General features: G+C 71.5%; 88 protein-coding genes, 1 pseudogene and 1 riboswitch. Of the genes and pseudogenes, 44 read left to right on the top strand and 45 right to left on the bottom strand.

The genetic code is table 11. The features are described from left to right. Window positions 1-245: 245 nt before the first annotated feature. Genes ACETWP_RS15125 through glyA form a run of 3 tightly spaced genes read right to left on the bottom strand, consistent with a single transcriptional unit; the run spans window position 246 to window position 2,628 of the window. Complete coding sequence (locus ACETWP_RS15125) at window positions 246-1,148, bottom strand: bifunctional methylenetetrahydrofolate dehydrogenase/methenyltetrahydrofolate cyclohydrolase (RefSeq protein ID WP_373973098.1); 903 nt, start codon at window positions 1,146-1,148, stop codon at window positions 246-248. Window positions 1,149-1,151: 3 nt separating this feature from the next. Further along, complete coding sequence (locus ACETWP_RS15120) at window positions 1,152-1,298, bottom strand: hypothetical protein (RefSeq protein WP_373973097.1); 147 nt, start codon at window positions 1,296-1,298, stop codon at window positions 1,152-1,154. A 40-nt stretch (window positions 1,299-1,338) separates the two neighbouring features. Continuing rightward, window positions 1,339-2,628 (bottom strand): serine hydroxymethyltransferase, encoded by a 1,290-nt coding sequence (gene glyA, locus ACETWP_RS15115; RefSeq protein WP_373973096.1) that lies wholly within the window; start codon window positions 2,626-2,628, stop codon window positions 1,339-1,341. A gap of 73 nt (window positions 2,629-2,701) precedes the next feature. Next, a riboswitch (ZMP/ZTP riboswitch) is annotated at window positions 2,702-2,787 on the bottom strand. 123 nt (window positions 2,788-2,910) lie between these two features. On the opposite strand from glyA, the gene purU reads away from it, so the two are divergent. Next, entirely contained in the window at window positions 2,911-3,762 is an 852-nt protein-coding gene (purU, locus tag ACETWP_RS15110; RefSeq protein WP_373973095.1) for a formyltetrahydrofolate deformylase, read from the top strand. Between the two features lie 13 nt (window positions 3,763-3,775). Here the strand turns inward: purU and ACETWP_RS15105 are convergent, their stop codons facing one another. Beyond that, window positions 3,776-5,026, bottom strand: coding sequence for an acyl-CoA dehydrogenase family protein (locus ACETWP_RS15105; RefSeq protein WP_373973094.1), 1,251 nt, complete (start codon window positions 5,024-5,026; stop codon window positions 3,776-3,778). A gap of 330 nt (window positions 5,027-5,356) precedes the next feature. Here ACETWP_RS15105 and ACETWP_RS15100 point away from each other — a divergent pair, with 330 nt between their 5' ends. Next, on the top strand, window positions 5,357-6,598 hold the full coding sequence (locus ACETWP_RS15100) for an acyl-CoA dehydrogenase family protein (protein ID WP_373973093.1): 1,242 nt from the start codon (window positions 5,357-5,359) through the stop codon (window positions 6,596-6,598). On the opposite strand, the gene ACETWP_RS15095 is transcribed toward ACETWP_RS15100, so the two are convergent. Continuing rightward, window positions 6,595-8,511 carry a heavy metal translocating P-type ATPase gene (locus ACETWP_RS15095; protein WP_373973092.1) on the bottom strand — a complete coding sequence of 639 codons (1,917 nt, stop codon included), beginning with the start codon at window positions 8,509-8,511 and terminating at the stop codon, window positions 6,595-6,597. The genes ACETWP_RS15100 and ACETWP_RS15095 overlap by 4 nt on opposite strands. Before the next feature lie 153 nt (window positions 8,512-8,664). On the opposite strand from ACETWP_RS15095, the gene ACETWP_RS15090 reads away from it, so the two are divergent. From ACETWP_RS15090 to ACETWP_RS15055, 8 genes are all read left to right on the top strand, one after another. Then, window positions 8,665-9,186, top strand: coding sequence for a gamma carbonic anhydrase family protein (locus ACETWP_RS15090; RefSeq protein ID WP_373973091.1), 522 nt, complete (start codon window positions 8,665-8,667; stop codon window positions 9,184-9,186). Between the two features lie 2 nt (window positions 9,187-9,188). Then, complete coding sequence (locus tag ACETWP_RS15085; protein WP_373973090.1) at window positions 9,189-9,803, top strand: DinB family protein; 615 nt, start codon at window positions 9,189-9,191, stop codon at window positions 9,801-9,803. Between the two features lie 200 nt (window positions 9,804-10,003). After that, entirely contained in the window at window positions 10,004-11,095 is a 1,092-nt protein-coding gene (locus tag ACETWP_RS15080) for a Gfo/Idh/MocA family protein (protein ID WP_373973089.1), read from the top strand. A gap of 281 nt (window positions 11,096-11,376) precedes the next feature. After that, window positions 11,377-12,846 (top strand): glutamate-cysteine ligase family protein, encoded by a 1,470-nt coding sequence (locus tag ACETWP_RS15075; RefSeq protein ID WP_373973088.1) that lies wholly within the window; start codon window positions 11,377-11,379, stop codon window positions 12,844-12,846. Between the two features lie 153 nt (window positions 12,847-12,999). Further along, window positions 13,000-14,187 carry an ROK family transcriptional regulator gene (locus tag ACETWP_RS15070; protein ID WP_373973087.1) on the top strand — a complete coding sequence of 396 codons (1,188 nt, stop codon included), beginning with the start codon at window positions 13,000-13,002 and terminating at the stop codon, window positions 14,185-14,187. Between the two features lie 121 nt (window positions 14,188-14,308). Continuing rightward, window positions 14,309-15,859: a multiple monosaccharide ABC transporter ATP-binding protein gene (gene mmsA, locus ACETWP_RS15065; protein WP_373973086.1), complete on the top strand. Its 1,551-nt coding sequence runs from the start codon at window positions 14,309-14,311 to the stop codon at window positions 15,857-15,859. A 34-nt stretch (window positions 15,860-15,893) separates the two neighbouring features. Further along, the gene (gene mmsB, locus ACETWP_RS15060; RefSeq protein ID WP_373973085.1) at window positions 15,894-17,165 is read left to right on the top strand and encodes a multiple monosaccharide ABC transporter permease; all 1,272 of its coding nucleotides are present in this window, start codon (window positions 15,894-15,896) and stop codon (window positions 17,163-17,165) included. A gap of 59 nt (window positions 17,166-17,224) precedes the next feature. Beyond that, window positions 17,225-18,331 carry a substrate-binding domain-containing protein gene (locus ACETWP_RS15055; protein ID WP_373973084.1) on the top strand — a complete coding sequence of 369 codons (1,107 nt, stop codon included), beginning with the start codon at window positions 17,225-17,227 and terminating at the stop codon, window positions 18,329-18,331. A 126-nt stretch (window positions 18,332-18,457) separates the two neighbouring features. Here the strand turns inward: ACETWP_RS15055 and ACETWP_RS15050 are convergent, their stop codons facing one another. Continuing rightward, complete coding sequence (locus tag ACETWP_RS15050; RefSeq protein ID WP_373973083.1) at window positions 18,458-19,417, bottom strand: bile acid:sodium symporter family protein; 960 nt, start codon at window positions 19,415-19,417, stop codon at window positions 18,458-18,460. A gap of 236 nt (window positions 19,418-19,653) precedes the next feature. Between ACETWP_RS15050 and ACETWP_RS15045 the strand changes: the two genes are divergently transcribed. From ACETWP_RS15045 to ACETWP_RS15030, 4 genes are read left to right on the top strand one after another with little or no spacing between them, the layout of a single operon-like run. Continuing rightward, window positions 19,654-21,312, top strand: coding sequence for an ABC transporter substrate-binding protein (locus tag ACETWP_RS15045; protein ID WP_373973082.1), 1,659 nt, complete (start codon window positions 19,654-19,656; stop codon window positions 21,310-21,312). 14 nt (window positions 21,313-21,326) lie between these two features. Beyond that, window positions 21,327-22,349 (top strand): ABC transporter permease, encoded by a 1,023-nt coding sequence (locus tag ACETWP_RS15040; protein ID WP_373973081.1) that lies wholly within the window; start codon window positions 21,327-21,329, stop codon window positions 22,347-22,349. Then, on the top strand, window positions 22,346-23,176 hold the full coding sequence (locus tag ACETWP_RS15035) for an ABC transporter permease (RefSeq protein ID WP_373973080.1): 831 nt from the start codon (window positions 22,346-22,348) through the stop codon (window positions 23,174-23,176). Before ACETWP_RS15040 ends, ACETWP_RS15035 begins: the two co-directional genes overlap by 4 nt. Then, window positions 23,173-24,894 carry a dipeptide ABC transporter ATP-binding protein gene (locus tag ACETWP_RS15030; RefSeq protein WP_373973079.1) on the top strand — a complete coding sequence of 574 codons (1,722 nt, stop codon included), beginning with the start codon at window positions 23,173-23,175 and terminating at the stop codon, window positions 24,892-24,894. Before ACETWP_RS15035 ends, ACETWP_RS15030 begins: the two co-directional genes overlap by 4 nt. Window positions 24,895-24,970: 76 nt before the next feature. Here ACETWP_RS15030 and ACETWP_RS15025 read toward each other — a convergent pair whose 3' ends face one another. Both ACETWP_RS15025 and ACETWP_RS15020 read right to left on the bottom strand, forming a co-directional pair. Beyond that, window positions 24,971-27,190: an NADP-dependent isocitrate dehydrogenase gene (locus ACETWP_RS15025; RefSeq protein ID WP_373973078.1), complete on the bottom strand. Its 2,220-nt coding sequence runs from the start codon at window positions 27,188-27,190 to the stop codon at window positions 24,971-24,973. Window positions 27,191-27,370: 180 nt separating this feature from the next. After that, a complete protein-coding gene (locus ACETWP_RS15020; RefSeq protein WP_373973077.1) occupies window positions 27,371-27,934 on the bottom strand; it encodes a DUF6318 family protein in 564 nt (187 codons plus the stop codon). Window positions 27,935-28,268: 334 nt separating this feature from the next. On the opposite strand from ACETWP_RS15020, the gene ACETWP_RS15015 reads away from it, so the two are divergent. Further along, entirely contained in the window at window positions 28,269-29,192 is a 924-nt protein-coding gene (locus ACETWP_RS15015) for an N-acetylglucosamine kinase (protein ID WP_373973076.1), read from the top strand. A 99-nt stretch (window positions 29,193-29,291) separates the two neighbouring features. Here the strand turns inward: ACETWP_RS15015 and purH are convergent, their stop codons facing one another. From purH to ACETWP_RS15000, 3 genes are all read right to left on the bottom strand, one after another. Further along, window positions 29,292-31,004 carry a bifunctional phosphoribosylaminoimidazolecarboxamide formyltransferase/IMP cyclohydrolase gene (gene purH / locus ACETWP_RS15010; RefSeq protein ID WP_373973075.1) on the bottom strand — a complete coding sequence of 571 codons (1,713 nt, stop codon included), beginning with the start codon at window positions 31,002-31,004 and terminating at the stop codon, window positions 29,292-29,294. Between the two features lie 96 nt (window positions 31,005-31,100). After that, the gene (locus ACETWP_RS15005; protein WP_373973074.1) at window positions 31,101-31,676 is read right to left on the bottom strand and encodes a DUF4303 domain-containing protein; all 576 of its coding nucleotides are present in this window, start codon (window positions 31,674-31,676) and stop codon (window positions 31,101-31,103) included. Window positions 31,677-31,801: 125 nt separating this feature from the next. Beyond that, complete coding sequence (locus ACETWP_RS15000; protein WP_373973073.1) at window positions 31,802-33,079, bottom strand: Nramp family divalent metal transporter; 1,278 nt, start codon at window positions 33,077-33,079, stop codon at window positions 31,802-31,804. 184 nt (window positions 33,080-33,263) lie between these two features. Between ACETWP_RS15000 and ACETWP_RS14995 the strand changes: the two genes are divergently transcribed. From ACETWP_RS14995 to ACETWP_RS14985, 3 genes are all read left to right on the top strand, one after another. Beyond that, window positions 33,264-34,613: an MFS transporter gene (locus ACETWP_RS14995; protein ID WP_373973102.1), complete on the top strand. Its 1,350-nt coding sequence runs from the start codon at window positions 33,264-33,266 to the stop codon at window positions 34,611-34,613. Window positions 34,614-34,727: 114 nt separating this feature from the next. Continuing rightward, window positions 34,728-36,047 carry a S8 family serine peptidase gene (locus ACETWP_RS14990; protein ID WP_373973072.1) on the top strand — a complete coding sequence of 440 codons (1,320 nt, stop codon included), beginning with the start codon at window positions 34,728-34,730 and terminating at the stop codon, window positions 36,045-36,047. Beyond that, window positions 36,047-36,277: a hypothetical protein gene (locus tag ACETWP_RS14985; RefSeq protein WP_373973071.1), complete on the top strand. Its 231-nt coding sequence runs from the start codon at window positions 36,047-36,049 to the stop codon at window positions 36,275-36,277. The genes ACETWP_RS14990 and ACETWP_RS14985 overlap by 1 nt, the downstream gene beginning before the upstream one ends. Window positions 36,278-36,332: 55 nt before the next feature. Here ACETWP_RS14985 and purN read toward each other — a convergent pair whose 3' ends face one another. Next, on the bottom strand, window positions 36,333-36,899 hold the full coding sequence (gene purN, locus ACETWP_RS14980; RefSeq protein WP_373973070.1) for a phosphoribosylglycinamide formyltransferase: 567 nt from the start codon (window positions 36,897-36,899) through the stop codon (window positions 36,333-36,335). 50 nt (window positions 36,900-36,949) lie between these two features. On the opposite strand from purN, the gene ACETWP_RS14975 reads away from it, so the two are divergent. Further along, the gene (locus ACETWP_RS14975; RefSeq protein ID WP_373973069.1) at window positions 36,950-37,357 is read left to right on the top strand and encodes a hypothetical protein; all 408 of its coding nucleotides are present in this window, start codon (window positions 36,950-36,952) and stop codon (window positions 37,355-37,357) included. A 38-nt stretch (window positions 37,358-37,395) separates the two neighbouring features. Here ACETWP_RS14975 and ACETWP_RS14970 read toward each other — a convergent pair whose 3' ends face one another. The 3 genes from ACETWP_RS14970 to ACETWP_RS14960 all read right to left on the bottom strand — a co-directional run bounded on the left by ACETWP_RS14970 (window position 37,396) and on the right by ACETWP_RS14960 (window position 41,119). After that, window positions 37,396-38,685 (bottom strand): cell division protein PerM, encoded by a 1,290-nt coding sequence (locus tag ACETWP_RS14970; protein WP_373973101.1) that lies wholly within the window; start codon window positions 38,683-38,685, stop codon window positions 37,396-37,398. Window positions 38,686-38,808: 123 nt separating this feature from the next. Then, window positions 38,809-39,558, bottom strand: coding sequence for a sulfite exporter TauE/SafE family protein (locus tag ACETWP_RS14965; protein WP_373973068.1), 750 nt, complete (start codon window positions 39,556-39,558; stop codon window positions 38,809-38,811). A gap of 217 nt (window positions 39,559-39,775) precedes the next feature. Continuing rightward, a complete protein-coding gene (locus tag ACETWP_RS14960; protein WP_373973067.1) occupies window positions 39,776-41,119 on the bottom strand; it encodes an MFS transporter in 1,344 nt (447 codons plus the stop codon). Between the two features lie 161 nt (window positions 41,120-41,280). Here ACETWP_RS14960 and ACETWP_RS14955 point away from each other — a divergent pair, with 161 nt between their 5' ends. From ACETWP_RS14955 to ACETWP_RS14945, 3 genes are read left to right on the top strand one after another with little or no spacing between them, the layout of a single operon-like run. Further along, complete coding sequence (locus ACETWP_RS14955; RefSeq protein ID WP_373973066.1) at window positions 41,281-42,153, top strand: shikimate dehydrogenase; 873 nt, start codon at window positions 41,281-41,283, stop codon at window positions 42,151-42,153. A gap of 2 nt (window positions 42,154-42,155) precedes the next feature. Continuing rightward, a complete protein-coding gene (locus tag ACETWP_RS14950; protein WP_373973065.1) occupies window positions 42,156-44,060 on the top strand; it encodes a bifunctional sugar phosphate isomerase/epimerase/4-hydroxyphenylpyruvate dioxygenase family protein in 1,905 nt (634 codons plus the stop codon). An 8-nt stretch (window positions 44,061-44,068) separates the two neighbouring features. Then, a complete protein-coding gene (locus ACETWP_RS14945) occupies window positions 44,069-44,854 on the top strand; it encodes an IclR family transcriptional regulator domain-containing protein (RefSeq protein ID WP_373973064.1) in 786 nt (261 codons plus the stop codon). A gap of 31 nt (window positions 44,855-44,885) precedes the next feature. Here the strand turns inward: ACETWP_RS14945 and ACETWP_RS14940 are convergent, their stop codons facing one another. Both ACETWP_RS14940 and hpaH read right to left on the bottom strand, forming a co-directional pair. Further along, window positions 44,886-45,704 carry an HpcH/HpaI aldolase family protein gene (locus ACETWP_RS14940; protein ID WP_373973063.1) on the bottom strand — a complete coding sequence of 273 codons (819 nt, stop codon included), beginning with the start codon at window positions 45,702-45,704 and terminating at the stop codon, window positions 44,886-44,888. Then, window positions 45,689-46,474, bottom strand: a complete 786-nt coding sequence (gene hpaH, locus ACETWP_RS14935; RefSeq protein WP_373973062.1) for a 2-oxo-hept-4-ene-1,7-dioate hydratase — start codon at window positions 46,472-46,474, stop codon at window positions 45,689-45,691. The genes ACETWP_RS14940 and hpaH overlap by 16 nt, the downstream gene beginning before the upstream one ends. A 191-nt stretch (window positions 46,475-46,665) precedes the next feature. Between hpaH and ACETWP_RS14930 the strand changes: the two genes are divergently transcribed. Continuing rightward, window positions 46,666-47,334, top strand: coding sequence for a DUF6318 family protein (locus tag ACETWP_RS14930; protein WP_373973061.1), 669 nt, complete (start codon window positions 46,666-46,668; stop codon window positions 47,332-47,334). Window positions 47,335-47,868: 534 nt separating this feature from the next. After that, window positions 47,869-48,267, top strand: a complete 399-nt coding sequence (locus ACETWP_RS14925; protein WP_373973060.1) for a hypothetical protein — start codon at window positions 47,869-47,871, stop codon at window positions 48,265-48,267. 7 nt (window positions 48,268-48,274) lie between these two features. Here ACETWP_RS14925 and ACETWP_RS14920 read toward each other — a convergent pair whose 3' ends face one another. Together ACETWP_RS14920 and ACETWP_RS14915 are read right to left on the bottom strand one after the other, a co-directional pair. Beyond that, a complete protein-coding gene (locus ACETWP_RS14920) occupies window positions 48,275-49,384 on the bottom strand; it encodes a DNA alkylation repair protein (protein ID WP_373973100.1) in 1,110 nt (369 codons plus the stop codon). Between the two features lie 57 nt (window positions 49,385-49,441). Then, window positions 49,442-49,969: a DUF6328 family protein gene (locus ACETWP_RS14915; RefSeq protein ID WP_373973059.1), complete on the bottom strand. Its 528-nt coding sequence runs from the start codon at window positions 49,967-49,969 to the stop codon at window positions 49,442-49,444. Between the two features lie 64 nt (window positions 49,970-50,033). On the opposite strand from ACETWP_RS14915, the gene ACETWP_RS14910 reads away from it, so the two are divergent. The 3 genes from ACETWP_RS14910 to ACETWP_RS14900 all read left to right on the top strand — a co-directional run bounded on the left by ACETWP_RS14910 (window position 50,034) and on the right by ACETWP_RS14900 (window position 52,213). After that, window positions 50,034-51,239, top strand: coding sequence for a MalY/PatB family protein (locus ACETWP_RS14910; protein ID WP_373973058.1), 1,206 nt, complete (start codon window positions 50,034-50,036; stop codon window positions 51,237-51,239). A 137-nt stretch (window positions 51,240-51,376) separates the two neighbouring features. Then, on the top strand, window positions 51,377-51,937 hold the full coding sequence (locus ACETWP_RS14905) for a Dps family protein (RefSeq protein ID WP_373973057.1): 561 nt from the start codon (window positions 51,377-51,379) through the stop codon (window positions 51,935-51,937). Between the two features lie 81 nt (window positions 51,938-52,018). After that, on the top strand, window positions 52,019-52,213 hold the full coding sequence (locus ACETWP_RS14900; RefSeq protein ID WP_373973056.1) for a CsbD family protein: 195 nt from the start codon (window positions 52,019-52,021) through the stop codon (window positions 52,211-52,213). A 120-nt stretch (window positions 52,214-52,333) separates the two neighbouring features. Here the strand turns inward: ACETWP_RS14900 and ACETWP_RS14895 are convergent, their stop codons facing one another. The 5 genes from ACETWP_RS14895 to ACETWP_RS14875 form a co-directional block, all read right to left on the bottom strand. Further along, window positions 52,334-52,957 (bottom strand): CE1759 family FMN reductase, encoded by a 624-nt coding sequence (locus ACETWP_RS14895; RefSeq protein ID WP_373973055.1) that lies wholly within the window; start codon window positions 52,955-52,957, stop codon window positions 52,334-52,336. Between the two features lie 89 nt (window positions 52,958-53,046). Beyond that, window positions 53,047-53,334: a hypothetical protein gene (locus ACETWP_RS14890; protein WP_373973054.1), complete on the bottom strand. Its 288-nt coding sequence runs from the start codon at window positions 53,332-53,334 to the stop codon at window positions 53,047-53,049. 191 nt (window positions 53,335-53,525) lie between these two features. Further along, window positions 53,526-54,452 carry an SDR family oxidoreductase gene (locus ACETWP_RS14885; protein WP_373973053.1) on the bottom strand — a complete coding sequence of 309 codons (927 nt, stop codon included), beginning with the start codon at window positions 54,450-54,452 and terminating at the stop codon, window positions 53,526-53,528. A 71-nt stretch (window positions 54,453-54,523) separates the two neighbouring features. Continuing rightward, window positions 54,524-57,073, bottom strand: coding sequence for an ATP-dependent DNA ligase (locus ACETWP_RS14880; RefSeq protein ID WP_373973052.1), 2,550 nt, complete (start codon window positions 57,071-57,073; stop codon window positions 54,524-54,526). 79 nt (window positions 57,074-57,152) lie between these two features. Continuing rightward, window positions 57,153-58,289: an AI-2E family transporter gene (locus ACETWP_RS14875; protein WP_373973051.1), complete on the bottom strand. Its 1,137-nt coding sequence runs from the start codon at window positions 58,287-58,289 to the stop codon at window positions 57,153-57,155. A 162-nt stretch (window positions 58,290-58,451) separates the two neighbouring features. Here ACETWP_RS14875 and ACETWP_RS14870 point away from each other — a divergent pair, with 162 nt between their 5' ends. The 3 genes from ACETWP_RS14870 to ACETWP_RS14860 are packed head-to-tail and all read left to right on the top strand — an operon-like array spanning window position 58,452 to window position 60,881. Beyond that, a complete protein-coding gene (locus tag ACETWP_RS14870) occupies window positions 58,452-58,952 on the top strand; it encodes a pyridoxamine 5'-phosphate oxidase family protein (RefSeq protein ID WP_373973050.1) in 501 nt (166 codons plus the stop codon). 4 nt (window positions 58,953-58,956) lie between these two features. Continuing rightward, window positions 58,957-59,913 (top strand): non-homologous end joining protein Ku, encoded by a 957-nt coding sequence (ku, locus tag ACETWP_RS14865; RefSeq protein ID WP_373973049.1) that lies wholly within the window; start codon window positions 58,957-58,959, stop codon window positions 59,911-59,913. Next, window positions 59,913-60,881: a DNA topoisomerase IB gene (locus ACETWP_RS14860; RefSeq protein ID WP_373973048.1), complete on the top strand. Its 969-nt coding sequence runs from the start codon at window positions 59,913-59,915 to the stop codon at window positions 60,879-60,881. Before ku ends, ACETWP_RS14860 begins: the two co-directional genes overlap by 1 nt. 20 nt (window positions 60,882-60,901) lie before the next feature. Here the strand turns inward: ACETWP_RS14860 and ACETWP_RS14855 are convergent, their stop codons facing one another. The 3 genes from ACETWP_RS14855 to ACETWP_RS14845 form a co-directional block, all read right to left on the bottom strand. Then, a complete protein-coding gene (locus ACETWP_RS14855) occupies window positions 60,902-61,135 on the bottom strand; it encodes a hypothetical protein (RefSeq protein WP_373973047.1) in 234 nt (77 codons plus the stop codon). Continuing rightward, window positions 61,122-61,415, bottom strand: a complete 294-nt coding sequence (locus tag ACETWP_RS14850) for a hypothetical protein (protein WP_373973046.1) — start codon at window positions 61,413-61,415, stop codon at window positions 61,122-61,124. Before ACETWP_RS14850 ends, ACETWP_RS14855 begins: the two co-directional genes overlap by 14 nt. Window positions 61,416-61,492: 77 nt before the next feature. Beyond that, entirely contained in the window at window positions 61,493-61,759 is a 267-nt protein-coding gene (locus tag ACETWP_RS14845) for a DUF7218 family protein (protein ID WP_373973044.1), read from the bottom strand. 139 nt (window positions 61,760-61,898) lie between these two features. Between ACETWP_RS14845 and ACETWP_RS14840 the strand changes: the two genes are divergently transcribed. From ACETWP_RS14840 to ACETWP_RS14830, 3 genes are read left to right on the top strand one after another with little or no spacing between them, the layout of a single operon-like run. Beyond that, window positions 61,899-62,957: an acyl-CoA dehydrogenase family protein gene (locus ACETWP_RS14840; RefSeq protein ID WP_373973043.1), complete on the top strand. Its 1,059-nt coding sequence runs from the start codon at window positions 61,899-61,901 to the stop codon at window positions 62,955-62,957. Further along, entirely contained in the window at window positions 62,954-64,342 is a 1,389-nt protein-coding gene (locus ACETWP_RS14835) for a PIG-L family deacetylase (RefSeq protein WP_373973042.1), read from the top strand. The genes ACETWP_RS14840 and ACETWP_RS14835 overlap by 4 nt, the downstream gene beginning before the upstream one ends. Then, window positions 64,339-65,046: a glycosyltransferase family 2 protein gene (locus tag ACETWP_RS14830; protein WP_373973041.1), complete on the top strand. Its 708-nt coding sequence runs from the start codon at window positions 64,339-64,341 to the stop codon at window positions 65,044-65,046. Before ACETWP_RS14835 ends, ACETWP_RS14830 begins: the two co-directional genes overlap by 4 nt. 14 nt (window positions 65,047-65,060) lie before the next feature. On the opposite strand, the gene ACETWP_RS14825 is transcribed toward ACETWP_RS14830, so the two are convergent. The 5 genes from ACETWP_RS14825 to ACETWP_RS14805 all read right to left on the bottom strand — a co-directional run bounded on the left by ACETWP_RS14825 (window position 65,061) and on the right by ACETWP_RS14805 (window position 70,793). Further along, on the bottom strand, window positions 65,061-66,323 hold the full coding sequence (locus tag ACETWP_RS14825) for an ABC transporter ATP-binding protein (RefSeq protein ID WP_373973040.1): 1,263 nt from the start codon (window positions 66,321-66,323) through the stop codon (window positions 65,061-65,063). A 35-nt stretch (window positions 66,324-66,358) separates the two neighbouring features. Next, window positions 66,359-67,201, bottom strand: a complete 843-nt coding sequence (locus ACETWP_RS14820; protein ID WP_373973039.1) for a carbohydrate ABC transporter permease — start codon at window positions 67,199-67,201, stop codon at window positions 66,359-66,361. Further along, on the bottom strand, window positions 67,201-68,166 hold the full coding sequence (locus tag ACETWP_RS14815; RefSeq protein ID WP_373973038.1) for a carbohydrate ABC transporter permease: 966 nt from the start codon (window positions 68,164-68,166) through the stop codon (window positions 67,201-67,203). The genes ACETWP_RS14820 and ACETWP_RS14815 overlap by 1 nt, the downstream gene beginning before the upstream one ends. Further along, the gene (locus tag ACETWP_RS14810) at window positions 68,163-69,485 is read right to left on the bottom strand and encodes an extracellular solute-binding protein (RefSeq protein ID WP_373973037.1); all 1,323 of its coding nucleotides are present in this window, start codon (window positions 69,483-69,485) and stop codon (window positions 68,163-68,165) included. Before ACETWP_RS14810 ends, ACETWP_RS14815 begins: the two co-directional genes overlap by 4 nt. Before the next feature lie 135 nt (window positions 69,486-69,620). Next, on the bottom strand, window positions 69,621-70,793 hold the full coding sequence (locus tag ACETWP_RS14805; protein ID WP_373973036.1) for a zinc-dependent alcohol dehydrogenase: 1,173 nt from the start codon (window positions 70,791-70,793) through the stop codon (window positions 69,621-69,623). A gap of 598 nt (window positions 70,794-71,391) precedes the next feature. Here ACETWP_RS14805 and ACETWP_RS14800 point away from each other — a divergent pair. Then, window positions 71,392-72,426 carry an iron-containing redox enzyme family protein gene (locus ACETWP_RS14800; protein ID WP_373973035.1) on the top strand — a complete coding sequence of 345 codons (1,035 nt, stop codon included), beginning with the start codon at window positions 71,392-71,394 and terminating at the stop codon, window positions 72,424-72,426. Next, window positions 72,423-72,674 carry a CDGSH iron-sulfur domain-containing protein gene (locus ACETWP_RS14795; RefSeq protein WP_373973034.1) on the top strand — a complete coding sequence of 84 codons (252 nt, stop codon included), beginning with the start codon at window positions 72,423-72,425 and terminating at the stop codon, window positions 72,672-72,674. Before ACETWP_RS14800 ends, ACETWP_RS14795 begins: the two co-directional genes overlap by 4 nt. A 19-nt stretch (window positions 72,675-72,693) precedes the next feature. Here ACETWP_RS14795 and ACETWP_RS14790 read toward each other — a convergent pair whose 3' ends face one another. Further along, a complete protein-coding gene (locus tag ACETWP_RS14790; protein ID WP_373973033.1) occupies window positions 72,694-74,769 on the bottom strand; it encodes a catalase in 2,076 nt (691 codons plus the stop codon). 464 nt (window positions 74,770-75,233) lie between these two features. On the opposite strand from ACETWP_RS14790, the gene ACETWP_RS14785 reads away from it, so the two are divergent. Genes ACETWP_RS14785 through ACETWP_RS14775 form a run of 3 tightly spaced genes read left to right on the top strand, consistent with a single transcriptional unit; the run spans window position 75,234 to window position 77,142 of the window. Beyond that, window positions 75,234-76,088 (top strand): F0F1 ATP synthase subunit B family protein, encoded by an 855-nt coding sequence (locus ACETWP_RS14785; protein WP_373973032.1) that lies wholly within the window; start codon window positions 75,234-75,236, stop codon window positions 76,086-76,088. Further along, entirely contained in the window at window positions 76,085-76,531 is a 447-nt protein-coding gene (locus ACETWP_RS14780) for a phage holin family protein (protein ID WP_373973031.1), read from the top strand. Before ACETWP_RS14785 ends, ACETWP_RS14780 begins: the two co-directional genes overlap by 4 nt. After that, window positions 76,528-77,142, top strand: coding sequence for a DUF3618 domain-containing protein (locus ACETWP_RS14775; protein ID WP_373973030.1), 615 nt, complete (start codon window positions 76,528-76,530; stop codon window positions 77,140-77,142). Before ACETWP_RS14780 ends, ACETWP_RS14775 begins: the two co-directional genes overlap by 4 nt. A gap of 75 nt (window positions 77,143-77,217) precedes the next feature. Here ACETWP_RS14775 and ACETWP_RS14770 read toward each other — a convergent pair whose 3' ends face one another. From ACETWP_RS14770 to ACETWP_RS14740, 7 genes are all read right to left on the bottom strand, one after another. Further along, window positions 77,218-78,876, bottom strand: a complete 1,659-nt coding sequence (locus ACETWP_RS14770; RefSeq protein ID WP_373973029.1) for a molybdopterin-dependent oxidoreductase — start codon at window positions 78,874-78,876, stop codon at window positions 77,218-77,220. A gap of 241 nt (window positions 78,877-79,117) precedes the next feature. After that, window positions 79,118-79,564, bottom strand: coding sequence for a DUF4383 domain-containing protein (locus tag ACETWP_RS14765; protein ID WP_373973028.1), 447 nt, complete (start codon window positions 79,562-79,564; stop codon window positions 79,118-79,120). Window positions 79,565-79,683: 119 nt separating this feature from the next. Continuing rightward, on the bottom strand, window positions 79,684-80,529 hold the full coding sequence (locus tag ACETWP_RS14760; protein WP_373973027.1) for an anti-sigma factor: 846 nt from the start codon (window positions 80,527-80,529) through the stop codon (window positions 79,684-79,686). Continuing rightward, entirely contained in the window at window positions 80,529-81,110 is a 582-nt protein-coding gene (sigK, locus tag ACETWP_RS14755; protein WP_373973026.1) for an ECF RNA polymerase sigma factor SigK, read from the bottom strand. Before sigK ends, ACETWP_RS14760 begins: the two co-directional genes overlap by 1 nt. A gap of 131 nt (window positions 81,111-81,241) precedes the next feature. Continuing rightward, the gene (locus ACETWP_RS14750) at window positions 81,242-81,934 is read right to left on the bottom strand and encodes a fasciclin domain-containing protein (protein ID WP_373973099.1); all 693 of its coding nucleotides are present in this window, start codon (window positions 81,932-81,934) and stop codon (window positions 81,242-81,244) included. 337 nt (window positions 81,935-82,271) lie between these two features. Then, a complete protein-coding gene (locus tag ACETWP_RS14745; RefSeq protein WP_373973025.1) occupies window positions 82,272-82,403 on the bottom strand; it encodes a hypothetical protein in 132 nt (43 codons plus the stop codon). A 112-nt stretch (window positions 82,404-82,515) separates the two neighbouring features. Next, on the bottom strand, window positions 82,516-83,820 hold the full coding sequence (locus tag ACETWP_RS14740) for a sunset domain-containing protein (protein WP_373973024.1): 1,305 nt from the start codon (window positions 83,818-83,820) through the stop codon (window positions 82,516-82,518). Between the two features lie 174 nt (window positions 83,821-83,994). Between ACETWP_RS14740 and ACETWP_RS14735 the strand changes: the two genes are divergently transcribed. Together ACETWP_RS14735 and ACETWP_RS14730 are read left to right on the top strand one after the other, a co-directional pair. Continuing rightward, window positions 83,995-84,465, top strand: coding sequence for a DUF2231 domain-containing protein (locus ACETWP_RS14735; RefSeq protein WP_373973023.1), 471 nt, complete (start codon window positions 83,995-83,997; stop codon window positions 84,463-84,465). 2,873 nt (window positions 84,466-87,338) lie between these two features. Next, a complete protein-coding gene (locus ACETWP_RS14730; RefSeq protein ID WP_373973022.1) occupies window positions 87,339-87,575 on the top strand; it encodes a hypothetical protein in 237 nt (78 codons plus the stop codon). Window positions 87,576-87,689: 114 nt separating this feature from the next. On the opposite strand, the gene ACETWP_RS14725 is transcribed toward ACETWP_RS14730, so the two are convergent. Next, a complete protein-coding gene (locus ACETWP_RS14725; protein WP_373973021.1) occupies window positions 87,690-88,208 on the bottom strand; it encodes a hypothetical protein in 519 nt (172 codons plus the stop codon). A gap of 152 nt (window positions 88,209-88,360) precedes the next feature. Between ACETWP_RS14725 and ACETWP_RS14720 the strand changes: the two genes are divergently transcribed. After that, a complete protein-coding gene (locus ACETWP_RS14720) occupies window positions 88,361-88,831 on the top strand; it encodes an HD domain-containing protein (protein ID WP_373973020.1) in 471 nt (156 codons plus the stop codon). A 27-nt stretch (window positions 88,832-88,858) separates the two neighbouring features. Here the strand turns inward: ACETWP_RS14720 and ACETWP_RS14715 are convergent, their stop codons facing one another. Then, window positions 88,859-89,926, bottom strand: coding sequence for a lactonase family protein (locus tag ACETWP_RS14715; protein ID WP_373973019.1), 1,068 nt, complete (start codon window positions 89,924-89,926; stop codon window positions 88,859-88,861). Between the two features lie 198 nt (window positions 89,927-90,124). Between ACETWP_RS14715 and ACETWP_RS14710 the strand changes: the two genes are divergently transcribed. The 3 genes from ACETWP_RS14710 to ACETWP_RS14700 are packed head-to-tail and all read left to right on the top strand — an operon-like array spanning window position 90,125 to window position 92,926. Further along, complete coding sequence (locus ACETWP_RS14710; protein ID WP_373973018.1) at window positions 90,125-90,913, top strand: cyclase family protein; 789 nt, start codon at window positions 90,125-90,127, stop codon at window positions 90,911-90,913. Window positions 90,914-90,923: 10 nt separating this feature from the next. Then, a complete protein-coding gene (locus ACETWP_RS14705; RefSeq protein WP_373973017.1) occupies window positions 90,924-91,556 on the top strand; it encodes a CG0192-related protein in 633 nt (210 codons plus the stop codon). A 2-nt stretch (window positions 91,557-91,558) separates the two neighbouring features. After that, a complete protein-coding gene (locus ACETWP_RS14700; protein ID WP_373973015.1) occupies window positions 91,559-92,926 on the top strand; it encodes a dihydrolipoyl dehydrogenase family protein in 1,368 nt (455 codons plus the stop codon). Window positions 92,927-92,997: 71 nt separating this feature from the next. On the opposite strand, the gene ACETWP_RS14695 is transcribed toward ACETWP_RS14700, so the two are convergent. The 3 genes and pseudogenes from ACETWP_RS14695 to ACETWP_RS14685 form a co-directional block, all read right to left on the bottom strand. Beyond that, a complete protein-coding gene (locus ACETWP_RS14695; protein ID WP_373973014.1) occupies window positions 92,998-93,309 on the bottom strand; it encodes a DUF4190 domain-containing protein in 312 nt (103 codons plus the stop codon). A gap of 170 nt (window positions 93,310-93,479) precedes the next feature. Continuing rightward, entirely contained in the window at window positions 93,480-93,797 is a 318-nt protein-coding gene (locus ACETWP_RS14690; protein ID WP_373973013.1) for a hypothetical protein, read from the bottom strand. Window positions 93,798-93,892: 95 nt separating this feature from the next. After that, window positions 93,893-94,238, bottom strand: a pseudogene (locus tag ACETWP_RS14685) (hypothetical protein); the annotation flags it as partial.

The raw sequence follows: 94,238 nt of genomic DNA, 5'->3' as shown, positions 1-94,238 counted from the left end.
GATCCGGATGGTCGCCGGGGTTCCGCACTGGATCCCGCCCGCGCACGTGGACCCCGCGCGCAGGCCGCTGCGCAACACCTACTTCCACCCCGGCATCGGTTAGGAAGCGGGTCCTCCGACCATGACAATCGCCAACCACGCGGACCCGGCCAGCGCCAAAGAACCCGGGCAGCGAGACCCCGGCCAACGAGAGAGGCATGGCCCCGACGCAGGCTGTCTGGCATGGACCGCCGGGCGTTCGGTGGTCAGCCGGCGCGGCGCTCGGCGGCCTCGACGACGTTGGCCAACAGCATCGCCCGCGTCATCGGCCCCACGCCACCCGGGTTCGGCGACAGCCACGAGGCCACGTCGGAGGCGGCCGGCTCGACGTCACCCGTCACGACCGGCTTTCCGTTCCCGTCGTCGACGCGGCTCACACCGACATCCAGCACGATCGCGCCGGGCTTGAGGTCAGCGGCCTTGATCATGTGCGGCGACCCCGCGGCGGCGATGACGACGTCGGCGCGGCCCAGCTCGTCCGCGAGGTCCCGGGTTCCGGTGTGGGCCAGGACAACGGTGGCGTTGACGTCGCGACGGGTCAACAGAAGCCCGATGGGGCGACCAATCGTCACGCCGCGCCCGACCACCAGCACGCGCTTGCCCTCCAAGGAGATGCCATGGCGCTCCAGCAGCACGACGCATCCCTTCGGCGTGCACGGCAAGGGCGACGTCATGGGCCGGTTGACGTTGGCGACGAGCCGCCCGAGATTCATCGGGTGGAGTCCGTCGGCGTCCTTCTCGGGATCCATGGCCTCGAGCACGACGTCCTGGTCGATGTGCCGCGGCAACGGAAGTTGCACGATGTACCCGGTGCACTCGGGGTCCGCGTTGAGTTCCTCCACGACGGCCAGGAGCTCCGCCTGGGTCGTGTCCTCGGGCAGGTCGCGGCGCAGGGAGGTGATGCCGACTTCCGCGCAGTCCTTGTGCTTTCCGCCCACGTACCACTGGGATCCCGGATCGCTCCCGACCAGGATCGTTCCCAGCCCCGGGACGACCCCGCGTTCCTTCAGCGCCGAGACGCGCTCCTTGAGCTCGGCCTTGATGGCGGCCGCGGTCGCCTTTCCGTCCAGGACCCTGGCCTGCGCGGAGGACGCTTCGTTGACGGTCATTTCTCACAACTCCTGTTCGAGGATAAAAGCCTTGCCCCGCACGCAACAGCCCGTGAAGCAGCACTCGTCGGCGGGGATGTCGAATTCGTCCGATGCCGCCGCGGCGGACTCCAGCGCCCCGGGCGGCAGTTCCAGCGGGTCGATGCTCAAGCGCGGCCCCCGCGCGGGAGGCCGGTCTGCGCCGCCGCCGTCACCACTGTTCCAATCCCGGGTAGAGCGGGAAGTCGGCGGCCAACCGTTCCACGCGGGCGCGCAGGGCCTCAAGGTCGGATGCCGCGCCGTCACGCAGTGCCGCGGCGATGATCTCGGCGACCTCCGTGAACTCCTCGTCGCCGAACCCCCGGGTGGCGAGCGCGGGAGTGCCGATGCGCAGACCGGAGGTGACCATGGGGGGCCGCGGGTCGAAGGGCACCGAGTTGCGGTTGACCGTGATCCCGATGGAGTGCAGGAGGTCCTCCGCCTGCTGGCCGTCCAGTTCGGAGTTCCGGAGATCGACGAGAACGAGGTGCACGTCGGTGCCCCCGCTCAGCACGGACACTCCGCGGTCCACCACGTCGGCTGCCGTCAGCCGTTCGGCGAGGATCCGCGCACCGCCCAAGGTGCGCCGCTGGCGATCCTTGAACTCCTCGGACCCTGCGATCCTGAAGGCCACGGCCTTGCCGGCGATGGCGTGCATCAGGGGCCCGCCCTGCTGGCCGGGGAAGACGTTGGAGTTGATCCTCTTGGCCATGTCGGCGTCGTTGGACAGGATGATGCCCGAACGCGGACCCGCGAGAGTCTTGTGCACGGTCGACGTGACCACATCGGCGAACGGCATCGGGTTCGGATGCAGGCCGGCGGCCACAAGACCCGCGAAGTGGGCCATGTCGACCCAGAGCAGGGCCCCGACCTCGTCCGCGATGGAACGGAAGGCGGCGAAGTCGAGCTGGCGCGGATAGGCGGACCACCCAGCCACGATGACCTGGGGCCGCTCGGCACGTGCCTGCTCGCGCAGCTTGTCCATGTCGATGCGGAACGTGTCCGGCTCCACCTCGTAGGCGGCGACCTCGTAGAGCTTGCCGGAGAAGTTGAGCTTCATCCCGTGGGTTAGGTGTCCGCCGTGCGCCAGCGACAGGCCCAGCATCTTGTCGCCCGGCTTGATCATGGCCGAGAGCGCCGCGGCGTTCGCGGAGGCGCCGGAATGCGGCTGGACGTTGGCGAACTTGGCGCCGAAGAGTGCCTTGACGCGTTCGATCGCGAGGTTCTCTGCCACGTCGACGTATTCGCAGCCGCCGTAGTACCGGCGTCCCGGGTATCCCTCGGCGTACTTGTTGGTCAACACGGATCCCTGCGCCTCGAGCACCGAGCGCGGGGCGAAGTTCTCCGAGGCGATCATCTCGAGGGTGTTTCTCTGGCGCCCCAGCTCGTCGGCGATGACGGCCGCGATCTCCGGATCGACGTCGGCGAGGGACTGGTTGGTCACGGTGGTGTGGCTCGTCACGGGTGTACTCCTGAAGCGGGAAAGGTGGTCAAGGGTCAAGGTCAGCCGATGGGCGGCATGCCGATCTCAGTTGACCCTGGGCCCAGGCGCGCGGTCCGTGGTCATCGCTCGTGCCGCTCCCCGGTGGTCCTCCACCCAACGCCAGTCGCGACGTCAACCATGCTAACGGACGCCCGCGGCCCCACGCCCACCATGACGGCGGACGCACGGCTCCCCGCAACATTTCCCGGAGGGCGGAGCGCAACGAGCGTCGGGGCGGCAGCGGTGGGTACAGTCGGTCGAATGAGTTCCACCGCGCACTACATCGTGTCCATCTCCTGCGCCGACCGTCCGGGCATCGTGCACGCCGTCTCGGGGGCCCTGCTGGCCGCCGGTTGCAACATCACCGAGTCCCAGCAGTTCGAGAGCCCGGAGACCGGGACCTTCTTCATGCGCGTCGCCGTCGCCACGGAGTCGGACGCGGACGCCCTGGCCGCGTCGTTGGATCCCGTGGCCCGCGCCTTCGGGATGCGGCTCGGCGTCCACCCGGAGGAGCGCCCGCTGCGCACCCTGCTGATGTGCTCCAGGGAGGGCCATGCGCTCAACGACCTGCTGTTCCAGCAGCGTGCCGGCTCCCTGCCGATCAGCGTCCCCGTCATCGTGTCGAACCACCTCGACCTCAAGCCGATGGCCGATTTCTACGGCGTGCCCTTCGAGCACGTCCCCGTCACGCCCGCGACGAAGCCCGCGGCCGAGGCACGGCTCCTGGAACTGGTGGCCGAGCACGACGTCGACCTCGTGGTCCTGGCGCGCTACATGCAGATCCTGTCGGACGACCTCTGCCGCACCCTGTCCGGCCGCGCCATCAACATCCACCACTCGTTCCTGCCCTCGTTCAAGGGCGCCAAGCCGTACCACCAGGCGCACGCGCGCGGGGTGAAACTCATCGGCGCGACGGCGCACTATGTGACCGCCGATCTCGACGAGGGCCCGATCATCGAGCAGGAGGTCATCCGGGTCAACCACGCGCGGACCCCGGAACAGTTCGTCTCCATGGGCCGCGCCGTCGAGGGGCGAACCCTCACCCAGGCGGTCCAGTGGCACGCCCAGCGTCGCGTGCTCCTCGACGGCCGGCGCACGGTGGTCTTCAACTAGCCCGCCGCAACGCCTACTTCGCCGCGCCGATGGCCCACACGCGCGGCAGCTCGGTGCCGTTGACGGAGCGGTCCCCGACGAGCCTCGCCTTATACACCCAGGGATTGTGGTTTCCCGCGGTGCGCGCGTTGCGCCAGTGCCGGTCGAGGTTCTTGGCCGTGCTGGTCGCGGACGCGGCGAGCGCGTCGAAGGCGTGGCTCAGGGCGTTGACGGCCAACGGGGTCAGGGCGACCTGGCCCTCGGCGGACGCGAGCTCGGCGAGGTCGTTGATCTCCTCCTCGCGCTCCGTGGAGATGCGGCCCGCCCGGGCGTCCAGCGCCGCCCGATACGCCGACTCCAAGGCATGCGCCGCCTTCTCGACGATGGCCTCCCCCGCGAACCCGGCCGCGCCGACCTCGCCGATGACCTGCAGTATCTGCGGGTCCTCCCGCCACACCGGTGAGGCCGCGTGGCTGAAGGTGCGGCTCCGGCGTCGCACCTCGTCGGCGAACTCGCGCTCGGCGGCGCGAACGCTCCCGGCCAGGACCGCCAGCAGAACGACTTGGTAGAACGCCGTCTGGTACTTGAAGCGGGTGTCGAAGTCGATGAGGTTCTCCTCCTCCACGACCGCGTTCCTGAAGGTGCTCGTTCCCGTCCCCGTGGTCTGCTGTCCGAAGCCGTCCCAGTCGTCGCCGTGCGTGACGCCCGGCTGGCGCGAGCTGACGGCCGCAATCACCCGCACACCGGTGTCGGTGCGCTCGGCATAGGTATCCAGCCAGTCGGCGTAGATGCTGCCCGTGGAGTAGTACTTGGTCCCGTTGATGCGGAAGCCCCCGCGTCCGAGCGAGGCGTCGGGGCTCACCTTGGTGAGGACGTCCCCCACCGCCACCGAGCCGACCTCGGTCCAGGAGTTCCCGACCAGCTCCCCCCGGACGAAGCGCCCGAGCCAGGTGTCGCGCCCCGGGCCCGGTGCCGCGACGAGCCGGTCCTCGACGAACGCGAAGTGGGCACGGAGCGCCTGGCTGATGTTGGAGTCCGCGGCAGCCAACTCGGTCAGGAGAGCGAAGAGCTGCGGAAGGCTGGCTCCCAGCCCGCCGTCGGCCACGGGTACGCGCAATGCACCGAAGCCGGCCTGCGCCAACTCGCGGATCTCCTCGTGCGGTAAGCGGTGGTCCTTCTCGCGGGCGCTGGCTCCGGCGGCGATGCGTTCGAAGATCGGCCGGAAGGGGGCTGCCAGTCGGTCGTAGTCGACCACGGCGTCTCGTGTGTTCGTCTGCTGGGACATCTTTCGCCTCCGAGGGGGGTGTCTGCTGGTGGTCGTCACGACGCTAGGGGCCAGGTGCCGGGGCCGGGGACACTGTGACGCCAACCGCTCCGCTGTTGCGCCGTGTGGCGTCGCGTGACGTCCCGCGGGCCCCGGCCACGCGTCACACGGCGGACATCGGGCGTCACACGCGCGTCGTGGGCGTCACCGTTCGCCTTCCGGGGACTTCTCCCGACCACTTGCCGGCTTCCGACGGCGGCCGCCGCCGCGCGTCCGTACGCTCGGTGTCCATCGGCGCCCCGCCGACCACCGAACGGACCAGCGCACGGACGACCGCCAAAGGACCACGCCATGACCATCAGCCTGCACGAAGCCCTCCGCTCCTCCCCCTGGTCGGGTCTTCCCGGACCGTCGACCGCCGAAGGGTGGATCGCCCGCGCCCGCCAGGTCGCCGCGATCCTGTCCGTCGACGCCGTCGAACGCGACCGGGCCGGTCGCACGCCCACCGCCGAGGTTCGGCTGCTCAAGGACTCCCGGCTCACCGTGGTCCTCGGCCCGGCCGCCCACGGCGGCGGGGGCCAATCGTGGACGACCGCCTTGCGGGTCATCCGCGCCGTGTCGGCGGGCGACGGGTCCATCGGCCAGCTGCTCGGCTACCACCTGCTGTGGGCCTGGGCGGCGCGGCTGGTGGGGACCGACGGCCAGATCGAGGCGGTCGAGGAGCTCTACACCTCGCACAACCTGTTCTTCGGCGGCGCGGTGAACCCGCGCGACGCCGACCTGACCGTCAGGGACCGCGGCGAGACGCTCGAGTTCTCCGGCCGGAAGTCCTTCTCCACGGGAGCCCGGGTCTCCGACCTGCTGGTGCTCGAGGGGGCCTTCGCCGCATCCGGCGAGCACGTCTTCGCCATCGTCCCCACCGACCAGGAGGGCATCCGGTTCCTGGGCGACTGGGACAACCTCGGCCAGCGCCTCACGGAATCCGGGGGTGTCGATATCGACGGTGTCGAGGTCCCGTGGGCATCGGCCGCCGGATTTGTGGACAAGACGTTCAGGTCCCTGGTCTACAACACGCTGAACGTGCCGCTCATCCAGCAGATCTTCACCTCCATCTACCTCGGCATCGCCGAGGGCGCCCTGGCAACGGCGCTCGCGTACACGCGGGACAAGACGCGCCCGTGGCCCTACGGCAGCGCTCCCCAGGAATCGGCGGCGGAGGAGTGGTACATCCTCGAGACCTACGGCGACCTGCAGTCCCGGCTCTGGTCGGCGCAGGCGCTGGCCGATTCCGTCGACGCCGAGCTGGCCGGGCTCCTGCACGCCCGACGCGAGACGGTCACGGAGCGCGCCCGCGGGGAGGTCGCCGTGCGGATCGCGGCGTCCAAACAGGTCGCTGCCGCGGCGGCGCTGGACACCGCCCACCGAATCTTCGAGGTGACCGGGGCGCGGGCGACGTCCAACGCCGTCGGACTGGACATCTTCTGGCGCAACATCCGCACGCACTCGCTCCACGATCCGGTGGCCTACAAGCGCCGGGAGGTCGGGGAGTTCGTCCTGTCGGACCGCATTCCGGAACCGAGCTGGTACACCTAGACCCGTCCGCCGGCCCGCGGCCCGCGGGTCGGCCCCAGGGCGCGCAACGCGTTGAGGATCGTCACCAGGTCCACGAGCTCCTGCATCAGCGCTCCGGCCACCGCGGGCAGCACGCCGGTGGCCGCCACCAGCATGAGCACGACGGACAGCGCGATGCCGATCCAGATGCTCTGCAGCGCCACGCGCACCGTGCGCTGGCCGATGCCCACGGCGGTCGCGGTCTTGAACAGGTCGTCGGTGACGATGACGACGTCGGCGCTCTCGCTCGCCGCCGTCGAGCCGCGCGCGCCCATCGCGACCCCCACCTCCGCCGCGGCCAGCACCGGGGCGTCGTTGACGCCGTCGCCCACCATCATCACGGGCCTGGCCGGCGCCTCGCGGATGGCCACGACCTTGTCCTCCGGGAGGCACTCGGCCAGCACCCGCGTGAGGCCGACCTGGGCCGCGATGTGGTCCGCCGTGCCCCGCTGGTCCCCGGTGAGCATCAGGCGCTCGACGACACCGAGACGACCCAGCTCCGCGAGCGTGCTCCTCGCGTCGTCCCGCACCCGGTCGCTCATCACGAGCACGCCGGCGAACCGACCGTCCACGGCCACATAGACGGCCATCTCGCCGGGCCCGAGGTCGTAGTGCTCGACGCCGGACGCGTGGTTCCGCACGTGCAGTTCCTTGCCGACCAGCACGCTGCGCCCGGCTACCGTCGCGACGACCCCGTTGGTGGCGGACTCGCTGGCCGCCTGGCCGGGGAGCAGCTCCAGCCCGCGCGCCTTCGCGGCGCCCATGACCGAGTGGGCCAGCACGTGCGACGAGTACTGCTCCGCCGACGCGGCCAACTGCAGGAGTTCGCGGGCCCGGGCGCCGAGCGGCTCCGGATCCGCGTCCAGCCGAAGACCGCGGGGCGTCGCGGCGCCGGGACCGCCCGCGGGAAGGACCGCCAACAATTCGGGACGCCCGTAGGTCAACGTGCCGGTCTTGTCGAACGCCGCCGTCCGGACGTTGGCCAGCATCTCGATGGTTCCGCCGCTCTTGACGATGATGCCGTTGCCCGCGGCACGGCTCATGCCGCCCATGAAGGCGACCGGAGCGGCGATCAGCAGGGGGCACGGGGTCGCGACCACCAGCACCTCCGCGAAGCGCACCGGGTCCCCGGAGAGCCACCAGGCCATCCCTCCGACGAGGAAGGCGAACAGGGTGAAGGGAACCGCGTAGCGGTCGGCGAGGCGGACCACGGGGGCGCGGGACGCGGCGGCCTCGCGGACGAGCGCGATGATGCGCGAGTACTGCGAGTCCGCGGCGCGGGCCCTGGCTTCCAGTCGAATGGCCCGCGCCCCGTTCAGGACCCCGGACATCACGTCGTCGCCGGTGTGCCGGGTCACGGGAAGCGACTCTCCCGTGAGCGACGACTCGTCGAAGTCGGCCACGGCGGAGCGGAGCACGCCGTCCACGGGCACCACCTCCGAGGGCCGCACCAGCAGCAGGTCCCCCGCCTCCACCGCCTCGATGCCGACGTCGCTGACCGTCCCGTCCTCGAGGATCCGGTGCGCGTCCCGCGGCGCGCGCTCCAGCAGCGCGGTGAGCTCGCGCTTGGCCCGTCGCCCGGCGTAGTCCTCGAGCGCCTCGCCCCCCGAGAGCATGAGGCAGATGATGAGGGCCGCCGCGTACTCCCCCACGGCGACCGTCGCGAGGATCGCGGTGAAGGCCAGGACGTCGATCCCCCAGTGGCCGCGCAACAGGTCCCGCACCATGGAGTACCCCACCAGGGCGGCCACGGTGAGCGCGAAGACGCTCGCCGTCCAGCGGGCCGCGTCCTCCCGCCCCACCAGCGCGAAGGCCGTCACGACGACACCCACCGCGACCGTGGCGGCGACGATCGGGTAGCGCCTCACCGCCGCCAGCGCTCTCTTCGTTTGCATCTGGACCGGCTTCCTCGCGTCTTGCCCCGTCCCTCAGGTGTAGCGCACCGGCCGGGATCGCGCCACCGAAGGGCCCCGCCGCGGGCCACGCCATCCCCGCGGCCCGCGTCGGCGCCACCGTCGCCACTCGCGGGTCGTGGCTAGACTCGGCCCATGGCACACATCATCAGCATCGACGGCAAGACCCCCGAGGTCGCCGAGACCGCATTCGTCGCCCCCACGGCCGCCCTCTCCGGGGACGTCGTCCTGGCTGCCGGATCCAGCGCCTTCTACGGCGTCTCGGTCCGCGGGGACTCGGACGCGATCCGCATCGGCGCGGGAACGAACCTCCAGGACAACGTGGTCGTCCATGCCGACCGCGGGGTGCCGTGCACCGTCGGCGAGCGCGTCTCGGTGGGCCATTCCGCGGTGATCCACGGCTGCACCATCGGCGACGACTGCCTCATCGGCATGAGCGCCACGGTGATGAACGGCGCGGTGATCGGCGAGGGTTCGCTGGTCGCGGCCGGGGCGCTGGTGCTCGAGGGCACGCGCGTCCCGCCGCGCTCGCTGGTCGCCGGAGTCCCGGCGAAGGTCCGGCGCGAGCTGACCGACGACGAGGTGGAGTCCCTGAAGCGCAACGCCTCGAGCTACCTGGAACTGGCCGCGGCGCACCGCGCCGCCAACGCGTCCTAATCGTGTCTCGGCCCTCGGCTCGCCTGCGCTCGACCGTGGACGGCATCCTGCGCCTCGTCGCGCCGCTTCCCGCGTCCGCGTGGGAGCGCCCGGCGAGCGGCCTCGACTGGACGTGCCGCGAAACGGCCGCCCACCTGATGGACGACTTCGGAGCCTACGCCCTCCAGCTGTCGGGGTCCACGCCTCCGCAGACGGGCTACGCGCGGTTCAGGGAGCCGCCGCCGTGGACCCCCGGAGGCACCACGTCGGTCTTCTGGCCGGACCCGGAGGCCGGGACGGAAGGCGTCGTCGAATGCCTGGATGCCGCGGCCGGGCTCCTGTGCGCGGTCGTCGATGCGGCGGGACCCGGGAAGCGCGGCTACCACCCCCACGGGATCTCGGACGCGTCGGGGTTCGCCGCGATGGGGATGGCCGAGGCCACGCTGCACGCCCACGACATCCTCGCGGCGCAGGGCATCCGCTACGCACCGGAGCCGGGGACGGCCACCGCCATCCTCGACCGGCTCTTCCCCGACGCCGCCCGGAGCGAGGACCCGTGGCGGGACCTCCTCGCCGCGACCGGGCGCACGCCCGAGACGCGCGGCGTCCGCTGGCACTGGGACTCGTCGGTCCGCTGATCCGCAGCGCACAGGCGGGGCCCCCGTCCGAGGACGGGGGCCCCGCCGCATCACGCGTTCCGGCCCGTTCAAACCGAAAGGGCGATTTCCCGCACTCAACCCACGGACACCATCATAGTCGTGGATTGACGAGATGAGTCAAGCAGTTCTCACCATCGGTTTGATTGCCCGCCAGCCGCCGGGCGTGGAAAGCTGGCACCATGACCGCCTTCTTCCCGCTCCCGCCCTGCGCGGCGCCCGGCGCCCCCTCCCCCATCGAGGCCACCGGCCGGACCCTGCGCTGGGGCGTCGTCTCCACCGGGCGCATCGCGGACGCCGTGGTCTCGGACATCAACCTGCTCGAGGACGCGCGGCTCCTGGCGGTCAGCTCGCGCGACCGCGGCCGCGCGGAGGCCTTCGCCGCGCGGCACGGAGCGGAGAAGACCTACCACGACGCCGACGGCATGGCCGCCTACCTGCGGATGTTCGCGGACCCCGAGATCGACGTGGTCTACATCGCCACCCCCCACGGGCAGCACTACGAGGTCGCCCGGGCCGCGCTGGAGGCCGGCAAGCACGTCCTGTGCGAGAAGTCGCTCACGATCAACGCGGCCGAGGCCGAGGAACTCGTCCGGCTGGCCGGTGCGAACGGGTTGTTTCTTATGGAGGCCATCTGGACCCGGTTCCTGCCCGCGGTCCACCGCGCGCTGTCAATCGTCCACTCCGGGGAGCTCGGCGACGTGGCGTGGGTCCGGGCCGACCTCGGCTTCCCCGCCGCCTACGACCCGCAGTGGCGCCTGTGGGACCCTGCGGCGGGCGGCGGCGCCCTCCTGGACCTGGCCGTCTACCCGCTCACGTGGGCCCTGGGGGCGCTCGGCTTCCCCCAGCTCGTCCAGGCGGCGGGCGTCCTGAACGACGACGGCGTCGATGCCCAGGAGGCGCTGACCCTCACATATTCCGGCGGGCGGCAGGCCCAGCTCATGTGCAGCCTGATCGGTGCGGGGCCGCGCGACGCCACGATCTCCTGCACCGCGGGGTGGCTGCGCACGGGCCAGCCGCTGAACAATCCCTCGACGATCGAGGTCTACCCGGTGGGCGCCGAGGCGCGCGTCGAGGAGTTCGAGCCCGTGGGCCGCAACTTCACGTACGAGCTCCGCGAGACGACGCGCTGCATCCAGGAGGGCCTCACGGAAAGCCCGACCATCCCCTGGGCGCACACCGTGGACACCATGCGCCTGCTCGACGGCGTGCGCAACCAGCTGGGACTGCGCTACGCCAACGACGGCCAGGCCGTGGTCCGCGGACGGCGCTAGGCCCCTCCCGCCGCGGCGTCCCTCCACGGTTCCCTGCCACGGGACCCGGCGGGAGCGCCGGCGCACCCGGCGGCGGGCACCGGCCCGGTCGGCCGCGGACGCGTCGATGTGCTCCGGGGGCACATCGATGTGGCCCCGCCGGCGCGTCGACGGGACTCCGCCGGCGCATCGTCGAGACCCCGCCGGTGCATCGTCGAGACCCCGCGGGCGCATCGACTAGACCCCGCGGGCGCATCGACTAGGCCGTATACAGCCGCACCCGGCGCCAGTACTCTCTAGCCATGGGAGCAGAAGTCAACGCCAAGACGTTCAGCCGCGAGCAGCGCACCCGCTATCGGGAACGCCTCATGGAGAACCTGGAGACCTTCGAGGCCTACCTGTCGGAGGGGCGCTTCGCCACGAGCGGGACCATTGGCCTGGAGCTCGAGCTCAACCTCTCCAACGAGGACTTCACTCCCGCGATGCGCAACGCGGCCGTCCTCGAGCAGATCGCCGATCCCGCGTTCCAGACGGAGATCGGCGCCTTCAACATCGAGCTCAACCACCCGGCCCTGTCGGTGGCCGGCCGGGGCCTGCGGGAACTCGAGGAGAGTCTGCGCACCCAGCTCAACCGGGCCGACGACCGCGCGGAGAACGTCGGGGCCGAGATCCTGATGGTGGGCATCCTGCCGACGCTGCGCCAGGAGCTGGTGCGCGACAAGGGTTGGATCAGCTCCGGAAAGCGCTACGCAGCGCTGAACAACTCGGTGCTGCAGGCCCGCGGCGAGGACGTGTTGATCGACATCGTCGGCGAGGAGCGGCTGCGCTTCTACGCGGACAACATCGCGCCCGAGGCAGCCTGCACCTCGGTGCAGCTGCACCTCCAGGTCTCCCCCGGCCAGTTCGCCCCGGTCTGGAACGCGGCGCAGGTGATCGCGGGGCCGCAGGTGGCGCTGGCCGCCAACTCGCCGGTCTTCATGGAGAAGGTGCTGTGGCACGAGTCCCGGATCGAGGTCTTCAAACAGTCCATCGATACGCGGGCCCCGGAGATGCGCAACCAGGGAGTGCGCCCCCGCGTGTGGTTCGGGGAGCGGTGGATCACCTCCATCTTCGACCTGTTCGAGGAGAACGTCCGGTACTTTCCGGCGCTGCTGCCCGAGCTCGCCCGCCGCCGGGCCGAGTCGACCGCCGCCGGCGCCCCGCAGCTCCACGAGCTGCGGCTGCACAACGGCACGGTGTACCGCTGGAACCGGCCGATCTACGACCCCGGCGACGACATGCCGAACCTGCGCCTCGAGAACCGCCTGCTGCCCGCGGGGCCGACCGTCCTGGACACCGTGGCGAACGCGGCGTTTTTCTTCGGGCTGATCCGCAAGCTGCGCACCGCCGAGCGGCCGCTGTGGTCGCGCATGGCCTTCGCCACGGCGTCGGACAACTTCCAGGCCTGCGCGCGGCAGGGACTGGATGCGAACGTCTACTGGCCGGGCATCGGCGACATCCCGGTCTCCGAGCTGATCGTGCGCCATCTGCTGCCGCTGGCCGCCGAGGGGCTGGAGGAACTTGGTGTCGACAAGGCCGTCGCCAACCGGTACCTCGACGTCCTGCGCGAGCGGGCCAGGACGGAACAGAACGGCGCTTCCTGGCAGATCGCCGCGCTGCGCCGCCTGGAGCTCCACGGACTGGACCGGCGCCGGGCGCTGCAGGAGATGACGCGGCTCTACTGGGAGCACATGCACCATTCCGGGCCGGTGCACGAGTGGCCGCTCCCCTGAGCACGGCGGACCAGGCGGCGGCGGCCGCGGGGTGCGCCCCGGGCGCGCGACCCCCTGCCCCTTGTCCTCACAACCCGAGGACAGATGGGGAATTTCCGCCAGTTTGCGTTTACTTCTTGACGGCAACAGGTGATGTGACCCAGACTACGTGTCATGCCTTCAACGACCGCAGCGCAGAGCCGCCGGCAGAACCCCGGCTCGCAGTCTGCCCTGCGGCACCGCAACCAGCAGCGCATCGTGGCCTGCCTGCTCAACGGCCCGTCGACGCAGGCCGAACTGGCCCGGCAAACCGGCCTGTCCACGGCCACCGTCTCCAACATCGTCAAGACGATGGTCGACGGCGGGCTGGCCGCCACCGAACCGACCACGAGCTCCGGGCGCCGGGCCCTCAACGTCCGCCTGACCGGCAAGGGGACGGTGGCGGTCGGCGTGGACTTCGGGCGCCGGCACCTGCGCGTCGTCGTCGCGTCCCTGGGCCACCGGGTCCTGGCGGAGGAGTCCGTGGGCCTCCCGTTGGGGCACCGCGCCCAGGAAGGCATCGAGACCGCCGTCGCGCTCGTGGACCGGCTGCTGGCCCAGAGCGGCCTCCCGCGCTCCGCCGCCGTCGGGGCGGGCGTCGGCATCCCCGGACCCATCGACCGCCGCACCGGGACCGTTGCGCAGGGCGCGATCCTCCCGGAATGGGTCGGCATCAACATCCTGCAGAGGTTGGAGGACGCGCTCAAGATGCCGGTCTTCGTGGACAACGACGCGAACCTCGGCGCCCTTGCCGAGGTCACCTGGGGTCCGCACGGCCGGACCGACAACCTGCTCTTCCTGAAGATCGGCTCCGGCGTGGGCGCCGGGCTGATCATCAACGGCTCACCCTTCTACGGCAACGTGGGCATCACCGGGGAGCTCGGCCACGCGACCATCCACGAGCACGGCCTGGTCTGCCGGTGCGGCAACCGGGGCTGCCTCGAGACCGTGGCGTCGACGACGACCATGCTCGAGCTGCTGTCCCGCGGCGAGGACCCCCCGCGCAACGCGGAGGACATCGTGCGCAACGCCCTCGCCGGCGACTCGGCGACGCTGCGCGTCGTGGACGACGCCGGGGCCGCCGTCGGGCGGGCCCTGGGCAACGTCGCCAACCTCATCAACCCGGAGGTCATCGTGGTCGGCGGCCCGCTGGCCGACCTCGGCGACCTGCTGCTGGACCCGATCCGGCGGGGGCTGATCCGCCACGCGGTCCCCGTCGTCGGCGAAAGCACCCGGCTCACCATGTCCTCCCTCGGCGACCGCGCGGAGGCTCTGGGCGCCACGGCCCTGGTCTTCCAGCACACCGGAATCAGGGCCACGTGAGCGCGCCGCCGGCCCGCGCGCCGGACCCTGGCGATCGAACGGTCCCCGCGCCCACACCACCACACCGCCCCACACCCCGTGGGGAAGACACCGTCGTCACCCTACGGAGGCACACAGGCAGATGAACACAGGAAACCGCCCCCCGGTCATCTTGGAGATGCGCTCCATCACCAAGGAGTTCCCCGGCGTCAAGGCGCTGGACAACGTCAGCCTGAGCGTCAAGGCGGCGGAGGTGCACGCCATCTGCGGCGAGAACGGCGCCGGCAAGTCGACGCTCATGAAGGTGCTCTCCGGCGTCTACCCCCACGGGACGTACACCGGCGACATCTTCTACCAGAACGAGGTCCAGCAGTTCCGGGACATCCGCGCCAGCGAGCAGGCGGGGATCGTGATCATCCACCAGGAGCTCGCGCTGATCCCGGAGCTCTCCATCATGGAGAACATCTTCCTCGGCAACGAGCCCTCCAAGTGGGGCGTGATCGACTGGGCGGAGGCCCGGCTGCGCTCCACCGAACTGCTCGCCCGGGTCGGCCTGCGCGAGGACCCGGACACGCCCATCAAGGAGATCGGCGTCGGCAAGCAGCAGCTCGTGGAGATCGCCAAGGCCCTGAACAAGTCGGTGAAGCTCCTCATCCTCGACGAGCCGACCGCCGCCCTCAACGAGTCGGACTCGCAGCACCTGCTGGACCTGATCCTCGGACTCAAGGGCCGGGGCATCACCTCCATCATCATTTCCCACAAGCTCAACGAGATCGAGCAGATCGCCGACTCCATCACGATCATCCGCGACGGCAAGTCGATCGAGACGCTGGACGTCAAGGCCGACGGCGTGGACGAAGACCGCATCATCAAGGGCATGGTGGGTCGCACGCTGGAGTCGCGGTTCCCCGACCACGAGCCGACGATCGGCGAGACGTTCTTCGAGGTCAGGAACTGGAATGTCGGCCACCCCCAGGTGGAGGACCGCCTGGTCTGCAAGAACTCCAACTTCTTCGTCCGCCGCGGGGAGATCGTCGGGTTCGCCGGCCTCATGGGGGCCGGGCGCACGGAGCTCGCCCGCTCGGTGTTCGGCCGCTCCTACGGGCGCTTCCTCTCCGGGGAGCTCCACATGGACGGGAAGAAGCTCGAACTCCGGAACGTCCCGCAGGCCATCGACGCGGGCCTCGCCTACGTCACCGAGGACCGCAAGACACTCGGCGTGAACCTGCTCGACGACATCAAGAGCACCGTGGTCTCGGCGAACCTGAAGAAGATCAGCCGCCTCAGCGTGGTCGACGACCACGCCGAGTTCGAGACCGCGGAGCGCTACCGCAAGTCGCTGCGCATCAAGGCCCCCACCGTCGAGGAGGGCGTCTCCAAGCTCTCGGGCGGCAACCAGCAGAAGGTCGTGCTGGCCAAGTGGATGTTCACCGACCCCGAGCTCCTCATCCTGGACGAACCGACGCGCGGCATCGACGTCGGCGCCAAGTACGAGATCTACGGGATCGTCCAGGAGCTGGCGCGCCAAGGCAAGGGGGTCATCGTCATCTCCTCCGAGCTGCCCGAGCTGCTGGGGCTCTCCGACCGCATCTACACGATCTTCGAGGGCGCCATCACCGGCGTCGTCACCAAGGAAGAAGCCACGCAGGAAAACCTGATGCGGCTGATGACCACCGCCCGCAAATCCGCATGACCACCCGCACACATCAGACGCTAGGACGGAAACAATGAACGCGATCAAGAAGCTCTTTGGCGGCAACACCCGCCAATTCGGCATGATCTTCGCCCTCGTGGCACTGATCCTCTTCTTCCAGTGGCAAACCGGCGGCAGGACGCTGACGCCCGGCAACGTCATCAACCTCTTCAACGGCAACGCGTACATCCTGATCCTCGCCATCGGCATGGTGCTGGTGATCATCGCCGGGCACATCGACCTCTCCGTGGGCTCGGTCGCCGCGTTCGTGGGCGTCTCCGTGGCGCTGGCCATGCGCGACTGGGGCCTGGAATGGTATGTCGCGATCCTCTTCGGGTTGGCGCTCGGCGCACTGATCGGCATCTGGCAGGGGTTCTGGACGGCCTACGTGGGCATCCCCGCGTTCATCGTCACGCTGGCGGGCATGCTGATCTTCCGCGGGCTCAACCAGCTCGTGGGCAAGTCCAACACCATCCCGGTGCCGCAGGACTTCCAGTACATCGGCTCGGGCTACCTCCCGGAGATCGGCCCGAACACCGGCTACAACAACCTGACGCTGCTCCTGGGCCTGCTCGCGGTGGCGTTCGTCGTCGTCGGCTCGCTCCGCTCCCGCTCCAAGGCCAAGAAGCTCGGGGCCGAGGTCCCGGAGCTGTGGGTGACCGCGACCAAGCTGACCCTCATCAGCGGTGCCATCCTCTACGCCACGTACCTGTTCGCGACGGGCCGCCCGGGGACCTCGTTCCCGGTCCCGGGCCTGATCCTCGCCGTGCTCGTGCTGGTCTACGGCTTCGTCGCCTCGCGCACCATCGTCGGGCGCCACGTCTACGCCGTCGGCGGCAACCGCCACGCGGCCGAACTCTCCGGCGTCCGCTCCCGCCGGGTGAACTTCCTCGTCATGATGAACATGTCGATCCTCGCCGGCCTCGCGGGCATGATCTTCGTCGGCCGCTCCACCGCCTCCGGGCCGTTCGACGGCATCGGCTGGGAGCTCGACGCCATCGCGGCCGTCTTCATCGGCGGCGCGGCCGTCACCGGCGGCGTCGGCACCGTGATCGGCTCCATCATCGGCGGCCTGGTCATGGCGGTCCTGAACAACGGCCTGCAGCTCATGGGCATCGGCGCCGACGCCACGCAGATCATCAAGGGCCTCGTGCTGCTCGTGGCAGTGGCCTTCGACATCTACAACAAGTCCCAGGGCAAGCCGTCCATCAGCGGGCTGCTGACGCGCCTCTTCGGCAGCAACGGCGGCACCAACAAGCCCGACGAGACGACGCCGACGTCGGAAGTCATCACCCGGGGCGCGTAGCGCGCCGCCCGCAGGCCACCCCCAGATCTCCAACCCTCACCACAGAAAGCGAACACGCAATGCGCATCATAGGAAAAGCACGAAAGGCGGCAGCCGTCGCCGCCATCGCGGCGTTGGCGCTCACCGCCTGCGGCCGCGAGGACACCGGCACCGGGACCGCGGACGGGACCGAGACGGCCGCGGCCGGATTCGACCAGGGCGCGACGATCGGCGTCGCGCTGCCGCAGAAGACCAGCGAGAACTGGGTCCTGGCGGAGAGCCTGTTCAACGAGGGCCTGTCGGAGGCCGGATTCGAGCCGGACGTCCAGTTCGCCAACGGTGGCGTCTCCGAGCAGCAGAACCAGATCAGCGCCATGGTCACCAACGGCGCCAAGGTCATCATCGTCGGCGCCATCGACGGCGCCCAGCTCGGCACGCAGCTCAAGATGGCCAAGGACTCCGGGGCCACGATCATCGCGTACGACCGCCTCCTGCTGAACACCGCGGACGCCGACTACTACGTCGCGTACGACAACTTCCGCGTCGGCGAGCTCCAGGGCGAGGCCCTGCTGGCCGGACTCGCGGAGCGGAAGGGCGACGGACCGTACAACATCGAGCTCATGGCCGGATCCCCCGACGACGCCAACGCCAAGGTGTTCTTCGACGGCGCCATGTCGATCCTCCAGCCCAAGATCGACGACGGCACCCTGAAGGTCCTGTCCGGGCAGGACACCTTCGAGCAGGTCGTGACGCAGGGCTGGAAGGCCGAGAACGCCCAGAAGCGCATGGACACCCTCCTGACCGGCACGTACTCCTCGGAGGAGCTTCACGGCATCCTGTCGCCGAACGACACGCTGGCCCGGGCCGCGCTGACCTCCGTGAAGGCCGCCGGCAAGGAGACCCCCGTCGTGACGGGTCAGGACTCCGAGGTCGAGTCCGTGAAGTCCATCATGGCCGGCGAGCAGTACTCGACCATCAACAAGGACACCCGCGCGCTCGTCGAGCACGCGATCACCATGGTCACGGACCTGCAGGCGGGCCAGGCGCCCGAGGTCAACGACGAGGAGTCCTACGACAACGGCGTCAAGGTCGTTCCGGCCTACCTGCTCGAGCCGGTCATCGTGACCGAGGAGAACGTCAAGACGGCCTACGAGGACGACCCGGTGCTGGGCCCCATCACCCAGTAGTCGGATCCACGCCGCAGCCGGACAATACCCGGTGGCCGGGGCGCCACGCCGACGAGGCGCCTCGGCCGGACACGACGGCGGGCGGTCACCCTGGGGTGGCCGCCCGCCGTCGTGCGTGGGAGGGTCCTACGTCGCGCCGCCCCGCCGCCAGATCGCCGCCATGACGGCGCCGGAGACGTTGTGCCAGACGGAGAAGACGGCGCCGGGGAGCGCGGCTTCGGGGCTGAAGTACTGCCCGGCCAGGCCCGCCGCGAGGCCGGAGTTCTGCATGCCGACCTCCACGGCCATCGTTCGGCGCGACGGGATCGGCAGCCCGAACAGCTTGGCGGTCCCGTAGCCGAGCAGGTAGCCGCCGGCGTTGTGGGCGATGACGGCCACCAGGATCAGCAGGCCCGCGCTGAAGATCGCGGCGGCGCTCCCGGCGACCACGGCGACGACGACGAAGGTGATCGCCAGCACCGAGACCCACGGCAGGGCCGGCAGCACCCGGTTCACCACCGACGGGATCAGGTACCGGGCGGCGAGCCCGAGGACGACCGGAACCAGGACGATCTGCACGATGCTCCGCGCCATCGAGCCGGCGTCGACGGGCATGTACTGCCCGGCCAGCCAGAGCGTCAGCAGCGGCGTGAGGACCGGCGCGATCAGTGTCGAGACGCTGGTCATGGTGACGGAGAGCGCCACATCGCCCCTGGCCAGGTACGTCACCACGTTCGAGGCCGTGCCGCCGGGCGCGCAGCCGACCAGGATGACCCCGGCGGCCAGCGCGGGCGGCAGCTGCAGCGCCATCGAGATGCCGAGCCCCAGCAGCGGCATGATCGCGTACTGGGCGACGACGCCGAGCAGGACGGGCAGCGGCCGCCGGACGACGAGGGCGAAGTCGGGCAGCGTCAGGGTGAGCCCCATGCCGAACATGATGACCATGAGGGCGGGGGTGATGAACGCCGACCAGCCGAGGAAGGGGGCGGGAAGGAACAGCGCCAGCGCGCCGCCCGCGAGGATCAGGAGCGGGAACACGGTCACGGCCACGCGGGCGCTGCGTTCCTCCGCGGAATCCCGGGTGGTGGTTGCGAGTGAGGATGACATGCCAGACACCTTGTCAAACGACGCGTCGGCGCGGTGAATTGTGACGCGGCGAAAGCGGGCCCGGCCCCCCGCGGGGGCCCCGGGCCCGCCACCCACGCCCATGACCCACGCCCATGACCCACGCAACAGCGCCCGGGACCCGGCTGGACTAGGCTGGTCGCACCCATGTCCCGGCCCGCGGTCCCGTTCCGACCCCGCCCGCCCGGGCCCGCACCAGCACGTCAGGAATCGCCACCATGTTGATCCCCGTCCGTCCCGCGCGCGCCGCCGCGTCCGCCGCCGGCGTCCTCTCGGCGGCCCTGCTGCTGTCCGGCTGCAGCGCCGGCCCGGGTCCGCAGACCGCGGCCGACGCCGAGCCCGTCGCCGGCGGGACCCTGGTCTACGCCTCGGGAGACGCCGAGCCGACCTGCCTGGATCCGCATGTGGGCGGCAACTACCCCCAGGCGCTGCTCGCCGGGCAGTTCCTCGAGACGCTGTTCGCCAAGGACGACGCCGGGCGCATCGTACCCTGGCTCGCCGAATCCGCCGAGCCCTCCGCGGACGGCCTCACGTGGACCCTGACGCTGCGCGACGGCATCGAGTTCACGGACGGCACGCCGTTCGACGCCGCCGCCGTCCAGGCCAACATCGAGCACCTGCAGGACCCGGACACGGCCTCCTCCACGGGCTACCTCGCCCTGGGGAAGGTCGCGGAGACCACGGTCGAGGACCCGCGGACCCTCACGCTGCGGCTCAGCGCCCCGGACAGCGCCCTCCTGGAGTCCCTGTCCATGCCGTGGGTCGCCATGGAGTCGGCCGAGGCCCTCGCGCGCACCCAGGAGGAGAACTGCGCGGCCCCGGTGGGGACCGGCCCGTTCAAGGTCGAGCGGTGGACCAAGCAGGAGTCGGTCGAACTCGTGCGGAACGAGGACTACACCGTGCCCGTGGAGGGAGCGTCCCACGCGGGCCCGGCCCACCTGGACGGCATCACCTGGACGTTCATCCCCGAGGCCGCCACGCGCTTCGCGGCCCTGCAGGCCGGCACCGCCGACATCATCGACAACGCGCAGCCGGACGCCATCGCCTCCGCCGCCGGGTCGGACACCATCCGCCACCTCGACGCGCCGCGCCCGGGCGCCTCCAACCGGATCGAGCTGAACTCCTCGAAGGCGCCGTTCGACGACGCGCGGGTGCGCGAGGCCTTCATCCGCTCCGTCGACGTCGATTCCGCCGTCCAGTCCCTGTACTTCGGCACCGCCGAGCGGTCCCATTCGGCCCTGTCCAGCGTCGAGCCGCTCGGATACTCCGACGCCGCGCCGTTCGGCCACGACCCGGAGTCCGCGGCGCGGCTGCTGGACGAGGCCGGCTGGGATCAGCGGGACCCCGAGGGATACCGCACCAAGGACGGCCGGCGCCTCACGCTGGCCTTCCCGGTGAGCACGAACCAGTCGGTTCCGGCGGAGCAGTCCCTGTTCCAGCAGCTGCAGGCGACGGCCAAGGCCACCGGCTTCGAGGTGAAGCTGGGGCTGCTCGACCTCTCCAGCTGGTACGGCGCCCTCGCCGAGAACGAATACGACCTGGTCAGCGCGCCGTACACCAAGGTGGGTCCGGACGTCCTGCGCATCCTGTTCCACTCGGACAGCACGCAGCCGGCGCCGTCCGGATACTTCGCCAACCACAGCCAGGTCACCGACCCGGAGCTGGACGCGCTCCTCACGGAGGCCGGCGAGACCACCGACCAGGCGCGGCGGGAGGCGCTGTACGACCAGGCGCAGCGCCTGGTGCTGGAGGGCCACTACGTCCTGCCGCTCTACGACCAGCAGAACCACTTCCTGTACGGGTCGCGGCTGAACGGCGTCGGCGCCACCACCTCGGTCGCCAGTCCCACCTTCCACGGCGCCTGGCTCTCCAACTAGCCGAACGCCCACCGATGCCAGCCGACCCGCGGAACGACGACGACGCCCGCCCCGGGCTGCCCGCGGCACCCGCCGGGCCGTCCACCGTCCGCCGGCTCGCCCTGCCGGCACCGGTGCGCTGGCTGGCGGCCAAGGCCGCGGGTGCCGTCTTCGTGCTGTGGGCCGTCGCGACGCTGATCTTCCTCGCGATCCGCCTCATCCCCGGGGACCCCGCCGAGGCCATCCTCGGCGGCCCCGGGTCGCAGGCCTCCCCCGAGGCGCTGGCGGCCGCCCGCCGCGACTACGGGCTCGACGAGCCGCTGGCCGTCCAGTACCTGACGCAGCTCGGCCGCCTCGCCCAGGGCGACCTCGGGACGAGCTATTCCCTGCGGGTTCCCGTGGCGGAGCTGCTGGCCGAGCAGCTCCCCGGCACCCTGCTGCTCGCGCTGTTGGCCTGGGCCCTCGCCTGGTGCCTTGCCCTCGGGATGGCCGTCTGGTCCACGGTGGGCGGCCGCGCCGCCGGGGCCGTCGCGTCGGGCCTGGAGATCGCGGCCGCCGCCGTGCCGCACTTCTGGCTGGCCAGCGTGCTGGTCCTGGTCTTCTCCAACGCCCTGCAGTGGCTCCCCCCGGTCAGCACCAACAGCCCGGCCGGCCTGGTCATGCCGGTCCTGACGCTGACTCTGCCCCTCGCGGGCTTCCTCGGCCAGCTCATGCGCGAGTCGATGCTGACCGCGATGGCCTCCCCGTTCGCGCTCTCGGCGCGGGCCCGCGGCGAGGGCGAGGCCGGCGTGCTCGTCCGGCACGGGCTGCGGCACGCGGCCCTCCCGGGCATCTCGCTCTCCGGCTGGGCCCTCGGGTCGCTGGTCGGCGGGGCCGTGGTGGTCGAGTCGGTCTTCGCCCGCCCCGGCCTGGGCCGCAGCCTGCTAAGCGCGGTCACGCTGCGGGACGTCCCGCTGGTCACGGGCGTCGCGCTCGTCTCCGCGCTCGCCTACGTCCTCGTGATGGCGGCCTCCGAGCTCGCCGAACGCCTGGTCGACCCCCGGCTGCGTGCCGCGTGAGGCGGCTCGGCGGCGCGGCGGCGGCGACGGCGGGATCCGCCGCCGTCCTGCTCCTGCTGCTCCTCGCGGCCCTCGTCCCGCACCTGCTGGCGCCCTTCGACCCGCTGGCGATCGACCCCTCCGCCGCGTTCCGGCCGCCGTCCGCGGACCACTGGCTGGGCACCGACGAATCCGGCCGCGACACCTACTCGCGGGTCGTCCACGGCGCGCGCGAGTCGCTGCTGATCGGGGCCGCGGCCACCGGCATCGGGCTGGGCCTCGCGCTGCTGCTGGGGGTCCCCGCCGGGCTCGGCGCCGGCGGCGGCCCGACGGGCCGCCGGCTCGACTTCGGCATCGGCCGGATCCTCGAGGTGCTCTTCTCGCTGCCGGGGCTGCTGCTGGCCCTCGTGTTCATCGCGTTCGCCGGCCCCGGGGTGGGCACGGCCGTGGTCGCGGTCGGCCTCGGCACCGCGCCGGGCTACGCGAGGATCGTCAGGGCGCAAGTCGCCGCGCTGCGGACCTCGGGCATGATCGAGGCCGCCGTCGTGCTGGGCCGCTCCCCCGCGCGGATCCTCCTGCGCCACCTGCTGCCGAACGCGCTGGGGCCGGTGCTGGTGCTGGCGACGCTCGGCCTCGGCCAGGCCGTCGTCTGGGCGTCCGCGCTGAGCTTCCTGGGCCTGGGCGCGCCGCCACCGGCGCCGGAATGGGGCGCCATGCTCTCCGCCGGACGCATCTACCTGGGCATCGCGTGGTGGCTGACCGTCTTCCCCGGACTCGCGATTGTGCTGGTCGCGGCCGCCAGCACGGTGCTGGGGCGGTCGCTGCAGCGCCGGACGGTGGGCGCGTGAGGCCCCGGGACGCCGCCACGCGCGCCCCGGCGTCGTCCGCTGCGACGGGTCCCGCGGGCGGCGCGGCGGATCCGGAGGCGCTGCTGAGCGTCCGGAACCTGAGCGTCGCGTTCGGCGGCACGCGGGTCGTGGACGGCGTGTCCTTCGCGCTCGCCCCCGGCGAGTGCCTGGCGCTGGTCGGCGAATCCGGCTCGGGCAAGTCCGTCACCGCGCGGACGCTGATCGGACTGACCGGGCGCCACCGGGCGGCCGAACGCACCACCGTGACGGCGGACGCCCTCCGGCTCGCGGACCGGGACCTGCTGTTGCCGGCCGGCGACCGGCGCTGGCGCGGGATCCGCGGGTCGCAGGTCGGGCTGGTCCTGCAGGACGCGCTCGTCTCCCTCGACCCGCTGCGCACCGTCGGCCGCGAGATCGAGGACTCCCTGCGCCTGCACACGCGGTTGCGCGGCCGGGAACGGGCGGCGCGCGTGCGCGGGCTGCTGGCCTCGGTCGGCCTGGACGCGTCGGTGGCCGGCCGGCGCCCGGACCAGCTCTCGGGCGGCATGCGGCAGCGTGCGCTGATCGCCTCGGCGATCGCCCTCGATCCTCCGCTGCTCATCGCCGACGAACCGACGACGGCGCTGGACGCCACCATCCAGGCCCAGGTCCTGGGGCTCCTGGCCGACCTCCGGCGGCGGGGCTCGGCCATGCTCCTCATCAGCCACGATCTGTCGGTCGTTGGCTCCGTGGCCGACCGGATCGCGGTCATGCGGGACGGGCGCATCGTCGAACAGGGCACCGCCCGCCAGGTGCTGACCGCCCCGCGGCACGACTACACGCGGATGCTGCTCCGCGCGGTCCCGTCCGGCAAGCCCCGCGGAACGCGCCTGACGATTCCCGGCGATGGGGCGGGAGCCACCGCGGTCGCGGAAACGACCGGGGCGGGACCGGCACCGTCCGCGCCGGCACCGTCCGTGGAGGCCGTCTCGCTGCGCAAGACCTTTGTCGGCGCGGATGGCGCGCCGTTCGACGCGGTCTCCGACGTGTCCTTCACCCTGATGCCGGGACGGACGCTCGGCCTGGTCGGCGAGTCCGGCTCCGGCAAGTCGACCACCGCCCGCCTGGTGTTGGGCCTCGCGGCGCCGGACGCCGGGGAGGTCCGGCTCTTCGGCGGGCCCTGGAGCTCCCTGCCCGAGTCCGCGCGCCGGCCCGCGCGGCCCCGGCTCGGCGCCGTCTACCAGGACGCGCTCGGATCGTTCGACCCGCGCCTCACGGTCGGGGCGCTCCTCGTCGACGCGCTGAGCGCCGGGAAGACCTCGCGGGCGCGCGCGCACCCCGAAGGCGTCCATCGGCTGCTGGGCCTGGTCGGGCTGGAGCCGGCCCTCGCCGGGCGGCAACCGCGCACCCTCTCCGGCGGCCAGCGCCAACGCGTCGCCATCGCCCGAGCCCTGGCGCCCGGGCCGTCGGTCCTGGTGTGCGACGAGCCCGTTTCCGCTCTCGACGTGTCCGTCCAGGCGCAGATCCTGGACCTGCTGGACGACCTGCAGGGGCGGCTCGGCCTGAGCTACCTGTTCATCTCCCACGACCTCGCGGTCATCCGCCACGTCAGCGACGACGTCGCCGTGATGCGGGCGGGCAGGATCGTGGAGCACGGGGCCACCGAGCGGGTCTTCTCGGCCCCGCGGCACGCCTACACGCGCCGCCTCCTCGCCGCGGGGTTCCCCTCCCCCGCCTGAGTCCCGCGCACGACGACGGCGCGCCACCGAAGGGGGGCGACGCGCCGTCGTCGTGCGGTGCCGGTGGGCCCGGGAACTAGCCCAGGGTCGACACGACCCGGTTCAGCGTGGCCGAGGGGCGCATGACGGCCTCGACCTTGGCCCCGTCGGGACGGTAGTAGCCCCCGAGGTCGACGGGCGAGCCCTGGACGGCGAGCAGCTCGCCCACGATGGCCTCCTCGTTCGACGTCAGCTCCCCGGCGACGGCGGCGAAGGCCCGGGCCAGCTCGGCGTCCTCGGTCTGGCCCGCGAGTTCCTTGGCCCAGTACTGCGCCAGGTAGAAGTGGCTGCCGCGGTTGTCGAGCTCGCCGACCTTGCGCTTGGGGGACTTGTCCTCCAGCAGGAACGTGCCGGTGGCGCGGTCGAGCGTGTCCGCGAGGACCTGCGCGCGGGCGTTGCCCGTGCTGGTGGCCAGGTGCTCGAAGCTCACGGCGAGGGCGAGGAACTCGCCGAGGCTGTCCCAGCGGAGGTGGTTCTCCGAGAGCAGCTGCTGCACGTGCTTCGGGGCGGATCCGCCCGCGCCGGTCTCGAAGAGGCCGCCGCCGTGGATCAGCGGCACCACGGAGAGCATCTTGGCGCTGGTCCCGAGCTCCAGGATGGGGAAGAGGTCGGTGAGGTAGTCGCGCAGCACGTTGCCGGAGACGGAGATCGTGTCCTCGCCGCGGCGCAGGCGCTCCAGCGTGAAGGCCGTCGCCTCCTCGGGGCTCATGATCTCGATCCGCAGACCCTCGGTGTCGTGCTCCTTGAGGTACTCCTCGACCTTCGCGATGAGGTTCGCGTCGTGCGCGCGGCCCTTGTCCAGCCAGAACACGGCCGGCATGCCGGAGGCGCGGGACCGGGTGACGGCCAGCTTGACCCAGTCGCGGATCGGGACGTCCTTGGTCTGGCAGGCGCGCCAGATGTCCCCGGGCGCGACCTGGTGCTCGATCAGCACGTTGCCGGCACGGTCCAGGACCTGGACCGTGCCCGCGGACTGGATCTCGAACGTCTTGTCGTGGCTGCCGTATTCCTCGGCGGCCTGGGCCATGAGCCCGACGTTCGGGACGGTGCCCATGGTGGTCGGGTCGAAGGCGCCGTGGGCGCGGCAGTCGTCGATGACGACCTGGTAGATGCCGGCGTACGAGCTGTCGGGGAGCACCGCGAGCGTGTCGGCCTCGCGGCCGTCCGGGCCCCACATGTGGCCGGAGGAGCGGATCATCGCGGGCATGGAGGCGTCGACGATGATGTCCGACGGCACGTGGAGGCTGGTGATGCCCTTGTCCGAGTCGACCATGGCCAGTGCCGGGCCCTCGTCGAGGCCCTTCTTGATGGCCGCCTGCACGCCCTCGCGGACGTCGGCGGACAGCTCCTCGAGCCCGCCGAGGATCGCGGCGAGACCGTTGTTCGGGCTGAGACCGGCCGCGGCCAGGTTGTCGCCGTACTGGTCGAACAGCTCGGAGAAGTAGGCCTTGACGACGTGCCCGAAGATGATCGGATCGGAGACCTTCATCATGGTGGCCTTGAGGTGCGCAGAGAAGAGGACGCCCTCCTCCTTGGCCCGGGTGACCTGGGCGGCGAGGAACCCGTCCAGGGCCGCGGCGCGCAGGACGGTGCCGTCGATGACCTCGTGGGCCTGGACGGGGAGCGCCTTCTTCAGGACCTTGACCGTGCCGTCCTCGCGGACCAGCTGGATGGAGAGCGTGTCGTCGGCCGGGAGGACCACGGACTTCTCGTTGGCGCGGAAGTCGTCGTCACCCATGGTCGCGACGTTGGTCTTGCAGTCCGCGCTCCACGCGCCCATGGAGTGCGGGTTCTGGCGGGCGTAGTTCTTCACCGACAGCGGCGCGCGGCGGTCGGAGTTGCCCTCGCGGAGGACCGGGTTCACGGCGGAGCCCTTGATCTTGTCGTACCGAGCGCGGATGTCCGTCTCCTCGTCGGAGGAGGGGTTGTCCGGGTAGTCCGGGAGGGCGTAGCCCTGGCCCTGGAGTTCCGCGATGGCCGCCTTCAGCTGCGGGATCGACGCGCTGATGTTCGGCAGCTTGATGATGTTGGCCTCCGGCTTCTTCGCCAGGTCGCCCAGTTCGGCCAGCGCGTCGCCGACGCGCTGGTCCTCGGTCAGGAAGTCGCCGAACACGGCGATGATGCGGCCAGCCAGCGAGATGTCGCGGGTCTCCACTTCCACGCCGGCGGTCGACGCGAACGCCTCCACGATCGGCAGGAACGAATAGGTCGCCAGCATGGGCGCTTCATCGGTGTGGGTATAGATAATCTTGGCCATGGGTGAGGCATCTCCCTGAAAGGTCTACGGAATCTTCACATCTGATGTGATCGCAACAGGACAAACTTACCCGAGTGCGGCGCGCGGACGCCTGTCGGGACCGGACCCGGGCCCTGCGTGACAGCGCCCGGCGGCGCCGGTCGGGCGCCGCCGGGCGGAGGAACGGCCGCGGGGGCGCCGCTACTCGGGGAGCTCGGCGTCCGGGGTCTCCTCGAGGGAGACGATCTTCCAGGCGCCGTCCTCGAACACGCCCTGCGCGGTGAAGATCGTACCCTCGGAATCCCAGGCGGTCTCCTCGACGACGGTTCCGTCCTGGGCGAAGACGGTCTTCGCGTCGCTCATCAGCGGCACGACGGCGGTGAGCCCGCCCTGCGCGTCGACCTCGCCCAGCGGCAGGACGTTCTGCGCCTTCGGCTGGCCGCCCTCGATCCGCCCGCCGTCGGCGTAGACCGCCGAGATGTCCGCGGCCGCGGCCTCGCACTCGGCGCAGTCCGCCGCGACGGAAAGCATCAGGTCGGTCTCGCCGGTCTTCAGCGCGTAGTTCACGGCGTCGAAGTAGTAGTAGGTGGTGGCGGCCATGCCCCGGGCGGACTCGTCCTTCATCTGCTCGTTCGTCTCCGGGACGCGGGCCTCGGCGGACGCGGAGGCGGCTGGGGACTCGGCGGCGGGCTCTGCGGCGCCGCATCCGGCGAGGGCGAGGGCTGCGATGGCGGCGACGGCGCCGAGCGCGGGCGTGGTCTTCATGGGTGGTTCTCCAAAACGTCGTGGTGGTGGAAGGTTCCCCGGGGTGGCGGCGGCGCGGGTCCACCGCTGGGGAGGATTCCGCGTGTCGGGGGCCGGTCGCCGGGACACCTCACACTGTAACCGTTGCCTCGGGCCATCAAATCGGCGATGTACCGGGTGGCGTGGGATCCGCCGGACCGATGTGCCGAACCTCACACCGCGGGCCGGTGCGGGCGGGGCTCCTCCCCCGGCCGCCCGGCGTGAGAACATCGAGGACGGGCCCGCGACGCAGCCCGCGACGCGGCGCCGCCGGCATCCGGACACACCACCGAACCCCCCCCAAGGAGGCGGCCCCATGGCCGAAGCAATCCTGGCCATCGACGCCGGCCAGACCGGCATCCGGGCCCTGGCCGTCCGCCCCGACGGGACGCGCGCGGTCCACGGGTTCCCGGGCATGCTGACCGACCGGCCGCTCGGCCCGCAGTTCCGGGAGGTCGTCTCCCGCGTGGGTTCCGCCGAGGGCCTGTCCTTCCCCGTGGTCGCGGCCGGATCGACCGGGCTGATCGAGGCGACGCGGGAGGCGGAGGGTTTGCTCGCCGCGTCCGCGGACCTCGGCGTCCGGGCGGTGCACCTGGCGCACGACTCCGTGACGTCCTACCTCGGCGCCCTCGGCGACCGGACGGGCGCCGTCGTCGCTGCGGGGACGGGGGTGGTGACGCTGGCCGTGGGCGAGCGCGAGGTCGCCCGGGTGGACGGGTGGGGCTACCTGATCGGCGACGCCGGCAGCGGCTTCTGGCTGGGTCGGGCCGCCCTGGACGCGGCGATGCGCGGGCACGACGGCCGTGGCGCCGAGACGGCGCTGACCGACGCGATGCGGACGGACTTCCCCGACCTCGAGCACGCCTACATCGACCTGCAGGCCGACCCCCACCGCGTGAGCCGGATCGCCGGCTACTCGCGCCACGCCACGGCCCTGGCCGAGACCGACGCCGTGGCCGCCGGCATCTGCGACGCGGCGGCGGCGGAGCTGGCGCTGTCCGTGGCGACCGGGCTGCGCCGCGTCGGCGAGGACGCCCGTCCGGCCCCGGTGGTGTGCTTCCTCGGCGGCGTGCTCCGCGCCCCGCAGGTGCGCGACCGGCTGGCCCGGCGGCTGGCGGCGCTCTGGCCGCAGGTGGACATCAGGGAACCCGTGGCCAGCGGGCTCGACGGCGCCGCGCTCCTGCCGTTCGTGGACGCCGGGAGCGCGCTGGCCCACCAGATCCACCGCGCCGGCGCCTGACAGACGCCGGCGCCTGACGGACGCGCCGGCGCCCGGCAGGCCCGCGGGCATCTGGCGGGCCCGCGGGCGGCGGCCGCCCGCTTCGCCCGGCGGCGGCGGTCAGTGGAAGAAGTGCCGCGCCCCGGTGAAGTACATGGTGATCCCGGCGGCGTTGGCCGCGGCGACGACCTCCTCGTCGCGGACGGAACCGCCGGGCTGGACGACGGCCTTCACCCCGGCGTCGAGCAGGATCCCCAGCCCGTCGGCGAAGGGGAAGAAGGCGTCCGAGGCCGCGACGGCCCCCCGGGCGCGCTCGGGGGCGACGGACCCCGCGGCCGCGCCCGCGGCGCCACCCGGCGCGTCGGCGCCCTCGACGGCGACGCCGAGCGTGTTGGCGCGCTCCACGGCCAGCCGGCAGGAGTCGACGCGGTTGACCTGTCCCATGCCGATGCCGACCGCGGCACCGCCGGAGGCCAGCAGGATCGCGTTGGACTTCGCGGCCCGCACCGCCCGCCACGCGAACTCCAGGTCCGCCAGCGTGGACTCGTCGGCGGCGGCGCCGGCGGCCAGCGTCCAGTCCGCGGGCGCGTCACCGGGCGCATCGACGGCGTCGGCCGCCTGCAGCAGCATGCCGCCGGAGACCTGCTTGTACTCGACGCTGTCGCGCGCGAAGCCCTCCGGCAGCGCGAGCAGGCGGATGTTCTTCTTGCGGGAGAGGATCTCCACGGCCTCCGGCTCGAACCCGGGGGCGACGACGACCTCGGTGAAGATGTCCTTGACCGCTTCCGCCATCGCCCGGGTCACCGGCCGGTTGGCCGCGATGACGCCGCCGAACGCGGACAGCGGGTCGGTGGCGTGCGCCTTGGCGTGCGCGTCCGCGATCGCGTCGGCGGCCCCGGGGGTCGCGACGGCGACGCCGCAGGGGTTGGCGTGCTTGACGACCGCGACGGCGGGCTCCGCGAAATCGAACGCGGCCCGCACGGCGGCGTCGGCGTCGACGTAGTTGTTGAAGCTCATGGCCTTGCCGTGCAGCTGCTCGGCCTGAGCGATGCCCGGGGCGGCGCCGGTCTCCACGTACAGCGCGGCGGCCTGGTGCGGGTTTTCCCCGTAGCGCAGGGTCTCCGAGCGCTCCAGGGCGAGCCCGGCGTACGGCGGGAAGGCCGGCACCGCCGTGCCGGCGGCCGCCCCGTCGCCGAGCTGCTCCGGGTCCCCGAACTCCTCCGCGTCCCCGAACTGCTCGGCGGTCCATGTGGCGACGGCGTTGTCGTACGCCGCGGTGTGGGCGAACGCGAGCGAGGCCAGCCGGCGGCGGGCCCGCAGCCCGAACCCGCCCGCGCGGGCGGCCTCGACGACTTCCCCGTACGTGGCCGGGTCCACGACGACCGCCACGGACGGGTGGTTCTTCGCGGCCGCCCGGACCATCGACGGCCCGCCGATGTCGATCTGCTCGACGACGTCGTCCTGCGCCGCGCCCGAGCGCACCGTGTCGACGAACGGGTAGAGGTTCACGACGACCAGGTCGAACGGCTCGATCTCCATCTCGGCGAGCTGCCGGACGTGGTCGGGCAGGCGGCGGTCCGCGAGGATGCCCGCGTGGACCCGCGGGTGCAGCGTCTTGACACGCCCGTCCAGGCATTCCCGGAAGCCCGTGACCTCGGAGACCTCGGTGACCGGCACGCCCGCGGCCGCGATGCGCGACGCCGTCGAACCGGTGGAGACGATCGCGACGCCGGCCTCGTGGAGGCCCAGCGCCAGTTCCTCCAGCCCGGTCTTGTCGTAGACGGAAATCAGTGCGCGGCGGATCGGGACGCGATCGATGACGGGCTGGCTCACGTGGGTCTCCCAAGGACGGGGGCGGGTGGGGATCGCGGCCAGTCTACCGCCAGCCCGCATCCCGGCGCCCGTCGGTGACGGGCGGCGCGGACCGCCTCAGCGCACCAGTTCCGGGAAGTGCCGCTGCAGCTGCTCGGGCGTCAGGCACCGCCTGAGGATCTTGTCGGCATGGTCCTCGTCGGAGACGTACGCGATCAGCTCGGCGTTGCGGCCGACGGCCAACTCGCGCCCCAGCGACTCGGTGACGCGGAACAGCAACTCGTAGTAGCGGCGGATGGTGGCCTCCCACCCGTGCGTCTTCGCGACCTGGGTCAGCGCCTCGCCCCAGAGCTCGGTCGCCGAATCGTCGAAGAGGTCCATCGAGCACCAGTGCCACTCGGGCGGGTTCCACTTGGTGGAGTAGAAGCTCTCCTCCACCGGCTCGACGCCGTCGAGGTCGTCGTCGCCCACGGGCGCCATGTCCACCGCCGCCAGCGCCAGGTCGCGGGCGAGGGCCTGCTCCGAGTTCAGGGCCAGGACCGGCAGGTCGATGTGGTCGGACGGCTCCGTCGAGACGCCGTCGAGGGCGACCGCGTAGAACACGTGCTCGGGATGGCTGTCGATCACCTCGCGCGCCTGGCGCAGCGCCGACTTGCGGATCGCTTCTTCGAGTGCCGTCCAATCTACTCCCATGACCAGACTCTACTCCCGTGGGGCACGCGGGATAAAGGGCAATTCCGGGCGGGTCACGGGCCGCCGCATAAGGCGCCGGGGCCGCACCCTTCACGGGTGCGGCCCCGGCGTCGTGTGCGGGTTCGCTAGCCCCCGAACACGCCGGCGATCGCGCGGACCAGCTGGTAGCCGCCGAGGGCGATGAACAGTCCGGCCGTGATGACCAGGGCGGTGTTCGTGTGCCAGCGGTTCCGCCACTGTGCCGGCACGCGGTGCGTGTTCAGCAGCGGCAGCAGGGTGATGGCCAGGAACGGCATGAACAGCGCGCCCATGACGCCGTAGGCCAGCACCAGGCCGATCGGCTGGTCGAGCAGGAGCAGCGACATCGACGGGAAGGTCAGCCAGACCAGATAGAAGCGGAAGTACTTGCCGTTGATCCGCGAGTCCGGATGCTCCGAGCCCTTGCCGCGGATGTTGCCCCAGAAGTCGGCGAACATCAGGGAGACGCCGTTCCAGACACCGATGACGGAGGAGAACGCGGCGGCGAAGAACCCGATGAGGAACCAGGTGCCGATGAACTCGCCGTAGCGCTCGCGCAGCACGGTGTCGAGGTCGAGCAGGCCCTTGTCGCCGGCCCCGATGGTGGTGTTCGCGGCCGCGACGACCTCCGCGCCGACGATCAGCATGGAGATGACGAAGATGCCGGTCATGACGTAGGCCATGGTGTTGTCGATGCGCATGACACGCATCCAACCGGGGGTGATCCACCCCTTCTCGCGCAGCCAGTAGCCGTAGGCGGCGAGCGTGATGGTGCCGCCGACGCCGCCGGCCAGGGCCAGCGTGTAGAACAGCCCGCCCTCGGGAAGGCGCGGGACCAGCCCGGCGAGCATGTTCGGGATGTTCGGCGTGGCGATGACCGCCAGGGTGACGATCGTGACGAACATCAGGCCGACGAGCACGGCGGTGATCTTCTCGAACACCGCGTAGCGGTTGAACCAGACCAGGACGAACCCGGCGATGCCGGTCGCGACGGCGAACACGATCAGCGGGACGCCCGGGAAGAGCGCCGCCAGCGGGAGCGCCGTGGAGGACATGGCGGAGGCGCCGTAGACGATGCCCCAGATCATGATGTACGGGCCGAAGTACCAGACCGGCCAGCGGCCCAGCGAGCGCCAGCCCTCGAAGATCGTCTTCCCGGTGGCCAGCGAGTAGCGGCCGGCCCCCTCGACGAGCACGATCTTGAGGATGACGCCGAGGACCACCGCCCACAGCAGCGCATAGCCGTAGCGGGAGCCGGCGGCCAACGTGGCCACCATGTCCGCCGCCCCGACGCCGGTGGCCGCCACCACCAGACCCGGGCCGATCACCTTCCATTTCTTCGGGGGCCCGGAGGTCTCCTGAGTTTCGGTCGTGCTTTCCGCCATGTCTTCCTCTCGCGGCTGCGGGCACGGCGAATCCGAGCCGCGCCCTTGTGACTGAATCGTGGGAAAGCCTAGCCGGTGGCGTGGCGCGCGGGTGAACACGCGCAGGCGCTAACCTGTTACCTGACGGCAAGACGGCGTGACTTGGCGGCGATCGGGGCGACGAGAAACGGGGATGGCCGCATCCATGAACGAGTACCGCAAGATGCCCTCGGGCGAGTCGATCGTGCAGAACCTCCCGTGGCGCTGGAACGTGCAGGGCAAGATCTTCCTCATCGGCGGACTGGGCTTCATGTTCGACGCCTGGGACGTCACGCTCAACGGCGCGCTGATCCCGCTCGTCATGGAGGAATGGCAGCTCGAGCGCACGACGGCGGCGCTGCTGGGCACCGCGAACCTCATCGGCATGGCGCTGGGCGCCTTCCTGTGGGGCACGATCGCGGACCGGGTGGGCCGCAAGACGGCCTTCACCTGGACCCTGCTGATCTTCTCCCTCTTCACCGTGGCCGGCGCCCTGGCGCCGGACTTCGGGTGGTTCGTGGCGTTCCGTTTCCTGGCCGGCATCGGACTCGGCGGCTGCATCCCCGTGGACTACGCGCTCGTCGGCGAGTTCACGCCGGCGCGGCAGCGCGGACGCGTGCTCACGGCCATGGACGGCTGGTGGCCGATCGGCGCGGCGCTGGCCTTCTTCGTGTCCGCCGTCATCCAGGCCACGACGGAGAACTGGCGGCTGATCCTGCTCGTCATGGTGCTGCCGGCGCTCCTGGTGTTCTGGATCCGGCGGAGCGTCCCCGAGTCGCCCCTCTACCTGATCCGCCGGGGGCGGCGAGGCGAGGCCGCGGCGGTCATCGACGACCTCGTGCGCCGCACGGGCGCGGACCCCGTGCCGTACACCCTGCCCGAGCCGACGGCGGCGCCGCGCCTCTCGCCCGGTTCCTGGGGCGAGCAGCTGGCGGCCGTCTGGCGCTTCGACTGGAGGATCACGTTCGCGGCGTGGACCCTCTTCTTCTCCGTCCTGCTGGTCTACTACCTGGCCCTGACGTGGATGCCCTCGATCCTGGCCGACGCGGGCATGGCCCAGGTCACGGCGTTCTTCAGCACGGCGGGCATGGCCGCCGTCGGGCTGCTCGGCGTGGGTGTGGCCGCCGCGCTGGTCGAGCGCGTGGGCCGGAAGTGGCTCCTCGGCGTGACGGGCCCGTTGTCGGCCCTGGTGCTGGTCCTCGTCGCGCTGTCGCTCTCCGACCCCACCGTCGCGGTGTTCTGGCTGCTGGTCTTCGGTTTCGTCGTCCAGATCGCCATCCCGGTGCTCTACACCTTCGTCTCCGAGCTGTACCCGACGGAGCTGCGCGGGTCCGGCTTCGGCTGGGCGTCCACGTTCAGCCGCGTCGGCGCCGGCTTCGGTCCCCTGGTCTTCGCCGTCGCGTGGCCGGTGTTCGGGCTGGCAAACTCCTTCCTCGTGGCGGGCGCCCTGGTGGCGCTGTCCGTCGCGTGGATGGCGCTGAACACCCCCGAGACGCGGGGTAGGGTCCTCCGCTAGCGTCCGTCCGCCGGCCGACATGGCCATGTCGCCGCAGGTGGCACGGGGCTAGACTGGGCGCGCGGGGCACCGGCTCCCGCGGGCAGCATGCCGTCGGCCACTGGAGGATCAGCCATGCAAGATCCGGCACAACCGTTCCCCGAGCACGTCACCACCGGCCGCTCCGTCGTCGTGTTCGGCGTCGACGACCCCGATGCGCGGGGCATGCTGGCGTCCTGCGGCCTGACCGACGTCGCGGACTCCCGCGACTTCGCGACCTCCCCCGAGACGGCCGGGCACGTGTGTTCCGGAGACACGTACTTCGCGGAGCTCGGCATCGCCGTCGTGCGGGCCGACGCGGAACAGCTCGGCACCCTGCGCGCGACGGCGGTCCGCGAGCACCGCCCGGTGAGCGTCTCGCCGGAAATCGTCCACCGGCTCCTGGGCCAGCCCGCGGACGATGCCGTACCCATGGAGCCGGGGGTACCCGTGGAGCCAGGCGTACCCGTGGAGCCGGGCGCCCCGCCGCCCGGCGGGTTCACGGACACCGCCGAGTCCACGTGGGGCCTGACCGCCACGCTCGCTGCCGGGTCCGTCCACACCGGGCGCGGGATCCGCGTCGCCGTGCTGGACACGGGGTTCGACGCGGGCCACCCGGATTTCGCCGGGCGCGGCGTCGTGGCCGCGTCGTTCATCGAGGGCGAGGAGTCCGCGGACGGCCACGGGCACGGGACGCACTGCATCGGCACCGCCTGCGGCCCGCGGCAGACCGGGGGCGGGCGCGGCTACGGCGTCGCGCCCGCGGCCGAGATCTACGCCGGCAAGGTCCTCTCGAACGCGGGGTCCGGCAGGGACGCCAACATCCTCGCGGGCATCGACTGGGCCGTCGCCCACGGCTGCGCGGTCGTCTCCCTGTCCCTCGGCGCCGACGTGGCGCAGGTGCATCCACCGTACGTCGCCGCGGGACGGCGCTCGCTGGCGCGCGGGACGCTGATCGTCGCCGCGGCGGGCAACAACGCCCACCGCTCCGTGGGCGACTTCGGCTTCGTCGGGGCGCCGGCGAACAGCCCGTTCGTCATGGCGGTCGGCGCGCTGGACCAGCAACTCCGCGTCGCGGACTTCTCCGCGCGGACCCTGCCGGGCCGCGGGGGGCAGGTCGACGTCGCCGCGCCCGGGGTCCAGGTGTACTCGGCCTGGCCGATGCCCCGGCGCTACCACACCCTCAGCGGCACCAGCATGGCGACGCCGCACGTGGCGGGGCTGGCCGCGCTGCTGGCCGAGGCGACCGGACTGCGCGGGCGGGAGCTGTGGGCGGAGATCGTGCAGGAGGCGGTGCGCCTTCAGGCGCCGTCCGTGGATGTCGGCGCCGGGTTGGCGGTTGCCCCGCCGCCTCCGGACCCCGCCGAGCCCGACGGGCGGGGAACCCATCCGGCGGCCCGGGTGGTGGGACCCTGATGCGGATCACGGTGACCGTCGACGCCGCGCACGCCGACCGGACCGCGGAGGTCGCGGACCAGCTGCGCGGGGCGGGGATGCGCGTGGACCGGGTGCTCGACGCGCTCGGGCTCGTCACCGGCGAGGTCGACGGCGAGCACCGGCAGGGCCTGGCCGCCGTCGAGGGCGTCGCCGGGGTGGACGAGCAGCTGGACGTGAGCATCGCCCCGCCGGAGAGCGGCCTGCAGTAGCGCCGCCCGCGGATGCCCGGCGCGTCCCGTCTGCCGCGCGTCCCGTCTTCCGCGGCTACCGGCGGTCCGCGAGTTCGGCCAGCGTGCGGATCAAGAGGGCGCGTTCCTCCACCTTGATGCGCTCGTGCAGGGTCTCCTCGGTGTCCCCGGGCAGGACCTCGACGGCCCTCTGCGCCAGGATAGGTCCCGTGTCGACGCCAGCGTCCGCGATGTGCACGGTGCAGCCGGTGACCTTCACCCCGTAGGCCAGCGCGTCGCGGACGCCGTGGGCGCCGGGGAAGCTGGGCAGGAGCGCGGGATGCGTGTTGATGTAGGTGCCGTCGAAGGCGCCGATGAACTCCTCGCCGACGATGCGCATGAAGCCGGAGGACACGACGTAGTCCGGGGCGTAGGAGAGGCATTTCCGGGTCAGGGCGTGGTTCCAGTCCGCGCGGTCCGCGAAGGACTTGAAGTCCACCACGAACGTCTCGATCCCCGCCGCGGAGGACCGCTCCACGCCCTGGGTGCCCGGACGGTCGGCTCCGACGGCGGCGATCTCGACGTCGAGGTCCCCCGCCCGCACGGCGTCGATGACCGCCTGGAGGTTGGAGCCGGTTCCGGAGACGAGGACCACGATGCGCATGCCACCAGCTTAGGCGCTGGCCGATGGCCGACCGGCACTACGCTAAAGGCATGCCCGTCTCGTCGCCCGCCCCCGCCGCGGAGAAGGACGGCGGCCTCGCCTCCTGGGTGCGGGCCGCCATCGTGCTGATGCTCGGCGCCTACCTCGGCGCCGGTGCGATGCTCCCGTGGAAGCTCGCCGCCGTGGCGCTCGGCGCCGCCGGGGTCGTGGTCGGAGTGGTCGCGACGATCAAGGCCTTCCGCGGCGCGGTGCCGGTCGTCCTGCGCGTCACCATCGCGCTGGCCACAATGGCCTGCCTGCTGTTCACGCTGTCCACGGGTCTGCAATCGCTCTTCTACCACGCGACGTCCGAGTACGAGCAGTGCCTGCGGGGAAGCGTGACGGACCGGACGACGGCCGCGTGCCAGCGCGAGTACGAGGAGAAGCTGCGGAATCTGGACGGGCTTCCCGGTTCCTGAGGCCCCCGCCCGGCGCGGTACGCCCGCCTGCGGCGCCGCTAGTCCTCGAGGACCGGGTCGCGCTCCAGAACGGGTGCAACGAGGTAGCCGAGGACCACGCCGACGCCGACCTCCGCGGCGAGCATCAGCGCGCTGAGCCAGAGGTTCGGCCCGATGTCCGTGAGCCGCCCGATCCCGAGCGATCCCCCGGAGAGCATGCTGCCCAGCAGCGAGAGCAGGCCGGTTCCCGCGCCGACCAGGATGCCGAGCGCGAACGTGGAGGCGGCGAGGCTGATCCACCGGGACCTGACCTTGAGGGAGATCCAGTCGTCCAGGTGGTTCTCGCCCTCGCGCAGGAACCACCATCCGGCCACGAAGCCGGCGACAACGGGGACCAGCATGAACAGCCAGGCGGACGACAGGTCGCCGGTCGGCAGCGCGGCCAGCACCGGGATGGCGGGAAGCGGGCCGACGGTGGTTTCCAGCGTGCTCAGCGTGGTGCCGGTCCCGAGCGTGAACCCCCCGCCGCTGACCCAGGCCAGGGTCCAGACCGCGAGGTTGGGCAGGAGCCCGAGCTGCCCGAGGGTGAGCACCGCGCCGCCGACGGGCCCCGGGCGCAGCTGCTGGGCAACGTTGGAGATCTCCACCCAGTGCAGGCCGAGGTTGACGGCGAGCACCGCGCTGGCGAGGCCGAACGCGGCCACGTAGCCGAGCGCCGAGGCTCGCGCGACGGACCAGACGTAGGAACCCGCCCAGCGCGAGTGCTGGCTGGTCTTCGCGATCCACGCCGCGGTGTCGACGCCGACCAGCCGACCCCAGGACCCCGCCTCGCGGTACGCGCCGACGACGACCCCGGATCCGGCGGCGATCAGCGGGACCAGCGCGGCCGCGGCGAGCGAGACCCCGACCTCTTCCGTGGAGACCGCGTAGCCGGTGATCAGGCCGAACAGCATGTAGGCGCCGAGCGCGCCGGCGATCCCCTGCCACAGCTGGTCCGTGTAGGACGCCCGGGCAATGCGCCGTCCGGCGCGCCACGACAGGAAGAACGGGATGAGGGTGAGACCGAGGGGGGTCAGCGACATCGTCCCGGTCAGTGTCTCGGCCGAGGATTCCCCGACGGGAACCGCGAGGTGCAGGGGCACACCGTGGATCAGCAGCCAGATCTGGCCCGCGAGCTGGAACAGCGAGTCCAGGGTGCGCTCCTCGAACCCCCCGGCGAACCACACGGCGACGAGCGGCACGACGACGAGCACCGCGGAAAAGAAGGCGCTCTGCAGGAACTCGAGCGCCCCCTGGAGCCACAGGGGCATGGGCAGCCCGTCGCGCAGGGTGGCCCTCAGCGAGTCCATGGCCCTGCCCGCGGCCGGTCTGCCGGCCCGTCCCTCGATCTTGCGCTCGTCATTCATCGAGTCAATCGTGCCACCGATCCCCCGCCGCTCCGTTCAGCGACGCGGCGCCCCGGTCCTCGGGAATCACGCCAGGTCGAGAAGGCCCTTGACGAGTGCCGCCACGGACCCGACGAACGCGATGAAGATCACGAACGCGCGGGCGTGACGGTCCCGGATATGCCGCTGGAGCATCTCCCCGCCGAAGATCCCGACGATGATGGCCGCCAGGATGAGCACCCACGCCCAGGGATCGAGCATCGGGATCTGCCCGGGGTCGACGATCGCCTTGACGGCGATCGCCACGGAGCCCATCAGGACGAAGAAGGGTTGGAGCGTCGCCGCGAACGGGCGCTGCTCCCAGCGGGACAGGACCGCATAGGCGCTGACCGCCGGTCCGCCGACGCCCGCCATGGCGTTCGTCAGCCCGGAGAGCGCACCGGCGACGGCCTTGGGCCCGTTGCCGCGGACCACGACGTTCGCCCGGTTGAGGGCCAGCGACAGGATCAGGGCGGTCAGCACCACCGAACCGACGGTGATGGACAGCGCGGCCGACGGGAGGTAGGTGGCCGCGATCGCGCCGGGGATGGAACCGGCGACACTGAAGACGGTGAGCCAGCGGAAGGTGGACCAGTCGATGTCACGCCACACCCGCGGCGCGATGAGGGCGGAGGAGGCCACGCCGCAGATATTCACGAGCAGGACCCCGGTGTGCGGCCCCAACAGGATGACCAGGAACGGCGACACGAGCATGGCGAAACCCAGGCCGGCCACCCGCTGGGCGACGGCGCCCGCGACGATCAGCCCGAGCACCACGACCAGCATCCCCGAATCCACCGGCCCAGCCTATCCCGGCAGCCCGCGCCACATCGCCCCCACCCACCGGACAGCCCGCGCCACATCGCCCGCCCCGTTCCCGGCGGGGCCGACCCGCAAAGCCGCGAAAAAAGGCCGGAGCACCCCCTGCGGGAGTGCTCCGGCCTCTCAATGTGGCGCCCGCTGACGGCGGGCGCCCGCTGACGGCGGGCGTCCGATGTGGCGCCGACTGACGGGCCTAGACCGTGGCGGGCACGCGCTTCCGCCCCAGTTCGGACGTCGGGACGCGGTAGGTCTCCCGGGCCGTCAGCGCGGAACCGGCGGAGATCAGCGCGATGATGGCGGTGAAGATGCTGATGGGCACCCAGCCGCCGGGCTCCAGCCCGCCGACGGCGGCGACGATCGAGGGCGCGAAGCCCGCCATCAGGAAGCCGAGCTGCGTGCCGATGGCCAGGCCGGAGAACCGGACCTTGGCGCTGAACATCTCCGCGTAGAACGAGGGCCACGTCGCGTTGGCCGCCGCGTAGGCGCAGGAGAAGACCGCGATCGACAGGGCGAACTGGAGCAGGGTGTTCCCGGACTCCATGGAGAGCAGGTAGCACGGCATGATGGCGGCGCTGCCGAGCGCGCCGTAGATGAAGACCGGCTTGCGTCCGATCCTGTCGGACAGGCGGCCGAACATCGGCTGCGAGAACAGCGCGACCACGTTGCCGGCCACCACAAGCCAGAGGGTGATCGACTCGTCCACGTTGCCAACCTGCTTGCCGTAGCTGATGGCCAGCGTGCCGTAGACCGTGGACACGGCGGCGATGAACGCGCACAGGACGACGCGCAGCACGTCGCGCCAGTGCTCGCGCAGCAGGTCGCTGACGGGGAGCTTGGCGATCTGGTTCGTGGCCTTTGCGTGCTCGAACTCCGGGGTCTCGTGGAGGCTCTTGCGGATGAAGTAGGTGACGAGGACGACGACGGCGGACAGCCAGAACGGGATGCGCCATCCGATGCCGTACTTGATCTCGTCCGGAAGCGCGACGACGGGGATGAACACCAGGGCGGCCAGGATCTGCCCGCCCTGGGTGCCGGTGAGCGTCCAGGAGGTGAAGAAGGAGCGGCGGTTGTCCGGGGCGTGCTCGAGCGTCAGGGAGCTGGCGCCGGCCTGCTCGCCGGCGGCGGAGAGGCCCTGCATGAGGCGGGCGAGCACCAGCAGGATCGGGGCGAGCCACCCGACCTGGTCGAAGGTCGGCAGGCAGCCGATGAGGAAGGTCGCGCCGCCCATGAGCAACAGGGTGAACATCAGGACCTTCTGGCGGCCGATGCGGTCGCCGAAGTGGCCCAGGATGACGGCGCCCACCGGCCGGGCGATGTAGGCGAACCCGAACGTGGCCAGCGACATGACGGTCGCGTTGGTTCCGGCGTCCGGGAAGAAGACCGTGGGGAAGATGAGTGCGGCGGCGGCGCCGAAGATGAAGAAGTCGTAGTACTCGACGGCGCTGCCCATGAAGCTCGCCAGCGCGGCCCTCACGGGTGTCCGGCCCTGCGTCGAATCCACGGGCGGCGACGCTGCCGCGGTGTTCTCGGGGTTCATCGTTTCTCCTAGTTCGCGAGGACGGCTGCGGGAATCGCCGCCAGTCTGTTGCGCGGTATCCGCACATCTGTACGGAATGCGTACAATTAGGTCTAGAGTAGAGCTACGTCACACTCTTGGCAATATCCGGTCGAGAGGAAGTCCGGGGAAAAGGAGCAACGATGAGCACCCTCGCAGAGTCGTATCTGGTCGGCCTGATCGGCGACGGCGTCACGCCATCGCTCACCCCGCCCATGCACGAGGCCGAGGCGGACGCCCACGGCATCCGCTACCTGTACCGGCCCATCGACCTCGCCGCGATCGGCAGGCCGGGATCCGACGTCGGGACGCTGCTGTCCTCGGCCCGCGAGCTCGGCTTCAACGCCTTCAACATCACCCACCCCTGCAAGCAGCTGGTGCTGATGCACCTCGATTCGGTCTCGGTGGACGCCGAGCGGCTCGGCGCCGTGAACACGGTGCTGATCCGCGACGGCCGGTTCCACGGCGAGAACACCGACTTCTCCGGCTTCGCCCACGCCCTGCGCACCGGCCTTCCCGGCGTCGCGCTCGACCGCGTCGTCCAGCTCGGGGCCGGGGGCGCCGGGGCGGCCGTCGCGTACGCGCTGCTCGCCTCGGGCGTCCGGCACCTGACCCTGATCGACCTCGACGCCGAACGGACCCGCGAGCGCGCGGCCGCCCTGGCCGCCCTCTTCCCCGACCGCGCCGTCGTCGCCGCGTCGCCGGACGACATCGGGCACGAGCTCGCCGCCGCGGACGGGCTGGTGCACGCCACCCCGGTCGGCATGCACCAGCACCCGGGGATGCCGGTCGACGCCCGGCTCCTGTCGCCGCGGCACTGGGTCGCCGACGTCGTCTACCGCCCCGTGGAGACGGAGCTGGTGCGCGCCGCCGTCGCGCTGGGATGCCGCGTGCTCGACGGCGGACACATGGCCGTCGGCCAGGCCGTGGACGCGTTCCGCCTGATCACCGGCGTCGAGCCCGACGCGGGCCGCATGCGCCACCACTTCCTCGACCTCCTCGCGAAGGGACTCTAGCCGTGCGCACCTCCATCGCCACCGTCTGCATCAGCGGCACGCTCGAGGAGAAGATGCTGGCGTGCGCCCGCGCCGGCTTCGACGGCATCGAGATCTTCGAGCAGGACCTCGTCGTGAGCCCGATGTCGCCCGAGGAGGTCCGCGCGCTGGCCAACCGGCTGGGCCTGACGCTGGACCTCTACCAGCCGTTCCGCGACTTCGAGGGCGTCGACGAGGCCCTCCTCCCGGAGAACCTGCGGCGGGCCGAGGCGAAGTTCGAACTGATGAACCGCCTGGGCATCGACACCATGCTGGTCTGCAGCAACGTCGCCACGGCCACGGTCGACGACGACGCCGTCGCGGCGTCCCAGCTGCGGCGCCTCGGCGAGGCGGCCGCCCGGCACGGCGTCCGCATCGCCTACGAGGCGCTGGCGTGGGGCAGGTACGTGAACACGTACCGGCACGCCCACCGCATCGTCGAGCTCGCCGACCACCCCGCCGTCGGGACCTGTCTGGACAGCTTCCACATCCTTTCCCGCGGGGACGACCCGTCGGGGATCGAGGACCTCCTCGCCGAGAAGATCTTCTTCGTCCAGCTCGCCGACGCGCCCGTCCTGTCCATGGACATCCTGTCCTGGAGCCGGCACTACCGCGTGTTCCCCGGGCAGGGCGGCTTCGACCTCGCCGGGTTCCTCGCGCACCTGGCGCGCGCGGGCTATGCCGGCCCCGTCTCGCTGGAGATCTTCAACGACACGTTCCGCCAGTCGAACGTCGAACGCACCGCCCTCGACGGGCTGCGCTCGCTCCTCTGGCTCCAGGACCGCGCCGCCGCGCGGCTCGCCGCGGGTACGGTCGTGCCCGAAAACGGCGCCGCACCCCGGAACGACGCCGGGGCCGCCTATCCCATGCACCTCGCCTCGCTGCCGGACGTCCAGGCGCCCACCGGCTTCGACTTCGCGGAGATCCGCACGGACGAGCCCGAGTCCGTCGCGCAGATGCTGGCCCAGCTGGGCTTCGGGTTCCGCGGCCAGCATCGCCGGAAGCCGGTCCAGCTCTGGACGCAGGGCCAGGCGCGGATCGTCATCAACGGCCAGCGCGCCCGCGGGGCGACTCCGTCGATCTCGGCACTGGGCTTCCAGGTGGCCGAGCCCCGGCGCGGCGTGGAACGCGCCGTGCAGCTGCGGGCGCGGGCCGTCTCGCGGCACAACACCGCCGACGAACAGGAGTTGCGCGGGGTCAACGCCCCGGACGGCACCGAGGTCTTCTACTGTCCGGCGACGCCCCGGCCGGCGTGGATGGGCGAGTTCGGCGCCGCCGCCCCGGAGGGCGACGAGGCGGCGGCACTCATCGAGGCGGTGGACCACGTGAACCTCGCCCAGCCGTGGCAGGCGTTCGACGAGGCCGTGCTGTTCTACGAGAGCGCCCTGAGGCTGGAGACCCGTCCGGCGACGGAGGTGCCCAGCCCGCTCGGGCTGGTGCGCAGCCAGGTGATGCGCACCGCCGACGGGTCGATCCGGCTCGCGCTCAACATCGTGCCCCAGGTCCTGGACGGCGCCGGCGCGTCCGCCCGCGCCTACCCGGAGCACGTGGCGTTCCGGACCTCGGACATCTTCGCGGTCGCCCGCCGGGCCAAGGCCGCGGGCATGGACTTCCTGCCCGTTCCCCGGAACTACTACCAGGACCTGGCCGCGCGCTTCCCGTTGGACGAGGCGACCATCGACACGCTCCGCGGCCTGGACCTGTTGTACGACCGCGACGAGCACGGCGCGTTCCTGCACTTCTACACCGAGACGGTGGGCGAGATGTTCCTCGAGGTCGTGCAACGCGACGGCGGGTACGATGGCTACGGCGCGCCGAACGCGCCGGTGCGCCTCGCCGCCCAGTTCGAGCGCAACCGGCTCCGGGGTGGCCAGCGAACGACGACGTAGGAGACTTGGTGGCGGAACCCGGCACGACGCAGCAGCCCGAGTACTACGTGAAATCCGCGGAAAAGACGCTGGGCGTCCTGCTGGCCTTCAACGGCGGGGCCGCCTCCCTCACGGTCACCCAGGTCGCCGACGCGGCCGACCTGAGCCGCGCCGCGGCCCGACGCTTCCTCCTCACGCTGACGGACCTCGGCTATGTCGTCGCGGACGGGAACGCCTACCGCCTCACCCCGCGCGTGCTGGACGTGGGCGCGGGGTACCTCGCGGGGCTGAGCCTGCCGCGGGTCGCCCGCCCCCACCTCACGGAGCTCGCCCACCGCCTCGACGAGACGGCGACCCTGAGCACGCTCGACGGGCAGGACGCCATCTACGTCGCGCGCGTCGCGGCGCCGCGGCTGCACACGGTCACCATGAACATCGGGAACCGGCTCCCCGCCTGGGTGACGTCCATGGGCCGCGTCCTCGTCGCCGCGCTTCCCGAGGAGGCGCGGGAGCGCTTCTACCGCCAGACCGTCGTCACTAGCTACACCAGCAGCACCGTGGGTACCCTCGAACAGCTGCGCGCCGAGATCGACAAGGTCCGCGGGCAGGGCTGGTGCCTGGTCTCCAAGGAGCTCGACGACGGCCTGAGCGGCCTCGCGGTGCCGGTCCGCCGCGGCGACGAGGTCATCGCCGCCCTGAACATCTCCGTCCAGGCCGGACGGCTGGGCAGCGTCTCGATCGAGCACGACCTCGTCCCCGCCCTGCAGGAGACGGCCCGCCGCATTGCCGAGGACTTCGGCGGGCGCACGGTCTGACCGCGCCGTGCCGGCCACGCGGCGGCCGGGCTCAGTAGCTGGCGGGGGTCCCGGCGTCGTGCGCGTCGCCGCGCGCAACGTACTTCGCCGCCAGCGCCTCGCTGGCCCGGGCCAGCAGTCCGACGTCGGCTCCGGTGCCGACGAAGTCGACGCCGGCATCCATGTAGCGGCGGGCCGAGGCCTCGTCGAACGCGTTGACCCCGACGAATTTTCCGGCGGACTTGGCCGCGTCGATGCTGCGCAGGACGGCGTCGACGACGTCCGGGTGGTCCTGGCGGCCGAGCACGCCCAGGGACGCGGCGAGGTCCGAGGGACCGATGAACACGCCGTCGACCCCGTCCGTGGCGGCGATCTCGGCCGCATTCCCCACGGCCTCTCCCGACTCGATCTGCACGATCAGGGTCAGCGTCTCGGCGGCGCGCGCGAGGTAGTCTGGGATGCGGTTCCAGCGCGCCGAGCGCGCTAGCGCGGAGCCGACGCCGCGCACGCCGTTCGGCGGGTAGCGCGTGGCCGCGACGGCGGCCCGGGCGTCGGCGGCGGTGTGCACCATCGGGATGATCAGCGTCTGGGCCCCGAGGTCCAGGTACTGCTTGATGAGGACCGTGTCGTTGACCGGCGGACGGACCACCGGGACCACGGGGTATCCGCGCACGGCCTGCAACTGGGCGAGGACGGACTCGAGGCCGTTCGGCGAGTGCTCCGCGTCGATGAAGATCCAGTCGAATCCGGCGCCCGCGCACAGCTCGGCGATTAGCGGGCTGCCGGAGCAGACCCAGATGCCGGCAAGGGGGCGGTCGGCCGCGGCGAGGGCGTCCTTGAACGACGGGTCCGGCTCTACTCGAAACGGCATGTGACGGTCCCCAGCTTTCCGTAGTCGGCGAAGACGGTGTCGCCCTCGTACACCCACAGCGGGCGGGTGAAGGACCCGGCGAGGATGATCTCCCCGGCCTTCAGGCCGTCGCCGTGGGCGGCGATCTTGTTCGCGAGCCAGTAGACGCCGGCGGCGGGGTGGTTCAGGACGCCGGCGGCGACGCCGGTCTCCTCGACGGTCTGGTTCTTGTACAGGATCGCGGAGATCCACCGCAGGTCCACGTCCTGCGGGCGGACCGCGTTGCCGCCCACGACCATGGCGCCCATGGCCGCGTTGTCGCTGATGGTGTCCACGATGGTGCGGCCCTCCATCTCGATGCGCGAATCCAGGATCTCCAGGGCCGGGACGACGTATTCCGTGGCGCCCAGGACGTCGAAGAGTGTGGCGTTGGGTCCGGTGACGTCCTTGTTCAGCACGAAGGCGAGCTCGACCTCGACGCGCGGGTGCGTGTACTGGTCCCACTTCACGGTGCAGCCGTTTTCGAGGACCATGTCCTCGAAAATGATCCCGTAGTCGGGTTCGGTGATGCCCGTCGCGGCCTGCATCGCCTTGGACGTCAGGCCGATCTTGCGTCCCGCGAGGCGGCGCCCGTCCTGTTCCGAGCGCTGGCGCCAGAGGTTCTGGACGCGGTAGGAGTCCTCCACCGTCATGTCCGGGTAGCGCGCCGTGAGGCGCTGGACGGGTGTCCTGGTCCGTCCCGCCTCGACGAGTTCGTCGGCGATGGCGGTGATGGTCTCGTCGTTGAGCATGCCTGTGCGGCCTCCGGTGGATATCGCGTTGAGCTGGATCGATGCGCGCGGTCGGCCGGCCGCCGCTCCGCACGCCCTGCCCATGCTAACCGTTGGGCCGGGGCGTGCCTTGTGGAAAACCTAACGTGGTTCCGGATTACGCGCTATGATTCGTTTACAGAACGTGTAAAGACTCAACGCGTGGGGGCGTCATGGTTGCGAGTGCACATGTGGGATTCCTCTCTGTCCTGGCGGCCGCGGCCGTGGGCTGCCTATCGCTGACGGCCTGTAGCGCGACTCCGCAGGCCGGGGTTCCGTCCACGGGGTCCCCGTCGGCGAGCGCCTCGCCCCCGGCCTCGAGTTCACCACCGGCGAGCGCAAGTCCGACGGCGAGCGCCTCACCAACGCCGATTCCCGCAAGCTCCAAGGGTCCGGCGCAGAACTGGCCGGTGCCAAAGATGCCCGCTGATGCGAAGAAAAAGGATGCGGCCGGGGTCAAAGCTTTCGCTGAGTACTACTTCGAGCTTCTCCAATACACCATCCAAACCAGCAATCCAGCTCCCTTGAAGACCGTCACTTCCGAGCACTGCGCCCTTTGCGCGAGCGGTTTCATCGATCCGGCCGCCCGCAATAAAAAATCCGGCGGATGGGCCTCGGGTGGCGCCTACGACGCCGAAATCACTCTGGCGACCGTTGCAGATGGTGGAAACGGAACCGCAGTCTTCTCGTATATGCAATCAGAGATGGTCATCTACAACAGCGGTGGCAGTCTAAATGGGCGACTTCCCGCCACAGAGAGTCCTGTTATTGGCTCTCTGGCAATTGAATATGCAGGCGGCTGGCAGGTCACTCACATCGACATCGATTCAACTAGTTCCTGATCCATGACAATCTCACTAGCCTTAGCCATCGTTGCGAGCATTTCCATGGGAATGGCTGGCGCTCAGGTTTCAGCAGGAGAAGAGTGCGGAGGACAATTCGGCATGTTGCCCGGCGCAATCGAAGCCGGCAACACAGCTTGCAGAGAAGTCGCCCTGTCTCCCGATGAGTCCTTTGGGTTTCAATTTAGGTCCGAGTTGATTCGCAATGGCCCGACAATTCGGTATCGGGTCACATATACGCAGCTATGCAGTACATCCGATGTGACTCCAAGCAACTGCATAGCCATTAGCGAACCGCCCTGCGCGGACGGCAGCTATCCCATCGTGCGCAGCATCTCGGCCCTAAACGGTCCGCGTGCGGGGTCAACAATCTCGCAGTCCACCTACTGCGCGACCGAACCGGCCCTGGAGATTCCGGGCGCCGCGCAAGACATAGCCTCCGTGACTCCGGCCCGATTCAGGCAGTTGCCGATCGCACCCTCGGTCGTCGCGAGCCAGCCTCAGGGCTTCTCGCTCCGGAACGGGCACGCGCACATGTACGCCCAATCCGAAACGCAGGAGTTCGACATCGTCATCTTCGATCAGGACGTCCGCGTACGCGCCATCCCCACGAGCTACGACTGGAGCTACGGGGACGGCTCCAGCCGGAGCCTCGGCTTCCCGGGCGAACCCATGCCGGAACGGGACTTCGGCACGGAGACGCCCTCAAGCCATGTCTACGCCGAAACCGGCGACTTCGGCGTCGTGCTGACGACGCGGTTCCGCGGCGAGTACTCCACCGAAGGGGGCCCCTGGACGCCGATACCCGGAGTGGCCAGCGTTCCGAGCACGCCCATGAACATGAGTGTCTGGCGGACGAAGAAGCTCCTTGTCGATTCCAATTGCCTCGAGGACCCGACCGGCCCGGCCTGCTCGTCGCCCTTCGAGGAGTAGGCCACGGCTACACCGAGACCTCGAACTCGACGAGGCCGTGCCGCGCCCCGTTGACCTGCAGCTCCACGGCGTGGGTGCCGGCGTAGTGCACCCGCGTGGTCATCTGCCGGAACGCGTGCCGCTTGCGGAGCCTGGCGGACTCCCCCGGCCCCAGTTGAAGGGTGGTCAGCTTGAACACCTTGGCGCTGCGCGCACCGCTCGCCTTCACGTAGTGGACGACGAAATCCACGGCCAACCGCGCGGGCTCCCCCGCCTCGTTGGTCACGGAGCAGGTGAAGTCCAGCTCGTCGGGGAGGACGAGGGTCGCCGACGCGAGCTCCAGGGGTCCGACGGCGACCCTCACCGGCGCGAAGCCCATCACCGCCAGGGCTCCCGGATGCGCCTTCTTCACGAGCGTGCGCAGTCCGTGCCGCACGACCCACGCCGTGTCCGCGTCGGCGTCCGCCGTCCAGCGGGAGGCGGTCGCGACCACCAGCTCCGGCGCATGGCGCGCCAGGTCGTTGAGGTGGTTGGCCACCGACCTGCGCACGTACTCGCTCGGATCGGCCCGCAGCGCGTCGAGCAACGGAAGTGTCGCCTCCGGCCGGGCCAAAAGCTCCGGCACGCGCACCGCCCATGGCAGGTAGCTGCGAGTCCCCTCGCTGGCGAGTCGGCGGACGTGCTCGTCGGGGTGCGCCGTCCAGTCCGCGACCGCGGACAACGAGCGGTCGAGGTCCCGGCGCAGGAGCCTCCGGATCGCGAACTCGCTCGTGAGTCGCGGCGTCAGTTCCGCCAGCAGCGCCAGGCAGTCGTCGAATGCGTCCTCGCCCGCGTCCTCCAGTGCGAGCGAGACGGCCGCCTCGCCCACCGGCCACACCATCCACCCGGTCAGCCGCGGCCCGTCCAGGCCACGCCGGATGAGATCGGCCGCCGCGCCGTACTGCGCGTGCGGGGCCACGACGGCCCTCCGCAGATCGGCGACCAGGGCGTCGGCGATGAGATCGGCGCGGCCGCGAAGTGTCAGTTCCTCCAGTTCGCCGGCGAGTCCCCCGAGGCGTGTCCAGTCGACGCCGGGGCCGGCCTCGCCCAGCACACCGGCCAACGCGTGGACGGCCTCCGGTCCCAGCAGGTCGTTCATGGCCCCCACGGCGCTTCCCTCCCGTCGTCGTCGGCCCCGACCCGGGCGACCGCGTGCTCAGTCATCGCCGCTGCCCGGGTCGGCGCCGGTCGGCTCGGAACTCTCCGGCCTGACGAGGCTCGGGAAGACCACCAGAAGGAAGACGATCACGGCGGTGACTCCCCCGCCGACCAGGACCGCGACGAGGGGCGTCGACATCACGTCGACGATGAAGCCCACGCACGCGCTCACCATGAGGCCGACGCACACGACGGCGATCCTCACGATCCGGTGCCCGTGCGCCACGGTGGTCGCCTTCACGTGCTTGCCGAACATGCGCCGGTGGATGGCAACCGGCGTCGTGATCAGGCCGGACAGCAGCGCGGAGAAGGCCAGCAGGACCACGTAGTAGGTGCGCTGAAACGCGTCCAGGTCCTCGAAGCGCGATTGGAACGGCAGCGTCATGAGAAAGGCGGTGATGATCTGCGCGCCGGTCTGCATCACGCGCAGTTCCTGCAACAGGTCGTTCCAGTTGCGATCGAGCTTCTCCTCGTAGGATTCCCGTCGGCCCCTGGAGGCGCTCTCGACGCGATCGTCGGTTCCCATGTGCATAAGCTACCCGAGGGTGGGGGCATTCTCCCCGCAACCCGGAGTACGTATGCTGAGCACCATGGATCCCCACCCCTTCGACAGGATCACCAGCGACGAGCTGCGCCGCCGCGGGTCGTTGAAATGGACCGGCTATCCGGAGATGCTGGGCGCGTGGGTGGCGGAAATGGACTTCGGAACCGCCCCGGGTGTCGCCGAGGCGGCCACGGAGACGCTGCGGTCCGGCCTGTTCGGCTACGCACCGCCGCGCTTGGTCGGGGACATGCAGTCGGCCGCCGCCCGCTGGCTGGCATCGCGGCACGGCTGGGCCGTGGATCCCGCGCAGGTCCGGCCCCTGCCGAGCGTCCTCACGGCCCTCGAGGCGGCCATCCTGTACTTCTCCCCGACGCACCGTCCGGACGCACCCGTGGTGCTGCTCACTCCCGCGTACATGCCGTTCCTGGATACGCCGGGCCGCTTCGGCCGTCGCGCCATCCACGTGGACATGGTCGCCAACGACTCCGGCTGGGAGGTCGACTGGGCTGCCCTGGAGGCTGCCCTGCGCGGCGGGGCGCTGCTGGTGTTGGTGAATCCGCACAACCCCTTGGGCAAGGTCTACTCCCGCGGCGAACTCCAGCGGGTGAGCGCGCTCGTCGAGGCCAGCGGGTCGCGGGTGTTCGCCGACGAGATCCACGCGCCCCTCATCTACGCGCCGTCCGCGCACATCCCGTACGCCACCCTGGACGAGGCGTCGGCCGCCCACACGGTCACCGGGATCTCCGCCAGCAAGGCGTTCAACGTGCCCGGGCTCAAGTGCGCCCAGCTCGTCCTGACCAACGACACGGACCGCCTGCTGTGGGACGTCGTCGGATCCCCCTTGGAGGCGGGCGCGGCGAACGTGGGACTCGCGGCCTCGGCCGCGGCGTACGACGGCGGGGCACGCTGGCTCGGCGGCGTGGTCGACTACCTCGACGGCAACCGCCGGCTCCTCGCCGCGCTCGTCCACGAGCACCTCCCGGCGGTCAGATACGTCGTCCCCGATGCCACGTACCTCGCCTGGCTGGACGTTTCCGACCTGACGATCGGGCGCAACCCCGCCCGGTTCTTCCGCAACCAGGCCGGAGTGGCCACCGTCAGCGGATCGGCCTGCGGGGAAGCGGGCCGCGGCTACGTTCGGCTGAACTTCGCCACCCCGCGTCCGGTCCTCGAGGCCATGGTGCACCGGATGGGCGCCGCCGTCGACGGCTCGGACGTCAACGACTCCGGGGACATCGACGCCTACTTCTAGGATCCCGGGACGCGCCGCGGCGCCGACGCAACGCGCAATTCGGCGTCGGGCGAAATCGGTGGACCTGCCCGTGCGGGGTCGATAGTGTTTGTGACATAGCCCGTCATCAGGTGACGGCTCAACGCGAGGAGGTTCGGATGGCCGCCAAGAACGGCTCGAAGGCAGGATTCACGGTACCGGGACTCAGCTTGGAGGACGGCCACAAGGTCGCGAACATCCTCCAGGATCGTCTCCACGCGCTCAACGACTTGCAGCTGACGCTGAAGCACGCCCACTGGAACGTGGTCGGCCGCGATTTCATCGGCGTCCACGAGATGCTCGATCCGCAGATCGAGCTGGTCCGCGCGATGATCGACGAGACCGCGGAGCGGATGGCCACCATGGGCGTCGCGCCGAACGGTCTCGCCGGTGCGCTCGTCAAGGCCCGCGGCTGGGACGACTACGACATCGGCCGCGCCACGACCACGGAGCACCTCGCGGCGCTCGACGTCGTCTACAACGGCGTCGTCTCCAGCCACCGCGAGGCCATCGAGACGGTCGGCGAGCTCGATCCGATCGCCGAGGACATGCTGATCTCCCAGACCGGGCAGCTTGAGCTGTTCCAGTGGTTCATGCGTTCGCACCTGGAGAGCGTCGACGGCCAGCTGTCCGACGCCGGGGCGAAGACCGAGAAGGACGCGGCCGCGCAGGCCAAGTAGCCGCTCCGCGGCAACAGACTGCACCAGAGCAGAACGGCCCGGCGCGCGCCGGGCCGCCACGCACAACGAAAGGAGCCCGCCATGGGTTTGGGTGACAAGATCTCGAACAAGGCCGAAGAGCTGAAGGGCAAGGCCAAGGAGGCCGTCGGAGACGCCACCGACAACGAGCGTCTCGAGGCCGAGGGCCACGCGGACCAGGCTTCCGCCAACACCAAGCAGGCCGGCGAGCACGTCAAGGACGCCGCCAACGACGTCGCCGACGGCTTCAGGAAGTAGCGGGCCGCCGAACAACGCGGGAGGCCCCGACCGGAATCGCTTCCGGTCGGGGCCTCCCCACGTTTCGCCCGGCATCGTTCGGCCCGGCATTGCTCCGCCCGGTCTCGCTGGGCGGAGAGGTCAGCGGCCCGGCGTGATGTTCGCGAGCAGCTGCTCGAACGGCAGCGACGTGGCCGACTCCCCGCCCCGCTTCACCGGGGCGGCACCTTCCACGGCGAGCGCGAGCTCGCGGCCGGCGCGGTGGGAACGCTCGGCCAGCTGGCCGTCGCCGCCGTCGCCGCCCCAGTCCTCCGGCGAGGCGAACACCGCCGTCGGTACGACGGCGGCACGCAGGTAGGCGAAGACGGGCCGCATCGCGTAGTCGATCACCATGCTGTGCCGTCCGCTGCCGCCCGTCGCCGCGAGCGCGACGGGGGTGGCCTCGAGCGACGTGGGATCCAGAATGTCGAGAAACGACTTGAAGAGTCCGCTGATGGACGCCGTGAACACGGGCGTCACCGCCACGACGGCGTCGGCCGACACCACCCGCTCGATGGCCTCGGCCAGCCGGGGGGACGCGTAGCGCGTCACCATGTTGTTCGCGATGTCCACCGCGTAGTCGCGTAGCTCGACCACGGTCACCTCGGCGTCCCGCCCCCGCTCCGCCAGGACGCCGCGTGCGGCCTCCGCAATCTGATCACCCAACATGCGGGTGGTGGACGGGACCCCGAGTCCCCCGGAGACGACGACGATCGACGTGGTCATGGCTGTCCTTCCTGCGGTTCCGTTCATGCGTTTGCATGTAAAACCGAACCGACTCCGGATTCATTCCCGCGGGACAGCCGGTACCGGGCCTAGGGTTCCCGGTCCTCCCGGCCGCGGTCGGACAAAAAGCCGGGACCCAGCGGTCCCAGCCCGCCGACCCGGCGATAGATCCCGTAGGCCACCATGCCGATGCCGATGAACATCCCGAAGAAGAGGGATCCCGCCGCGCCCGCGCCCCCCAGCCCGATCGCGCCGGCCGCGGAGCAGAAGAGCAGCAACACCAGCCCCCAGCCCGCCAGACGCGTCCCGGGCAACCCGGCGCGTTCCCCATGATGGCTCCTGTGGCCGCCCGCGGCGGCCAGTTGACGGTGACGCATGGTCCGCTCCTTCGCGCACCCGGCCCGACACCCGCCGCGCCGGTTGCAATATTGGTGCTTTAACGGTACGCCCGCGACCGCCGGTTCACAACGGCCTGCCCGCGGGGAGGGACGGGCGTCCGGGCGCGCACGCCGACGGCCCCGTCCCGCGGAGGGGGCCGGGGCCGTCGGCACTGCCGGTGCGGCTGCCGCTACGGCGAGGTCTTGCCGCCGTTGACGTTCAGCGTCTCGCCCACCACGTAGCTCGACTCGGCCGACGCCAGGAACACGTACGCGGGGGCCAGCTCGACGGGCTGTCCCGCCCGGCCAAGCGGGGTGTCCTGGCCGAACTCCGGCAGGGCGTCCTTCGGCTGGCCGTCGGACACCTGCAGCGGCGTCCAGATGGGCCCCGGGGCGACGGCGTTGACGCGGATGCCGCGCGGAGCGAGCTGTCCCGCCAGGCCCTTCGTGAAGTTGTTGATCGCGGCCTTCGTGGACGCGTAGTCCAGCAGGTTCGGCGACGGGTCGTAGGCCTGGATCGACGTCGTGTTGATGACCGAGCCGCCGGCCGGGAGGTGCTTCAGCGCGGCGCGCGTGAGCGTGAACATGGACATGATGTTCACCTGGAAGGTCTCGGCGAGCTGCTCGTCGTCCAGGTCCTCCAGCTTGTCCACGCTGATCTGCTTGCCGGCGTTGTTGACGAGGATGTCCAGGCCGCCGAGCGCCTCGGCCGCCTCGTCCACGACCTTGCCCCGGTACCCGGCGTCCATCAGGTCGCCGGGGAAGCCGATGCCGATCCGGCCCTCGGCCTCGATGATGGAGACGACCTTGCGGGCGTCCTCCTCCTCCGCGGGCAGGTAGGCGATGGCGACGTCGGCGCCCTCGCGGGCGAAGGCGATGGCGACGGCCGCGCCGATGCCGGAGTCCCCGCCGGTGACGAGCGCCTTGCGGCCCTTGAGCCGGCCGGTGCCGACGTAGGAGTCCTCGCCGACGTCGGCGCGCGGTTCCAGCTTCGCGTCCAGGCCCGGCTCGGGCTGGTCCTGCTTCGGCGGGGAGATCTTCGGGTGGCGGGTCACGGGGTTGTCCAGCGTCAGCTGCGCCGCGTCGGTGTTGGGGTTGTTCGGTTCGCGCATGTCCATCGTGCTTCCCCCTCGAGGGTCGTTCCGGAATCCTTCGGAACCTACGACGCTAGGCGACGCCGACCGGGCGATCAACGCGGGGCGCCGCGTGGGGGCCTTCTTCCGCGCTTGGCGAAATTCCCGGCATCTTCCCACCGGACGTCGTCCGGTTCCTTGTCGGGACGCCACCCGCGCCACACCGCGTGGCGCAGCCGGCCGCCGCCCGTCAGCCCGGCGTGGCGGACCTCGCCGACCAGGCGCGGGCTGACCCAGACCGCGTCGCGGCGGTCCGCGGCGGGCACGTCCGCCAGCGGCGGCGTCTTGCGCCCGAGGCGGCGCAGCCGGGACGCGATGTCCGCGAGGTCGGTGTCGCTGAAGCCGGTCCCCACGCGGCCCGCGTACCCCAGCACTCCATCGGCGCCGTTCACCGCCACCAGCAGCGATCCGACGCCGCCGGCCCGCCCTCCGTTGCCGGGCCGCCAGCCGACCACGACGACTTCCTGGTGCGAGTCGTTCTTGAGCTTGATCCACCCCCGCGTTCGCCGGCCCGGGAGGTACACGCCGCCGGCCTTCTTCGCGACGACACCCTCCAGGCCCAGCTCGCGGCTGGACTCGATGGCGTCGTCGACGTCTCCGGCCTGCGCCTCGGGCAGGTGCACGTGCTCGCCGGGCACGACGGCGGAGAACAGTTCCCTGCGTCGCTGGGCGTAGGGGGTGCGCATCAGGGCGCGCGGTTCGCCGCCGCCCGCGGACGGGAGGCGCAGGGCGTCGAAGAGCATCAGGTGCACGGGCACCTCCCGGGCCGCCGCGGCGATCTCCCGCTCCGTCGTCAGCTTCAGGCGCGACTGGAGCAGCGGGAAGTCGGGACGGTGTGCGGCGTTGAGGGCGACGATCTCGCCGTCGAGCACCGCCCCGTCCAGTCCCGTCTCGGGGCCGGCGCCGAGGCCGGCCAGTTCCTGGAGCTCCGGGTAGAGGCGCGTCATGTCCTTCCCGTTGCGGCTGACCAGGCTGACTTTCCCGCCGCGGACGGCGGCGATCGCGCGCACGCCGTCCCACTTCATCTCGTAGGCCCACTCCGATTCGGGATCCAGGTCCTCGGGGTCCCCGGCCGTCGCGAGCATCGGCTCCGGCAGCTCGGCCGCGGATGCTCCGTCCCCGTTCCGCGGCGCGTCCGCGGGGTCCGGCTGGTGCTTCATGAGGTGGATGAGCCAGTTCTTCTCCCCGCCCATGCCGGGGGCGTTGATGAGCGCATACCGGCGCGGCACCCCGCCGAGCCCGCCGTCGGGCCGGCCGTGCAGGACGGCGATGACCTCCTTGCCCTCGCGCCACTTCTCCAGTTCGTACGTCCCGGCATCCCAGATGCCCACCTCGCCGGCGCCATACTCCCCGCGGGGAATGGTGCCCTCGAAGCGTCCGTAGTCCAGGGGGTGGTCCTCGGTCATGACCGCCAGGCGGTTCTCGTCCGGATCCAGTGGCGGGCCCTTGGGGACAGCCCACGACACCAGCACGCCGGAGTGCTCGAGCCGGAAGTCCCAGTGGAGCCGGCGCGCGTGGTGCTCCTGCACCACGAACGTGGGTGGGCGGCCCTCGTCGCCCGTCGGCGGCGGTTCCGCGGGCACCGGCTCGGGCGTCTTCGCGGCGTCGCGCATGGTGCGGTACCTGGCGAGCCGATCCACGGTTCCCGACCCGCCCGGCCCGCCGTCGCGGGCATCGTCGTCGTCGCCGGGGCCGTCGTCGCCGGGGCCGTCGGTCCATCCCTGGGCGGCGAGCGGGTCGAGCCCGTCCTCCACGCGCCTCAAGACCTCGCCGTACTCGAGCTGGCGCAGCCCCGGATCCCGGATCTCGTCCCAGGTCCGCGGCGCGGCCACGGTCGGGTGGGCGCGTCCGCGGAGCGAGTACGGGCAGACCGTGGTCTTGTTGCCGTTGTTCTGGCTCCAATCCACCAACACCTTGCCCACCCGGGAGGACTTCTTCATCGAGGACACGACGAGCTCGGGGTGGTCGGCCTCCAGCGCGCGCGCGAGTTCGTGCGCCACCTCGGAGACCTGCTCCGTCGTATGCGTCCCGTCCAGCGCCGCGTACAGGTGGATGCCCTTGGAACCGGACGTCACCGGGACCGCGTCGAGCCCCATGTCGGCGAGCAGCTCGCGGCACAGCAGCGCCGTCTCCGCGCACTCGGCGAGCCCGGCGCCCTCGCCGGGGTCGAGGTCCAAAACCATCCGGTCGGGATGGCGCGGGCTCCCGTCCGCGCCGAACCGCCACTGCGGGACGTGGATCTCCAGCGCCGCGACCTGGCCGAACCAGGCGAGGACGGCGGGCTCGTTCACCAGCGGATACACGTTGGCGTGGTTCTTGTGCCGCAGGGTGGCCCGCGGAACCCAGTCCGGCGCCGAGTCCTCCAGGTCCTTCCGGAAGAACACCTGGCCGGGCGCGTCCGCGGTCCCCACGCCGTCCACCCAGCGTTTGCGCGTCGCCGGACGCCACGCGGCCTGCGGGACGAGCACGTGCGCCACCCCGGCCAGGTAGCCCAGCACGTCCGCCTTCGTGGTCCCGGTCTCCGGGAACAGCACCTTGTCCAGGTTGGTGACCCTCAGCTGCCGTCCGGCGACCTCGACGATCTGCCCCGATGAGCGCGGTGACATGGGTGGTGCTCCTTCCGTCCCTGCCCACTCTGCCCCCGCGCGGGCCCGCTGGCCAGTCCGGCCCGCCATCCCGGCGGGCCTAGGCGACGGGCGCGGGCGACGGCGGCGCCCCGCCCGGCGGACGCCCCTCCCCCGGGGCGTCCGCCGGATCCTCCGCCGTCCACACCTTGACGACCGCCCACGCCACGGCCGTCAGCGGCACGGCCAGGACGGCTCCGGCGATGCCCGCGAGCACCGTCCCGGCGGTGATGGCCATGAGGACGACCAGCGCGTGGAGCCGCAGCGACTTGCCCATGACCAGCGGCTGGAGCAGGTCGCCCTCCAGCTGGGTCACGGCGACGACGACCCCGACCACGATGAGCGCGACGAGCGGGCCGTTCGCCACGAGGGCGACGAGCGCGGCCAGGGCGCCCGCCACGGTCGCGCCGACGATGGGCACGAACGCGCCCACGAAGACGATGACCGCCAGCGGCCCGGCCAGGGGCACGCGCAGGATCAGCAGGGCGGCACCGATGACGACGGCGTCGACCAGCGCGACGATCGTCGTGCCGCGCACGTAGCCGCCCAGCACGTCGAGCACGCGCGTTCCGGCGAGCCGCAGCTTCCGCTCCCGCCGGCCCTCGAAGGGCGTCAGCAGGAAGTTCCAGATGGTGGCGCCGTCCTTCAGCAGGAAGAACAGGACCACGACCATCAGCGTGGCGCCGGTGAGGAACTCCGCCACCGCGGAGACCCCCGTCAGGGCCCCCGTGCGGCCCTGGGCGCTGGTCGCGAACGCGACGACCGCGTCGCGCGCCTGGGCGATCTGCTCCGCGCTGATGGGGAAGGGCCCGTCCAGGATGAAGGACTGCAACTCGTCCACGCCGGACGCGGCGGAGGCCGCCAGCTCGTCCCATTCGCTGCGCACCGCGAACACGATCCCGGTCACCACGCCGCCCAGCACCGCCAGCAGGCCGAGGAAGGCGATCGCCGTCGCGAGGGCCCCCGGTAGTCCCTTGCGGCGCAGGAAATTCACGAAGGGGGCGATCGCGGCGGCGAGGATGATCGCGATCATCACGGGGATGATCAGCAGCCGCAGCCGCAACAGCCCGTAGACCGTGACGGTCGCGAGGGCCAGGAGCAGGAGGACTTGCGCGGAGCGGATGCCGAAGCGCCCCAGCGTGTCGCCCCATAGGGCCGCGGTGCCACGGGGCCGGGCCGTCGTCTCGGGAACGTCCATGGTGGACCACCTTCCGGTCGAAGTACGCGGGTGCCATCCGCCGTGGGACTCAGGTTCCCCGCTCCCCGGCCCGGGATCAATGCCTCCGGACCGCCATCGCCACGCTGACCAGCCCGGCGTCGTGTCGACTCTGTCCGCGGGCGGACGACAACGGGTAGGGTCGTGCCTACCTACGAGCGGGAGGTTCCGATGGACCCGGACACCAAGAAGGTCATCGACATCATCAACGACGTCAAGGTCGCCATGGTCACCACCAGCGCCGGCGGCCGCCTGGTCAGCCGCCCCCTGACGGTCATGGAGGTCCAGGACGACGGCGACCTGTGGATCTTCACGAGCGCCGACGCCCACGTCCTGTCCGAGATCGCCGCCGAGCCGCAGGTCAACGCGTCCTTCGCGGGTTCCCGCCGCTGGGTCTCGCTGAACGGCACGGCCTCGGTCGTGGACGATCCGGCGAAGAAGCACGAGCTCTGGAACCCGCTGGTGGAGGCCTTCATCCCCGAGGGCCCGGATTCGTCGAACGCCGTGCTGGTGCGCGTCGCTTCGGAGCACGCCGAATACTGGGACAACCCGACCGGGTTCGCGGGCGTGCTCGCGCGCTGGGTCAAGGCCAAGGCCACCGGCGAACCGGCCCATCCGGGCGGTTCCGGCGGCACGGACCTCTAGCCGCGTGCGCGCCATCTGGACCGGCGCCATCGCCTTCGGCCTGGTGAACGTCCCGGTCAAGGCCTACGGCGCGACCGAGGACCACGACGTGTCGCTGCACCAGGTGCACGACGCCGACGGCGGACGCATCCGCTACCAGCGCCGTTGCGAGGTGTGCGGGGAGAAGGTCGACTTCGAACACATCGACAAGGCGTACGACGACGGCGAACGCACCGTCGTGCTCACGGGCGAGGACTTCGAGGCGCTGCCGTCGGAGAAGAGCCGGGAGATCGAGGTGGTCCAGTTCGTGCCGAACGCGCAGATCGACCCGATCATGCTCGAGCGCAGCTACTACCTGGAGCCCGACTCCAAGTCGCCGAAGGCCTACCTCCTGCTGCGCAAGACGCTCGAGGACTCGGAGCTGACCGCCGTCGTGAAGTTCGCGCTGCGGCAGAAGACCCGGCTCGGGGCGCTACGCGTGCGGGGCAAGGTGCTGGTGCTGCAGGCGATGCTCTGGGGCGACGAGGTGCGCGAGGTGGACTTCCCGGCCACGAAGTCGCGCGTGAAGATCAGCGACCAGGAACTCAAGATGTCCGCCCTGCTGGTCGAGCAGTTCTCCGGGGACTTCGCCCCCCGGGACTTCGAGGACGAGTACCAGTCCGAACTGCGGACGCTGATCGAGGAAAAGCTGAAGCAGGGCGACTCGCTGGATACCGGGGCGACGTTCGGCGACGCCGATGCGGCGCGCGAGGACGCCGGGCAGGGTTCCGGTGACGTGATCGACCTCATGGAGGCCCTGAAGCGCAGCATCGAGGGCAAGCGGACCCGTCGCTCGGGCGCGGGCAAGACGACGTCGGCCGGGAAGTCCGGCACGGCGACCTCCGGCAAGGGCGCCGCGAAGACGTCCGCGAAGGGGGCCGCGAAGGGGTCAGCGCGCAAGCCCCCCGCGACGGAGCCGGGCGAGCGCCGGAGGAAAGCCTAGTGGCGGCCCGGTTGCGGCGCGTCCAGCCGGGGACGGGCGGCATCACCCGGCGCCGCGCCGGACGCGGCTTCACGTACCTCGGCGCCAACGGCAAGAGGATCGAGGCCGCCGAGACGCTCGAACGGATCCGTGGGCTGGGCATCCCGCCGGCGTGGACCGACGTGTGGATCGCCTCCCAGGCCAACGCCCACATCCAGGCGACGGGCATCGATGCGGCGGGACGCACGCAGTACCTGTACCACCCGCGCTGGCGCGAGCTGCGGGATGTCGAGAAGTTCCTGCGGGCCCGGTCGTTCGCCGAGCGCCTGCCCGCCGTCCGGCGGACCGTCACGCGGGACCTCAAGCAGGAGCGGGACGGGCGCCGCCGCGCGCTCGCCGCGGCCGTCCGCCTGCTGGACCGCGGCGGGCTGCGGATCGGCGGCGCGGCCTATGCCGAGGAGAACGGGTCCTTCGGCGCCTCCACGCTCCAGCGGCGGCACGTGGAGGTGGAGGGCGATCTGGTCCGCCTCGTGTTCCGCGGCAAGTCCGGCGGCGACTGGGACGTGCGGGTGGAGGATCCGCTGCTGGGCGCGTTCTTCGCCGAGGTCCCCAAGAGCCCGCGCGGGGCCCCGGCCATCTGCTACCCGGTGCGCGAGGGCCGGCGCACCACCTGGAACGGGGTGTCGGCGGCGGACATCAACGACTATCTCAGCGACGCCGCCAGCGCCCACGTCACCGCCAAGGACTTCCGCACGTGGCAGGGGACGGTGGTGGCGGCCCGCTCGCTGGCCCGCGCCCTGCGCACCGGGGACAGCTCGCCGGCCGCGGTGTCGGCCGCCATCCAGGACGCGGCGGCCTGGCTGCACAACACGCCGACCGTCGCGCGGGACTCCTACGTGGATCCCCACGTCGTCAAGTGCTTCGAACAGGGCCGGGCCGCCGACTTCCGCCGGCAGCCCGACCGCGCCGTGCTGGACCTGTTCACGTAGGTCCGGCCGGCGCCGGCGGACTATCCCGCGTCGAAGCGCTCGGCGTCCTCCGGGGAGTCGTCCTCGCTGTCGTTGCCGCTGCCGTCGGGCAGGGACTCGGCGTCGACGGTGCGGGCGTCGCCCCCGCCGTCGCGGCCGCCCTCGCGGGGACCGCCGGCGTCGTGCTGGCCGTGCGCGTCGGCGTCCGCGGGTTCCCCGGTGCGGGGCTCGTCCCGCTCCGGTCCGGACGACTCGTGGGTGCTATTCGGAGACATTGGATCCCCCATCCGGGAAGTCGAGTTTGCTGGGTCCGTGGATCCGGCGGAAGAAGCCGAATCCGGCGATGATCAGGCCGAACAGGACACCGATCCACATCGGCGTCGCGAGGCCGCCGGGCTGGTCCGCGTCGAGCCAGATGAAGATGCCGAAGAGCAGCGCGATAATGAGGCCCGCGAAGCCCAGCAGGAGTCCCTGCGGGCGCTGGTCCACCGGCTGCGTCGGTTGGTTGCGGGGGTGGTTGGATCGATCTTCTGAGGCGTCGTACTCGTCTGCCATGTCCTGCTCCTTCAATCGGGCGTTCTGTGGGTGGAGTCGGGCTCCGTGCCGGCCGCCCTGCGCCGGACCGTCGGCGCTCAGGAGTTCCTGAGCTCCCGGATGAGGTCCTTCTTGGTGAGATCCGAATACCCCGTCAGGCCGATGTCCTTGGCGCGGTCCCGCAGCTGCCGGACGGTCCAGTCCTCGTAGCTGCCGGACTCGCCGCCGCGTTCGCCGACCGCCCCGCGTCCGTCGCGTGCGGCGGCGTTGGCGATGCGCGCCGACTTCTGCTTCGAGTTGCCCTCGCCGCGGAGCTTCTCGTACAGCTCCCCGTCCTTGACGCTGGGATTCCTGTCTTCCGCCATGCTCGGGGCCTCCGTTTCCTCACTACGCCTAACAAAACCGCACTGGTCACCCTCAGGTCAAGTGGGCCCGGCGCCACCCCGCGGGCCGGGAAACGCTATCCTGACAGCCACGGTTCACGATGGCGGAGAAGGAGACCCGGTGGCGGTTCGAGGGGTGCGTTTCGGCGGGACAAGCCGCGGCGCGGAGGCGCCCGGCGCGGCTCCGGCGTCGTTCGACGCCCCGGCGCTCCTGAGGGCCGCGGCCTCCTGCCAGGGGGACCCCGGACCCGTCCTCGCCCTGCTGCGGGTCGCGGACGGGACCCCGCCGGTCCCGGGCGCAGGCTCGACGGCTCGGTTGTGGGAGTTGCTGGCGTCCGTCGCCGCCGCCGACCTGACGGCCGCGCGCGCCGTCGAGCCGCACCTGGATGCCGCGGCGATCCTCGCGCAGGCCGGGGTCCCGTGGCCGTCCGGGACTGCGTGGGGCGTGTTCGCGGCCGAATCGCCGGACGCGCGTCTGGAGGGGACGGACGACGGCGGCGCCTGGCGCCTGGACGGCGACAAGCCGTGGTGCTCGCTCGCCGCGGAACTGGACCACGCCGTCGTCACGGCCCACGTCCCCGGGGGGCGCCGCGCGTTCGCCGTGGACCTCCGGCAGCCCGGCGTCGCGGCGCATCCCGCCCCCTGGGCCAGCCGCGGCCTGAGCCGCGTCCCCAGCGGGCCCCTCTCCTTCGCCGGCGTCCCCGCGCGGCCGGTCGGGGGAACCGACTGGTACCTTCGCCGCGACGGCTTCGCCTGGGGAGGCATCGGGGTCGCGGCGTGCTGGTTCGGCGGGGCGGTCGGGCTCTTCCGCACCCTCGAGCGCTCCGCCCACCGCCGCGAGCCCGACCAGTTGGCGCAGGCCTGGCTCGGGGAGGCCGAGCGGCTCCTGGACTCCGCCGCCGCCGTGCTGCTGCGGGCGGCGGACGCCGTGGACGCGGGGACGGCCGGCTGGGTCGAGGCCCACCGGGCGCGCGGCCACGTCGCCTCGGTCTGCGCCCGGATGCTCGCGATCTGCGGCGAGGCGATGGGCCCGGGCCCGCTGGCCTTCGACGAGGAGCACGCGCGGCGCGCGGCCGACCTGACCGTCTACATCCGCCAGCACCACGGGGCGCGCGACGACGCCGGTCTGGGCCGGCTCGTCGCCGCGCGCCCGGCGGACGGAACGGAGGGATCCTGGTGAGCTTCGACCACCGGGATGCCGGGACCCCGGAGCGCGCGTGGCGGGACGCCGGCGTCGAAGGGCTCCCGGAGCTGGACCCCGGATCCGTGCCGGGGCGGGGCGGGCGCCTGATCGTGGTGGCGGCCCACCCCGACGACGAGTCGCTCGGCGCCGCGGGCCTGATCCACGCGGCGCTGCGGGCGGGAGCCGACGTGCGCGTGCTCCTGTGCTCCGCGGGCGAGGCATCCCACCCGGACTCCCCCACCGTCTCGCCGACGGAGCTGGCGGCGATCCGCCTCGACGAGTTCTCGAACGCCATGCGCGGCCTCGCCGACTCCCCGGATCCGGGGGCCGGCGTCCTGGACTGGCGGCATCTGGGCCTGCCGGACGGCGCCGTCTCCGGCCACCTGCCCGCCCTCGAGGCGGCCCTGGCCGCCGAGCTTCCCGCGGAAGGGCCCGCCGTCATCGCGGCGCCGTACCGGTTCGACGGCCACGCCGACCACGACGCCGTCGGCGCGGTGGCGGCCCGGGTCGCGGCGCGGCACGGGGCCGGCCTGCTCGAGTTCCCCATTTGGTACTGGCTCTGGGCGACGCCCGGCGAGTCGGACCAGTGGCGGCACTGGCGCACGTTGCCGCTGGACGGTCCGGCCGCCGCCGCCAAGCGGGAGGCGATGGCCGCCCACGGGTCCCAGATCCGGCCGCTGTCCGGCGCCGAGGGGGACGAGACGCTCCTGACGGAGTCGTTCCTGGAACACTTCGGGCGCCCCGCGGAGACGTTCCGCTGGAGCGCGGCCGGGCGGCGGGACTCGGGCTCCGCCGCCGATGTCTTCGACGCCCTGTACCGCCGCGACCCGGACCCGTGGGCCTACCTGACCAGCTGGTACGAGCGCCGCAAGCGCGACGTCACGCTCGCGTCCCTGCCGCGCGAGCGCTACGGCGCCGCCGCCGAGGCCGGGTGCTCGATCGGGGTCCTCACGGAGTCGCTGGCCCGGCGGTGCGACGAGCTCACCGCGATCGACGCGAGCGGGGTGGCCCTGGACCTCGCCGCCCGGCGGCTCGGGCAGCTCGGGCACGTGCGGCTGGTCCGCGCGGACCTGCCGGGTGGCTGGCCCGCGTTCGATCCGGGCTCGCTGGACCTGGTGGTGGTTTCCGAGATCGGCTACTTCCTGGGCGGCGACGAGCTCACCATGCTCCTGCTCCGCGCGGCGCGATCGCTGCGGCCCGGCGGCCACCTGCTGCTCTGCCACTGGCTGCACCCGGTGGCCGGCTGGGAGCTCGACGGCGAGGCCGTCCACGCGGAGGCCCGCACCCTCGAGGGCTGGACGCCGGTGGTGACGCACCGCGAGCGGGATTTCTTGCTGGAGGTCTTCGAGGCGCCGGGGGAACGCGCCGGGGACCGGCCATGACGTCGCGGCCGCCGATCGCGCGCGTGGCCGTCGTCGTGCCGGCCCGCAACGAGGACCGCCTCCTCGGCGCCTGCCTCGACCACCTGCGGGCCGCGATGGATGTCCTGGAGCGCTCCTCGCCGCGCTGTGCGGCCGGCGTGACCGTGGTCCTGGACGGCTGCACCGACGGAAGCGCGGCGATCGCCGCGGCGGCGGCGGCGCGGAACGCCCGGATCGGCGTCCTGGCGGTGGACCACGGCTGCGTCGGCGCGGCCCGCGCCGCCGGCGCGGCCGCCGCGCTCGGGGGCGCCGACGATCCCGGAACCGTCTGGATCGCGTGCACCGACGCCGACACCCGCGTGCCGGCACACTGGCTGCGCACCATGGTCGCGCTGGCGGACGCCGGGGCCGACGCGGTGCTGGGGACCGTCGAACCCGACGCCGACGACGTCGGGGCGCCGCGCCACGCGTCATGGCGGGCGCGGCACGTGCTCGCCGACGGCCACGGGCACGTCCACGGGGCGAACCTGGGCGTGCGGGCCAGCGCGTACCTCGCGGTGGGGGGCTTCGCTCCCCTGCCGGTACACGAGGACGTCCGCCTGGTCGAGGGACTCCGCGCCGGCGGCGCGCGCGTCGTTTCCTCCGGACGGCTGCACGCGGTGACCTCGGGCCGCCTCGACGGCCGGGCGCCGGGCGGCTTCTCGGACTACCTGCTGAACCTCTAGGCCCGCCGCCCGGCCTACTCGCCGGCCGCCGCCGTCCTCGCCCGGCCGGCCCGCTCGATCTCCTCCTTGCGCTCGGCCGCGGCCTCCTCGGTCAGCGCCTCGCCCGCCGCGGCGTCGCGCGTGAGGTTGTCCCCGGAGCTCGGGTCGAAGATGTGCAGGCGCCGCGTGTCGAGCCACAGTTCGGCGGGGTGCCCACCGCGGATCCGGCTGGCCGCGTCGAGCGTCACCACGACCTGGGGCCGCAGTTCCTCGGCGTCCATGTCGCGGGCCAGACCCTGGAGCAGCTCGCGCACCTCCGGGCTCGGCTCGAAGTCGATGTACCCGTACTGCTCGTTGCCGAGCCACTCGGTGTGCGTGAGCTCGGCCGTGAACTTGGCGCCGTGCTGAAGCTTGTGCTCCTCGACCAGCGAGGCGTCCTCGAAGAACTCGGGACGGACGCCGAGCAGGACGACGTCCTTGCCGCGGGCCACCGCGGCCTTCTCCTCGGGGACGGGGATGTCGCCGATCGGCGTCTTGAGCACGGTCCCGTCCAGCGTGGCGGGCAGGAAGTTCATCGACGGGCTGCCGATGAATCCGGCCACGAAGAGGTTCACGGGCTGCTCGTAGAGCTCGCGCGGCGACGCGATCTGCTGGAGGATGCCCTTCTTGAGCACAGCCACGCGGTCCCCGAGCGTCATGGCCTCCGTCTGGTCGTGCGTGACGTAGACGCTGGTGGTCCCGAGCCGCCGCTGCATCTGCGAGATCTCGGCGCGCATCTGGCCGCGCAGCTTCGCGTCGAGGTTGGACAGCGGCTCGTCGAAGAGGAACGCGTCGGCCTGGCGCACGATCGCCCGGCCCATCGCGACGCGCTGGCGCTGGCCGCCGGAGAGGTTGCCGGGCTTGCGCTCCAGGTGGTCGGTCAGCTCGAGCGTCTTGGCGGCGCCCAGCACGAGCTCCTTGACGCGCTCCTCCGTGAGCTTGCCCTTGTTCAGCCGGAGCGGGAACGCGATGTTCTCGAACACGGTCAGGTGCGGGTACAGCGCGTAGTTCTGGAAGACCATCGCCAGGTTGCGGTCGCGGGGGGCCTTCTCGTTGACGCGCTTGCCGTCGATGAGCAGGTCGCCGGAGGTGATGTCCTCCAGGCCCACGATCATGCGCAGGAGCGTGGACTTGCCGCAGCCGGACGGCCCGACGAGGATGACGAACTCCCCGTCCGCGATGTCGATGCTCACGTCGTTGACCGCGGGGAAGCCGTCGTCGTACTTCTTGACGATGTTTTTCAGGGTGATCGATGCCATGGGTTCTTGTCCTTTGTGGTTCGCGGGCCCGGGCGTCAGCCCTTGACGGCGCCCTGGGTCAGGCCGGAGACGATTTGCCGCTGGAAGAGGAGCACCAGCAGGACCACGGGAATGGTGACGATGATCGCCGCGGCGGAGATGGCTCCCGTCGGCGACTCGAACTGGGAGGCCCCCGTGAAGAAGGCCAGCGCCGCCGGCACGGGCCGGGCCGCCTCGGTGGAGGTGAGCGAGATGCCGTAGACGAAGTCGTTCCACGCGATGAAGAACGCGATGATGGCCGTCGTGAAGACGCCCGGCGCGGCCAGCGGGATGATCGCCTTGCGGAAGGCCTGCCACGTGGTGGCCCCGTCGACCTGCGCCGCCTGCTCGAGTTCCCACGGGATCTGCCGGAAGAAGGCCGCCAGCGTCCAGATGGAGATCGGCAGGGTCAGCGAGAGGTACGGGATGATCAGGCCCAGCCACGTGTCGTAGAGGCCGATCGTGCGCCACACGTTGAACAGCGGCGTGACGATGGAGATGACCGGGAAGATCGACACCGCCAAGGCCGTGGTCAGGATGAGCTTCTTGCCGGGGAAGTCCAGACGTGCGATCGCGTAGGCGCACAGGGTGGCCAGCACGACGGCGACGAACGTCGCGATGAGCGCGATGCCGATGGAGTTGCGCAAGGAGCTGAGGAACAGCTCCTGCGCGTCCCCCACGAGGATCTGCTCGTAGTTGACGAAGGACCACTCGGTCGGGAGGAACTTCCGGTTGGCCAGGTCGCTGGGCTCCTTGAAGGAGGTGGCGAAGATGGAGGCGACCGGGAACAGCGCGTAGATCAGGACCGCGACGGTGATGGCCGCCCAGATGAGCTTCGATTTGGATGTTGTCTTGGACATTATTTCCCCCCCTGGCTTCCGGCCAGATCCACCTTGAACAGCTTGATGGCGACGAAGCAGATGATCAGGACGCACAGGAACAGGAGCACGGAGATGGCCGAGCCCAGCCCGATCTCCAGCCGCCCGATGGAGGTCCGGTACGCCAGGAGCGAGAGCACCTCGGTCCCGAACGCGCCGTTGGTCATGATGAAGACGTTGTCGAAGATGCGGAAGGCGTCCAGCGCCCGGAAGAGCACGGCGACCATGATCGCGGCCTTCATGTTGGGCAGGATCACGCGGACCATGCGCTCCCACCAGGTCGCACCGTCGACCTCGGCGGCCTCGGTCAGCTCGTCCGGCACCTGCGCCAGCCCCGCCAGCAGCAGGAGGGAGATGAACGGCGTCGTCTTCCAGATCTCGGACGCCATGATGACGAAGAGCGAGGACCAGGTGCCGGCGAACCAGTTGGTGTCCTCGCCGATGCCCGGCACCCAGTCGAACCAGCTGTTCACGAACCCGGAGTTGATGTCGAACGCGTAGAACCACGCGAACGCGGAGACGACCGTGATGATGCCGTACGGCACCAGGATGGCCGTCCGCACGAGGCCGCGGAGCGACTTGAGCGCCTTGCTCATCACCAGCGCCAGCGCGAATCCGAGGACCAGCTCGACGACGACCGTGACGACCGTGATGAGGAGCGTCACGCCGAGGGCCTGCCAGAAGAGGGTGTCCGTGAGGATGGTCGAGTAGTTGCCGAGGCCGACGAACGCGCGGTCGTCCGGCGCGGTGAGCCGGAAGTTGAACATCGAGTCCCAGACGGCCTGCAGGATCGGATACAGCGTGACCAGCAGCATGATGACGAACGCGGGGCCCGCGAGGATCCAGCCGAGGCGCCGTTCGGCGCGGCGGCGGTCGCTGTAGACGACGGGCGTCTTGGACTTCTCGGCCGCCCGCGCCTTCGCGCGGGTTTCGGTGGTGGCGCTCACAGCAGCCTCTCCCCTCGGAGGACCTCAACGATGAAGTCGGTGGTGGTCTTCGGCGTCGTGTCCGCGTCGACCTGCGTCGGCGGGGCCCAGTTCTGCTGGATACCGGTGGACACCTCGTTGTAGTACGGCGTCTGCGGGCGCGGCGCGGACTGTTCCAGCGACTGGCGGATCGCGTCCGCCATCGGGAACTTCTCCGTGATCGACGCGTCGTCGTAGGCCGTGGAGTCCGACGGCGGGTTGCCGTTGGTCACGAAATACTCGGTCTGGTTCTCGGGCGAGACGATGCACTCGATGGCCCGGTAGGCGAGGTCCGGGTGCTGGCTCTTCGAACCCACCCCCAGGTTGATGCCGCCGAGCGGCGGGGCCGCCTCCTGCCCCTCCAGGGTCTGGGGGTAGATGGCCCAGCCGATGTCCTCGACGAGGGACTCGTCCAGGTTCCCGGCCTCCACGGCGCCGTTGGTGGCCGGCCAGACGAACGGCCAGTTGACCATGAACGATCCGTTGTCGCCCTGGAAGAGCAGCATCGACTCGTTCTCGGCCTGCGTCGGCAGGCCGGGACCGCCGAGACCCTGGCGCCCGATCGCGGAGACGATCTCCGCGGCCTTGGTGCCGGCCTCCGATTCGAGACCCAGCTGGACCTCCTCGGCGGAGGCCTCGGGGTTCGTCAGGATCTGCCCCCCGCCGGACTCGACGAGGGCGTTCACCCACACGGTCATCGACTCGGCCAGCGCGCCCTGCACGCCCAGGAACTTGTCCTGTTCCTCGGCGGCCGCGATGATCTGGTCCCAGGTCACGGGGCCGGACATGTCCAGTCCCGCGGCCTCGGCCACCGACTTGCGGTACCAGAGCAACTGCGTGTTGGCCCAGAACGGCACCGTGACCAGCTCGTCCTTCCACGAGGCCCCCGCGAGCGCGCCCTCCAGCGTGTTCGCGGTGGTCCTCTCCGCGGTTTCGGCGGGAACCGGCGCGAGGAAGCCGGGCTCCGCGAGCTCGGGGATGAATGGCGGGTCGAGGCTCATGATGTCCAGCGAGGTGTCGCCGGCGGCGAGCCGGCGGGCCAGCTGCTCCCGCTGGGACGAGGCGTCCGAGGGGAGCAGCGAGGTCTCGATCCGGTAGGCGCCGCCGGACTCCGCCGTGCACCGTTCGGCGAGGACGGCCTGGCCGCCGTCGTCCGGGTTGATGTACCACGTGAGCACGGGGGTCCCGCCGTCGGCCGGGCCGCCGCAGCCGGCGAGGAGAAGACCCGCCACGATGGCCGCCGCCCCCGCCGTTGCCTTGCCCCGCCGGCGCGCCGCGGGTGGTTTCGGGTGATTCGGCATTGACACAAGCCTCCACATCGTTGTGTTGAAGGCCGTCGGCGCCTGGGATCTTCGGCCAACAGCCTTGCTTTCTGACCCTATGACGATATTCGCCATTTGACTACGCCTTCTGCCGGCCGCGTCGCGCCGTTCCCGCTACGGGTTGAGAACCACCTTGATGCAGCCGTCCTCCTTTTTCTGGAACCGCTTGTACAGCTCCGGCCCCTGGGAAAGGGGCGCCGTGTGCGTGACGAGGTCGTCGAGGCCGAAGGGATCCGCCGCGTCCTCCACGAGCGGCAGCAGCGTGTCCGTCCACCGTCGGACGTTGCACTGGCCCTCGCGCAGCGTGATCTGCTTGTCGAACATGTCCACGAGGGGCATCGGCGTGGCCTTGCCGGCGTAGACGCCGCTCAGCGAGATCGTCCCGCCGCGCCGCACGGTCTGGACGGCCGTGTGGAGCACGGCCGTCGGGTCCACCGAAGCGGTCTCCAGTGCCGCCTGGGCGACCTTGTCCGGCAGGAGGCTGGTGGCCTGTTGCAGGAAGCCGGCGCCCGGCGAACCATGCGCCTCCATCCCGACGGCGTCCAGGACGGCGTCGGGGCCGCGCGTCGTCATCTCGCGGAGCTGGCCCGCGACGTCCTTGCCGAAGTCCAGGACCTCGACGCCGTTGCGTTCGGCCATGGCGCGCCGCTCGGGGACCGGGTCGACGCCGATGACGCGGTAGCCGCGGTGCCGCCCGATCCGGGCGGCCAGCTGGCCCACCGGTCCCAGCCCGAAGACGGCGAGCGTCCCGCCGTCCGGCACCTCGGCGTACTCGACGCCCTGCCAGGCGGTGGGGAGGATGTCCGACAGGAAGAGGTAGCGGTGGTCGGGGAGCTCCTTGCCGACGACGACCGGCCCATAGTCCGCGAACGGGACGCGCAGCAGCTCGGCCTGGCCGCCCGGGACCTGCCCGTAGAGCTCCGAGAAGCCGAACAGGGACGCGCCCTTGCCCTTGCCGGTCACCTGCGTGGTCTCGCACTGCGACTGCAGCCCGCGCTCGCACATCCAGCAATGCCCGCAGGAGATGTTGAAGGGGATGACCACGCGGTCGCCGACCTTGAGGTTGTGGACCCCCGCGCCGACCTCCTCGACGATGCCCATGGGCTCGTGCCCGAGGATGTCGCCGGCGTGCATGTAGGCGCCCATGACCTCGTACAGGTGCAGGTCGGATCCGCAGATGGCGGTCGATGTGATGCGGACAATCGCATCGGTGGGCTCTTGGATGACGGGGTCCGGAACGTCGTCGTAGCCGATGGTGCGCTTGCCTTGCCAGGTGAGTGCCTTCATGGCGGTCCTCCTCGTGTTGGGGCGGTTCCGGCGCCGTGGTGCACCGGGAGGAGCCATTCAAACACTCCGATCCGACAGAACGAAGCCGCGGCCAGGCGCCGGTGGCTGGCGCGGGACGGCGGGATCTCCCGGCAACCGCGGGAATCCGCGGCTGCGGGGCCGCGGCACGGCGTCGGAAACTTTCGGGGACCGCTGCGCGAGGGATCGGCGCGTCTGGACAGCCGCGGGTCGGGGCCATAGTCTGGAATGGCTTCACGTGTAAGGCAAGGCCGGGCCCCGCAACGGCACGGCACCCCGCCCCCGTGGACAGTGAAGAACTACGCCCACTCCGAACGGCCGCTGGCCGCCTCGGCCGACGGGGGACGTGGACTGAGGAGACCTCATGCCGTCCCGCTTCGGGCGACGCGGACCATCCGCCCGCCGCCGGCCCACCTGCCCGGGTTCCGCGCGTCCCACATCCGGCGGGCGGCGCACCCTGCCGCCCGGTGCCCCGTAGGCGATCCGGTCCGCGGACCATCGCGACCGCCCCGACACCCCCTTGTGCGCCGCAGCGCCGCGCGCGCCGACCACCCCGCCCGTCCGATCCCAGGAGAACACCATGAAGCTTCCCGCTCCCCGCGGGTCCGTCACCGAGGCCCTCTTCGCGGCCCTGGCCCGCAACGACCTCGCCGACCCCATGCCCGCCCTCGCCTCTGCCGTGGAGGACGCGTTGCGCGACCACGGCGACGTGCTGTACGACGACGACCTGCAGCTCGCGCTCCTGTGCCTGTACGAACTGCACTACTCGGGCCTCGAGGGCGTCAACGACCGGTGGGAGTGGCACCCACCGCTGCTGGCCCTGCGCGCCGACATCGAGGAGGCCTTCGAGGGCCGGTTGCGCGACGGCGTCTCCGTCATGGACGCGCCGCCCAGCGGCGCGCAACAGGTCGCGGACCGGCTGTTCGCCATGGCCGCGGCGGACGGCGGACCGTCGGTCGCCGACTTCGTGGCCCGCCACGCCGACGTGGGGCAGGTCCGCGAGTTCCTCATCCACAAGTCGGTCTACCAGCTCAAGGAGGCGGATCCCCACACGTGGGCCATCCCGCGGCTGACCGGACGCGCCAAGTCGGCCATGGTCGAGATCCAGGCCGACGAATACGGCGGCGGGCGTCCCGGGCAGATGCACGCGCAGCTCTTCGCGCGCACCATGGAGGGACTCGGCCTCAAGAGCGGGTTCGGGCACTACCTCGACCATATCCCGGCCATCAGCCTGGCGTCGGTGAACGCGATGTCGCTCTTCGGGCTGCAGCGCCGGCTGCGCGGCGCCATCGCGGGGCACCTGGCGATCTACGAGATGACGTCGTCGCTACCCAACGCGAAGTACGCCCGCGGGTTCCGGCGCCTCGGCTTCGGGGCGCCGGTGACGGACTACTTCGACGAACACGTGGCGGCCGACGCGGTCCATGAGCAGATCGCCGGCCGCGACCTGGCGGGCGGGCTGATCGAGGAGGACCCGCGGCTGGCCAGCGACGTCTTCTTCGGGGCGGCGAGCGTCTGCCTGCTCGACGAGCTGGTCGGCCGGTGGCAGCTGGAGGCCTGGGACTCCGGCCGCAGCTCCCTGTCCGTCCGGCTCCCCGCGCTGGAGGACGCGTGAACGCGGAGGACCCGCGCGGCGCCGCGCCCGTCCGCAAAGCCCCGCCCGTCGAGATCACCGTGTGCCCGCGCGGGCCGCTCCTGATCCGCGGCGACGTGGAACTGGTGGACGGCGACGGGGCGCGGATCGATGCCGACCGCAGCACCGTGGCGCTCTGCCGCTGCGGCGCGTCCGCGACCAAACCCTTCTGCGACGGCTCGCACAAGCTCACCCGCTTCGGCCGGCCCCCGCGGGACGCCACCCTCTAGGCGCCGAGCCCCGCTCGGCCTATCGCCGCGCCAGCCGCTCCCACGCGCGGTGGGTGCCGAGCAGCCCGACCGCCGCCTCGACGGCGCCGGCGGGCTCCGCCGCGACGACCCCGGGCGACTCCGCGGGCAGTCCGGCGCCGGCCATCACGGACCCGCCGGGTCCGGACAGGACGATCGCCTTGGCCTGCCGGTAGACCTCCTGCAGCAGGAGGATGAGCCGCGGGTCCAGGCCCTCGCCGCCGGGGGGCGACGGCGTCCCCGCCTTCCCGTCCAGATCCGGGACCGCGTCGGCCGCCGGCGCCGGAACCGCGAGGACCACGAGCGCGTCGAACTCGATCGACCGCGCCGTCAGGAACGTGCGGTCCACGGGTGAACCGTCGGCGAGCGTGCCGCCCGTCGGCGCCACCAGCAGCGGCTTGAGTCCGTTGCGGTGCGCCTCGGCCACCACGGTTTCGATCGCCGCCGCGTCGCTCGCGTGGTCGGCGACGATGCCCACCACGCGCCCGTCCACCGGCCAGCTGGCCCCGACCTGCGACACGGCGGGGCTCGGTTCGCGTTCCTGCACTTCGCGGTCCGCCGACGGCGCCGGCAGGCCAAGCCCGAGCGCGACGGCCGCACAGAGGTCCGCGTCGATGTTCGCGAGCGCCTGCAGCTGCCGCGCCCGGACGGCCTCGCTGGCGCACTTGCCGAGTTCGAACGAATACGCCTGCTGGACGTGCAGCCGCTCCTGCGCGCCCAGGCTGCGGTAGAACATCCGCGCCTGGCTGTAGTGGTCGTCGAAAGTGGCCGGGTTGCGCCGCTCCTTGACGGCCTCCGCGATGTGCTCGGGCACGTCGATGAAGGGCATCCGGGCGGAGCCCTCCGCCCCGGCCATGAACGGGCATCCGCCGTCGAGCGAGTTCGGGTGGTACGGCGCGATGCCCTCGTGGACGTCGTCCTGGTGGAAGCCATCGCGCAGCATGTCGTTGACGTCGGCGTGCGGGCGGTTGATGGGGATCTGGGAGAAGTTCGGGCCCCCGAGCCGGGTCAGCTGCGTGTCGATGTAGGAGAACAGCCGGACCTGCAGCAGCGCGTCGTTGGTGACGTCGATGCCGGGGACGAGGTGCCCGGGGTGGAACGCCACCTGCTCCGTCTCGGCGAAGTAGTTGGTCGGGTTCCGGTTCAGGACCATCTTGCCGATCGGCTGCACGGGGGCCAGCTCCTCGGGCACGAACTTGGTGGGATCGAGCAGGTCGATCCCCTCGAACATCTGCTCCTCGTTGTCCGGAAACACCTGGATGCCCAGTTCCCATTCGGGGAAGGCGCCGGACTCGATGGCCGCGGCCAGGTCCCTCCGGTGGAAGTCCGGGTCGACGCCGTTCGTCAGGAGCGCCTCCTCCCAGATGAGGGAGTGGACGCCGAGTTTGGGTTTCCAGTGGAATTTCACCAGCGACGTCCCGCCGTCCGCGTCCACGAGGCGGAAGGTGTGCACCCCGAAGCCCTCCATGGTGCGGTAGGAACGCGGGATGCCGCGGTCGCTCATGACCCACATCGTGTGCGCCTGCGCCTCCGTGTGCAGGGAGACGAAGTCCCAGAACGTGTCGTGCGCGCTCTGTGCCTGCGGGATCTCCAGGTCCGGGTGCGGCTTGACCGAGTGGACGACGTCGGGGAACTTGATGCCGTCCTGGATGAAGAAGACGGGGATGTTGTTCCCGACGAGGTCGAACACCCCGTCGGAGGTGTAGAACTTGGTGGCGAAACCCCGGGTGTCCCGCACGGTGTCGGCCGAGCCCCGGGAACCGGCCACCGTGGAGAAGCGCACGAAGACCGGGGTTTCGACGCCGTCGGCGAGGAACGCGGCGCAGCTGAGCTTCTCGGCCGTGCCGTAGCCGACGAACGTGCCGTGGGCGCCCGCGCCGCGGGCATGCACCACGCGCTCGGGGATGCGCTCGTGGTCGAAGTGGGTGATCTTCTCCCGCAGGTGGTGGTCCTGCAGGAGGACCGGCCCCCGGGGACCGGCCTTGAGCGAGTGGTTGGTGTCCCGCAGCGGCGCTCCCTGGCTCGTGGTCAGGGTCTTGCCCTGCTGCTTCGTGCCGGATTCCGGGGTGGTCGTCATGTTTTGTCTCCCTCGTACGGTCCTGCCCATGGGTGCCGCCTGTCGGTCCACATGTGGGGCGCTCCCGTGTGCCCACTGCGTTCCCTTCACGCCACGAGTCACCCGGTTACCCACCGTAGTCACGCCCGGGGGCACGCCGTCAACCCCCGATCCGGCCCGGCTGGGACTTCGCTGGGAACTTCCCGGGCACACTTGCCTTACAGTCTAAGTCTGTGGTTAGCTTCCACACGTTGACTAGATGTTCTAGCTAATGTTCAGGGGCACCGCGGCCGTCCCACGACGCCGCGGGCGCCCCATGGAGGAGGAGGACTCAATGGTTCACGGCCTCAGGATCCAGGGCGTCACGAACGGCTAGCACCGCCGCCGTTCCCCCGCACGTCCGGGCCACACCGTCCGCCGTCGGCCCTACACCGGCGGTATTTCTGCCTATCGAGTGCACAACATCGACCATTGGAGAAGACACCATGACAACACCCAACGCACCGCGGGATCCCGCCCGCCTCGACCAGCCGCTGGAGGGCGAGGACCGCTTGGCCCCGCCGCCGCCCCCCGTCGATCCGCTGGCGGGACCGGAATTCGACCGCTTCGCCGCCGGGCCCGATGCCCCGGAGCAGTCCGCGAACGGCAGCACCGCGGCCAAGGACGAAGCCCGGGAAAAGGCCTCGGCGGCCAAGGACGAGGCCCGGCAGGTCGGCCGCGAAGGCGCCGAGACCGCCAAGCAGGTTGGCCAGACGGCCAAGGAGGAGGCCGGCAAGGTCGCGCACGAGGCCAAGGCGCACGCCCGCAACCTCGTCGGCGAGCTCGGCACCGACCTGCGCGAGCAGGCCGGCACGCAGCAGCAGAAGGTCGCGGAGGGCATTCGCGCCCTCAGCGACGAACTGCGCGGCATGGCCGACAACTCCGCGGCCGACGGCACCGCGTCCTCACTCGTCGATCAGGCCGCCCACCGCGCCGGCGACGTGGCCGGATGGCTGGAGTCCCGGGATCCGGGAACGCTTCTCGAGGACGTCAAGGACTTCGCCCGCCGCAAGCCCGGCGTCTTCCTCGCCGTCGCCGCCGGCGCCGGCCTCGTGGCCGGACGCTTGGCACGCGGCCTGGCGGCGGAGTCCTCGGCCGGGTCCTCGGAGGGCACCGCGTCGACCGGCGCCGGCGCCGCCACGGGAACGGCCACACCGCCCCGGACCTACGAGCCGGCCGCGAGCTACCCGCCGGTGGCGGACACGTTCAGCCACCCCGACGTCGCCAACCTCGAGGGCGGCGGGGTCCGCCGTCCGGAGGACATCGTCGCCGAGGCCGAGCGGGGGTACCCCCGGGCATGAGCGACTACCAGCAACCGCCGTCCGTGGCGAACCCGCCGCAGTCCGAGGCCCAGGACCGGGCCGCGACGAACTCCGTCGGCGAACTGTTCGGCGAGTTGACCCGCGACCTCTCCACCCTGGTCCGCCAGGAAGTCGAATTGGCGAAGGCCGAGGTGCGCGAGTCGGCGACGTCCGCGGGCAAGGGCGCCGGCATGCTCGCCGGCGCGGGAGTGGCAGGGCACTTCGTCCTGCTGTTCCTGTCCCTCGGGCTGATGTGGGCACTCGGCAGCGTCATGCACTTGGGGTGGGCCGCCGTGATCGTCGCGGTCCTCTGGGGCATCGCCGCCGCCGTGCTGAGCGCCGTCGGCAAGAAGAAGCTCAAGGAGGTCAAGGGTCTCCCCCAGACCGCCGCCACCGTCAAGAAGATTCCACCAACGATGAAACCAGGTGAGGAAACGCCATGAGCCAGACACCAGACGAGATTCGTGCGGACATCGAGCGCACGCGGCAGGAACTCAACACCGATGTGGACGCGCTGGCCGACAAGGTCAACCCGTCCTCGATCGCCCACCGCCAGGGCGACAAGGTCCGCGAGACGGTCCGGCGCGCCACGGGCAGCATCATGGGATCGGCCGAGAACGCGGGCGGGAGCGCATCGTCGGCGGGCCACGCGGCCGGCCAGGCCGTGCAGGACGCTCCGCGCCAGGCCATCGCCCAGACACGCGGCAACCCGCTCGCGGCGGGACTCATCGCCTTCGGCGCCGGCCTGCTGGCCGCCTCGCTGATTCCGGCGAGCCAGAAGGAGCGCGAAGCCGCCTCGACGCTGAAGGAGAAGGCGCAGCCGCTGGCCAGCGAGCTCTCCGATGCGGCGAAGGACGTCGCCGAGCACCTGAAGGAGCCGGCGCAGGAGGCCGCGGAGTCCCTCAAGCAGACGGCGACCGATTCGGCGGCAACGGTCAAGGACGAGGCCTCGGCGGGCGCCTCGCACGTCAACGAGCGCGCCAAGGAGGCGACGTCGAACGTGTCCGACGCCGGCGGTTCCGCCGGCGGCGGCAGCACGCGCGGCGGGCTCTAGCCACCACGCCCACCTCACGACGGCGGTGCCCCGGTCCTCGGACCGGGGCACCGCCGTCGTCATGTGTCCCGCGTGCTATTCCACCGTGAACTGGATCCGCTGCCAGCCGCTGGCTCCGTTGGGGATCGGGTCCGCGCGCTCCTCGGTCTGCACCTCGCCCGTCCCGTCGACGGCGCGCACGCTCACGGAGTGCGGGCCGGGCGTCGCGTCCTCCCACACGTAGGACCACTGGCGCCACGTGTCCACGGACGCTTCCGCCGCGAGTTCGGCGTCGCGCCACTCGCCGTCGTCGATCCTGATCTGCACCTTGTCGATGCCGCGCTGCTGCGCCCACGCCGTGCCGCCGAAGGCGGCCCGTCCGGCGGGGACCTTCGCGAAGGCCCGGGGCACGTCGACCCGCGAGGCGATCTTGATCGGACCGCGCTCGTCCCAGCCCCGCGTGGTCCAGTAGGCGGCCTTGTCGGCGAACCGGGTGACCTCCAGGTCGACGACCCACTTGGTCGCCGAAACGTAGCCGTACAGTCCGGGAACCACCATGCGCACCGGGAAGCCGTGCTCCAGCGGCAGCGGTTCTCCGTTCATGCCGACGGCGAGCAGCGCGTCGCGGTCGTCGGTCAGCACCTCGAGCGGCGTCGACGCGCTGAAGCCGTCGATGCTGGTGGACAGGACCATGTCCGCGCCGGCCTGCGGGCGGGCGCGTTCCAGGATGCTGCGCAGCGGATAGCCCAGCCACTTGGCGTTTCCCACCAGGTCCCCGCCCACGGCGTTGGACACGCAGGTGAGCGTCACCCAGGTCTCCTGGAGTTCGGTCTGCAGCAGCTCGTCGAACGTGATCGTGAACTCCTCCTCGACCATGCCGTGCACGCGCAGGGACCACTCGGAGGGCTCGATCCGCGGGACCGCCAGCGCCGTGTCGATCCGGTAGAAGTCGGCGTTGGGCGTGACGAACGGGGGCATGCCCTCGACGTCCGCGGCGACGCCGGCCGGCAGCGGCTCGGCGCGGGTCTTCGGCGCGGGCAGGCGCAGTGCCTCCCGGGTGGCCTGCGCGGCGTTCCGCACGCCCGACAGGGCGCGGCCACCCACCGCCATGGCGCCCGCGGCGACGGCGGCGAGGCCCGCGGCCGCGAGGAACCCGCGGCGGGAGGACTTCCCCGCGCCGGCCCGTGTTCCGGTGGCCGCGTCCGGCGTCGTGCCCGACGGCGTGCGGCGGACCACGTACTCGCCGGCGCGGCGCGGCCCGCCGGCGCCGGCCGGCGTGTCTCCCACGGCGGCCCGGGCCCGATCCGTCAGCAGGCGGAGGGTACCGATGCCCGCCAGGGTCCCGACGATGGTCGGCAGCACGTCGAGCGGCCCGGTCGCGGGCCGGGACAGGACGCTCGCGCCGATGGCCGCCCCGAGCAGCGCGATGGTGCCGGCGGCCAGACCGAAGCGGCGCCGGGCGAGGATGCCGATCAGCGCGGCGGCGATCGCGGAGACGATCCCGATCGAGACGAACAGCGCCAGCTTGTCGTTGGTGCCGAACGTCGCGATCGCGAGGTCCTTGAGCCACGGCGGTGTGATGTCGATGAAGACGGCGCCCATGGCGACCATCGGGGACGAGGCCGTCGCGAAGAACGCGGCCACCAACTCGGCGGTGGCGAAGAGCACGGCCGCGGAGACCAGTCCCGCGACGGCGAATGGCCAGGCGGCCAGTCCGCGCCGGAGGCGGCGTCCTGTCGAGGTGTCGGTGGTCATGGTGGCCCCTTCCGTAGCGCCGTCGGCGGAGGTCCCGGCGGTCCGGGTGCCTTCGACGTGTGCGGTTCGGAGCGGACACCCTCCCCGGATTGGCCGGCCGGGACACGCCCGTGGCCGCCCCTGCGGACAGGGTACCGCGCGGAAAAGGGGCGGTGGCGCCACCGCGCCACCGCCCCTTCCCTTTCCCGTCGGCCGGAACCCCGGGCGCAAGGCCCCCGGACAGGGGTTCGGCGCGGGAAGCCTAGGCCCGCTTGCGTCCCACCACGAGTCCGAGACCCAGCATCGCCGCGCCGAGGGCGAGGTGCAGCCAGTTGTCGGCCGCGTTGAGCGGGACGAAGTTGGCGGGCGAGTCGTGGCCGATGACCAGTCCGTAGACCCAGAGCACCAGGTAGACCACGCCGCCCCAGACGAGGTACTGCTTGGCTGCCCCCGCCGTACGGGACATCAGGATGCCGGCCGCCCCGAACAGCAGGTGGACGGCGTTGTGCAGGACGGAAACCTGGAAGATGCCCAGGAGCATGGCCCCCGAATGGTGGCCGGCGAAGCCGATCTCCCCCGCGTTGGTCGTGATGCCCGGGACGAACCCGAGGATGCCGACGAGCAGGAAGACCGCCCCGATGGCGAGGGCCGCCGTCTGCACGAGGGAGCGCCGGGTCGTCGGTCGCTGCCCGATGTTGGTCGCTGTCATGGGATTCTCCTTCGGTGAGGTGCGCCGCCGGGCGGAAGTGCCGCCCGGCTCGATGTACCTCTGGTTCGGAGCGGAGGCCCGAACGGATGGGAGAAACCTCGCGGCTAGAACTCCTGGGGCTAGAGCTCCTGGAGCACGATCGGATCGGTGGTCGGCTGCTCGGAGCCGCCCGCCGGCTCCACGGTGATGCCGAGGTGGGTGACGCCGTCCATGGGGCCGGAGACCATCTTCATGCCGCCGCCGCTGGTGGCCTCGGCCGTCATGAGGCCGGCCGGTGACGCCCCGTCCGGGGAGATCAGCCAGAGCTCGTAGGCCTTGTCCTCCGGCAGCTCGGGCAGCCGCGCGGAGACGGCCATCATGCCCTCGGTCGCCGAGTAGGTGAGGTTCACGGCGCCGGAGTCCGTCTGCTGGCTCGCGGTCTTCAGGTCCTCGGCCGCGAACAGCCGGGCGAAGTCCTCCTGCGTGGCGTTGGCCGAGGCCAGCTGCTCCTCGAGCCGCTCCTGTTCCTCGCTTTGGACGGCCACGACGCCGGCGAGCCCGCCCGAGGCCACGACGAGGATGCCGGCGGCGGCCGCGAGCAGCCGGACGGTGCGCGGGTTCGCCGCGCGGCGCTCGCGCGCCGCCCGGAGGTCGACGACGGAGGGTCCGGCGCCCGAGGCGGCTTCCCGTCCGTCGCTCGACGCCCCGCCGTTGACCGGCGCGTCGCCGTCGACCGGCGCGTCGCCGTCGACCGCGGGAAGCTGTGGCGTGGTTCGGATGGCGGCCATGACGTTGGCCTTGACGCGCGCCGGCGGGGCGACCGGGCCCGCGCCGAGCGCCAGCAGCGCGGCGGTCTCCTCGAGGCCGCGCAGCTCCTCGCGCGTCTCCTCGGAGGCGCGGGCCTGCCGTTCGACGGCCTCGCGCTCGTTGCGATCGAGGGCGTTGAGGGCGGCGACGCCGGTCAGTTCCTGGTCCTGGTCTTCCATCACGCCACTCCTAACTTGTCTCGAAGCTTGATCATTCCGTCGCGTATTCGGGTCTTGACGGTGCCCACCGGCACCTGCAGCCGGTCGGCGACCTCCTGGTGGGAGTAGCCGCCGTAGTACGCCAGCTTGATCGCGTCCCGCTGCGCCTCGCTGAGCGACTCCAGGGCGCCCAGCACGCGTTCGCCGTCGGCGCGGAGGATCGCGGTCTCCTGCACGTCGTCGTACGACTCCTGGAATTCCTTGATCCCCTGCCGGAGGTCCCGGTCCCGGCTGGCCTGGCTGGCCCTGACCCGGTCGACCGCCCGGCGGTGCGCCAGGGTGCAGATCCAGGAGACGGCCTTGCCGCGGCCGGCGTCGAACCGCGCGGCATGCTGCCAGACCTCGATGAAGACCTCTTGGGTGACCTCTTCGCTCTGCGCCGGGTCGCGGACGACCCTGCGCACCAGCCCGAAGACCACGGGAGAGACCGCGTCGTAGAGTTCCTCGAAAGCACCCTCGTCACCCTGGCCGACCCGCATCAGCAGGTCGTCCTCGGTGGACGGGGGTGACGCTTCCGCGACGCGAAGCCTTGGCAGTTCCATGGGGTCAAGACTCTCACGGACGGTCCTCACGTCGCACCTCATTCCCCCGGGCCGGGCGGCGAGTCGTGCCTTCATCCCGGATGCCGCGAGGCCGGTCCCGGACACCGCCTGCGCGGCATCCGGTCAGCGGGTTACTTTGCTGCCGGCGGCATCATCACTGCGTCGATGAGGTACACGGTGGCGTTGGCGGTCTGGACGCCGCCGCAGATGACGCTGGCGCCGTTGACCATGAGCTCGTCGCCGCTGCCGGTGACCTCGAGGTCCTCGCCCTGGACGGTGGTCTGCATGCCGACGACCTCTTCCGGGGTCAGCTGGCCGGGGACCACGTGATAGGTCAGGACCGAGGACAGCATGTCGGCGTCCTCGACGACGGCGGTCAGGTCGGCCTCCGGGATGGCGGCGAACGCTTCGTCGACAGGGGCGAAGACGGTGAACTCGTCGCCGTTCAGGGTGTCGACCAGGTCGACGTCCGGGTTCAGCTCGCCGGAAACGGCGCTCGTGAGCGTGGTCAGCAGCGGGTTGTTGGAGGCGGCGACGGCCACGGGATCCTGGGCCATGCCCTCGACCGATCCGTCGCCATCCGGAACCTGCTCGGCGTAGCCGGCACAGCCGGGGCCGACCAGGTTCGCCGCCGCGTCCATGTCCTCGGACATGCTCTCCGACGGGGAGGCCGACGTCATCGGGGCCGAGGAGGACGAGCTCATGGGGGCCGAGGACGCGTCGCCGCCCGTGGCGGCTTCCTCGCCGCCGGCGCAGGCGGTGAGTCCAAGGGTGCCCACGGCCACGACGCCGAGTGCCGCGGCGAACTTCCGGTTCATCTTCATGCTCTTCATGACGCTTCTCCTTGATGGTTCGGCGGGTTGCCCCGCCGTGCCTTCCCGACCGTGTCCGGTGCGGGCTGTCGAGAAGCTATTCGGAACCCGGGGGCGATCGGATTGGACGGAGGGGAAATTCTTTTCTCCGTGCCTTCCGCGTCTCGCCATTCGCCGGCGTCGGACGTATTCTGGGCGCGCGGGGAAGAAGCGGAACGAACGGCCGCTTCCTCCCCGTTACTCGCGATCCCCGCTACTCGCGTCCGGGCCGAGCCCACCCCGCCAGCACAACAGCGGCGGCGGTCCTCCGGGGAGGTCCGCCGCCGCTGTCGCGTCCGCTATTTCAACGTCACTTCTTCATTTTCCCGAAGGGATCCGTCCCCGAGTCCCCCGCGGCCTTGCTGCGCTTCTCGGCGCGCTTCTCCTTGATGGACTTGGACGGTTTCTTGGCTTCGTGGCGGTGAGGCGATTTGTCAGGCATCTCAGGCGCTCCTAGCTGGGGTGGTGTTCCCCGGAAGGTGGGGTGGGTCCCCCACCTCGAACGATACGCTTTCCGATCCCGTTTGTGACCCGCCTCACCCGACGGGTTTCGGCTAGGCCTTCGACGCCCGGTAGCCCGCGGCGCGTGCCGCCGCGGTCGTGGAGAAGCACTCCTCGGGCGCGGTGACCGCGTAGTAGCGCCCGCCGGGCACGTGGTACTTCCACTCGTTGTTGCTGCCGGTCCGGTTGCCCTTGACCGGGTAGCCGGCCGGGCACCTGGTCCCGCCGTTGACCGCGACGCGCACCGGCTTCGGGCCGGCCTTGATCGTCAGCGTCTGCGTCCGGGTGGAGGTGTAGGCCGCGGACCAGACCGTCTTGGTGACCTGCTTCGACGTCGTGGTGGTCTTGTAGAGGTAGTCCCGCGAGGACTCCACGTACGGGAAGACAACGATCTTGGCGGCGGCGCCCACGACGGGCGCGAACTGAACGTCCTTCGCCACGTCCTCGTTCCACAGAACGACGTCGGTCAGGTCGGCATCGGGGTCGAATTCGGTCTTGATCCTCAGCTCCGCGGCCCGGTTCGTTGCGGTGTCCGGGTAGTAGGAGGACCAGCCGTCGTAGGCGCCGTCGAACGCGCCGGTGCACCGGTGGTCGATTTCCCGGACGTCCAGCTGGATGTCCAGCCCCGGGACGGTCTCCGTGGTCGGGGACCCCACCTTGACGACCTTGCACGTCATGGGCACGGCGGTGTTGCCGTTGGACACCAGCTTGCGCGTGGTCGTCGGCACCGTGGACGTGGTCTTCACCGGGAAGCGGTACCGCGCCGTGGTCGTCGCCGTGTACTTGCCGGCCGACAGGTGCGCGTTGGCCTTCCCGGACACGAGGGTCTTGGCGCCCTGCTTGACGGTCAGGGTCTTGGACAGCAGCTGCGCGCCCGTGGCAACGGACACGCTCGGCGCGACGACCGCCTTCTTGCCGTAGGGTGCCGTCTTGCCGGCGATGGTCTTCAGCGCGACGGCGGTGCGCACCACCAGGGTCTGCGTCTTGCTGGTCGACTTCGCGACCGTTCCGACCTTGTAGCCGACGCGGGTGGTGACCGAGTAGGTGCCGGCCTTCAGCGCGGCGCTCGACTTGCCGGACACCAGCGTCCTGGTGCCCTGCTTGACGGTCAGCGTCGGCGTGGAGACGGAGGCGTTGCCGCTGACGGCGACGGATGGGCGCACCGTGGCGCTGCCGCCGACCTTGACGATCGGGCTGGAGATCGTCTGGAGGGTGACCCGCGGCGCGGTGGTGGCCGCGGCGACCGACGAGGCGGCGGCGGCCGGGACGACGGCGGCGGCGGCGCCGACCGCCGTGCCCAGGACGAGCGACGAGACTGCTGCGAAGGTCGCGACGGCGCGACCGAGTGATGTGGACAAGATTCCCCCGAATTTCATGCGGCGCCACGGCGCCAATGCGTGTGATGAAGGGATCATAACCCGCCCGCGCGTCGTTCCCCGCACGGCGGCGCGCGCCCGTGCCGCGCCCCGTCCGTTGCTGTCCTAGACTGGCGCCACCGGCCCGCCCGCGGCCGGAGCGAAGGAAGCTGCGCCATGGACATCAACGGCATTCCGCTCCATCCCCTGGTGGTCCACGCCGCCGTCGTCTTCGTCCCGCTGACCGCGGTCCTGGCCGCGCTCGCCTTCGTTCCGCGCTGGCGCGCCACGGCGACGTACCTGGCCGCGGCCGCCGGTCTCCTGGCCGCGGCCTTTTCCCTCCTCGCGGAGCAGTCCGGCGAAGACCTGCTCGACCGCGTCGCCGAGACCGACCTGCTGGAGCTCCACGAGGAGCTCGCCGAGGCCGTGGTGCCGTTGTCCCTGGCCGCGGCGGGCCTGCTGGCGGTCCTCGCGCTCGTGTCCTGGGGCCGCCCCGCGTCACTCGCCGCCCTGAACACGCGGTTGGCCGCGCACCCCCGGATCCTCACCGCGCTGCGGCTCGCCGCGCTGGCGGTGGCGCTGGCCGCGACGATCCAGATGTTCTTCGTCGGGGAGACCGGCGCCCAATCGGTCTGGGGTGGCCGGTAGGTCCCGGACCCGGCGGCCGAGCCTCCCGGCGACGACCCGGAACGCCGCGGCATAGGCGGCCGTCTCGAGGTAGTGGGCGTGCGTCGCGACCACGAACTGGTAGGCGCCCCGCTGGAACTCCTCGGCCCGCCGGTCCATCGGCGCGCGCCGCCCGGCCGGTTCCCCCAGATAGCGGACGGGGAATCCCAGCGGGTCGGTGGGACGGTACAGGTTCACCCAGCGGTCGCCGAGCACCTCGGCCAGGGCGCCGGGTGTTGCCGCTGCCCTCCCCGCGTACCGACGGTCACGCGCCTCCTCGGCCACCTCGCCCTCGGCGGTGGGCGGCCAGGGGTCGCGCCCGGTGGCCGACGGCGGCCCGGCCGGCACGATCGAGAGCACCTGCGGCCCCAGCACCGCGGGAAAGAACCGCGCGAAGTAGCGCCGTACCTGGACCCCGTAGCTGACGACGCCGATGCGGGCCAGCTTGTCCGCGTCCATCCCGCGGGCCTGCAGGTGGAACAACGCGCAGACCGTAAGCACAAATCCCATGGAGTGCGCCGAGATGACCGCGCGCCGGCGCGACGGGTCCTCCACGGCGCTGCCCGCGGGGCTCCGGCCCGGCCCGGGGAGCTCGGAGAGTCCGTCGAGCCAGTCCGTGATCCGGTCGGCCAACTCCGGGACCACACGCTCGGAGTAGCAGGGCGGACCGAAGGGATGCGCCTGGGTCGGCAGGAAGCACATGAGGTCCCAGAGCAGCGCGAATGGCCGCGCCTCGCTGCGGGAGGACGCGACGACGAGCCCGGCGATGACCAGCAGCCCGGCCCACAACCCCATCCCGCCGGCCACGCGGGCCGCCACCCACAGCCAATGGTCCGGCGTCGGGACCCCTGTCAGCCACAACACGGCCAGCATCCCGCCGGCCCACATCCCCGCGAAGACGGCCCAGCCGAGCCCCCCGGCGAAGACCTCCGCCTTGCGCAGCAACGCCGTCATCCGGCGGACCCTCCAGACCGCGCGCACGGCCCGGTCCACGACGTCGTCCTCCGCCCACCCACCGGCGTCGTGCAGCAGCTCCCCGCGGATTGTTGCGAGTTCCTCCGCGGCCGGCTGCCCGTGCCCGGCCCACCACACCCGGCCTTCGAAGCAGGCGAGCACGACCGCCGCGCCCAGCAGCAGCAGGGCAAAGCCCGCGCCCAGCAGGACGAAGACCATCGGAGCCTCCAGCCCGCCCAGCGCCCACCCCGCCGTGAGGACGGCAAAGAAGGACAGGACGGACCCGAAGCCCGTGGCCAGCGCGGCGAACACGAAAGGCCCCAGACCCGCCCAGCCCAGGAGCCTCCGTGACCGGGCGGTGCTCGCGACCGCGAGGCTCTGCCCCAGGATGACGAGCAACACCAGCGCCGTGAGCAGCACGACGGCGGTGGCCGCCATCGCCCCGCCCCGGCCGGACGCGGGGGTGGTCCGGTCGAGCGACGAGTAGGCCGCCACCGCTGCCAGCAGCGCGGCGCAGGCGAGGAGGTAGGCCGTGGGGAAGAGGCCCTGGGCATGCCCCGGCACCTCGGCCTGCGGGCCGAACAGCAGCGCCGCCGCGCCGGCCACCAGCAACAGCGAGGCGAGCAGCACCACGGGCCAGCCCGGCGACCGGGCCCACCAGTCCTCCCCACCCGCGGCCGCCATGCCATCGACGCGGGACGCCGCGATGATCGCCGCCAACCACGCGAGGGCTGCCGCGCTGTGCAGGCGGCGCAGGCGTCCCATGCCCGCACCGACGACCCAGAAGTCCCTCCAGGCCAACAGGGGACGCTGCCCTCCGTGCCCCTCCGTGCCGGTTGCCGCGAACGCCGTGTCGGTCGATGCGGCGCCCCGCGGCGGTTCGGCCGTCGGCTCATCGACGGGGTGGGCATCGCCGGGCTGGACATCCCCGGGCTGGCCATCGGGCGGCGACGCGTCTTCGCGGGGGCCCGGGAGATAGCGGGTCCGGGCGAGTGCCGGGAGGACATGCACGACGGCGAGCGCGGACAGCGGAAGCGCCAGGAACGCGGCGGTGCGCGCCCCCGGGGCCCAGCCGGCCATCGGGACCAGCAGGACGGACAGCGGCCCGCAGGCGACACCGGAACCTCCCGTGAAACATTGCAGGGCCGCCATGTCCCAGGCCACCGACGCCGCCGTCGTCATGTAGAGCAGGGTGAGGAGCAGGCCCAGGACGCGGACGGTTCCCGCGCCGAGTCCGCCGCCGATCGCCCGCGCCAGGAAGTCGTGCCCCTGCCCTCCCAGTGGGCCCTCGCCGCCGTCGCCCTCGCCGTCGCCGGCCGGCGGACCTCCGACGCGCTGCCGGGACCAGTAGGCGGTGTTGGCCAAGCCATAGGGCGCCAGCGAGAACCAGAGGACGCGCACCAGGGCGTCGCCGATGCGCCCCAGGCCCGGCAGCCCGGTGTGCCGGGCCAGGAGGCCCCAGCCGTAGGCCTCGACCCGCCTCCCGCGCGGTGAGGCAGCGGGTCGCGGCCGCGTATACGTCGTGAAGCCGGCCAGCCTGTCGCCCCGGCAGGAGTGCACGCGGTCGGCGCTCGTGCGCAGCATCTCGTGCGGGGGCGTGTTGCGCACCCCGTGGATCCGCAACTCGAGCAGGTCCGGGTCGGGGGCCGGCGCGGGGACGGCCCGCGGGGCGGGCAGGTCCGCGTGGTCGGGATGTCGCTGGTCGCCCATGCCGGAACCTCCTGGTGCCTCGCCCGGGCCCCGGGCGCCTGGCAGGCCGGGTGCGGGCCGCGTGGCGCCAGCGGAATGCCGGCCGGCTCCACGTGTTCCTCCGATGCTAGGCACGTTGACGTTCGCGGTAAAGACCCTACCGTGATCGTCGAGTGCTTCCCCCGGGGTCCGGTCGGTGCGACGATGCAGGTATGGAGATGAGCAAGGAACCTGCGAAAAATGAACGACGATGGGGGGCCGCCTTGCGCCGCAAGGAAGAAATCGGGCTAAGCCATAGTGAACTCCGCGACCTTGCGCGCCGCCGCCAGGAGGCCGAGGAGAAACTGGACAAGCACCTGCGCGAGCAGGAGGCGCTCCACCCGCCGAAACATCCGCACGACTGGGTCAAGCACCCCCACGGAGACTCGATCCACCCGCACGACGACTAGTTTCGACGGTCGCGGGCCCCGACCCGCGCCGGTCGGCGAGTATCCCGACGTGCATGTGGACGTGTCGCCGGGTGGATGTGTCATCTGTGGGTGTGGCCCACCACTTTCGGGACGCTAATAGATGTGCAGCGCCGCCCCGTAGCCGGGAAGGAACGTACCGCCCCGCGCCCAGGCCGACAAGACGTCGATGGTGCTCTCGATGCCGAGGAACTGGTCCTCTTCCGGCATCGTGTAGGGAATGTTTCCACGGCGTGCCGAGTCCTCCCCGTATCCCATCCGGAAATTGTGGACGCCGTCCTCGCGATAGACCGCCACCTCGACATGGTAGGTCTCGCCCGCGCTCATGGTCTGCGCATACCGCCCGCCGATGCCCTGATGCTTGGTCTGGATGACCAACCAGTCCCCGTCCCCGAGCCGGTGCACCAGCTCGCTGATCCGACCGACGTGCTCGAGGTCGTGCCAGCCCGAGTTCACCTCGTCGACGTCGATCTGCCATTGCAGCTCCTCCTCCGGCCTGAATTGTTCCATCAGCCACTCGAGCAGTTGGAGGTCCTCCGCGCGCGTGCGGACACCGGCCGATTCGGACGCGGGGGCGTCTTTCACCGGCGCTTCTTTCACGGGTGCCTGGTTCATGGGTGCCTGGTTCATGGCTTGACGGTATCGGCGCCCTCCGACGTTCTGGCGCACCTTCCAGCGACCGCGACGACGCAGCCCCAACCCGTGGGGGCGTCGCGGTACATTCGGGGCATCGGGAGGAGGGCTCCCGCCAGAGACGAAGGATCGCCATGACCGAACAGGCTCCAACGCATCCCCAGGTCGCCGCGGCGCGATCCATCGCCACCATCGCCCACCGCGGGCAGACGGACCAGTCCGGCGCCGACTACATCGGCCATCCGGCCCGCGTGGCAGCACGGCTGCGCGACCCCCAGCAGGTCGCGGCCGCGTGGCTCCACGACACCATCGAAGACTGCGGCATCTCCGGCGCGGACCTCCTCGCGGCGGGCATCGACCCGGCGGTGGTCACCGCGGTCGAACTGCTCACGCGCACGGACGACGTCGCGTCCGACGACTACTACCGGGCCATCCGGGGCAACGCCATCGCCCTGGCCGTGAAGCTCGCCGACATCGCCGACAACACCGATCCCCACCGCGTGGAAGTCCTGCGCCAACGCGATCCGGACAAGGCCGCGCGGCTGGCCCTGCGGTACCGGCACGCCCGGGCGATCCTCGCCGGGGAGTCCGTCACGCCGGGCTAGCGACGCCCGGCCAGCGCGGCGCCCGCGTCACGCCTCGCGGGTCTCGATCCACAGGGGGCCGCGACCGGTGGCGACCCGATCGGTCCGCTCCAGCTTGCCGTCCTCGGGGTCGATGCCGTAGGCGCTGAGGTGGCCGGACAGCTCGCCGCAGACCAGCAGGTATCGCCCCGTGGGATCGACACCCGCGCCGCGCGGCTGGGTCTCCGTCCCGGTCGTGCGCAGGTAGGTCAGCGTTCCGTCGAGGGGATCCACCGCGAACGTCGTGATGGTGCTGGTGGAGCGCTCGGTCGTGAACAGGAACCGGCCGTCGGCGCCGAGCTGCAGGTCCGAGCACCAGATCGCCTCCGGGCCGGGGTCGGGCACGCCGCCGCCGCGGGCCCGTCCGGGCACCAGTCCGAGCCGGTCCGGGATCGAGGAGATGTTCTGTCGCTCCGTCAGTGTCCCGCGGACCGGGTCGCGCCGGTAGACCGTCACCGTTCCGGCCATCTCGTGCAGCGCGTACAGGACCTCCCCGCCCGCGGCGAAGCGGAGATGCCGGGGTCCCGAGCCCGGCGCGGTCGCGACGCTCCCCGCCTCCTCGAGATCGTGCGTGTCGGTCTCGTACCAGACGATGCGGTCGGCGCCCAAGGAGGCGGCGTAGACGTGGCGACCGTCCGGGCTCGGCACCATCGAGTGGGCCTTCGGTCCGGGGACGTGGCTTTTGGCCCTCCGCTCGCGGCTCTCCCCGCCGGCGGGGACCACCGTCCCGTCGGGCGCGACGGGCAGCGCGAGCACCATCCCGTCGTGATAGGAGGCGCTGTAGAGCCACTCCCCCGCGGCATCGAGGCTCAGGTACGCGGTGCTCGCCTCCATCGGGACGCTGCCGACCGGTTCCAGGGAACCGTCGGTGGAGATGCGGCGTGTGGTGACCTGCGGCGGCGTCGTGTTCCGGCCGGCGTGGAGCAGTCCGCGATCGTGGTCGACGGCCAACGCCTTGACGTCCGACAGCCCCCCGGACCGACCATGCTGCGTCAGCCGCCCGAAGTCGGTCTCGAGATCCAGGAGGTCAACGACGCCGTCCTCGGCGCAGGCGACGTAGACGTGCACGTGGTTCATCGGTTCGGGCCTTTCCGGAGACGTCGCTTCGACTACCAGCCTAGGCCCCGCGACGCCGGACGGGGAGGCCGCGGCCTCGGGACGCGCTGGGCCGGCCCGGCCGCCTCCGATCCGCGGCGAACAAGCGCAGACGCCGAAAGGCGCCTTCGCTAGGATCGGTCTCGTCGGAGTCGTCTGCCCGCCAGCGAGGAGAATCCCATGACACAGCTCGCCCACCTGATCGAATCGCTCGCCTCGGGACGGATCGCGCTCGTCGACCTGACGAACCGCCTGTCAGCGGACACCCCGACGCTCCGGCTCCCCGAGCCGTTCGCCAACCTGATCGACTTCAGCCTCGAGCAGGTGAGCGCGTACGACGCCCCCGGGCCGTTCTGGAAGCACCACAACATCCACACGGGCGAGCACATCGGCACGCACCTCGACGCTCCCGTCCACTGGGCGACCGGCAAGGACGGCGACGACGTGTCGCAGATCCCGCCGGCGCGCCTGGTGGGCCCCGCCGTCGTGCTGGATTTCTCGGCCGAGGCCGCCGCCGACCCCGACTTCCTGCTCGACATCCGGCACGTCGTCGCGTGGGAGGACGCCTACGGCGAGATTCCCGAGAACGCGTGGCTGCTGCTGCGCACCGGCTGGGCGCAGTACGCGAACGACCGCGAGCGCTTCCTCAACGCCGACGACGACGGCCCGCACACCCCGGGATTCACCGCCCAGTGTGCCCAATGGCTCGCCGAGGAACGCCCCATCTCGGGCGTCGGCGTGGAGACGGTCGGGATCGACGCGGGCGCGGCCGGCGGCATGGAGCCGCCCTTCCCGGCACACCACTACCTGCTGGGGAACAACAAGTACGGCATCACCTCGTTGCGGAACCTCGACCGGCTGCCCCCGACGGGCGCGGTCATCGTCGTCGCCCCGCTGCCGATCGTCGGCGGCACCGGCAGCCCCAGCCGCGTCTTCGCGATGGTGGAGAACGAGGTCCCGGGAATCTAGACTCGGCGGCATGGCACTCATCTACCGCGCCCAGTTGCGGCCCTCGAAGAAGGACCTGATCGCGGCGTGGCTCCCGGCCCAGCCGTGGTACTCCGGGGTCCACCCCAGCGAACTGCAGCACCTCGGCGCCTACCGCTTCGACGACCCGGCCGGCGAGGTCGGCATGGAGACGCACCTCGTGGCCGTCGACGGCGTCGTCTTCCACGTGCCGCTGACCTACCGCGGCGCCCCGCTCGACGGCGCGGACGAGTGGCTCGTGGGCACCATGGAGCATTCCGTGCTCGGCCGGCGCTGGGTCTACGACGGCTGCGGCGATCCCGTCTACATCGCCGCCCTCGTGACCACCATGATGGCCCACCAGCCGCAGGCCGATGAGCTGGTCGACGGCGAGACGGAGCCGCGCGAGTGGACGGTCCGCGTGCACAGCGAGGGGCCCGTCGTGCACCGCGTCCCCCGCATCGGCCGCCCCGCGCCCGTCACGGAGGACGGCGTGACGGTCATCCGCTCCGGCGACCTGGTGATTTCCGTGGCCCGGACCGTGGACCTCACCGGTCACATCGGCGGGAACTGGGCGCTCACGGGACGTTGGGCAGGACTGCCGCATCCGGTCCAGCTGGCCGCCGTGACCAGCGAAGGACACTGACCGTGGCCGCGCCCGAGGAGTTCGACGTCGTCGTCCTCGGCATGGGTCCGGGGGGCGAGGTCGCGGCCAGCCGGCTGATCGACGCCGGGCTCAACGTCGCCGTCGTCGAGCGGGAGCTCATCGGCGGCGAGTGCGCCTACTGGGCGTGCGTGCCGTCGAAGACCCTGCTCCGGCCCGCCGAGGTGCGGTCCGAGGCCGACCGGGCCGCCGGTGTCCGCGGCGCCGAGCTCGATTGGGCCGACGCCAGCGACTACCGCGACGGGATGATCCGCCATCTCGACGACGCCGCGCAGGTGAAGGGCTACGTCGACCAGGGCGCCACGGTCATCAAGGAAGCCGGGCGGGCCGTCGGTCCCGGCCGGATCCGTGCCGGGGACCGCGAGCTGGCCGCGCGGCACATCATCGTCGCCACGGGCACCGTTCCGGTGGTTCCCGAGCTCGACGGCATCGACGAGATCACCGCGTGGACCAACCGCGAGACATACACCGCGACGACGCTTCCCCGGCGCGCCATCGTGGTCGGCGGCAGCGCCGTGGGCGTGGAGACCGCGACGTTCCTGTCCCGATTCGGCGTCGAGGTCACGCTCATCCACCGGGGCGGCTCGCTGCTGTCGCGGGAGGAGCCACGCGTCGGGGAGCTGGCGCTGAAATACCTCAGGGAGTCCGGCATCGACGTGCGGCTCAACGCGTCGCCGCACCGCGCTCGGCGCGACGGCGAGGACAGCGTCCTCGAGCTCGAGTCCGGGGACGACGACGGCGCGTCGGTCGCGGCCGACGTCGTTGTCTTCGCCACGGGCCGCACGCCCCGGACGGGCGGTCTGGGCCTGGAGTCGCTCGGCGTCGAACTCGGTCGCAAGGGCGAGGTCGTGGTGAACCGCCGCTGCCGCGCCGCGGACGGCGTGTGGGCGATCGGCGACGTGACCGGCAAGCTTCCCTTCACGCACGTCGCGAAGTACCAGGGGCGCATCGTCGCGGACGCGATCCTCGGCCGCGGGCACGAGGCGCGCTACGAGGGCATTCCCCGCGTTGTGTTCGGAATCCCGGAAATCGCCGCGGTGGGGCTCACCGAGCACGACGCCGGACGGCGCGGTCTCGCCACGCGGTCGGTCGAACTCGATGTCGCGGCCGCACTCGCACGCCCCTGGACGTATGAGAGGAAGCCGGAGGCGCATCTCGGGTTGCTGGCCGACACCGACCGGCGGGTACTGCTCGGCGCGTGGGCCGTGGGGCCGCAGGCCGGGGAGTGGATCCACTATGCCGCGCTGGCGATCCGCGCCGAGATCCCGCTGGACGTCCTGCGCGATCAGGTGGCCCAGTTCCCCACGTTCCACGAGGCGTACCTCGCGGCATTGGAGAAGCTGGAGCTCTAGACCGACAGCGGGGCCCGCATTAAGCACGGGCGGCCCACTCCCGCGAGGAAGTGAGCCGCCGTTATTGCGCCTTACGGTGCGGTGGTTCCCACGGACATCATGGCGATGACCACGAAAACGAACCAGATCAGGCCGATGATGCCGAAGATCGTGCTGATCCAGCCCAGCACCTTGCCCGCGGTCGCCGGGACGTTGCGCTGCTCGGCGAACTTGGCCTTCACGATCGCCAGCGGGCCGAACACAATGCCCAGGATGAAGATCCCGACGATGCCGAAGATCAGCGAGGCCTGGGCCGCCTTCTGTCCCTCGAACATCTCCGGGCTGTTCTGCATGTACATCGGCTGGTACTGGCCCGGCTGCGGTCCGGACGGCGGTGCTTGCATGGAGTCGGACATTTTTCCCCCTGGTGTTCGATGCGGCCTCGGGGCGTTCCGGCGCCGAGGCCACGGCTTATCGAGTGACGGGAGCGACAATACGGCACTGACCGGCCGCTTTATGCCCCACGCGCCGCGCGATCACCGCGGCCGATGCGACCATCAGGCGGGGACGTGCGCTACTCCGGGCTTTTCGCGTATCCGGAGACGTCTTCCGGCGGGACACCCGTGCCGGGAGCCAGCCCGTCGATGTTGCGTCGTGTCGCGTCGATGCGTTTTTCGGCGTCCGGAAGGGTCTCGCCGTCGTCGTCCGGCTCCTCGGCCAGCGACTCATCGTGGGTCCCTTGGTGGCCGGCGCCGTCGTCGATCAGTTCGGACTGCGGGGTGCCCTCCTGCTGCTCATCGGCGATGTTGTGTTCGGGACGCCCCTCTTCGGAGACGAAGCCTCCCAATTCCTCTGCCGGGAGTAGGCCGTCGTGCTGCGGTTCATTCGTCATGGTGATTGCTCGCCTCTCGATCGCGTTGCTGTCTCCGGTCCCTCACGACGATATCCTCAGCGGCCGACGGATAGGTCGTCCGGCAGCTCGCGTCGTTAGAAGGGTGGTTCCGGGTTGTTCGGGTCGAATCCGGACGGTGTGGTCCACGCGGCCCACGGGTCCGGGCGGGGCGGTACCGCTCCCACGCCCTGCCCGGCGCCCTGGCCCTGAACGACGCCGGTGCCGGTGCCGGTGCCGGGGATGCCGGGGCTGGTGGTCGGGGTCGGGACGGGCAGGCGTTTGCGCATCGCCCTGACTCGCGGGCGGCGCGGTGGTGCGGGTGGTGCGGCGGGGCGGGGCCGCGGGAGGCCGGGGTCCCGGGCCGGGGTGTGGTCCAGTCCGGCGAGCTCGGCCATGAGCCAGGGGATGTCGTGCCCGCCGGCGGCCTCGTAGGCCCGCCGT

It is taken from the genome of Arthrobacter halodurans, from assembly GCF_041877255.1.
Lineage (GTDB): Bacteria > Actinomycetota > Actinomycetes > Actinomycetales > Micrococcaceae > Arthrobacter_N > Arthrobacter_N halodurans.
This window is presented reverse-complemented; position numbering and strand designations above follow the sequence as displayed.

Excerpts from the sequence above, each read along its gene's own strand:
- ACETWP_RS15125 (WP_373973098.1), bottom strand. The coding sequence starts at position 1,148 with ATGACCGTCAACGAAGCGTCCTCCGCGCAGGCCAGGGTCCTGGACGGA.
- purU (WP_373973095.1), top strand. The coding sequence starts at position 2,911 with ATGAGTTCCACCGCGCACTACATCGTGTCCATCTCCTGCGCCGACCGT.
- ACETWP_RS15105 (WP_373973094.1), bottom strand. The coding sequence starts at position 5,026 with ATGTCCCAGCAGACGAACACACGAGACGCCGTGGTCGACTACGACCGA.
- ACETWP_RS15100 (WP_373973093.1), top strand. The coding sequence starts at position 5,357 with ATGACCATCAGCCTGCACGAAGCCCTCCGCTCCTCCCCCTGGTCGGGT.
- ACETWP_RS15095 (WP_373973092.1), bottom strand. The coding sequence starts at position 8,511 with ATGCAAACGAAGAGAGCGCTGGCGGCGGTGAGGCGCTACCCGATCGTC.
- ACETWP_RS15090 (WP_373973091.1), top strand. The coding sequence starts at position 8,665 with ATGGCACACATCATCAGCATCGACGGCAAGACCCCCGAGGTCGCCGAG.
- ACETWP_RS15080 (WP_373973089.1), top strand. The coding sequence starts at position 10,004 with ATGACCGCCTTCTTCCCGCTCCCGCCCTGCGCGGCGCCCGGCGCCCCC.
- ACETWP_RS15075 (WP_373973088.1), top strand. The coding sequence starts at position 11,377 with ATGGGAGCAGAAGTCAACGCCAAGACGTTCAGCCGCGAGCAGCGCACC.
- ACETWP_RS15070 (WP_373973087.1), top strand. The coding sequence starts at position 13,000 with ATGCCTTCAACGACCGCAGCGCAGAGCCGCCGGCAGAACCCCGGCTCG.
- mmsA (WP_373973086.1), top strand. The coding sequence starts at position 14,309 with ATGAACACAGGAAACCGCCCCCCGGTCATCTTGGAGATGCGCTCCATC.
- mmsB (WP_373973085.1), top strand. The coding sequence starts at position 15,894 with ATGAACGCGATCAAGAAGCTCTTTGGCGGCAACACCCGCCAATTCGGC.
- ACETWP_RS15055 (WP_373973084.1), top strand. The coding sequence starts at position 17,225 with ATGCGCATCATAGGAAAAGCACGAAAGGCGGCAGCCGTCGCCGCCATC.
- ACETWP_RS15050 (WP_373973083.1), bottom strand. The coding sequence starts at position 19,417 with ATGTCATCCTCACTCGCAACCACCACCCGGGATTCCGCGGAGGAACGC.
- ACETWP_RS15045 (WP_373973082.1), top strand. The coding sequence starts at position 19,654 with ATGTTGATCCCCGTCCGTCCCGCGCGCGCCGCCGCGTCCGCCGCCGGC.
- ACETWP_RS15040 (WP_373973081.1), top strand. The coding sequence starts at position 21,327 with ATGCCAGCCGACCCGCGGAACGACGACGACGCCCGCCCCGGGCTGCCC.
- ACETWP_RS15025 (WP_373973078.1), bottom strand. The coding sequence starts at position 27,190 with ATGGCCAAGATTATCTATACCCACACCGATGAAGCGCCCATGCTGGCG.
- ACETWP_RS15020 (WP_373973077.1), bottom strand. The coding sequence starts at position 27,934 with ATGAAGACCACGCCCGCGCTCGGCGCCGTCGCCGCCATCGCAGCCCTC.
- ACETWP_RS15015 (WP_373973076.1), top strand. The coding sequence starts at position 28,269 with ATGGCCGAAGCAATCCTGGCCATCGACGCCGGCCAGACCGGCATCCGG.
- ACETWP_RS15005 (WP_373973074.1), bottom strand. The coding sequence starts at position 31,676 with ATGGGAGTAGATTGGACGGCACTCGAAGAAGCGATCCGCAAGTCGGCG.
- ACETWP_RS15000 (WP_373973073.1), bottom strand. The coding sequence starts at position 33,079 with ATGGCGGAAAGCACGACCGAAACTCAGGAGACCTCCGGGCCCCCGAAG.
- ACETWP_RS14995 (WP_373973102.1), top strand. The coding sequence starts at position 33,264 with ATGAACGAGTACCGCAAGATGCCCTCGGGCGAGTCGATCGTGCAGAAC.
- ACETWP_RS14990 (WP_373973072.1), top strand. The coding sequence starts at position 34,728 with ATGCAAGATCCGGCACAACCGTTCCCCGAGCACGTCACCACCGGCCGC.
- ACETWP_RS14985 (WP_373973071.1), top strand. The coding sequence starts at position 36,047 with ATGCGGATCACGGTGACCGTCGACGCCGCGCACGCCGACCGGACCGCG.
- purN (WP_373973070.1), bottom strand. The coding sequence starts at position 36,899 with ATGCGCATCGTGGTCCTCGTCTCCGGAACCGGCTCCAACCTCCAGGCG.
- ACETWP_RS14975 (WP_373973069.1), top strand. The coding sequence starts at position 36,950 with ATGCCCGTCTCGTCGCCCGCCCCCGCCGCGGAGAAGGACGGCGGCCTC.
- ACETWP_RS14970 (WP_373973101.1), bottom strand. The coding sequence starts at position 38,685 with ATGGACTCGCTGAGGGCCACCCTGCGCGACGGGCTGCCCATGCCCCTG.
- ACETWP_RS14960 (WP_373973067.1), bottom strand. The coding sequence starts at position 41,119 with ATGAACCCCGAGAACACCGCGGCAGCGTCGCCGCCCGTGGATTCGACG.
- ACETWP_RS14955 (WP_373973066.1), top strand. The coding sequence starts at position 41,281 with ATGAGCACCCTCGCAGAGTCGTATCTGGTCGGCCTGATCGGCGACGGC.
- ACETWP_RS14940 (WP_373973063.1), bottom strand. The coding sequence starts at position 45,704 with ATGCCGTTTCGAGTAGAGCCGGACCCGTCGTTCAAGGACGCCCTCGCC.
- hpaH (WP_373973062.1), bottom strand. The coding sequence starts at position 46,474 with ATGCTCAACGACGAGACCATCACCGCCATCGCCGACGAACTCGTCGAG.
- ACETWP_RS14930 (WP_373973061.1), top strand. The coding sequence starts at position 46,666 with ATGGTTGCGAGTGCACATGTGGGATTCCTCTCTGTCCTGGCGGCCGCG.
- ACETWP_RS14925 (WP_373973060.1), top strand. The coding sequence starts at position 47,869 with ATGTACGCCCAATCCGAAACGCAGGAGTTCGACATCGTCATCTTCGAT.
- ACETWP_RS14920 (WP_373973100.1), bottom strand. The coding sequence starts at position 49,384 with ATGAACGACCTGCTGGGACCGGAGGCCGTCCACGCGTTGGCCGGTGTG.
- ACETWP_RS14915 (WP_373973059.1), bottom strand. The coding sequence starts at position 49,969 with ATGGGAACCGACGATCGCGTCGAGAGCGCCTCCAGGGGCCGACGGGAA.
- ACETWP_RS14910 (WP_373973058.1), top strand. The coding sequence starts at position 50,034 with ATGGATCCCCACCCCTTCGACAGGATCACCAGCGACGAGCTGCGCCGC.
- ACETWP_RS14905 (WP_373973057.1), top strand. The coding sequence starts at position 51,377 with ATGGCCGCCAAGAACGGCTCGAAGGCAGGATTCACGGTACCGGGACTC.
- ACETWP_RS14900 (WP_373973056.1), top strand. The coding sequence starts at position 52,019 with ATGGGTTTGGGTGACAAGATCTCGAACAAGGCCGAAGAGCTGAAGGGC.
- ACETWP_RS14895 (WP_373973055.1), bottom strand. The coding sequence starts at position 52,957 with ATGACCACGTCGATCGTCGTCGTCTCCGGGGGACTCGGGGTCCCGTCC.
- ACETWP_RS14890 (WP_373973054.1), bottom strand. The coding sequence starts at position 53,334 with ATGCGTCACCGTCAACTGGCCGCCGCGGGCGGCCACAGGAGCCATCAT.
- ACETWP_RS14885 (WP_373973053.1), bottom strand. The coding sequence starts at position 54,452 with ATGGACATGCGCGAACCGAACAACCCCAACACCGACGCGGCGCAGCTG.
- ACETWP_RS14880 (WP_373973052.1), bottom strand. The coding sequence starts at position 57,073 with ATGTCACCGCGCTCATCGGGGCAGATCGTCGAGGTCGCCGGACGGCAG.
- ACETWP_RS14875 (WP_373973051.1), bottom strand. The coding sequence starts at position 58,289 with ATGGACGTTCCCGAGACGACGGCCCGGCCCCGTGGCACCGCGGCCCTA.
- ACETWP_RS14855 (WP_373973047.1), bottom strand. The coding sequence starts at position 61,135 with ATGTCTCCGAATAGCACCCACGAGTCGTCCGGACCGGAGCGGGACGAG.
- ACETWP_RS14850 (WP_373973046.1), bottom strand. The coding sequence starts at position 61,415 with ATGGCAGACGAGTACGACGCCTCAGAAGATCGATCCAACCACCCCCGC.
- ACETWP_RS14845 (WP_373973044.1), bottom strand. The coding sequence starts at position 61,759 with ATGGCGGAAGACAGGAATCCCAGCGTCAAGGACGGGGAGCTGTACGAG.
- ACETWP_RS14830 (WP_373973041.1), top strand. The coding sequence starts at position 64,339 with ATGACGTCGCGGCCGCCGATCGCGCGCGTGGCCGTCGTCGTGCCGGCC.
- ACETWP_RS14825 (WP_373973040.1), bottom strand. The coding sequence starts at position 66,323 with ATGGCATCGATCACCCTGAAAAACATCGTCAAGAAGTACGACGACGGC.
- ACETWP_RS14820 (WP_373973039.1), bottom strand. The coding sequence starts at position 67,201 with ATGTCCAAGACAACATCCAAATCGAAGCTCATCTGGGCGGCCATCACC.
- ACETWP_RS14810 (WP_373973037.1), bottom strand. The coding sequence starts at position 69,485 with ATGCCGAATCACCCGAAACCACCCGCGGCGCGCCGGCGGGGCAAGGCA.
- ACETWP_RS14805 (WP_373973036.1), bottom strand. The coding sequence starts at position 70,793 with ATGAAGGCACTCACCTGGCAAGGCAAGCGCACCATCGGCTACGACGAC.
- ACETWP_RS14800 (WP_373973035.1), top strand. The coding sequence starts at position 71,392 with ATGAAGCTTCCCGCTCCCCGCGGGTCCGTCACCGAGGCCCTCTTCGCG.
- ACETWP_RS14790 (WP_373973033.1), bottom strand. The coding sequence starts at position 74,769 with ATGACGACCACCCCGGAATCCGGCACGAAGCAGCAGGGCAAGACCCTG.
- ACETWP_RS14785 (WP_373973032.1), top strand. The coding sequence starts at position 75,234 with ATGACAACACCCAACGCACCGCGGGATCCCGCCCGCCTCGACCAGCCG.
- ACETWP_RS14780 (WP_373973031.1), top strand. The coding sequence starts at position 76,085 with ATGAGCGACTACCAGCAACCGCCGTCCGTGGCGAACCCGCCGCAGTCC.
- ACETWP_RS14775 (WP_373973030.1), top strand. The coding sequence starts at position 76,528 with ATGAGCCAGACACCAGACGAGATTCGTGCGGACATCGAGCGCACGCGG.
- ACETWP_RS14770 (WP_373973029.1), bottom strand. The coding sequence starts at position 78,876 with ATGACCACCGACACCTCGACAGGACGCCGCCTCCGGCGCGGACTGGCC.
- ACETWP_RS14765 (WP_373973028.1), bottom strand. The coding sequence starts at position 79,564 with ATGACAGCGACCAACATCGGGCAGCGACCGACGACCCGGCGCTCCCTC.
- ACETWP_RS14760 (WP_373973027.1), bottom strand. The coding sequence starts at position 80,529 with ATGGAAGACCAGGACCAGGAACTGACCGGCGTCGCCGCCCTCAACGCC.
- sigK (WP_373973026.1), bottom strand. The coding sequence starts at position 81,110 with ATGGAACTGCCAAGGCTTCGCGTCGCGGAAGCGTCACCCCCGTCCACC.
- ACETWP_RS14750 (WP_373973099.1), bottom strand. The coding sequence starts at position 81,934 with ATGAAGATGAACCGGAAGTTCGCCGCGGCACTCGGCGTCGTGGCCGTG.
- ACETWP_RS14745 (WP_373973025.1), bottom strand. The coding sequence starts at position 82,403 with ATGCCTGACAAATCGCCTCACCGCCACGAAGCCAAGAAACCGTCCAAG.
- ACETWP_RS14735 (WP_373973023.1), top strand. The coding sequence starts at position 83,995 with ATGGACATCAACGGCATTCCGCTCCATCCCCTGGTGGTCCACGCCGCC.
- ACETWP_RS14730 (WP_373973022.1), top strand. The coding sequence starts at position 87,339 with ATGGAGATGAGCAAGGAACCTGCGAAAAATGAACGACGATGGGGGGCC.
- ACETWP_RS14725 (WP_373973021.1), bottom strand. The coding sequence starts at position 88,208 with ATGAACCAGGCACCCGTGAAAGAAGCGCCGGTGAAAGACGCCCCCGCG.
- ACETWP_RS14720 (WP_373973020.1), top strand. The coding sequence starts at position 88,361 with ATGACCGAACAGGCTCCAACGCATCCCCAGGTCGCCGCGGCGCGATCC.
- ACETWP_RS14715 (WP_373973019.1), bottom strand. The coding sequence starts at position 89,926 with ATGAACCACGTGCACGTCTACGTCGCCTGCGCCGAGGACGGCGTCGTT.
- ACETWP_RS14710 (WP_373973018.1), top strand. The coding sequence starts at position 90,125 with ATGACACAGCTCGCCCACCTGATCGAATCGCTCGCCTCGGGACGGATC.
- ACETWP_RS14705 (WP_373973017.1), top strand. The coding sequence starts at position 90,924 with ATGGCACTCATCTACCGCGCCCAGTTGCGGCCCTCGAAGAAGGACCTG.
- ACETWP_RS14695 (WP_373973014.1), bottom strand. The coding sequence starts at position 93,309 with ATGCAAGCACCGCCGTCCGGACCGCAGCCGGGCCAGTACCAGCCGATG.
- ACETWP_RS14690 (WP_373973013.1), bottom strand. The coding sequence starts at position 93,797 with ATGACGAATGAACCGCAGCACGACGGCCTACTCCCGGCAGAGGAATTG.